74 protein-coding genes, 1 tRNA gene, 1 other RNA gene and 1 pseudogene (1 of these 77 only partly in view) are annotated in these 89,893 nt (G+C 62.8%); 51 read left to right on the forward strand and 26 right to left on the reverse strand.

Going from position 1 to position 89,893, the window contains the following annotated elements; all coding sequences use genetic code 11:
* Positions 1–434, reverse strand: the 5' portion of a protein-coding gene (locus tag AC5P7F_RS17720) for a PP2C family protein-serine/threonine phosphatase (RefSeq protein WP_014036153.1). Its footprint begins 271 nt before the window's first position; only the first 434 of its 705 coding nucleotides appear in the window; the start codon lies at positions 432–434; the stop codon falls past the left edge of the window.
* A gap of 165 nt (positions 435–599) precedes the next feature.
* Between AC5P7F_RS17720 and AC5P7F_RS17725 the strand changes: the two genes are divergently transcribed.
* From AC5P7F_RS17725 to AC5P7F_RS17820, 20 genes are all read left to right on the forward strand, one after another.
* A tRNA-Ser gene (locus tag AC5P7F_RS17725) sits at positions 600–690 on the forward strand.
* 527 nt (positions 691–1,217) lie between these two features.
* Positions 1,218–2,132, forward strand: coding sequence for a helix-turn-helix transcriptional regulator (locus AC5P7F_RS17730; RefSeq protein ID WP_329765479.1), 915 nt, complete (start codon positions 1,218–1,220; stop codon positions 2,130–2,132).
* A 62-nt stretch (positions 2,133–2,194) separates the two neighbouring features.
* The gene (locus AC5P7F_RS17735; RefSeq protein ID WP_032968954.1) at positions 2,195–2,695 is read left to right on the forward strand and encodes a BrxE family protein; all 501 of its coding nucleotides are present in this window, start codon (positions 2,195–2,197) and stop codon (positions 2,693–2,695) included.
* Positions 2,696–2,697: 2 nt separating this feature from the next.
* Positions 2,698–3,486, forward strand: coding sequence for a DUF1819 family protein (locus AC5P7F_RS17740; RefSeq protein WP_004146418.1), 789 nt, complete (start codon positions 2,698–2,700; stop codon positions 3,484–3,486).
* Complete coding sequence (locus AC5P7F_RS17745; protein WP_004146420.1) at positions 3,467–4,042, forward strand: BREX protein BrxB domain-containing protein; 576 nt, start codon at positions 3,467–3,469, stop codon at positions 4,040–4,042. Before AC5P7F_RS17740 ends, AC5P7F_RS17745 begins: the two co-directional genes overlap by 20 nt.
* Before the next feature lie 29 nt (positions 4,043–4,071).
* A complete protein-coding gene (brxC, locus tag AC5P7F_RS17750; RefSeq protein ID WP_004146422.1) occupies positions 4,072–7,695 on the forward strand; it encodes a BREX system P-loop protein BrxC in 3,624 nt (1,207 codons plus the stop codon).
* 2 nt (positions 7,696–7,697) lie between these two features.
* Positions 7,698–9,029, forward strand: a complete 1,332-nt coding sequence (locus AC5P7F_RS17755) for an AAA family ATPase (protein WP_004146423.1) — start codon at positions 7,698–7,700, stop codon at positions 9,027–9,029.
* Entirely contained in the window at positions 9,022–9,507 is a 486-nt protein-coding gene (locus tag AC5P7F_RS17760; RefSeq protein WP_032968944.1) for a hypothetical protein, read from the forward strand. Before AC5P7F_RS17755 ends, AC5P7F_RS17760 begins: the two co-directional genes overlap by 8 nt.
* A 3-nt stretch (positions 9,508–9,510) precedes the next feature.
* Positions 9,511–11,403, forward strand: coding sequence for an Eco57I restriction-modification methylase domain-containing protein (locus AC5P7F_RS17765; RefSeq protein ID WP_062607677.1), 1,893 nt, complete (start codon positions 9,511–9,513; stop codon positions 11,401–11,403).
* Positions 11,400–13,289 carry a BREX-1 system adenine-specific DNA-methyltransferase PglX gene (locus tag AC5P7F_RS17770; protein ID WP_032968946.1) on the forward strand — a complete coding sequence of 630 codons (1,890 nt, stop codon included), beginning with the start codon at positions 11,400–11,402 and terminating at the stop codon, positions 13,287–13,289. The genes AC5P7F_RS17765 and AC5P7F_RS17770 overlap by 4 nt, the downstream gene beginning before the upstream one ends.
* Complete coding sequence (locus AC5P7F_RS17775) at positions 13,286–15,094, forward strand: DUF262 domain-containing protein (RefSeq protein ID WP_004146426.1); 1,809 nt, start codon at positions 13,286–13,288, stop codon at positions 15,092–15,094. The genes AC5P7F_RS17770 and AC5P7F_RS17775 overlap by 4 nt, the downstream gene beginning before the upstream one ends.
* Positions 15,091–17,616, forward strand: coding sequence for a PglZ domain-containing protein (locus AC5P7F_RS17780; protein ID WP_004146427.1), 2,526 nt, complete (start codon positions 15,091–15,093; stop codon positions 17,614–17,616). The genes AC5P7F_RS17775 and AC5P7F_RS17780 overlap by 4 nt, the downstream gene beginning before the upstream one ends.
* 5 nt (positions 17,617–17,621) lie before the next feature.
* Entirely contained in the window at positions 17,622–19,730 is a 2,109-nt protein-coding gene (brxL, locus tag AC5P7F_RS17785) for a BREX system Lon protease-like protein BrxL (RefSeq protein ID WP_032968948.1), read from the forward strand.
* Between the two features lie 341 nt (positions 19,731–20,071).
* Positions 20,072–21,028 (forward strand): DUF932 domain-containing protein, encoded by a 957-nt coding sequence (locus AC5P7F_RS17790; protein WP_049450099.1) that lies wholly within the window; start codon positions 20,072–20,074, stop codon positions 21,026–21,028.
* Positions 21,028–21,537, forward strand: coding sequence for a JAB domain-containing protein (locus AC5P7F_RS17795; RefSeq protein ID WP_004146430.1), 510 nt, complete (start codon positions 21,028–21,030; stop codon positions 21,535–21,537). Before AC5P7F_RS17790 ends, AC5P7F_RS17795 begins: the two co-directional genes overlap by 1 nt.
* 122 nt (positions 21,538–21,659) lie before the next feature.
* Positions 21,660–22,649 (forward strand): YqaJ viral recombinase family nuclease, encoded by a 990-nt coding sequence (locus tag AC5P7F_RS17800; RefSeq protein ID WP_329765478.1) that lies wholly within the window; start codon positions 21,660–21,662, stop codon positions 22,647–22,649.
* Positions 22,643–23,530 (forward strand): recombination directionality factor, encoded by an 888-nt coding sequence (locus AC5P7F_RS17805; protein WP_004146434.1) that lies wholly within the window; start codon positions 22,643–22,645, stop codon positions 23,528–23,530. The genes AC5P7F_RS17800 and AC5P7F_RS17805 overlap by 7 nt, the downstream gene beginning before the upstream one ends.
* Before the next feature lie 319 nt (positions 23,531–23,849).
* Positions 23,850–24,155, forward strand: a complete 306-nt coding sequence (locus tag AC5P7F_RS17810; protein ID WP_004146436.1) for a helix-turn-helix transcriptional regulator — start codon at positions 23,850–23,852, stop codon at positions 24,153–24,155.
* On the forward strand, positions 24,155–24,499 hold the full coding sequence (locus tag AC5P7F_RS17815) for a hypothetical protein (RefSeq protein WP_070426734.1): 345 nt from the start codon (positions 24,155–24,157) through the stop codon (positions 24,497–24,499). Before AC5P7F_RS17810 ends, AC5P7F_RS17815 begins: the two co-directional genes overlap by 1 nt.
* On the forward strand, positions 24,496–25,953 hold the full coding sequence (locus tag AC5P7F_RS17820; protein WP_004146440.1) for a YfjI family protein: 1,458 nt from the start codon (positions 24,496–24,498) through the stop codon (positions 25,951–25,953). The genes AC5P7F_RS17815 and AC5P7F_RS17820 overlap by 4 nt, the downstream gene beginning before the upstream one ends.
* Positions 25,954–26,055: 102 nt before the next feature.
* On the opposite strand, the gene AC5P7F_RS17825 is transcribed toward AC5P7F_RS17820, so the two are convergent.
* The 4 genes from AC5P7F_RS17825 to AC5P7F_RS17840 form a co-directional block, all read right to left on the reverse strand.
* On the reverse strand, positions 26,056–26,805 hold the full coding sequence (locus AC5P7F_RS17825) for a MobA/MobL family protein (RefSeq protein WP_329765477.1): 750 nt from the start codon (positions 26,803–26,805) through the stop codon (positions 26,056–26,058).
* Between the two features lie 256 nt (positions 26,806–27,061).
* A complete protein-coding gene (locus AC5P7F_RS17830; protein WP_135965903.1) occupies positions 27,062–28,510 on the reverse strand; it encodes a hypothetical protein in 1,449 nt (482 codons plus the stop codon).
* 62 nt (positions 28,511–28,572) lie between these two features.
* Positions 28,573–29,874 carry a Y-family DNA polymerase gene (locus AC5P7F_RS17835; RefSeq protein WP_135965904.1) on the reverse strand — a complete coding sequence of 434 codons (1,302 nt, stop codon included), beginning with the start codon at positions 29,872–29,874 and terminating at the stop codon, positions 28,573–28,575.
* 38 nt (positions 29,875–29,912) lie between these two features.
* On the reverse strand, positions 29,913–30,356 hold the full coding sequence (locus tag AC5P7F_RS17840) for a LexA family protein (protein WP_210434399.1): 444 nt from the start codon (positions 30,354–30,356) through the stop codon (positions 29,913–29,915).
* A gap of 348 nt (positions 30,357–30,704) precedes the next feature.
* Here AC5P7F_RS17840 and AC5P7F_RS17845 point away from each other — a divergent pair, with 348 nt between their 5' ends.
* Positions 30,705–31,070 carry a flavin reductase family protein gene (locus AC5P7F_RS17845; RefSeq protein WP_279920061.1) on the forward strand — a complete coding sequence of 122 codons (366 nt, stop codon included), beginning with the start codon at positions 30,705–30,707 and terminating at the stop codon, positions 31,068–31,070.
* A 136-nt stretch (positions 31,071–31,206) separates the two neighbouring features.
* Complete coding sequence (locus AC5P7F_RS17850) at positions 31,207–31,536, forward strand: hypothetical protein (RefSeq protein ID WP_004146483.1); 330 nt, start codon at positions 31,207–31,209, stop codon at positions 31,534–31,536.
* On the opposite strand, the gene AC5P7F_RS17855 is transcribed toward AC5P7F_RS17850, so the two are convergent.
* Positions 31,530–31,934, reverse strand: a complete 405-nt coding sequence (locus tag AC5P7F_RS17855) for a hypothetical protein (protein ID WP_004146485.1) — start codon at positions 31,932–31,934, stop codon at positions 31,530–31,532. The two genes, AC5P7F_RS17850 and AC5P7F_RS17855, sit on opposite strands and share 7 nt — an antisense overlap.
* Positions 31,935–32,129: 195 nt before the next feature.
* Here AC5P7F_RS17855 and moaA point away from each other — a divergent pair, with 195 nt between their 5' ends.
* The 19 genes from moaA to AC5P7F_RS17950 all read left to right on the forward strand — a co-directional run bounded on the left by moaA (position 32,130) and on the right by AC5P7F_RS17950 (position 51,758).
* Positions 32,130–33,110 carry a GTP 3',8-cyclase MoaA gene (moaA, locus tag AC5P7F_RS17860; protein ID WP_032968965.1) on the forward strand — a complete coding sequence of 327 codons (981 nt, stop codon included), beginning with the start codon at positions 32,130–32,132 and terminating at the stop codon, positions 33,108–33,110.
* An 8-nt stretch (positions 33,111–33,118) separates the two neighbouring features.
* Positions 33,119–34,117 (forward strand): bifunctional molybdenum cofactor biosynthesis protein MoaC/MoaB, encoded by a 999-nt coding sequence (moaCB, locus tag AC5P7F_RS17865; protein ID WP_099589911.1) that lies wholly within the window; start codon positions 33,119–33,121, stop codon positions 34,115–34,117.
* On the forward strand, positions 34,114–35,373 hold the full coding sequence (locus tag AC5P7F_RS17870) for a molybdopterin molybdotransferase MoeA (protein WP_135965906.1): 1,260 nt from the start codon (positions 34,114–34,116) through the stop codon (positions 35,371–35,373). The genes moaCB and AC5P7F_RS17870 overlap by 4 nt, the downstream gene beginning before the upstream one ends.
* A complete protein-coding gene (locus tag AC5P7F_RS17875) occupies positions 35,370–35,630 on the forward strand; it encodes a molybdopterin converting factor subunit 1 (protein WP_004146493.1) in 261 nt (86 codons plus the stop codon). Before AC5P7F_RS17870 ends, AC5P7F_RS17875 begins: the two co-directional genes overlap by 4 nt.
* A gap of 1 nt (position 35,631) precedes the next feature.
* Entirely contained in the window at positions 35,632–36,129 is a 498-nt protein-coding gene (locus tag AC5P7F_RS17880; protein ID WP_004146494.1) for a molybdenum cofactor biosynthesis protein MoaE, read from the forward strand.
* Positions 36,107–36,724 carry a molybdenum cofactor guanylyltransferase gene (locus AC5P7F_RS17885; RefSeq protein ID WP_495204189.1) on the forward strand — a complete coding sequence of 206 codons (618 nt, stop codon included), beginning with the start codon at positions 36,107–36,109 and terminating at the stop codon, positions 36,722–36,724. The genes AC5P7F_RS17880 and AC5P7F_RS17885 overlap by 23 nt, the downstream gene beginning before the upstream one ends.
* A complete protein-coding gene (locus tag AC5P7F_RS17890; protein WP_099475678.1) occupies positions 36,681–37,052 on the forward strand; it encodes a DUF7009 family protein in 372 nt (123 codons plus the stop codon). The genes AC5P7F_RS17885 and AC5P7F_RS17890 overlap by 44 nt, the downstream gene beginning before the upstream one ends.
* A gap of 148 nt (positions 37,053–37,200) precedes the next feature.
* On the forward strand, positions 37,201–38,619 hold the full coding sequence (locus AC5P7F_RS17895) for a NarK family nitrate/nitrite MFS transporter (RefSeq protein WP_135965907.1): 1,419 nt from the start codon (positions 37,201–37,203) through the stop codon (positions 38,617–38,619).
* Positions 38,620–38,688: 69 nt separating this feature from the next.
* A complete protein-coding gene (locus tag AC5P7F_RS17900) occupies positions 38,689–42,444 on the forward strand; it encodes a nitrate reductase subunit alpha (protein ID WP_495204190.1) in 3,756 nt (1,251 codons plus the stop codon).
* Positions 42,444–43,988 carry a nitrate reductase subunit beta gene (gene narH / locus AC5P7F_RS17905; RefSeq protein ID WP_049450918.1) on the forward strand — a complete coding sequence of 515 codons (1,545 nt, stop codon included), beginning with the start codon at positions 42,444–42,446 and terminating at the stop codon, positions 43,986–43,988. The genes AC5P7F_RS17900 and narH overlap by 1 nt, the downstream gene beginning before the upstream one ends.
* Complete coding sequence (narJ, locus tag AC5P7F_RS17910; protein ID WP_135965909.1) at positions 43,985–44,665, forward strand: nitrate reductase molybdenum cofactor assembly chaperone; 681 nt, start codon at positions 43,985–43,987, stop codon at positions 44,663–44,665. The genes narH and narJ overlap by 4 nt, the downstream gene beginning before the upstream one ends.
* On the forward strand, positions 44,662–45,366 hold the full coding sequence (gene narI / locus AC5P7F_RS17915) for a respiratory nitrate reductase subunit gamma (protein WP_135965910.1): 705 nt from the start codon (positions 44,662–44,664) through the stop codon (positions 45,364–45,366). The genes narJ and narI overlap by 4 nt, the downstream gene beginning before the upstream one ends.
* Positions 45,367–45,369: 3 nt before the next feature.
* Positions 45,370–46,260, forward strand: a complete 891-nt coding sequence (locus tag AC5P7F_RS17920; RefSeq protein ID WP_279920052.1) for a peptidylprolyl isomerase — start codon at positions 45,370–45,372, stop codon at positions 46,258–46,260.
* A 23-nt stretch (positions 46,261–46,283) separates the two neighbouring features.
* Complete coding sequence (locus AC5P7F_RS17925) at positions 46,284–47,615, forward strand: MFS transporter (protein WP_135965912.1); 1,332 nt, start codon at positions 46,284–46,286, stop codon at positions 47,613–47,615.
* A gap of 44 nt (positions 47,616–47,659) precedes the next feature.
* Positions 47,660–48,871: an oxygen-independent coproporphyrinogen III oxidase gene (locus tag AC5P7F_RS17930; RefSeq protein WP_135965913.1), complete on the forward strand. Its 1,212-nt coding sequence runs from the start codon at positions 47,660–47,662 to the stop codon at positions 48,869–48,871.
* A 7-nt stretch (positions 48,872–48,878) separates the two neighbouring features.
* The gene (locus tag AC5P7F_RS17935) at positions 48,879–49,655 is read left to right on the forward strand and encodes a helix-turn-helix domain-containing protein (protein ID WP_135965914.1); all 777 of its coding nucleotides are present in this window, start codon (positions 48,879–48,881) and stop codon (positions 49,653–49,655) included.
* Positions 49,656–49,676: 21 nt separating this feature from the next.
* Complete coding sequence (modA, locus tag AC5P7F_RS17940; protein ID WP_099475669.1) at positions 49,677–50,417, forward strand: molybdate ABC transporter substrate-binding protein; 741 nt, start codon at positions 49,677–49,679, stop codon at positions 50,415–50,417.
* 2 nt (positions 50,418–50,419) lie between these two features.
* Entirely contained in the window at positions 50,420–51,103 is a 684-nt protein-coding gene (gene modB / locus AC5P7F_RS17945) for a molybdate ABC transporter permease subunit (RefSeq protein ID WP_099475691.1), read from the forward strand.
* On the forward strand, positions 51,093–51,758 hold the full coding sequence (locus tag AC5P7F_RS17950; RefSeq protein WP_099589922.1) for a sulfate/molybdate ABC transporter ATP-binding protein: 666 nt from the start codon (positions 51,093–51,095) through the stop codon (positions 51,756–51,758). Before modB ends, AC5P7F_RS17950 begins: the two co-directional genes overlap by 11 nt.
* A 15-nt stretch (positions 51,759–51,773) precedes the next feature.
* On the opposite strand, the gene AC5P7F_RS17955 is transcribed toward AC5P7F_RS17950, so the two are convergent.
* Positions 51,774–52,982 carry an NnrS family protein gene (locus AC5P7F_RS17955; protein WP_236509020.1) on the reverse strand — a complete coding sequence of 403 codons (1,209 nt, stop codon included), beginning with the start codon at positions 52,980–52,982 and terminating at the stop codon, positions 51,774–51,776.
* A 691-nt stretch (positions 52,983–53,673) separates the two neighbouring features.
* Between AC5P7F_RS17955 and AC5P7F_RS17960 the strand changes: the two genes are divergently transcribed.
* The 4 genes and pseudogenes from AC5P7F_RS17960 to AC5P7F_RS17975 form a co-directional block, all read left to right on the forward strand.
* Positions 53,674–55,128 (forward strand): mechanosensitive ion channel family protein, encoded by a 1,455-nt coding sequence (locus AC5P7F_RS17960; protein WP_329765476.1) that lies wholly within the window; start codon positions 53,674–53,676, stop codon positions 55,126–55,128.
* A gap of 9 nt (positions 55,129–55,137) precedes the next feature.
* A protein-coding gene (locus AC5P7F_RS17965) for an IS3 family transposase (protein ID WP_135965916.1) occupies positions 55,138–56,294 on the forward strand; the annotation gives its coding sequence in 2 pieces (ribosomal slippage) (positions 55,138–55,378 and positions 55,378–56,294; 1,158 coding nt in all).
* Positions 56,295–56,362: 68 nt separating this feature from the next.
* Positions 56,363–57,307 (forward strand): IS481 family transposase, encoded by a 945-nt coding sequence (locus AC5P7F_RS17970; RefSeq protein ID WP_329765475.1) that lies wholly within the window; start codon positions 56,363–56,365, stop codon positions 57,305–57,307.
* Positions 57,308–57,886: 579 nt separating this feature from the next.
* A pseudogene (locus AC5P7F_RS17975) lies at positions 57,887–58,158 on the forward strand (integrase core domain-containing protein); the annotation flags it as partial.
* A 36-nt stretch (positions 58,159–58,194) separates the two neighbouring features.
* Here the strand turns inward: AC5P7F_RS17975 and AC5P7F_RS17980 are convergent.
* Complete coding sequence (locus AC5P7F_RS17980) at positions 58,195–59,460, reverse strand: tyrosine-type recombinase/integrase (RefSeq protein WP_337778018.1); 1,266 nt, start codon at positions 59,458–59,460, stop codon at positions 58,195–58,197.
* A gap of 653 nt (positions 59,461–60,113) precedes the next feature.
* On the opposite strand from AC5P7F_RS17980, the gene AC5P7F_RS17985 reads away from it, so the two are divergent.
* Positions 60,114–60,518: a DUF6165 family protein gene (locus AC5P7F_RS17985; RefSeq protein ID WP_014646159.1), complete on the forward strand. Its 405-nt coding sequence runs from the start codon at positions 60,114–60,116 to the stop codon at positions 60,516–60,518.
* A gap of 18 nt (positions 60,519–60,536) precedes the next feature.
* Here the strand turns inward: AC5P7F_RS17985 and AC5P7F_RS17990 are convergent, their stop codons facing one another.
* Positions 60,537–61,583, reverse strand: a complete 1,047-nt coding sequence (locus AC5P7F_RS17990; RefSeq protein ID WP_164077824.1) for a glycosyltransferase family 9 protein — start codon at positions 61,581–61,583, stop codon at positions 60,537–60,539.
* Between the two features lie 20 nt (positions 61,584–61,603).
* Between AC5P7F_RS17990 and AC5P7F_RS17995 the strand changes: the two genes are divergently transcribed.
* The 3 genes from AC5P7F_RS17995 to AC5P7F_RS18005 are packed head-to-tail and all read left to right on the forward strand — an operon-like array spanning position 61,604 to position 63,506.
* Positions 61,604–62,353, forward strand: coding sequence for a 3-deoxy-D-manno-octulosonic acid kinase (locus AC5P7F_RS17995; RefSeq protein WP_032958195.1), 750 nt, complete (start codon positions 61,604–61,606; stop codon positions 62,351–62,353).
* A complete protein-coding gene (locus AC5P7F_RS18000; RefSeq protein ID WP_069117572.1) occupies positions 62,353–63,120 on the forward strand; it encodes an MBL fold metallo-hydrolase in 768 nt (255 codons plus the stop codon). The genes AC5P7F_RS17995 and AC5P7F_RS18000 overlap by 1 nt, the downstream gene beginning before the upstream one ends.
* A complete protein-coding gene (locus AC5P7F_RS18005; protein ID WP_053495267.1) occupies positions 63,117–63,506 on the forward strand; it encodes a nuclear transport factor 2 family protein in 390 nt (129 codons plus the stop codon). The genes AC5P7F_RS18000 and AC5P7F_RS18005 overlap by 4 nt, the downstream gene beginning before the upstream one ends.
* Before the next feature lie 90 nt (positions 63,507–63,596).
* On the opposite strand, the gene ffs is transcribed toward AC5P7F_RS18005, so the two are convergent.
* An RNA gene (gene ffs, locus AC5P7F_RS18010) (signal recognition particle sRNA small type) lies at positions 63,597–63,693 on the reverse strand.
* 301 nt (positions 63,694–63,994) lie between these two features.
* Between ffs and AC5P7F_RS18015 the strand changes: the two genes are divergently transcribed.
* Both AC5P7F_RS18015 and AC5P7F_RS18020 read left to right on the forward strand, forming a co-directional pair.
* The gene (locus AC5P7F_RS18015; protein WP_005415486.1) at positions 63,995–64,312 is read left to right on the forward strand and encodes a DMT family transporter; all 318 of its coding nucleotides are present in this window, start codon (positions 63,995–63,997) and stop codon (positions 64,310–64,312) included.
* Positions 64,313–64,671: 359 nt separating this feature from the next.
* Positions 64,672–75,564, forward strand: coding sequence for an autotransporter-associated beta strand repeat-containing protein (locus AC5P7F_RS18020; protein ID WP_197602837.1), 10,893 nt, complete (start codon positions 64,672–64,674; stop codon positions 75,562–75,564).
* A gap of 100 nt (positions 75,565–75,664) precedes the next feature.
* Here AC5P7F_RS18020 and AC5P7F_RS18025 read toward each other — a convergent pair whose 3' ends face one another.
* The 16 genes from AC5P7F_RS18025 to AC5P7F_RS18100 form a co-directional block, all read right to left on the reverse strand.
* Positions 75,665–76,291 (reverse strand): hypothetical protein, encoded by a 627-nt coding sequence (locus AC5P7F_RS18025; RefSeq protein ID WP_164077820.1) that lies wholly within the window; start codon positions 76,289–76,291, stop codon positions 75,665–75,667.
* Position 76,292: 1 nt separating this feature from the next.
* Entirely contained in the window at positions 76,293–76,979 is a 687-nt protein-coding gene (locus AC5P7F_RS18030) for a TadE/TadG family type IV pilus assembly protein (protein ID WP_032958205.1), read from the reverse strand.
* Positions 76,976–77,359: a DUF192 domain-containing protein gene (locus AC5P7F_RS18035; RefSeq protein ID WP_041863110.1), complete on the reverse strand. Its 384-nt coding sequence runs from the start codon at positions 77,357–77,359 to the stop codon at positions 76,976–76,978. Before AC5P7F_RS18035 ends, AC5P7F_RS18030 begins: the two co-directional genes overlap by 4 nt.
* Positions 77,360–77,369: 10 nt before the next feature.
* Positions 77,370–78,260, reverse strand: coding sequence for a type II secretion system F family protein (locus AC5P7F_RS18040; RefSeq protein ID WP_014646167.1), 891 nt, complete (start codon positions 78,258–78,260; stop codon positions 77,370–77,372).
* Complete coding sequence (locus AC5P7F_RS18045) at positions 78,257–79,111, reverse strand: type II secretion system F family protein (protein ID WP_014646168.1); 855 nt, start codon at positions 79,109–79,111, stop codon at positions 78,257–78,259. The genes AC5P7F_RS18040 and AC5P7F_RS18045 overlap by 4 nt, the downstream gene beginning before the upstream one ends.
* The gene (locus tag AC5P7F_RS18050) at positions 79,104–80,828 is read right to left on the reverse strand and encodes a TadA family conjugal transfer-associated ATPase (protein WP_080342718.1); all 1,725 of its coding nucleotides are present in this window, start codon (positions 80,826–80,828) and stop codon (positions 79,104–79,106) included. Before AC5P7F_RS18050 ends, AC5P7F_RS18045 begins: the two co-directional genes overlap by 8 nt.
* A gap of 13 nt (positions 80,829–80,841) precedes the next feature.
* Positions 80,842–82,338, reverse strand: a complete 1,497-nt coding sequence (locus tag AC5P7F_RS18055) for a type II and III secretion system protein family protein (protein WP_164077819.1) — start codon at positions 82,336–82,338, stop codon at positions 80,842–80,844.
* Complete coding sequence (gene cpaB, locus AC5P7F_RS18060) at positions 82,325–83,119, reverse strand: Flp pilus assembly protein CpaB (protein WP_053495263.1); 795 nt, start codon at positions 83,117–83,119, stop codon at positions 82,325–82,327. The genes AC5P7F_RS18055 and cpaB overlap by 14 nt, the downstream gene beginning before the upstream one ends.
* A complete protein-coding gene (locus AC5P7F_RS18065; protein ID WP_014646171.1) occupies positions 83,116–83,301 on the reverse strand; it encodes a hypothetical protein in 186 nt (61 codons plus the stop codon). Before AC5P7F_RS18065 ends, cpaB begins: the two co-directional genes overlap by 4 nt.
* Before the next feature lie 10 nt (positions 83,302–83,311).
* On the reverse strand, positions 83,312–83,980 hold the full coding sequence (locus tag AC5P7F_RS18070; RefSeq protein ID WP_164077818.1) for a hypothetical protein: 669 nt from the start codon (positions 83,978–83,980) through the stop codon (positions 83,312–83,314).
* Positions 83,964–84,779 (reverse strand): TadE/TadG family type IV pilus assembly protein, encoded by an 816-nt coding sequence (locus AC5P7F_RS18075; RefSeq protein ID WP_014036173.1) that lies wholly within the window; start codon positions 84,777–84,779, stop codon positions 83,964–83,966. Before AC5P7F_RS18075 ends, AC5P7F_RS18070 begins: the two co-directional genes overlap by 17 nt.
* Positions 84,780–84,794: 15 nt before the next feature.
* Positions 84,795–85,580: a hypothetical protein gene (locus tag AC5P7F_RS18080; protein WP_014646173.1), complete on the reverse strand. Its 786-nt coding sequence runs from the start codon at positions 85,578–85,580 to the stop codon at positions 84,795–84,797.
* Positions 85,577–87,106: a pilus assembly protein TadG-related protein gene (locus AC5P7F_RS18085; RefSeq protein ID WP_227864258.1), complete on the reverse strand. Its 1,530-nt coding sequence runs from the start codon at positions 87,104–87,106 to the stop codon at positions 85,577–85,579. Before AC5P7F_RS18085 ends, AC5P7F_RS18080 begins: the two co-directional genes overlap by 4 nt.
* 112 nt (positions 87,107–87,218) lie before the next feature.
* Positions 87,219–87,491 (reverse strand): hypothetical protein, encoded by a 273-nt coding sequence (locus AC5P7F_RS18090; protein WP_014036176.1) that lies wholly within the window; start codon positions 87,489–87,491, stop codon positions 87,219–87,221.
* Positions 87,492–88,028: 537 nt separating this feature from the next.
* Positions 88,029–89,036: an OmpA family protein gene (locus AC5P7F_RS18095; RefSeq protein WP_168708242.1), complete on the reverse strand. Its 1,008-nt coding sequence runs from the start codon at positions 89,034–89,036 to the stop codon at positions 88,029–88,031.
* A gap of 44 nt (positions 89,037–89,080) precedes the next feature.
* The gene (locus tag AC5P7F_RS18100; protein WP_126411778.1) at positions 89,081–89,410 is read right to left on the reverse strand and encodes a hypothetical protein; all 330 of its coding nucleotides are present in this window, start codon (positions 89,408–89,410) and stop codon (positions 89,081–89,083) included.
* Positions 89,411–89,893: the final 483 nt, after the last annotated feature.

The following is an 89,893-nucleotide window of genomic DNA, read 5'->3' on the forward strand; positions in this document are numbered from 1 at the left end:
GCGCGTGCCTGTTCGGCCGTCAGGTTGCCCTGCGCGACCAGTTCCTGCACCACGCTGTGATCCTGGCTGAGCTGTGCCAGCTGGCCGTCACGCCAGAGGTAGGCACGGCTGTCGCCGACCCATGCCACTTCATAGCGATTGCCCTGCACGCGTGCGGCGACCACGGTGGTACCCATCGGCAGGGTGTCGTTGCGCCGCCGCGAGGCGCGGATGATCTCTTCGTCGGCGGTGCGGATGGCCTGGGCCAGCGGCGCGCCACGGCGGATCTCGCGCACGATGGTTTCGCGCGCCAGCGCGCTGGCCACCTCGCCGCAGGCGTGGCCGCCCATGCCATCGGCCACCAGCCACAGGGCCAGCTCGCTGTCACCGTAGTAGGTGTCTTCGTTGAGCTCGCGGCGCAGGCCGGGGTGGGTGAGGTGTCCGAATTCGATCATGGTGTGCAGGGGCGGGGTATTGCTGGGGAGACAGGCATCATCGGGGGGCTGCGGGCATCCGGCAAGGCATGCGTCCAGGAAATTTTCACTTCATTGACCGGAATGACTTGTCGTCGGCCTGACTTCCTCGTATGATGCGCGTCCCCGGTCCGCCGGGGACCACCCGGAGAGGTGGCAGAGTGGTTGAATGTACCTGACTCGAAATCAGGCAGGCGTTTATAGCGCCTCGGGGGTTCGAATCCCCCCCTCTCCGCCAGATACTTGAACTAAGCCCTTGAATTTCAAGGGCTTTTTTCATTTGTGGCCTGGCTGGTATGCCATCTGGTATGCCATCGGGGGCTGGCTGCTGCTGGATCCATCTGGACGGGGGCGCGTCTGCCTTGCTGGTCAGAGCGTTTGGATGCCATAGGAGCCAAGCGGGCAGGACGCGGTCCCTCGAAGCACTTATATCGATGTGGCACACAGATGCGTTGGATCTGTGCTGCAAAGCGTGCTGTACGATCGCTTCAACTTTTCTACAAGCTCAAGACTCCCTGTTGCGATGAGGGCCATCGGCAGCAGCTGGTTATGGTGGTGATCTTGGTGCCGTAGCGTCCTGATGGCCGCTCTGCAGAGATCTGCAGGTGGATGGGCTGCCTCGAACGGAGATGGTTATTAAAATGCAGCCCTTGTGTGATCATGATGGTAGTGTTCGGGGGTTGCCGGTAGACCGCAGGCTTTCCCCTAGAGTTCGTACAAGGAATTACTGACCCGGATGAGTGATCTTTCCCCGGTATCGCACGGATGACGAACGAACAGCTTGCAGATCTAACCCAGCCACAACGCGACCGGCTCGCGTTTGTGGAGTTGCGCGTGCGCTTCATCGGGGAGATACGCCGTCAGGACTTGGTCACGCGGTTTGGCATCCAGTCCGCCGCCGCATCCAGGGATCTGGCGCTGTACAAGAAGTTGGCCCCGGGCAACATCGACTACGACCCCAAGGGCAAGTCCTACGTCTTGGGGCCGGACTTCCGGCCCGTATTCGACTTTCCCCCAGAGCGGGTGCTGTCGTGGCTGACCCAGGGCTTTGGCGATGGTGAGCCGATGCGGCTCAAGGCGTGGGTGATGAGCGAGAGCCCGTCACGGCTCACGCATCCGGATCTGGATGTGCTGGCGAGCGTGACCCGTGCGATTCACCAGGAGTGTCCGCTCGGCATCGAGTACCACTCCATCTCCAGTGGCCGCACTGAACGGGAGATCGTCCCGTTCGCGCTGATCGACAACGGCCTCCGTTGGCACGTCCGTGCATTCGACCGAAAGTCGCAGGAGTTCCGGGATTTCGTCATCACTCGGATCAAGCGCCCGGTGGCGCTTAAGGCGCAGCTAGTGGCGCCCCACGAGATGAGTGATCAGGACATCCAGTGGACCAGGATCGTGGAACTGGAGTTGGTGCCGCACCCCAATCAACCCCGTCCCGAGATCGCGGAGATGGATTACGGCATGACTGGCGGCATGGTGAAGATGAAGCTTCGGGCAGCGACTGCCGGCTACATCCTGCGCAAGTGGAGCGTCGACTGCACCGCAGACCACAGCCTTCGTGGGCCGGAGTACAGACTATGGCTGAAGGACCACTTGGCCTTGTACGGCGTCAAGAACGCCGTGCTGGCACCAGGGTATGCACCCTTGGATGCGGCCCGAGCAGGAGCGGAATGTGACTGAACAATAGCTACCACTGCCGGCGCCGGTCGCGTCGGTAGAACAAACGAATGACGAGAATTGAGATGAAAGAATCCTACCTACCGACATTGCTGCAGATGAGGATGCTTGTCGGCTTCCTTGGCGAGCGTGCTCAGTACGCCTGGTGGCCAACGGCGTTCTATGAGGCATCAAACAAGCTCTTCCTGGAGCCGGTCTTCTCGAAAACGTCTCGCCTCGCTCAGTACCACGGTGTGCTGGAAGCAGCCAGACGATTGCACGACGAGCATTTGAGCGTGGGTAGCTACCACCTGTTCCGGTTGCCCGAAGAGGTCGAGCAAGACCTGCACGCGACCGTGCAAAGTAGCGTGGGAGAAGAACTCGCCAGCCAGGCGCCACAAAGCAAAGAGGCTGCGCTTGATGCGTTGAAGCGATTGGCTGCCACGGGCGGCACTTCCAGCGTGGGTCCAACGGCGGTCGGGGGCATCAAGGATCTCGATTCCACCGACACACTGAAGGCTATCGCTGCGGCCTATCTATCGGCGTTCACACAGAACGCCAAAACTTATCCGTATCTGGTGGGGTGATCGTGGCCGACAACACGCCCTACACGACTCAGTTGCAAGCAGGCCTTGGGCTCGTCAACGAAACCAAGACGCTGCTCGACCTGTGGTCGCCTGGCATGTCGGCGAACCAGTTGCATCAGGTCGCACTGGAATCGGGTCGATTCCCCACCGTTACCGCGCGCCGACTTCGCAACATCGTCGTCGAATGCTTCGCTCCACGCTATCTCGTGGCAGGTGGTGCACCAGCAGCACATCTCAAGCGGCTGTCCGCAACGATATCCACGGCTGACCTGACGCAGCTCATGCTCGTTTTTACGAGTCGGGCCAACCCGATCCTTGGCGACTTCGTGCGCCATGTTTACTGGGCTCGATACGCCGGTGGATACACACAGATCACCAATGAAGACGCGCGGACCTTTGTCGAGCGCGGCATTGATGACGGCAAGACCATCAAGCGCTGGTCGGAAACCACTGTACGGCGTGTCTCCGCCTATCTGACCGGATGCTGCGCCGACTACGGAATGCTCGAACGTGGACTGCGCTCAAGCCGTCGCATCCTGCCGTTCCGTATTTCGCCAGCCGTGGCCGCGTACTTGGCCTACGAACTGCATTTTTCCTGTGTCGGTGATAACGCCCTGCTGACTCACGAAGACTGGCAGTTATTTGGCTTGGCGCGCGAAGACGTGCTGGAGGAAATCAAACGGCTCTCGCTGAAGGGGTTGCTCATCGTCCAGGCTGCTGGCGACGTGATTCGCATCAGCTGGAAACAACAAGACATGGAGGCGCTCTGCGATGTCCTCACTCAAAGCTGATTTCGACGAGTTGCGCGAGCGCATCCGCCACGGGCGTGAGCTCGGTCATGCGAGCTTCGAACCGATCTATTACCTCGTCTTCCCGCCAGAACAAATCCTCGAGGTGAAGCGGCAAACGCCCGCTTGGGTGGCCAAGCTGCACCAGGAAGGCTGGGATGTGCACACGTTCTCCATCGCTGAACAGATCTGGGCCCTACTGAAAGACGACCCGTTCTGGTCGCTGTGCGTGATGGAGGACAAGTCAGCGCCCTTGGATTGGCCACGTACCAACAAGGCGCTGGCGGACATCCTGACGGCGGATAACGGCCTGCTGAAGCGGCTGGAGGATGCCCTGCAGCCGCTCGAAGGCCAGCAGAACGCGCTGCTGTTGGTAACGGATCTTGAGGCACTGCATCCGTTTATGCGCATCGGCGCCATCGAAAGCCAGCTCCAGGGCAAGTTTCACGTGCCGACGATTTTTCTGTACCCCGGCGTGCGAACCGGCAAGACACGCCTGAAGTTTCTCGGCTTCTACCCGGAAGACGGCAATTACCGCTCCGTTCACGTCGGCGGCTGAACAGACAAAAGAACCCTGGGACAAACCATATGACCATTCGCTCACTCTTCGACCCAAGCAAGGACATCTACCGGACCATCGAGAAGGTCATCACCTATGGCGCCTCGCAAGAAGGCCGCCTCAAGGCTGAGATCTCCGAGTACGTGGTCACCGAGAGCATTGAGGAGCAGTTTCGCAAGCTCCTCGATCGCATGCAGCTCGCGATGGAGTCCGGTGGCGAGAATGAGGTGGGCGTTTGGGTCTCGGGCTTTTACGGCTCCGGTAAGAGCTCGTTTACCAAGTACCTCGGCTTGGCGTTTGATGATCAGCGCACCATCGACGGCACTCCGTTCATCAAATACCTGCAGGACCGCCTGCACAAGCCGCAGACCAAGGCTCTCCTCAGCACCGTGGCGCAGCGCTTCCCGGCCGCCGTGGTCATGCTGGACCTGGCCAGTGAAATGCTCGCCGGCGCCACCATGGAAGACGTCTCCACCGTCCTCTACTTCAAGGTGCTGCAGTGGGCCGGCTACTCGCGCAACCTGAAGGTTGCCGCTTTTGAGCGTATGGTCGAGAAGGACGGCCGCACGCCCGAACTCCATGAGCGCATCGCCCAGGCGCTACCAGGTGCCACCTGGGCTCGCGTGCAGAACAACCCACTGGCCATCGATGGCTTGATCCCGAAGATCGCCCATGAGATGTACCCGGCACTCTTCCCGGAGGCCAAGTCATTCTCGTCCAGCACCGAAGGCTTCTTCCAGTTCGAAGACCAGCGCGTGCAAGAGATGATCGACATCGTCCGCGAGAAGAGCGGCAAGCAGAACATCATCTTCATCGTCGACGAAGTTGGGCAGTACGTAGCCTCGCGCGACAACCTGATCCTAAACCTCGATGGTCTGGCCAAGAACCTCAAGAGGCTGGGCGATGGCAAGGCCTGGATCATCTCCACTGCGCAGCAGACCCTTACTGAGGACGATCCTCGCGCAGCGCTGAACTCGGACAAGCTCTATAAGCTGAAAGACCGCTTTCCGATTCAGATCGACCTGGAATCGAGCGACATCAAAGAGATCTGCTACCGACGTCTGCTCGGCAAATCACCGGCTGGCGAGACTGAGCTGGGCAAGCTGTTCGAAGCCCACGGCCAGGCGCTGCGGCACAACACCAAGCTGCAAGACGCCAAGTATTACGACGCGGACTTCAGCAAAGAGAGCTTCACCAATCTCTACCCATTCCTGCCGGCTCACTTCGACATCCTGCTGCACCTGCTGGGTGCACTGGCCAAGTCCACTGGCGGTATCGGCCTGCGCTCTGCGATCAAGGTGATCCAGGATGTCCTCAAGGGTGAAGGCGGCTCCAAGGCCATGGCCGATCAGCCCGTGGGCTGGCTCGCCACCACGGTCACCCTGTACGACGAGCTGGAAAAGGATATCCGCCGCGCCTTCACGTCTATTCATCAAGCGGTTGGCAAGGTCCAGATTCGCTTCCCGGATTCGCAGCTCCATCAGGACATCGCCAAGTCCGTCGCCGTGCTGCAGATTCTGGGCAACCTGCCGGTGTCAGTGCAGAACGTCGCCAGCCTGATGCATCCCTCCGTCACAGCAGCTTCGCAGCTCGACACGGTCAAGAAGGCCGTTGAAGAAATGCTGGGCGACGTGCATGTGCCGCTGGGCGAAAAGGATGGCAGCCTGGTATTCCTCAGCGAGAAGCTGCGAGATATCGAACAGGAGCGCGGCGCCATTGCACTGCGCACTGTCGACGTGAAACGCATCTTCAACGATGCACTGCGTGAGACCTTCGATCCGCTGCCCCGTGTCACCCTCCACGGCACGATGGCCGTCGCAACGGGCCTGAAGGTCCAGGCCGGCAGCGCCATCACCAGTCTGGCCGGTGATCAGAGCACCATCCAGACCGTTGTCGAGTTGGTGCCTGCCAGCGACTACGAGACCGCCAAGAACCGGATGCTGGATGACTCCCGCAGCCGCGCGGGCCGGAATGTCATCGGGCTCTTGGCTCGCGCCAATTCCGAACTCGACGATCTGGCAAACGAAATCTATCGCTGCCAGCGCATCGCCGAACTGCACCGCAACGAGCCCGACCAAGAGGTCAAGGACTACTGCACCGGCCAGCTCGACCGCGCCGCCAAGCTAGCGACCCAACTGCAGAGCAAGATCAAGCAAACCCTGCAAGCGGGCTCGTTTGTCTTCCGGGGCCAGGCTACGGCGGTATCGGCGCTGGATGCTGATCTGTTGGAGGCCGCCAAGAAGCTGCTCTCCGATGTGGCCGACCAAGTCTTCGACCGCTATGTCGAAGCCCCAGTACGCGCCGGAACCGACACCGCCGAGAAGTTCCTGAAAGTCGCCAACCCCGCAGCCATCAGCAGTGCACTGGACCCGCTCGGTTTGGTGCAAACCGTGGCCGGTCGTGCCTCGTTCAAAACCGACCATAAAGCGATGATCAGCATCCGCGACTACATCGACAAGCGCGGCACGGTCGATGGCAAGCGCCTGCTCGACGACTTCAGCAGCGCCCCGTTCGGGTGGTCGCCGGACACCACGCGGTACATAGTCGCGGCCATGCTTATGGCTGGAGAGATCAAGCTCAAGGTCTCGGGACGCGAAGTCACGGCCGCTGGGCAACAGGCCATCGATGCCCTGAAGACCAACAACTCCTTCAAGCAGATCGGCGTGGCCCTGCGCGACGAGCGCCCGTCCATCGAAATGCTCGGTCGGGCGGCAGAGCGGCTCACTGAACTGGTCGGTGACATGGTGATCCCGCTTGAGCAAGAGATCAGCAAGGCGGCGGCCAAGCACTTCCCGCGCTTCCAGCACGATTACGGCTCCTTGGCTGAAAAGCTCAGCGGCCTTGGGCTGGCGGGTAGCGAACGCATCCGTACTTTGAACCAGGACATTGCCGATGTCCTGTTCACCGATGCCTCCGACGCCCCGCAGCGCCTGGGTGCCGAAACCTCCGCCATTTACGACAATCTCAAGTGGGCCCTCGAAGTGAAGCGGGTGCTCGACAACGGGCTCGACGCCACCCTACGTGATTTGCAAGCTCATCGCCGCGACATCGAGGCATTGCCGGATACCGGTGTGCCAGGGGAGCTGCGCCGCGAACTTGCCGAAGATCTGGGAACCCTGTCAGAGCGCCTGGGCAAAGAAGACTTCTACAAACACACCGCCGACTTCAATTCGCAGCTCACCCATCTGAAGGGCCGCGTGCGCGATGCGGTCATCACGCTCTCCGACCAGCAAAAACTGCGTTTGAAGGAAGGTGTCGAGGATCTGCAGCGCATCCCCGAGTGGGAAGAGCTCACCCAGGAGGAGCGCGGCAACGCCGTGAACCGGCTGGACGGACTCGCCCTGGCTGCTACACAGGATCTGGCCGGACTCAAGAAGCTACTGGCCCGCGACTACGACATCAACAGCACTCTCGAAGACCTTAAGCGCTTCATTCAACGCCAGGGTCAGGAACGGCTTCGCCAGCGCATGGAAGAAGAGCGCGCCAAGACCGGCGGAAAAGGACCGGTCAAGCTCACCAAGTCAATTGCCGTGCCGGTGAAGATGACCTCTGCGGCAGACATCGACGCGCTGATTCAACAGCTCCACGAGATCAAGGCTCAGCTCGCGCTGTATGCCGAGATCGAAGTGTCATTTGCGCTCAAAGGAGAGTGACCATGCTCACGGCCATCACTTTGGAAGACTTCAAAAGCTACCGACAGGCAACATTACCGCTGTCTGCACTGACGGTACTGATCGGTGCTAATGCCTCAGGTAAGAGCAATGTCATCGAATGCTTGCGACTCTTGTCCTGGCTGGCTCAAGGGCAAAAACTTTCGGCTATCCGGTTTGCTGTGCAAAGCGGTGATCAAGTCGTGCGCGGTAAGCTTGAGGATTTGGCTTATCACCGTGGCGAGTCCTTTGGTTTGGGCGCGTATACGAATGCCACCGAGTGGAATCAGCTCAGTATGCGAATTGGCCGCCGCACGGATGGTCTGCATATCACAGAGGAAACCCTGACTCACACAGGTGCTTCTGTGCCGCTGTACACAATGGATCAACCCTCAAATGGCCAGGGCACTGACGCCAGAGTGGCGTACAACAACTTCGCAAAAGGCGGCAGAAAGCCACGTGTGACGTGCACTGACCAAGCGGCAATATTCACGCAGCTAACGAGCCCAGCTACTTTCGACGCGGCGCACAAAACATCGCGAGAGCGAATTCCTCCGATTACTAAAGACTTGGAGCAATTGCTTGCTGCCATTCTTTTTCTCGATCCCGTGCCAGCACAAATGCGTGAGTATGCGTTTCCCTCTGACAAAGACTTGCAAGGCAACGGCCGCAACGTCTCGGCGGTGTTATTCAATCTGTGGGGGCGTGAGGAACAAGCTCAGAATGAGCCTCATGCCAGCAACCGTGTCGCCATTCTAAGTTTCATTCAGAGCTTGCCCGAGCAAGATATCGCCGGCCTGTCCTTCCTAGAGGAGCCGCGCGGTGGCGTGATGGTTCAGCTCACCGAGACCTTTGGTGGCAGGACAGATCAGCGAGATGCTTCTTTGCTCTCCGATGGCACCTTGCGCGTTCTGGCTATTGCCGCTGCGATGTTGTCAGCCCCGGAAGGCAGTCTGGTGGTGATCGAAGAAATCGACAATGGCGTACACCCCAGCCGGGCTCACCACCTGCTGCAACAAATTCAAAACATCGCTAGCCAGCGCAACCTGCGCGTACTGCTCTCTACCCACAATCCAGCCATGCTGGATGCGTTGCCGGACAGTGCTGTACCTGATGTGGTTTTTTGCTATCGCCACCCTGAAGACGGCGCCAGCCGCCTGGTGCGCCTGGCCGATGTTCCTGACTATCCAGAACTGATAGCTCAAGGCACCCTGGGCCACCTGATGACCTCTGGTGCGTTGGAGCGCTTCGTCAAGTATCACCCAACGGGTGATGCACGCAAACAGCGTGCGCTGGATTGGCTGGCCAAGATGCGTTCGGGAGCCAGCAATGAGTGACATCGTCTTGCTGGATACGTCGGTGTATCTGAATGTTTTGGACGTGCCAGGCTTCAATCAAGATCGAGGCAACATCTTGGACGAATTTGTAGTCCGGGTTGAGCAAGGCGATTATTTCCTTTTGCCAATGGCTACCATTTGGGAGACTGGTGATCATATTGCCGACCTGGTCGATGGCCGTCTGCGTCGCCAGTTTGCTCAGTCACTCGTCGAGCAAGTTACACAGGCGTTCAATAACAAGGCGCCCTTTAGAACAACTTATTTTCCCGATAGCGAAGTCTTTCTACGCTGGCTTGGCGATTTCCCTGGCTATGCGCAACGCAATAAGTCAGACCGTCAAACTCGTGAAGGCGTCAGCCTCAGTGACCTCTCCATCATCAAAGAATGGGAGCAAACTCGCGACCGCCATGCCATGTCGCGTGTGTTGATTTGGTCGCTGGATCGAGATCTCGCCGCCTACGATACTGGAGCGCGCTAATCCATGGCCTTCGACCAAACAACAAGAAACCGCCTCCAGCGCTTCGTCAACGACGCGCGCCGCGTGCTGGAAGAGGAATTCACCCGCCAGCTGCAGAACGACTACGGCATGGACCCCAACGCGGGCACCGTGGCGGAGCTAGCCAGCCTGCGCCATATCAACGACGCGCAGCGCGAAACTGCCCGCATCCTGCGCGACACCCTGGCGCACTACACAGCCAGCGGCGACATGAACGCCATGCAGGGGCTGGATCGCATCGTGCGCGAGCAGGCCTTTACCGTGCTCAACCGCCTGGCAGCGCTGCGCATGGCGGAAGCGCGGGGGCTGCTGATCGAGTCGGTGGGCAACGGCTTCCAGGCCAAGGGCTTTCAGCTCTATGCGCGACTGGCCGGCACCGGCCTGGGTGAAACCGGCGATGCCTACCGTGTGTACCTGTTCAGTGTGTTTGATGAACTCGCGCAAGACCTGCCGGGCCTGTTCGACCGCTACTCACCGCAGGGCCGCCTGTTCCCGCGCGAGGCGGCACTGCTGCAAGTGCTGAACCTGATCAACGATGCCGACATCGCCCCACTGTGGAGCGAGGACGAAACCATCGGCTGGATCTACCAGTACTTCAACTCCAAAGAAGAGCGCAAAGCCATGCGCGATGCCAGCCAGGCGCCGCGCAACAGCCGCGAATTGGCCGTGCGCAACCAGTTCTTTACTCCGCGCTACGTGGTGGAGTTTCTGGTGGACAACACCCTCGGGCGTCTCTGGTTCAACGCGACCGGTGGGGTCACCGGCCTTCGGGAGCGCTGCCAGTACCTGCTGGTCAAGCCCGACGAAACGCTTCAAGCAGCCACCAAGCTGCGCGACCCGCGCACCCTCAAACTGCTGGACCCGGCCTGCGGCTCCATGCACTTCGGCCTGTATGCCTTCGATCTCTTTGCCGAGATCTATCGCGAGGCCTGGGCCTGGGAACAACAGCACGGGCCGGGCTCGCTGGAAGTCTCGACCCAGCCCCAGGCTGCGCTCAAACCACTGAGCCAGACCTATGAGGACGAAGCGGCATTCCTGTGCGACGTGCCGCGCCTGATCATCGAGCACAATATCTATGGCGTGGACATCGACCCGCGCGCCGCGCAGATCGCCTCGCTGGCGCTGTGGCTGCGGGCGCAACGTGCTTGGCACGACGCAGGAGTGAAGGCCAAAGACCGCCCGCTGATCGGGCGGGGCCATGTGGTGGCCGCCATTGCGCCGCCGGCAGAGCGTGAGTTGCGCCAGCAGTTTGCGGCCAACCTCGATCAGCGCGACGCCGAGCTATTCGAGAAGACGCTGCAACTGCTCAAGGGCCTGCCGGAGCTGGGTGTGCTGCTCCAGGTCGAGCGCGAACTGCCGAACTTGATTCGCCAGGTCTATGTCGGCAAAGGCACCGGCCTGTTTGCTGCGCAGGAGCAAGAGAACTGGCAGCAAGCGGAGGCGCGCCTGCGTGAGGCGCTGACCGAGTTTGCCCAGGCGGCGAAATCCACCTACCAAGGGCGGCTTTTTGCACAGGACGCATTGCAAGGTCTCCGGCTCATCGATCTATGCCGTGAAGTGTTCGATGTCGTGGTGATGAATCCGCCTTTTGGCGCACTGGCTGCCAACACAAAGAACCAGCTCGCCAAAGCCTACCCGCGCAGCAAGAACGACCTGCTGGCCATCATGGTCGAGCGTGGCCTGGAACTGCTGCGCTCTGGAGGGCGCATTGGCGCCATTACATCGCGCACTTGCTTCTTCCTCTCTAGTTTTCAGAAGTGGCGGGAGGATGTGGTGCTGGGCGTTGCCCGCCCCGAAGTGATGGCCGACCTTGGGCTTGGAGTAATGGACGATGCAATGGTCGAGGCTGCTGCCTATGTATTGGAGAAACAGGCATGACAATCTTTCTACGCCTGCTAGCGGATAAAGATAAAGCCACTAATTTGCTGGCCAGTTGCAGCGCCTTGCGTACAGGACAGAGTGATGCGCGGTCATTTCAGGTGGCGCCGGAATCGTTCCGGGCAGTACCGGGCTCGCCATTCGCTTATTGGGTGAGCGGAGAGGTACGTGAAAAGTTCAGCCAATTTGACAGATTTGAGTGTGATGGCCGGTTTGTAAAACACGGGCTTACGACTGGAAACGACGATCGTTTCCTGCGGGCATGGTGGGAATCTATGAACCCTGATGGGTGGTTGCCGTTTGCAAAAGGCGGCAGTCATTCACCTTACTATGCGGACCAACAGCTCCTCCTGAAATGGGTGGATGAAGGGGGCGAGTTGCGGGCTGGCTATCAAACAAAGGCGATCGCTGGCACACGGCTTGACGGTAATGAGTATTTCGGTCGCAAGGGGTTGACGTGGCCGCTGCGATCGCGAAGCTTTTCACCTCAAGCACTGGCGAGCGCAAGTAGCTTTTCAGCCCGTGGATACTGCGCATTCTTCCCAGAGGGAGATGAATTGATAGCGCTGGCGTTATTTAATAGTCAAGCCTTTGATTATCTCTTTAAGGTTGCTCTAGGTCGCTTTGGGTTCCCCGAGTTTATCGTCGGTATTTTGCAGTTGCTTCCCTGGCCCTCGATTGGAGATGCACAATCATCTCAGCTGGCAAGATTGTCGTGCCGCGCCTGGTCCCTCAAGCGCACATTGGACACCATCGAAGAGACCTCTCATGCGTTTGCGCTGCCTGCCGCGCTGCGCTCTCGCCTGGGCGATTACGACCCTCCCGCTATTGAAGCAGAGCTTGCCCGCATTCAGGCTGAGATCGACGCCATCGCCTTCGACCTCTATGGCTTTTCCGATACCGACCGCACCGCCGTACAGGCCAGCCAGGGGGCGGCGAGCGCAGCGGACGAACTCCTCGACGAGGAGGCCGACGACGAAGACCGCGTAGCGCCGGGCGACCACACGGCGGGCCTGTTAAGTTGGACTGTCGGCGTGGCATTTGGCCGTTTCGACTGGCGCTTGGCCATCGGCGAGCGCGCCGCACCTGCCGAGCCGGAACCCTTCGAGCCACTGCCTGCCAAGAGCCCAGGCATGCTGCCGGGCGGGGCCGCGCCCTTCCATGTGCACGAAGGCATCCTGGTGGACGACCAAGGGCACCCGCATGACCTCGCGCGTCTGGTGGAGGAGGTATTGGCTCGCGTGGATATCGCGGTGCCGGAAGACGTGCGTCGCTGGCTGCAACGGGATTTCTTTGCTTTCCACCTGCAGCGCTACACCAAGAGCCGCCGCAAAGCGCCTATCTACTGGCCGCTGTCCACCGCATCTGGCAGCTACACGCTGTGGGTTTATTACCCCAGCCTCAGCAGCCAGACACTGTATACGGCGATCAACGACTTCGTCGAACCCAAGCTCAAACAAGTCGGCGCTGACGTGACGGCTCTGCGCAACAAGGGTTCTGCTCGGACCCGTGACGACGAAAAGCAGTTCGAGACGTTGCAAGCTTTCGAGCTGGAGTTGATCGAGCTACGTGACACCCTGCTCAAGCTCGCGCCAACCTACAAGCCCAATCACGATGATGGCGTGCAGATCAGCGCCGCGCCGCTGTGGCCGCTGTTCCGCCACAAGCCCTGGCAGAAGGTGCTCAAAGACACCTGGGCCAAGCTGGAAAAAGGCGACTACGACTGGGCGATGCTCGCCATGAACTACTGGCCCGAGCGCGTTCGCGAGAAGTGCAAGACCGACAAGTCGCTCGCCATCGCGCATGGCCTGGAGGATTTGTACATCGAGCCCGAGGTAGCGCCGAAGAAGACGCGCGGCAGAAAGAAGACCGGAGGCGATGAATGATTCAGGACGTCAAAGCGCTGCCGGTCAGCTTCTACTTCAGCCCCGATGGGACCACGTCGTTCTTCATTCCCAAGTACCAACGCGAGTATGTATGGGGCGGCAAGAACTGGGACGCGCTGTTCAACGACCTGGAGGAGTCGCCAAGTGGGCACTTTCTGGGCTCCATCATCTGCGTGAACACCCAGCAAGATGGCATGGCCGGTGGCCGACTTGAGCTGATCGACGGCCAGCAGCGGTTTACCACCATCAGCCTGTTGTTCTGTGCGTTCTACGACAAGCTGAATGCCATTCCGAATCCGGATCGCCGTCTGCTGGTGGAGCTGGACAACCTGGAAAGCCGCATCTTCGTCCGCACTTCTGGCCAGTGGCGTCTGGAGCCCAGCGAGCAAGCGCAGAACAAGACAGATTTCCAGAAGGTGCTGAGCGATCTGTTTCCCAAGCAGGTGAAAGCGCCGAAGGGCTTGAGCAATTTCGGAAACCGCCGCATTGCGCGCGCCTACCGCTACTTCTGTGAGCGACTGGAAGGGCTGAGCCAGGACAGCGCACTGGCCCTGCTGGAAAAGCTCAAAGCGGCCATGCTGGTCAAGATCGAGGTGCGCAGCCATTCCGACGCATTCATGTTGTTCGAGTCGATTAACAACCGGGGTATCCCGCTCTCGGCCATCGACATCATCAAGAACAACCTGCTGGCCGAGTTGGACAAGCGTCCGGACTATGGCATCGACCGGGCATTTGACGAGTGGAAAGACCTGATCGACCTGTTGCCCGACCCGGCGGTGCAGGAGCGCTTCCTGCGCCAGCTTTACAACATGTTCAAGTACCTCAAGCGGGTCGAGGTCAAAGGTTGTACCCGCGCCACGCGCTCGAACCTGATCACCATCTACGACACCCTGCTGCGCAAGCGACCGGTCTGGCTGTTCGGTGCGCTTCAGGCCAAGGGCAAAACCTACTCGGCGCTGCTCAATCCCATGGTTGCACGCGCGGAATGGGGCGACGCTGCCGCAGCGGCCTTGCAAGACCTGCAGCGCCTAGGAGCCGCGCCGGCTTACGCATTCTTGTTGTGGGCCAGCCAGGTCGCGCAGAGCCAGAAGTGGAATGAGGGCGACGCATTGAGCCGCTTGGCCGCTTTGCTCACCAAGTGGTTCTTTTGGCGGAACCTCACCGATATGCCGCCGACCCGTGAACTCGACCCGATGTTCATGGAACTGGTCAGCCACCTGCTGACGCAGATTCGCAGTTGCGAGATCACGGCGCTGGACGGCTTCATCCAGCAGAGCAGTAATTGGTTGCTGGGACGGGCAGCCCCGCAGGATGTTTGCGAGTCGCGCCTCAAGGGCGATGTGTACCTGGAGAATTACGACGCCACGCGGTTCATGCTCTGCAAGCTGGAAGAGACACACCAAACCCGTGAAAACAAACGCGACCTGGGGGTGCATGACGCCAATGATCGCCCCGTTTTTACCGTCGAACACATCCTGCCGAAGACCGAAAACTTGGGGCCGGGCTGGGTGACGATGCTCGAAGGGAACCAGAAAGGCACTGCGGCTGCCATTCGCGAGCGCTGTGCGCACCAGCTCGGCAACCTGACCCTGAGTGGCTACAACTCCAAGCTCGGCACGATGGAATTCTTGAAGAAGCGCGATCGCAAGAACGATCAGGGTGATTTCATTGGCTACCGCAACGGCTTGTACCTGAATGCCGACTTGGCCAGCCGAGATGATTGGAACGAGGCCGCCATTACGGCGCGAACAGACAAGATGCTCAAGGAGGTGATGTCCATCCTGAGCCTGCGGGGTGACAAATGACGATTGCAGAATTCATTCGAGAAAGCGTACTGCGGCCGCGTCTGAAGCAAGCTGGCGCCTTGGTGGTGTATGACGCCGACAAGCGCTACCGCGAGCTGTGTTTCGACTTGGCGGCTGACAAGGTGCGGGTGGTAGATGCGTCTGAAAGCAGCATCGAAAGCCGCGAGGCAGCGCTGCTGGCGCTGCGCGATGTAGGACAGCCCAAGGCGCCCTTGGAAGGTGTGTTGATCTATGTTCCCTCCAAGCGGCCAGAGACAGACGAGCAAAAGCAAGCTGATCCATTCGCGCTGTACGCAGAATGCGGCGCGGTGTTCCCGCAAGACGATGGCGACGAGTACCTGAGCCTGTGCCTGCGTGCTAAGCCAGATTACGCGACAGAAATTCGAAGCCTATTTGTGCGCGAACCACGACCGCAGTATGCGGTGATTGACGCCATTGGCGGCGGTGTGAGTTGGCCCCAGTTGCGAGCCACTCTGCGGGTGGAGTCCGGCCGCGAGATTCTGGCCGCATTGCTGGCCCCGAGTGCCAGTCAATCCGAGGCGCTCAAGGGGCAGGAAGGCTGGGTGCAAGAGGCGCGTGATTTCCTCCGAGCCACTCTGGGCCTGAGCGTGAAAACGCGCGGCAAGACCTGGTCCGCCCTGGCGGATGAGCTGTGGCGCTACGTGCTGTTCAGCGAGTTCGTGTTTGATTTGCCGGTGGCATTGCCGGACACCTTGAAGGGGGTGCCGCACGCACCGATGGAAGCCAAACCCATCGTCGAGGATGTGTGCGACCGTCTGCGCAGCGACCCGAAGTCACGCGCGATATACATCGAGCGCGCCGAGACCACCGAGGCGGAGCTCAACCTGACCGATCTGTGCGGTGCGATTGAAGACCTGGGCGAGCGCGACACCTTCCCCTTCGAAGAGCGGACCTTCCTGCGCACTGCGATCAAGGGCATTATCAGCGGTGACACCGATGCCACGCGCCGTGTGCTGACCCGCCACAAGAGTTCGGTATGGCTCGGCAAGGGCGAAAGCCAGGCCCAGTGGGAGCTGGTGCGGTCTGGCTTGAGCCTGGTTGAGGCCTGCGACGATTTTGAGCGCCAGCTACCGGATCACGCCCGCTCGCAAGCGGAGCTGATCGACTTCTACCTGGGCAGCCTGCGTGAAGCAGATCGTCTGCAGCGCGAGTTCGAACAAGCGGCGGGCGACTTCCTCGACCCGCATGGCTTGATGCATGAAGTGATCAGCCAAGCTCGGGCGCGTTATCGCCGTTTGGCAGAGAAGGTTCAGGGCGTGTTTGTGAAGCACGTTGAGTCCGCCGGTTGGCCACCCACTGGGCGCCTGGCCAATGCCGATGCCTTTGATCGGCTGGTGGCTGATCGACTCAAGGAAAGCGGACGCAAAGTGGCCTACCTGATGGTGGACGCCCTGCGTTACGAGTTGGGCGTGGCCCTCGAAAAGCTGCTGGCGGAAGACGGTCCCGTCGAACTGCAAGCGGCCTATGCGCAGCTTCCGACCATCACCCTGGTGGGCATGGCGAGCTTGCTGCCTGGCGCACGCACGGGGCTGACCCTATCACTGGAGAACGATTCCCTGGTGCCCAAGCTGGCGGGCGCGCCGGTGAGCAATGTCCCGCAACGCATGGGTGTGCTGGCCAAGCTGTATGGCGACCGCTTCGCGGAAATGCCGCTGAACGACTTTGTTCGCGGTAAGCCAAAGATTGCCGAAACCGTCGACCTGCTGGTGCTGCGCTCCACGGAAATCGACAGCCAACTGGAAAGCAACCCCGAGACAACGCTCGGGCTGATCCCTGGCACGCTGAAGCTGATCCGCGTGGCACTGCATAAGCTGCGTGGCATGGGCTTCAAAGAGGCGGTCATCGTCACCGACCACGGCTTCTTCCTGAACGCGCAAGCAGAAGCTGGCGATGTATGCGTGAAACCGCAAGGCAAGTGGCCGGTGAATGCCCATGACCGCATGATGCTGGGCGACGGCACAGCGGATGGTCACAGCTTGGTTGTCAGTGCAGAGAAGGTCGGCATTCGCGGTGATTTCACCCAAGTGGCACTACCGCGCAGCATGGCGCCTTATCGCTCAGGGCACCTGTATTTCCACGGCGGAGCATCCCTGGCCGAGGCCGTTGTGCCGGTGTTGGTGGCCAGGTTGGATACCGCTGCTCATGCGGAACTGCGCAAGGTGGTGGTGGAGTTGAGCTACAAGAACGGCGCCAAACGAATAACTACGCGATTGCCGGTCATCGAAGTGATACTGGTGGCCGACGACATGTTCTCGCAAGACATGAGCGTGGAGATCTTGCTGGAAGCGCAAGACAGCAAGGGCAATGTGGTGGGAGAGCCGCGCCCAGGTGGCGATGTGAACCCCGCGACCAGAACTTTGACCCTGATGCCAGGCCAGCGCAAGCAGATTGCGCTGCGAATGGATGATGAGTTCAGAGGCAAGTTCTCGGTCAAAGCGCTGAACCCAACGACTCTGGCTGCCTACAGCAATCTGGCGCTTGAAACCGACTATACGGAATGAGCCCTATGGACGAACTCGACCAAAAACTAAACGCCACATTCGACGGCAAGGTGCTTCGCAAAGACCTGCTGCATCGAATCAAAAAAGGCACCAACGTCCCGACGTTCGTCCTGGAGTTCCTCCTTGCCAAGTATTGCGCCAGCAATGACCAGGCAGAGATGGATGCTGGCATGGAGGCCGTGCTGTCGTCACTGCAGGAGAACTACGTTAGGCCGGACGAGGCCAACGCCGCGCAGTCCAAGGTCGCCACCAAGGGCAAGCATCGCTTCATCGACAAGGTCCATGTCCGTTACGTCGAAAAAGAAAAGCGCCACTGGGCATCGCTGGAGAACTTCAACTCGCAACGCATCGCGATTGGTGAAAAATTCTACCGCGACAACGACAGGTTGCTGGAAGGTGGCATTTGGGCGGAGGTGACCCTGGCGCACAACGACATAGATGAAGACGACTATGCGTTTTCCATTGAGGATCTGCGGCCGATCCAGCTGACTCGTTTTGACTTCGACCGTTATGCAGAGGGGCGCGGGGCATTCACGCGTGATGAGTGGCTCGCGGCGGTGTTACGCTCTGTGGGACTGGAACCCAGCAAGCTCTCGAAGCGCGTGCAGATGCACTTCATCGCCAGGTTGGCTGCGCTGGTTGAGCCCAACTACAACTACATCGAGCTGGGACCACGCGGCACCGGCAAGTCCTATTTCTTCAGTGAATTCTCGCCCTACGCCACCTTGATCTCGGGCGGCCAAGCGACCAAGGCAACGCTGTTCTACAACAACGCGCGCCGCAAGGTGGGCTTGGTTGGCTTCTGGGACACGGTTGCCTTTGACGAGGTTGGCGGGATCAAAGTGCGCGATCCGGACACCATCCAGATCATGAAGGACTTCATGGCCAACGGGCGCTTTTCGCGCGGGGCTGAGGTTATTGCTGATGCCAGTTTGAGCTTCGTTGGCAACATCGACGTGTCCGTGCAGCAGGTGGTCAACTCTAACGAGCACGATCTTTTCCAGCCGTTGCCGCCAGAGCTCGACTTGGCCGTGATGGACCGTTTCGCCGCGTACATTCCAGGCTGGGAGATGCCGAAGAACAGCAGCGAGTTCCTGACCAGCAACTACGGCTTCATCACTGATTATTTGGCCGAGGCCTTCCACTACCAGTTCAAGCACACGAATCGGTATGAGGAAGTGAGCAAGCGCATTCGGCTCGGTAAATCAATCGAGGGGCGCGACGAGAAAGGTATCAAGAAGACCGTCTGTGCATTCTTGAAGGTGCTGCACCCCAACGGGCCGCCGACGGATGAGGAGTTCGAGGAATACGTGGCCTATGCCACGGAGTGCCGCCGCCGCGTCAAGGAGCAGATGAACAAGCGCAAACCGGATGACGAGTTTGCCCGGATCAATCTGTCTTACTTCAAGGCCAGCGGTGAGGAGGTGGTGGTCTTCTGCCCTGAGTCCAAAGATGCATCGGCAACACAGGAGCCAGCTCGCCGTCGCTTGAATCAGGCGGATGGGCAGCCGACTGAGGCAGTCGAAGTGCAACCCACTGCACAAGCGGCACCTGCTGCACTGGAGACTCCAGCGGGCCCGACCCCGGTATCACCGGCCCCGGCTTCGATTGCGGTTGGGCCGTCACCGATCGAGCTCAAGGAACAGCACTTCACCATCCTCTATGGCGACACCGGGTACAGCTATGAGTCGATCCTCGGCCCCTACCTCCAAGGCGCGAAGTCTGTCGTGATCGAAGATCCGTACATTCGTCTGCAACACCAGATTCAGAATTTCGTGCGCTTCTGCGAAACGGTGCTGAAGGCTGGAACCGTGAAGAAGATCAGCCTGATCACCGGCTACGACGATAAGACCCAGTTGGCCGACATCGCTGAGAAGCTCGATGAGTTGAAGCAGAGCCTGCTGGAATTGGATGTCGAGCTGGAAGTGAAGTTGAACCCGAACATGCACGACCGAGAGATTCGTATCGACAACGGCTGGGTGATCAAGATTGGCCGGGGGTTGGACTTCTTCCAAAAGCCCGGAGGGTGGTTCGAGGTAGGCGTAAATGATCTCAGTTTGCGTAAATGTCTTGAGACCAAGGTTGATATATTCAGGGTTGGAATAAATATTTGACCTGATTTTCCATAAAAGAAATTCAGTTTAATTTTATTAATATGATTGTAAAAAATCTCAAGCACATATCATTTTGATGAGGCTGGCGGCTGCTGGCTTCGCGTGTAGATGCTCCGCGATGATGCATCTGCTTTGGATATGGCTGTATGAAAGAAAGATCCGATTGTCTGTACTGTGTTTTGGTCGTCGCAGCATCCATCATCGCTGCGGTTGCTCGATGTGCTCTGTCTTCGGGCAGTGAAGACATCGACCCTTTTAATTGATACTGCATTGGCATACGCACAAGGCCCGGCATCGTCCGGGCCTTGTGCGTTTGTGCCGTAAGAAGCGAGGAAAATACGATGCATCTGGTTGAAACAATGGCCTATGCCGGTGCTAAGCCGTGGCACGGTCTGGGCAATAAGCTTGAACAGCAACAGCCCATTGAGGTCTGGAAGCGTCAGGCAGGCATGGATTGGCAGATCGAGGACTCCGAGGTCCGCTTCATCACGGGTAGCAATGCCATCGGTGCCATCCACTCCTTCCCGGAGCAGAAAGTGCTCTATCGCTCCGATACCAGGGAGCCGTTGGCAGTCGTCTCCAAGCGGTTCAAGGTGGTCCAGCCGGGAGAGATCCTGGAGTTCTACCGTAATCTGACGCAGCACAGTGGCTTTGAACTGGAGACGGCGGGTGTGCTCAAGGGTGGCAAGAAGTTCTGGGCCATGGCTCGTACGGGCCAGAGCACGTCGCTGAAGGGGCGTGACCGGGTGGATGGCTATCTTTTGCTTGCTACTGCCTGTGACGGCACGTTGGCCACCACGGCGCAGTTCACCTCGGTGCGGGTGGTGTGCAACAACACCTTACAGATCGCTCTGGGAGACAGCAGCGGAGCCATCAAGGTCCCGCACCGCAGTCAGTTCGACCCGGATGCTGTGAAGCGCCAGTTGGGGATCACCGTCTCGACCTGGGACAACTTCGTGTCTCGCATGAAAGCCATCTGTGACCGTCCAGTTGACCCCGATACGGTCGATGGTCTGTTGCGACGGGTGCTTACCTACCAAGGCCAGGGCACCACCGCTGAGGTCGTCAACGAGCAGGCGCTGGCCAGTGTCCGTGCCCTGTATGAGGGCGGCGGTCGAGGCGCGTTGTTGCCTTCCAGCCGTGCAACGGCCTGGGGCGTACTCAACAGCGTCACGGAGTACGTTGACCACCACCGACGAGCTCGTAGCGATGATCACCGCCGTGATGCGGCATGGTTCGGTGCTGGAGCTCAGCTCAAGCAGCGCGCGTGGGATGAAGTGATGAAGTTGGTGGCCTGATGGAAGCGCAGGCCTATCACATGACCACATTAGGGGCCGGATCCAATGAGGAGGAGAGCAGGATCCGGGTACGTGAGGACAGGACGATTGCGAGGGCGCTGCAGATCCTGCAGAAACGGGCATCGTTGCCAGGGGAGGTGCTGGGAGGAGCAACCCAGGGTGCATTGTTCTTCCGGCTACGTCTGGGAGGCGAAAACCGCGAGCATTTCGAGGTTGCCTTTCTCAACACGCAGTTCCAGCTCATCGCAGTTGAGCGGCTTTTCTCAGGGACGATTGATGCAGCCGAGGTCCATCCTCGGATCGTGGTTCAGAGGGCACTTGCCCACAATGCATCGGCGGTACTCATGGCTCACAACCATCCAAGCGGTAGCTTGCAGCCCTCTGCGTCAGATCGGGCAGTCACGGCGCGGCTGAAGGCTGCCTTGGACACCGTGGACGTGAGGCTGTTGGACCATTTCGTTGTCACCAGCCATGAGGTGGTCTCGATGGCCTCTCAAGGCATGGTCTGACAGAGCTGCAGCGATCAGTGCTGTCGCTTCGCCCATTCATCTTGCCCACATCGATAGCTTGAAATGAAAGACCTGACCAAGGCCGCCCATCAAGGCGGCCTTTTCTATTCCGGAGATTGCCAATGAGCAAGCACACCGCGTTGCGTTTGGTTGATACGCGTTCACTGGATCGCCAGCAGTGGCTGGAGGTCCGCAATGGCGGCATCGGTAGTTCGGATGCTGCCACCGCCGTCGGGTTGAACCCCTACAAGAGCCAGCTGGAGCTGTGGCAGGAGAAGACGGGCCGCAAGCCAATGGAAGAGATCCCCCCTGGACAAGAGGATCCCCGCTACTGGGGAACCCTGCTCGAACCCATGGTGGCCACGGCCTACCAGGAGCGCACGGGGAACCGGGTACGTCGGGTCAACGCCGTTCTGCAGCACCCGACCTTTCCGCACATGCTGGCCAACCTCGATCGAGAGGTAATTGGTTCCCCGGGGGTCCAAATCCTTGAGTGCAAGACAGCAGGGGAGTTCGGCTCTCGGTTGTGGAAAGACGGGGTTCCCGAGTACGTGCAGCTGCAGGTACAGCATCAGTTGGCAGTGACGGGGAAGCAGGCAGCAGATGTGGCAGTGCTGCTGTGTGGCCAGGCGCTGAGGATCCACCGTATTGAGCGAGACGAAGAGATCATCAGCCGCTTGGTGGTATTGGAGGTCCGGTTCTGGGAGCACGTCATCAATGACATCGAGCCAGCAGCCGATGGCTCGGAGTCAGCGGCCAGGGCGTTGCGGAGCTTGTACCCAGGCAAGGACACCGTTGTCGATTTCAGTCAGGACCCGGAATTGGTCGAGACCTTCACCAACCTTGTCTCGTTCACTGAGGCAGTTGCAGAGCAGGAACAGCAGGTAGAACTGCTCAAGCAGACACTGCAGCAAGCCATGGGGGACGCTTCCATTGCCCGGTTCGGCTCACTGGGAGAAGTCATCTACCGCCGTAGTAAGGATGGCACGTCACTGGATACCAAGCGGCTCGCAGCCGAGCACCCGGAGATCGCTGCGGCCTACACGGCAGTCCGTCCGGGGTCGCGCCGATTCCGGATCAACACCACGATCAAAGAGGTCACATCATGCTGAAGGGACTGGCCATAACGCCGCCCGTGATTGGGCGTATTTCCATCGGCCGGGTAGTAGAGCGCAATGGCAAGCGGCTGCCCGAAAAGGACGACCAGTTCACCCTCACCAGCCAGGTACAGAACCGTGATGGCTGGGTGCTGCACCCGCTGGATGAAGAGCTGCGGAAGGCATCGGAGGGTAACAAGCTGCGATCCATCCCGGTGCGCCTGCTCTTCGACGATCCAACCCTGAACCTCCGGGCTGACTATTCGCTGTTCAATCGCGAGAACGGAAGACCGCTGTGTGTAGGCAATGGAGACACCTGCCGGCGTGCTGGGCCTGAAGGCATGGAGACGTTGCCTTGTCCTGGTCCGGATGGGTGTCAGTTTGCCAGTGGGGGCTGCAAAGCCTATGCCCGCTTGAATGTGGTCATTGGGGACGGGGCGGGGGATGTGATGGGTAGCTTTGTTCTGCGCACCACCTCCTACAACACCATCCGCACACTGGCAGCACGGCTGCACTACCTCAGTGCAGTGTCGGGCGGAAGGCTGTCTTGTCTGCCGCTCGAGCTGAAGCTGCGGGGCAAGTCCACGACGATGAGCTACCGATCAGCGATCTACTACGTCGATCTGGTGGTTCGGAGCGGGCTGACGCTCGAACAGGCTGTCGCAGAGGCGATTGAGCGACACGCAACAAGAGCTGCAGCGGGGATCGACCAAGCTGCACTGGATGAGGCGGCGAGACAGGGCTTCGCTAACGGGGCCTTCGAGGACCTGGACGAAGACGTGCCGGCCGTGGTCGAGGAGTTCTATCCATCAGGCCAGGGTGAAGTTGTGCAGGTATCAGCGAACGGAAGTCTCAAGGACAGACTGAAAGCGCAAGCGTCTCGGTTGGTGTCGTAGGAGAGCCGTACCGGTACGGATCTGTATCAGGTACGGACAAGAGGCAGTTCAGGTCCTGAGCGGACATCGGATGGAACGGACCGGTTTGTGGGCGCAAAGGACGAGACATGCCAGGGAGCGAAAGCTCCCTGGTATGTAAGTGTTTGATTTTTCTTTGATCTGGTCGGTTGTGCGCGTCCCTGGAAAAAACCTGGATTTTTTTTCCCTGTACCCCCAACAGCAGCATATCGACACTGATCACGTCGGAGGCCAATCACCTTCGATAGGAAACCGGCCGGATTCCTTCCTGAAACGTTCAACACAACGAAGGAATCAACAAATGAAGCACATGACGTCCAGTCTGCGCCAGGGCGTAGACAAAAGCATGACTTTGGCCGAAGAGAACAACAGTGCTGGGAAAGCAGGTTGGCCGGATAGTCCGACGCTGCGTCTGAAGGAGCTGATCAAGCTGCTCCGCGTCAGCAGGAGCAAGGCATACGAGCTGATGAAGACCGATCCGGACTTCCCGAAGGGCATTCCGCTCTATGACAGCGAACTGTCCCCGAAGTTCTACTGGACGCATGAGGCAATGGCATGGGTAGAAGGCCGTGCAGTGAAGTTCCGTCGTGCGAAGGAGGAGAAGTGATGATGGCTAATTTTGCAGTCCACTCTTCGCCGCTTGACGCGCTCACGCACGCTTTGAGTGAACAGTCGACCAAGGGGAAGGGCAAGCTGGAGCAGGACTTCAGGCAGGCCTATCCGATCCTGGAACAGCACATCGCAAAGAAGATGAGCAAGAAGATCTTGGTAGAGCAGTTCAATGCTGCGTACAAGCATGATCTGAACCTGATTCAGTTCCGCAAGCTGCTCAAGGAGGAGCGTTTTCGTCGCCATGCGGAGGGCGATGCTGCTCGGTGCCAGAGCTGTGGCCATCTGTTGGTTGAGGTTGAAGAACAGACCGCGGTTGGCTCGACAGAGGAGGATGCATGATGACAACCAATTGGCAGCGTTATGCCCCCAAATATCCCCTGGAAACCTTTCACCATGTTGCTCGTGAGGCAGGCCTTGAGCTCCTTCGCAACGTTCAAGTTCCCGACGCCATGGTTGGCATGGGTCTTATCAATGCCATTTCGATGGCGTGCCAAGGTCTGATTGATGTCAAGTTGCCGACCGGACAGATCAAGCCTGTAACCCAGAACTTGATGCTTGTGGCTGAGTCTGGTGAGCGCAAGTCCACGGTGTTCGAGCTACTGCAGGCGCCTTTCCGCGATGCAGACACGAAGGAGATGGCTGCGTTCAAGCAGCAGACTGAGGCTTATGAGATCGACTATGGACTCTGGACGGCCAAGATGAAGGGGCTGAGGAGCGCGATCAGTAAAGCAGTTGCTGCTGGCAAGTCTGTCGAAGCACTCGAGGCACAGCTGAAGGAGTTTTCAGAAAAGAAACCTCTGCAGCCCCGCCTGCGTTGCTTCCTGAGGCAGGACATCACGGCCAAGGCCATCATGGAGGCCGTTCAGGGTGATGGTGAGTCCATCGCCATCACGACTGACGAAGGTCATATGCTGTTCAAGAGCGAGGCAATGGCGAATGTGGGCCTGCTCAATCGTCTCTGGGATTCGCCAGGAATGATGCCGTTGGATCGTGCGGAGAACGAGCATCTGATTGCGATGAATCCGCGCGTTTCTGTGAGCATCATGACCCAGTACGAACCGTTCAAGCAGTTCCTCAATAGGCGAGGCTCTGTTGCAAAGGGGAGTGGACACTGGGCACGCTATTTGGTTGCGTGGCCTCGCTCCATGATGGGCTACCGGCGAATCGAGGACGTAGAACCGGTGTGGGAGCATTTGCCGGCATTCCATGAGCGAATCGCGGAGCTGTTGTTCAAGTACAAGGAGCGGTCAGCCTCGGGCGCCATTGCTCGTGAAGTGGTGTCCTTCTCCATCGATGCCAGGGCACGCTGGGTAGAGTTGGCATCAGAAACTGAGTCTTTGCTGCGCGACGGGGAGTACTTGAGTGATATCAATGACTTCGCGGCAAAGATCATGGAGATCGTGGCACGACTCGCTGCATCGATGCAGTACTTCAGTGGAGAGGGAGGTGACATCACCCTCGATACGATCAATCGTGCCTTCGACATCGTTCGGTGGCATGTTGATGAGTACAAGCATCTGTTCTCACCAGCGTTCGTGGTATCGCAGGATCAGGTCGATGCTCAAGCTTTGGATCGGTATCTGTATGCCAAGTGGTGGAAAGGGATTTATTCGGATACGTACGTTCCCAAGAACCAGGTTTTGCGCTATGGACCTGTACGTGACCGAGCAAGGCTGAATGCAGCTATCTCGATTCTTGAAGGTCAGGGAGCAATTCAGGTCTGCAGTGGGTACCGGGACAAGAGGATGTATCTGCGCTTGATGAATCACTACTTTGACCGGAGGGCACTGTAAGCGGTCTTGATGCCAAGGGGGCCCCGGCGATATGCCGGGGCTTTTCTGCTGTGGTCAGTAGGTGCCATTGCGATTCTGCGACTTTGTCGCAGAATCGCTGGGTTAGGCACTTACCTCTCCCAGATTTTCAACTGATGAAGCTGCCTTCACGGCTTTACGACATTGTGCATACTGCGACTTCTCTGCATCTGCCATCTCCTTGACGAAGCGTTGGCCGAGGTGGCGCTCCGGTGACCTGGTAATGCCCTGGTCGCGCAAGCTGCGGTGGTCTACACGGGCGGAGTATCCGTTCTCAGCAAGGAACTGATTCTGGGTGTCCGCTACAAGCTTTCGCTGTGCAGTCACCTGCTGCTTCAACTCCATTGGGCTCTTTCCGCCACTATCCTTGCGGCATCCGCCTGCGGAAGGGTTCTTGGCGTTGTAGCGGGCGAAGGTCTGTTCAGGTGTACGGGGGATGCCATCAGGCAGTCTGTCCGAGCACATCAGATGGATGTGCGGGTTCGGATCGCCACCGAGTTTTCCTTCAGGTGCATGAAGCGCGTATTGGTAGGGTTTTTTCCCTGCGAGATTCTTTGCAAGGCGGTCGGCAAGTTCGACCTGCTGTTCAGTACTGAGCTCACTCGGAAGAGTGATTTCGTGTTCTCGGTACACTGCTCCGTTGGCACGCTCATGCTTGTCAGCAACGCTCCAGAACCGTTTCGGATCATCTCCTGCCCATTCGGGCATGTTCCCATGTCCTGTTTGGACAAGGTCCTCCTTGTCACTATGAGATCCTTTACGATCGATATAGTTGGCGTGCCTGCGTGCGCTGCCTTTCTTTCCACTTTTGATGCTGTAATGGAAGCTTGCCATTGCTGTATCACCCTTTCTCTAAGGAGAATAAAAAAAGCCGACAAGAGTGATTCTTGTCGGCTACCGGTAGATACTCATGATCGAAGATTGTTGTGATTAGATAGAAAGGGTAAGTGCGCGTACCACACCCTGCCTGTAATCTATCGTCAGTTCTATTTGATTTCTATTTCCTTCGATGCCTTTCGTTCTTCGTGTTGTTATTTCGAAGGACGTGAGTGAGTTTCTACATATGTATAAGGGTGATGCAAGTTAAAAATTACATTGCATGCGAAGTGGCTTGATCTTCGATGTATTGAATAAGGTCTTCGCAAAAAATGTTGATATCTGTCTCGTATTCGTTGCCTGCTACGAGATCGAAGTGAGAATGAGCTATGGTCATGTGTTTCAGGTAGGCGAGCTGAAATTTCATGAATGCTTCCATTCGGTTGTTGCGTCCGAATAGTAATGAGAAGACGATGCAGTATCGATGATAGAGAGTAATCATTGCGCCTTGCGGAATGTAATCCTCTTCATACAGCTCTCGGATGTCTCTTGATGGATCCAGGTGGCTCAGTAGACGAGATACCGTTTTTTCACTAGAGATCTGCCCTTTCCAGTAGGGCGTGTACTTCGTTTTTATCTTCTTTTGTATCTTTATGGCTGATATGGCTGCGATGCAGTCTGCCATTGAGATATTGACGGCCTCGGGATCTGTTCTGTGCCACTCGTGGAAGACATAGGCATGCAGAACCTTCTGCGTTTCGTCGGCTATGTTTGTGATCTCGCTGGATCTAAATTCTTCACCAGTGGCTTGGTGAACCAAGCGTGCCAGCTCATTCGCATGGGTTTGCAGGAAGAAGTGAATGGCTGCGAGTGATGTGACAGGTCGCAATAGGGCATTGCACTCCGTCGGTGAGGAGATGGAGTGAGCGAAGAGTGGCTCTATATTGTATTTTCTCAACTCGTCGTTTTCTGATTCGACAACCTGCTGATACTCGCCAACGAAGTGCAGGAATGGGAGTGTTAGCAAATAGATGTACAGCCTTTCGTGAGCGGGAGCGGATTCTTTGATGGACGAGATAGGTGATGGTTGATAGCTTTCTATTTGATGTGCGCCAAACATAAAGGCGCTTGCAATGGCTTCATCATTGCCGGCGAAAGCCATGTAGATAGGTTCTATAAGCTCCTTTATGTGTCTTGCGTAGCATTCAAGGAGTTTCGATGGTGTGAGTCTGTTGATGTGGATGTGCTTAAGTCTCTCCTCGTCGATCTCAAGCTCAAGCGTGGACATGAGATAGGAGGCTGCTTTTATGGTCTTTTCATTTCTTGGGGTGTTGCGTTCTGTCCAGTGCTCGAAGGTGGCCTTGATGGTTCCTGGTTTCGAGATTCTTTGGAGTAACTGAGTGTCGCTGGAGTCGTTCTTGAGGTAAAGGAGCTTGATTGTTTTTAGAGTAGAGATTGGGAGGGTGCAATTCCCGTTTGGAATCTCTTGTTCCAATGTAGAGTTGATGAAGCCAATGACTCCATTTAGCTCCTTGCGGGTTATTGTTTTTCCGGAGGCATCGGAGTGTTTTGATTTGCCGCCACTTGGCGTTTCTGTAAGCTCGTAATTGAGCTCATTCAAAAGATCGTTGATGCTTCCAGTTGTTGATTGGTCTGTTGCTTGATCTTTTTCGAAGTCGAAGCGCGGCTTGTACTTCCCTGATTCGATGTTGCTTTCTTCCATTTTTAACCATCATCCTTTTGGTTGTGTCTAGTGTTTGATGATCGCTATGTCGCCGATCCTTGTCAGCGCACCTGCAGAAGGTCGCCCCACTTCGTTGTATAGCTGGGCGACAACGAATGCAATATGGGTCGCCATTGAGCGTTGATAGTCACGTTGGACTGCTCTCCAAGTCTGGCTCCACCAACCCGCCAGCCCACGTTGCCTACTCCCACAGTGCCTCTGCCGAACTTCGCATTGATCTGGTCCAGCACGGCCATGGTGCGTTCGGCTTTCTCGTTAGGGCCAACGAAGAGGTCTGCCTGACGGGCTTCAGCCTGTACCAAGTTGGTCAGACCCACACCTCCACGTTTATAGGCCTGGATGCCTTGGCCACGGTCTGCCTGATCCATGATCGACTTGGCCAGGCGTCGCACTGTCCGTAGGACTTCCCCTGTGTCCTGCGTAGGAAAGGGGAAGGGTGCGGCTCTGCGGGCATGGAACGAATCGCCCTTGAAGGGGTTGCCGTCCAGCCAGACCCACAGTGCACCTGCCGCTTGGCCTCGCTTGCGTAACTTCTCGCAGGCTACGCTGCAGAACGTGGCCAGGGCCTCCATCGGGTCGGTCACTTCACGACCAAATGTACGGCTGACCACCAGTTGCTGGCGTTCGGGTTCTTCCAGTTCCAGATCGCTGCAGGGAATTCCCCGCAGCTCCATTTGGGTGCGGGCCAGAACTACCCCATAGTGCGCACGAACATGGTCGGTGGGGAGTGCGGCCAAATCTGCAGCAGTTCTTACCCCTTCGCCTGCCAGGCGTTCGGCGTAGCGCCTGCCCACTCCCCACACATCCTCGACGGCCAGAGCGTTGACGTTCTGTGCGGTGGCATGGAAGACGGCCAAGGAGCCCGAATGGACGGCACGCTTGGACTGGTCCTTGGCGAGCTTGTTGCCTGCCTTGGCCAGGGTGCGTGTGGCACCCAGGCCAGCGCAGCAGGGAATGCCCACCCATTGCAGGATGCGTTGGCGTGCTTCCAGGCAGGCCGCAAGAGGGTCTTTGAGGCCTGCCAGGTCGACGAAATTTTCATCGATCGAATAGATCTCCACCCTGGGGAAGAGATCCTGAAGAATCGTCACAATCCTGGCTGACAGATCCCCGTACAGCGCGAAGTTGGCTGACCTGACGAAGACCTGCTTTCTGATGTCCTTGGGGACCTGGAAGATGGGCATACCCATTTTCAATCCCAAGGCCTTCGCCTCTGGCGACAGGGCGATACAGCATCCATCGCCATTGCCAAGCACAACAGTGGGTTTGCCTCGCAGCTTGGGGTCGAAGACCCGCTCGCATGAGACATAGAAGGTGTTGCCGTCGATAAGTCCGTAGCGCATGCGGGCACGGTACGGGGCTCATGTATCAGGAGTTGAGATCAGAGGTGCTGGGTGATGGAACTGCGCACCACCCCCCAGATTTCCAGCTCGACATCCTCTGGCACGATGATGGAGGGATATCCGCTACCGCTGGCCAGGACCATGCAGTTGTTACGCATGTAGAGCTTCTTGCAGACGAAGCCACCTTCCCACAGAGCCACGACTGTGTGCCCAGGTCGTGGACTGATCGAGCGATCGACAACCAAGAGATCGCCGTCGTGGATACCGAAATCGGCCATCGACCCGCCGCAGTCGGCCTGCACAAGGAACGTAGCTGGTGGGTTAGGCACCAGCTTGGCATTGAGATCCAAGCGGTCCTCTTCCCGGAAGAAGTCTTCGGCAGGGCTAGGAAAGCCGCAGGCTGCAGTCGAGGCTAGAACAGGTAGGTGTAGGGATGGCAAGCCGTCCCGGACAGGTAGAGCTATCGCAGGCAGAGTCATCATTGGTATGGCGCTCCATAGTCGTGAGTTGGAGCTAGATGTAGGCTTGTTAGTTATATTACTAACAAGTCATTTGAGGCAAGCAATTGAGGAGCAAAGTGGCCTCGACCTGGCTGGTAGGGCGGCTCCCAACTCCGCACTGATGCTCCTTTTTCAGCCGGGCGGCGAGAGGAACCCATGGGCTCTAATCATTACGTATCATCGACTTACCCTGAGTTGTGTATGAAACTGTCCGTGTATGTACATGGGCATCCATTGCTTTTGGGGGTACAAAAAGGGGTGTTTCTGCCTCGTTTATGTGAAGAGTTCATTGACATTCAATGACTTACCCCGGTAATCTGATTCGATCTGATCCGCCGTAGTGGGGAGTGTGTGATCAACCTGCCGACGGTCGCGTTGGCGGATACGGTGGTGCGCATCGGCAACTGCAGTGGCGTGTCGGTGGACAAGTACGCGCTGTTCGATCTTGCGCCGGTGCGGGCATCCCGGGTGCGTGCGCCGCTGCTGGGGCGGTGTCATGCCAACCTCGAATGCCGTCTGCACGAAGATGCGCTGGTGGAGCGCTACAACTTCTTCGTCTTCGAGGTGGTGAAGGCGCATGTGGCAGTGTCGCCCAGGCATCCGCGTACGCTGCATTACACCGGCGATGGAGTGTTCATGACGGCAGGCAGGATGATCAGCCGCCGTTCGTTGTTCCGGCCGGACATGCTGGGGTGAGTATGGTGCGGGCCGTTCGGGCGGCTCGCCTGGGCGTTGGGCTCTGTCCGCGCGCGCCGACACCGGGCAGGGATTTGACCCGCCCGCCTCGGCGGCGCAAAGTGTACCCATGCCTCGCTGACTAGGAGTTGCAGCCATGACCGCTGTCAGTTCCCTCCACGCCCAAGGTGACAAGCTGCCGCCCTCCCGACTTTGGCGCGTGTTCTGGCTGCAGGGGGTGATCCCCAGCAACCTGTTATGGGCCGCCGCCCTCTGGGCGTTGGCGCAGGGGCGCACCCCGTTGTTGCTGGCGTTGTTCGCGGCGCTGCTGCTGTATACGGGCTGGATCATCCCGGCGGTATGGCGGGCGGCGCCGAGCGCGCAAAATCCCAATTACGGTGTTGCCGCGCGCGGCCTGACCGTGGCCTGGGGCTTGAATACGGTGCTGGTGGTGTTCTTCCTGATGCTGCAGCTGCTGGCTCAGTAGAACTGCACCGGTGTGCCATCGCGATCGAAGGCGGCAAAACGGCTGATCTGGCCGTCGTTGACCGCGTTGACCATCAGGCGCAGTGGTTGCGTTGCTTCATCGCTGGACGGGGCAATGCCGCCACGGCCATCCAGTGAGGCAACAAACACCAGGTCCCAGACCAGCCCGGTCTGGGCGGATTCGGCGGCCAGGGTCTGGAAGGACGCGATTTCCTGCGGGGCCTTGTCCACACACAGCACCGGGCTCAACGTGCCACCTTCGCCGTTGCTGTGGCGGGCATGCTGATCGGCGGTGGGTGATTCGGGCAGGTCGGCTTTGACGAACACAAACAACAGGCGTTGGGGCTCGGTTTGCTGTCCTGCTGCCTGCAGCAGGCCATTGAAATCGTTCAGCATCATGATCGGGGTCACAGGACAGGGCGTTGGTAAAGGGTATGCTGCCATAGCTTCGCAAGGCATGGCGGTGCCCTTGATTGATTTAAGTCATGCCATCGCTTCAAAGCCCCACGTAGGCTGACGGTCAGTCACTACAGGCGAGGGAACCCCGGCATGCCGGGCGAGCGTGGATACGTGCAGTCAGGAGGTGAAACAGCCATGAGCCAACTCACCGATGGCTTCGGGCGCAGCTTTCCATACCTGCGTCTGTCGCTGACCGAAGCCTGCAACTTCCGTTGCAGCTATTGCCTGCCCGACGGCTACCAGGCCGACGGCCGGCCGCGCTTTCTTGCGGTGGATGAAATCGCAAGGCTGGTACGGGCGTTTGCCACGCTGGGCATGCACAAGATCCGCCTGACCGGTGGCGAGCCGAGCCTGCGCAAGGACCTGGACCAGATCATCGCCACCGTGGCGCAGGTGCCGGGCGTGCGCAAGGTTGCCATCACCACCAACGGCTGCCTGCTGCCCAGGCGCCTGCCAGGCTGGCATCGTGCGGGCCTGACTGCGCTCAACGTGAGTATGGACAGCCTGCGTCGCGAGCGTTTCCATGCCATCACCGGACATGACCGCCTGCCCGAGGTGATGGAAGGCATCGCCCTGGCCCAGGCGTTGGGCCTGCAATCGGTCAAGCTCAATGCCGTGCTGCTGCGCGGCCTCAATGACGACGAACTGCCGCAATGGATGGCCTTCCTGCGCGACCGGCCAGTGAGCGTGCGTTTCATCGAACTGATGCGCACCGGTGACAACCGCGATTACTTTGAACGTCACCATCTGTGCGCCGATGTGATCGTCGGGCAGTTGCTGGCTGCTGGCTGGAGCGAGCGCAGACGCGCTGCCGATGCGGGCCCCGCACGTGAGTTCAGTCATCCCGACCATCGCGGCAGCATCGGCATCATCGCTCCTTACTCAAAGGATTTCTGCAAAGGTTGCAACCGCCTGCGGGTTACCGCGCGCGGCGATCTGCGGTTGTGCCTGTTCGGTGACTTCGGCATCGCACTGCGGCCGCTGCTGCAGTCAGATGAGGACCAGGGCGCGCTGCTGGCGCGCATCACCACCCAGCTTGGGCTGAAGGCAGCCGGGCATGGACTGCATTTCGGCCAGACCGGGTTGACCCCGCATCTGGCCTCGATTGGAGGATGAGACAAGCAATGAGTGGGCAGATGAGTGCGGCATTCCATATGGCCGATGTACGTGACAAGCGCATTACCCGTCGCCGCGCGGTGGCGGTGGGTGAGCTTGTCGCCGGGCCTGTTGCCTATCCCCTGATCGTCGAGCGACGTCTGCCCAAGGGGGACGCACTGGTGATGGCCGAGATTGCTGGCCTGCAGGGGGCCAAAATGGCCTCGGCGTTGATGCCGCTGTGCCATCCGCTGCCACTGGAACTGGTGAGGGTTTACTGCGCGCCGGCGCCGGAGCGGCTTGCCATCCGGGTGTGGTGCGAATGCGCCAGTGAAGCGCGTACCGGGGTGGAGATGGAAGCGCTGGCAGGGGTCAACGCGGCCCTGCTGACCTTGTATGACCTCAGCAAGCCGGTCGAGCCCGCATTGGAGATCGGCGGTGTCCGGCTGCTGTTCAAGGAAGGCGGCAAGAGCGGCGTGTGGTTGCACCCACAGGGTATGGATGCGGAGGAGCGTGAGCGCTTCCGCCCGCGTCCGCCAAGACAGCTGCAAGGTGCGAGCTGTGTGGTGATCACGCTCAGCGATCGTGCCAGCCGGGGCGACTATGTGGATGAATCCGGGCCAGTGCTGGCCGAGGGGCTGCGTGCACTGGGCGGCGAAGTGGTCAGCACGGAAGTACTGGCCGATGGCATCGAGCCGCTGGCCGGGCGTCTGCACGCGTTCGCCGCCAGCGGCATCCGCATCTGCCTGTGCACTGGCGGCACGGGCCTGGGACCGCGCGATCTCACTCCAGAGGCGTTGCAGTCGCTGGGTGGGCGCAGCGTGCCCGGGCTGGCGCAGATGCTCCGTGGCCTTAGCGCGCAGCACACGCCGTTGGCATGGCTGAGCCGTGCCGAGGTGGTGCAACTGGGGGGCATGCTGGTCATCGCCCTGCCGGGTAGCCCGCGTGCCGCGGCACAGTGCATGAGCATTCTCACGCCGGTGCTGGGCCATGCATTGGCGATGATCGACGGGGCCAGCCACGCATGATCACTTACGCGCAGGCCCTGCAGATCCTGTTGGCCGAGGCGCCGACGCCAAAGACCGAGCAGGTGGTGATTGCCGAGGCAGCAGACCGGGTGCTGGCTGCGCCAGTGGTAAGTGCCCAGCACCTGCCACCGTTCGACAATGCTGCGATGGACGGCTTCGCCCTGTGCGCGGACGGCCAGCCCTTGCCTGCCGGTGCCATATTGCAGGTTGCCGGCTGGCAGGCCGCAGGCGATGCCGCAGCACAGGGGGAGGCAGCACAGGCCTGGGAAATCATGACGGGTGCGCGCATGCCGGCCGGCCTGGACAGCGTGGTGCCGGTCGAGCAGGTGGAGGTGCTGGATGCCGTGGAGGGGCGTCCTGCGCGCGTGCGTCTGCAGGCGATGGTCACGCCCGGGCAACACGTGCGGCTGCGCGGCCAGGACGTGGAGTTGGGCGAAACCGTGCTTGCCGCTGGCACGTCGCTGGATGTGAACGCCATGACCTTGCTGCATGCCCTCGGGACAGCCCGGGTGCAGGTGCAGCAGCGGCCGCAGGTGGCGGTCATCAGCACCGGCAAGGAGCTGATCAGTGATGCGGCCCAGCCGTTGCAGTCCGGGCAGATACGCGACAGCAACCGCCCCTTCCTGGTCAGCCGCCTGCACGCCGCGGGTGCTGATGTGGTCTGGAACGGTGTCGTTGGCGATGACGTGGCTGCTTTTGATGCTGCGCTGGACGCGGCCTTGGCCGCCGGCGCGCGCGTGGTGCTGAGTACGGGGGCGGTGTCGCAGGGCCGCTATGACTTCATCCCTGATGCCCTGCGTGCCCGTGGTGCCACCGTGCTGTTCCACAAGGTCGCCATCCGCCCGGGCAAGCCGCTGCTGTTCGCCCGCCTGGCCGATGGTTGCCTGTACTTCGGCCTGCCGGGCAATCCGATATCCGCGGCAGTGGGGTTGCGCTTCTTCGTGGAGCCGGTGTTGCGCCGCATGCTGGGTTTGGAAGAAGAGGCGCAGTTGCAGTTGCCGTTGCAGGGCGATGTGCGCAAGCCACCGGGGCTGCGCATGCACGCACGGGCACGGGTGGAACTGGATGCGGGGGGGCGGCTGAGCGTGCGGGTGTTGTCCGGGCAGGAATCGTTCCGGCTCAAGACCATGCTGCAGGCCAACGCCTGGGCGATTCTGGAAGGTGAGGATGCGTTGGCCCCGGCCGGCACATTGGCTCGCGTGCAGGGTTGGGGGCATCGCGAGCCGCTGCAACTGGCCCGGCAGGAGGAAGCATGAGAGAGGTCGTTGTGCAGTTGTTTGGTGTGTTTTCCGAGCTGGATCATCGTCGCGAGCTAAGCGTGCGGGTGAACGGTGAACACATCGTGGACCTGCGCCGGGCATTGCGCGAGTTGCTGCTGGAACGGTTCCCCCGGTTCCGTGCCGGGCTGGTGGACTATTCGGTGTTTGCCGATGAAAAGCGCGTGCTGCGCGACAGCGAGCCGCTGCCTGCGGACGGTCGTGTGGCCATCCTGCCACCGGTGAGCGGAGGTTGAAATGAGCGCGGAAAATCTATGGAAAGTGGTCGAGCGCAGCGCCGCCGCGATTGATCCGGGCGAGGGCATCGCTTTTGTGTCCGACCCCGGCTTTGGCGGCATCGATGTATTCATCGGCAAGGTGCGCGACCTGAACCAAGGGCGCGCGGTGCAGGGCATCACCTATGACATGTTCGAGCCGCTGGTACTCAACGAGTTCCAGCGCCTGGTGGCCGAGGTGGAGGCCGAGTTCGGCCCGCGCATCAAGCTGTACGTGGCCCACGCCAGGGGCCGCCTGGCGGTGGGTGAGGTGGCGGTGGTTGTTGCCGCCGGCAGTCCCCACCGTGACGAGGCTTTCCGTGCCTGCCGGCAGCTGATCGAGGCGGTCAAACACCGCTCGCCGATCTGGAAGCAGGAGCATTACCAGGATGGCGACAGCGAGTGGAGCGAAGGCTGCAGCCTGTGCCAACCCAGCGCCGAGCACGCCGACGACGGACATGTCCACGATCACGCCCACTGACCTGCCGGCCATGGCCGGCATCGTGCTGGCCGGTGGCCTGTCCAGCCGCATGGGCCAGGACAAGGCCTTGCTGCGTTGGCAGGGCAGGTCCCTGCTGGCGCACATGTGCGCGCTGCTGCAGGCCGCGGGTGCGCAGACGCTACGGGTCAGCGGCAGCTACCCGGTGCTGCCGGGGGTCGAGTCGGTCCCCGACCTGGTGCCGCGCTGCGGTCCGTTGGGGGGGCTCTACAGCGTGGTGAAGACGCTGCCGGATGGCCCTGTCTGGGTGGTGGCGGTGGACATGCCGCTGCTCGACCGGCAACTTCTTTGGCGGTTGCGTGACGCAGGTGACGCTCGCTGCGTGCATTTCCGCGGGCAACCGCTGCCAATGCGGTTGAACACTGACCGCAGCTGTCGCACCCTGTTGCAGTCGATGGTGATGGACGTGAACGGGCCGCGCTCGTTGTACCGCCTGCAGCGACAGCTGGGCAGCATCGAGCTGCGCCTGCCCGACGATGGCGATGCCCGCCTGCTGAACTGCAATACCCCCATCCAATGGGAGGCTCTGCCGCATGAAAGTGCAGATCCAGTCGCAGTCCGTACGACTGCGCATTGACGAAAACGAGCTGGCCGAGTTGTTGGCGGGGCAGTGGGTGACCAGCCGGACCGACCTGGGGGCACTGGGCGGCTTTTCCTGCGCGCTGCAGCTGCATGCAGGCGAACAGGCGCGGCTGGATGGCAGCGTCACGGCGCTGCGGTTCGCGCTGCCTCAGGAGGATGTGCTAGCGTTGCAGCAGCGCCTGCCGTGCCGTGATGGACTCTCTTACGAACTCCCCCTGCAACCGCAACCGCTGCATCTTCAGTTTGATGTCGATGTACGTGACAGCGTGCGCCAGCGTGGCGTGCAGCGCCGTGCAAGCGACGTCAGCGTCGCCGCAGATTGATATTTGTCAGGTAGGCGCCGTTATGGCGCCTTTGGTTGATCAAGATCAATACCGGCCCCAGGGCCGCCGGGCTTAATGACGCCGTGGCGACTGGGCAGGCAACAGCACAGCAGAACCAGCGCCGTATCAAACAGCCTTGGAGCGTTGCATGAGTGTCAGTCGCGATGCCGTAAAAAACAGCAGGCCCGGTCCCGGCGGTGTCATCACCGATTGGCGGCCGGAAGATCCGGTTTACTGGGAGCAGACCGGTAAACGCGTTGCCACCCGCAACCTGGTCATATCCATCCCCGCGCTGCTGCTGGCGTTCTCGGTGTGGGTGCTGTTTTCGGCGGTGACCATCAGCCTGCCGAAAATCGGGTTTGCCTTCAGTACCGATCAGTTGTTCTGGCTGGTAGCCTTGCCCAGTCTTTCCGGCGCGACGCTGCGCATCTTCTACTCCTTCGTGATCCCGATCTTCGGTGGCCGCCGTTGGACGGCCTTGTCCACCGCCTCGCTGTTGCTGCCCACCTTGTGGCTGGGCTTCGCGGTGCAGAACCCCGCCACGCCGTATTGGGTATTCGTGCTGATCGCCATCCTGTGTGGCTTCGGTGGCGCGAACTTCTCGTCCTCCATGTCCAATATCTCCTTCTTCTATCCCAAGCAGCGCCAGGGCATGGCACTGGGCCTGAATGCCGGCCTGGGCAACGTAGGGGTGTCGGTATCGCAGGCGGTGGTACCGCTGGTGATCACGGTAGGCGTGTTTGGTGCCCTGGGCGGCGCTCCGCAGGCGGTGGTGGACGGCGGCGCGCCCTTGTTCCTGCAGAACGCCGGCTTCATCTGGGTGCCGTTCATCGCCTTCTTCGCGCTGGCTGCCTGGTTCGGCATGAACGACCTGACCAGTGCCCGCTCATCGTTCTCCGAGCAGGCGGTGATCTTCCGCCGCAAGCACAACTGGCTGATGTGCTGGTTGTACATCGGCACCTTCGGCTCCTATATCGGCTTTTCTGCTGGTTTCCCGATGCTGGTCAAGAGCCAGTTCCCGGACGTGAATCCACTGGCCTATGCCTTCATTGGCCCGCTGCTGGGTGCGCTGATGCGCTCGGTGGGTGGCAGCATGGCCGACCGCTGGGGCGGCGCACGCCTGACCTTCTGGGTATTCGCGCTGATGATCGCAGCCGTGTTCGGCGTATTGCACTTCCTGCCCAATAACGGCCAGGGCGGCAACTTCTACGGTTTCCTGCTCTCGTTCATGGCCTTGTTCGTGCTCAGCGGCATCGGCAACGGCACCACCTTCCGGATGATCCCGGTGATCTTCCGCACCCTGCACGAGCGCCTGTCGGCCAATGAAGGCGCTGAAGGCAAGAAGGCCGCTGCGCATCAAGCCAGCATCGAATCGGCAGCCGTGGTCGGCTTCTCCGGCGCCATCGGTGCCTATGGCGGCTTCTTCATCCCGAAGAGCTACGGCACTTCGATCAGCTTGACCGGCGGCCCGGACATGGCGCTGTACGGCTTCATCGCGTTCTACGCCACCTGCCTGGCCGTGACCTGGTGGTGGTACTACCGGCGGGGCGCCGAAACACCCTGCTGAGTTACACCCGCACCGCAGCCAGATGTCACCCCTAGCCACGATGCAGCAGTTTGCGAACGGAGATTCACCATGAGCTATTTCCTTGATCGCTTGCAGTTCTTCAAGCGTGATCCACAACCCTTCGCCGATGGCCATGGGTTCAGCAAGAGCGAAGGGCGGGACTGGGAAAACAGTTATCGCGCCCGCTGGCAGTACGACAAGATCGTACGTTCCACCCACGGCGTGAACTGCACGGGCTCCTGCAGCTGGAAGATCTACGTCAAGAACGGACTGGTCACCTGGGAAACCCAGCAGACCGACTACCCGCGCACCCGCCCGGACCTGCCCAATCACGAACCACGCGGTTGCCCGCGTGGCGCCAGCTATTCCTGGTACCTGTACAGCGCCAACCGGCTCAAGTACCCGCTGATCCGTGGCACCTTGCTGCGCATGTGGCGGCAGGCCCGCAAGACCCTGTCGCCGGTCGAAGCCTGGGCCAGCATCGTGCAGGACCCGGCCAAGTCGCGTGAGTACAAGCGTCGCCGCGGCATGGGTGGCTTTGTGCGCCTGAACTGGGACGAGGCCAACGAGATCATCGCCGCCTCCAACCTCTACACCACCAAGGAATACGGCCCCGACCGCATCGTCGGCTTCTCGCCGATTCCGGCGATGTCGATGGTGTCCTACGCGGCCGGTGCGCGCTATCTGTCGCTGCTCGGCGGTGCCTGTCTGTCCTTCTACGATTGGTATTGCGATCTGCCGCCGGCCTCGCCGCAGGTGTGGGGCGAGCAGACCGACGTGCCGGAATCGGCCGACTGGTACAACAGCCGCTACATCATCGCCTGGGGCTCGAACGTGCCGCAGACGCGCACCCCGGATGCGCACTTCTTCACCGAGGCGCGTTACAACGGCACCAAGACGGTGGCGATCTGCCCCGACTACTCGGAGCTGGCCAAGCTCACCGACCATTGGCTGCATCCCAAGCAGGGCACCGATGCCGCGCTGGCATTCGCCTTCGGCCACGTGATCCTGCGCGAGTTCCACGTCGACACGCCCTCGCAATACTTCCAGGACTACTGCCGCCAGTACTCGGACATGCCGATGCTGGTGCGCATCGAGCGCCGTGCCGATGGTCGCCTGGTGCCAGGCCACTTCCTGCGCGCCAGTGAGCTGGGCGGGCTGGGCGAAAGCAACAATCCGGAATGGAAGACGCTGGCGTTCGACGAGAACAGCGGCGACATCACCGTGCCGAATGGCTCGGTCGGCTTCCGCTGGGGCGAGAAGGGCAAGTGGAACATCGAGGAAAAGGCCAGCGATGGCCATGACACGCGCCTGCGCCTGAGCCTGGCCGACATCCACGACGGTATCGAGGCGGTGAGCTTCCCGTACTTCGGCGGCATCGAGAGCGACGGCTGGACCGCCGCACCGGCCGAAGAAGTGCTGGAGCGCAATATCCCGCTGCGCCGCCTGCAGTTGGCCGATGGCGGCGAAGCATTGGTCGCCACGGTCTATGACCTGCTGCTTGCACAGTACGGTGTTGATCGCGGCTTCGGCGGCGGCAATGTCGCCAAGAGCTTCGATGACAACGTGCCGGGTACGCCGGCATGGCAGGAACGCATCACCGGCGTGTCACGCGCCGAGGTGATCGAGATTGCCCGTGAGTTCGCCCGCACCGCCGACAAGACCCATGGTCGCAGCATGATCATCGTCGGCGCCGGCATGAACCACTGGTTCCACAACGACATGAACTACCGCGGCCTGATCAACATGCTGGTCATGTGTGGCTGCGTGGGCCAGACCGGTGGTGGTTGGGCGCACTACGTGGGCCAGGAAAAGCTGCGCCCGCAGACCGGCTGGCAGCCGCTGGCCTTCGGTCTGGACTGGAGCCGTCCGCCGCGGCAGATGAACGGCACCTCGTTCTTCTACTTCAATACCGGGCAGTGGCGTTACGAGAAGCTGCAGGTGGACGAACTGCTGTCGCCGCTGGCCGATGCCTCCAAGTACAGCGGCAGCCTGGCCGACCTCAACCTGCGCGCGGTGCGCATGGGCTGGCTGCCGAGTGCGCCGCAGCTGGACCGCAATCCGCTGCAGCTGGTGCGCGAGGCCGAACAGGCCGGCATCGTACCGGCCGACTACGCGCTGTCCAAGTTCAAGGACGGTTCGCTGGACTTCGCCTTCGCCGATCCGGATGCCGCGCAGAACCACCCGCGGATGATGTTCATCTGGCGCTCCAACCTGCTCGGTTCCTCCGGCAAGGGCCACGAGTACATGCTGCGGCATCTGCTCGGCACGCGTCACGGCCTGCAGGGCAAGGACCTGGGCGAGATGGGCGCGCTCAAGCCCGAGGACGTGAAGTGGCGTGACGAAGCACCGGAAGGCAAGCTCGACCTGCTGGTGACGCTGGATTTCCGCATGTGCACCACCGCGCTGTACTCGGACATCGTGCTGCCGACCGCCACCTGGTACGAGAAGGACGACCTCAACACCTCGGACATGCATCCCTTCATCCACCCCCTGTCCAAGGCGGTGGATCCGGCCTGGGAATCGCGCAGCGACTGGGAAATCTTCAAGGGCGTCGCACGCACGCTCAGCGACATGGCACCGGGCGTGCTCGGTGTCGAGAAGGACCTGGTGCTGGTGCCGACCCTGCACGACACACCCAACGAGCTGGGCATGCCGTTCGGCGTGGCTGACTGGAAGAAGGGCCAGTGCGAGGCCATCCCGGGCAAGACCATGCCGAGCATGGCGGTGGTCGAGCGCGACTATCCCAACCTCTACCGCAAGTTCACCTCGCTGGGCCCGCTGCTGGACAAGCTCGGCAATGGTGGCAAGGGCATGAGCTGGGATACCAAGCACGAGGTGGAATTCCTTGGCAAGCTCAACCACACCGTGCTGGGCGAAGGCATCAGCCAGGGTCGGCCGGCGATTGATACCGCCATCGATGCCTGCGAAGTGATCCTGCACCTGGCCCCGGAAACCAATGGCCATGTCGCAGTCAAGGCCTGGGAGTCGCTGGGCACCTTCACCGGCCGCGAGCACACCCATCTGGCGGTGGGCAAGGAGCACGAGGCGATCCGCTTCCGTGACATCCAGGCACAGCCGCGCAAGATCATCTCCTCGCCGATCTGGTCCGGACTGGAAGACGACAACGTCAGCTACAACGCCGGCTACACCAATGTGCACGAGCTGATTCCGTGGCGCACGGTGACCGGCCGCCAGCAGTTCTACCAGGACCACGAGTGGATGATCGACTTCGGTGAGGCCTTCATGAGCTACCGGCCGCCGGTCAATACACGCACGGTGGAGCCGCTGCTCAACAAGCGCCAGAACGGCAACAAGGAGATCGTGCTGAACTGGATCACCCCGCACCAGAAGTGGGGCATCCACAGCACCTACAGCGATAACCTGATCATGCAGACCTTGTCGCGTGGCGGCCCCATCGTCTGGCTGAGCGAGGACGACGCACGCAATGCCGGCATCGAGGACAACGACTGGATCGAGCTGTTCAACGTCAATGGCGCGATCGCCGCGCGTGCGGTGGTCAGCCAGCGGGTGATGCCGGGCATGGCGATGATGTACCACGCCCAGGAACGCATCATCAACGTGCCGGGTTCGGAGATCTCTGGTACCCGCGGCGGCATCCACAACTCGGTGACCCGCATAGTGCTCAAGCCCACCCACATGATCGGCGGCTACGCGCAGCTGGCCTGGGGCTTCAACTACTACGGTACCTGTGGTACCAACCGTGATGAGTTCGTGATCGTGCGCAAGATGGACAAGATCGATTGGCTGGATGGTGAGGACGCGAATTCGAGTGCAACCGGCGCCGCACGGGAGGTGGTGTGATGAAAGTACGTGCCCAGATTGCGATGGTCTTGAACCTGGACAAGTGCATCGGCTGCCACACCTGCTCGATCACCTGCAAGAACGTGTGGACCTCGCGCGAAGGCGTGGAGTACGCCTGGTTCAACAACGTCGAGACCAAGCCCGGCATCGGTTATCCCAAGGAATGGGAAAACCAGGAAAAGTGGAACGGCGGTTGGGTGCGCAACGGCAGCGGCAAGCTGGTGCCGCGCGCCGGTGGTCGCTGGCGCATGCTGGCCAAGATCTTCTCCAACCCCGACCTGCCGCAGATCGACGACTACTACGAGCCGTTCGACTTCGATTACCAGCACCTGCACGACGCGCCCGAGCTGAAGCACCAGCCGACCGCACGGCCGCGCTCGCTGCTGACCGGCCAGCGCATGGAGAAGATCGAGTGGGGTCCGAACTGGGAGGAAATCCTCGGCAGCGAGTTCTCCAAGCGGTCGCGTGACTACAACTTCGACAAGGTGCAGAAGGAGATCTACGGCGCCTTCGAAAAGACCTTCATGATGTATCTGCCGCGGCTGTGCGAGCACTGCCTCAACCCGGCCTGCGTCTCGGCGTGCCCGTCCGGCGCGATCTACAAGCGCGAGGAAGACGGCATCGTGCTGATCGACCAGGACAAGTGCCGTGGTTGGCGCATGTGTGTGTCGGCCTGCCCGTACAAGAAGATCTATTACAACTGGAAGAGCGGCAAGTCCGAGAAGTGCATCTTCTGCTACCCGCGCATCGAGATGGGCGAGCCCACCGTGTGCTCGGAAACCTGCGTGGGCCGCATCCGCTACCTGGGGGTGATGCTGTACGACGCGGATCGTATCGCCGAGGCTGCATCGGTGGCAGCGGAGAAGGACCTGTACCAGTCGCACCTGGACATCTTCCTGGACCCCTTCGACCCAGCGGTGATCGCCGCTGCGCGTGCCGAAGGCATTCCCGACAGCTGGCTGGAATCGGCCAAGCAGTCGCCGGTCTACAAGCTGGCCATCGACTGGAAGCTGGCGCTGCCGCTGCACCCGGAATACCGCACCTTGCCGATGGTCTGGTACGTGCCGCCGTTGTCGCCGATCCAGTCGGCGGCCGAGCGTGGCCATGTCGGCATGAGCGGCGAGCTGCCGGATATCGCTTCGTTGCGCATCCCGGTGCGCTACCTCGCCAACCTGCTGACCGCCGGTGACGAAGCGCCGGTGATCCGTGCCCTGGAGCGGCTGATGGCGATGCGCGCCTGGCGCCGCGCCAAGAACGTGGATGGCGTGGAAGACATGCGCGTGCTCGAACAGGTGGGGCTGACCCCGGCGCAAGTAGAAGAGATGTACCGCTACCTGGCCATCGCCAACTATGAGGACCGTTTCGTCATTCCGAGCGCCCACCGTGAGTACGCCAACGATGCGTTCGGCGAACGTGGTGGCTGCGGCTTCACCTTCGGCAATGGTTGCAACGGCGACAGCCCGGCTGACCTGTTCACCCAGCGCAAGACCACCACCTTCGCGGTGCATCCCAACCGCCAGCATCGGCATGAGGTGGTGAAATGAGTGTGCTCAAGCTGATTGGCGTATTGCTGGACTACCCGCGTGAAGAGCTCTGGCAGCATGGCGAGGAGCTGCTCGAGGCCTGCGATAATCCGGCACTGTCGCCGGCCCGTCGCAGGCAGTTGCAGACCTTCGTCCGTGACCTGCTTGCTACCGACCCGCTGGACGCGCAGGACCGCTGGCTGGCCACGTTCGACCGTGGCCGCTCGATGAGCCTGCTGGTGTTCGAACACATCCATGGCGAGTCGCGTGATCGCGGCCAGGCCATGGTCGACCTGATCGATGCCTATCGCAAGAATGGCTTCGAGCTGGATGCGCGCGAGCTGCCGGACTATCTGCCGCTGCTGCTGGAATACCTGGCGCATCGGCCGCAGGCCGAGGCCAAGGATTGGCTGCACCACATCGGCCACATCGCCGGCATGCTCGCCGCGCGCGCGGCCGAGCGGCAGTTGCCGCATGCGGTGCTGCTGGAAATCCTGGTCGAGGCGGGCGAGGGCAAGGTCAACCTGGCCGTGCTGCGCCAGCGGGCCAGCGAAGAAGTGCGCGACGACACCGTCGAAGCCATGGACCGCCTGTGGGAAGAGGAAGCGGTGCGCTTTGGCACCGATGCACCTTCGCAGGATTGCGATCCACCCCATCGTTCACCGGCACGCGCGCAGCCGCGGGAGATCCAGCCATGAATTACCTCAATCAGTTCGCCTTCCAGTTCTATCCCTACATCGCGGTGGCGGTGCTGTTGATCGGCAGCTGGGCGCGCTATGACAAGGCCATGTACAGCTGGCGTACCGGCTCCACCCAGTTGCTGTCCGACCGCGGCATGCGCTTTGGCAGCAACTGCTTCCACATCGGCATCATCGCCATCCTCGGTGGTCACTTCGTCGGCCTGCTGACCCCGCATGCACTGTACGAGCCTTTCATCACTTCCTCGCAGAAGCAGTTGCTGGCGATGGTGGTGGGTGGCTTCTTCGGCGCACTGTGCTTCGTCGGCATCACCATCCTGCTGGTGCGGCGGCTGACCAATGCGCGGGTGCGTGCAATCGGCAGCTTCGGTGACACGCTGGTGCTGGTGCTGCTGTTCGCCCAGCTCTGTCTTGGCCTGTACAGCATCAAGGTCTCCGCCGGCCATCTTGATGGCGGGGTGATGGTGATGTTGGCCGAGTGGGCGCAGCACATCGTCACCTTCCGTGCCGGTGCCGCCGATTATGTCGAGGGCGTGCACTGGGTCTACAAGGTGCACATCTTCCTCGGGCTGACGCTGGTGCTGATCGCACCGTTCACTCGTCTGGTGCATGTGTGGAGCGTGCCGATCAGCTACCTGTGGCGGCCATATCAAGTGGTACGTCGTCGCCAGGCCACGCTGCGCTACGGTCCGCGGGAGTAAGTCATGGGCAGCCTGCCACGCATTCTTCCCATCACCGTCATCGATTCGCAGACGCCGGTGCCGGCCGAGGCCGGCCACCATCACGATGCCGACGATGGCCCGCGCAGCCTCGGCCAACCGGCACCGTGCAGCCTGTACGTGCAGGACACGCCGATCAGCGAGGCCGATATCGCCCGCGAGATGCAGTACCACCGGGCGATGCGCCCGGAGCAGTCGCGTGCCGATGCGGCGCGTGCGCTGGTGGTGCGCGAACTGCTGCGGCTGGAAGCCGAACGGCTTGGCCTGGCCGATGTCCCCGGCGTCGGCCAGGAGACCAGCGAGGAAGCACGCATCCAGCAGCTGATCGAACAGGCGCTGGTAGACCGCGTGCCCAGCGAAGACGACTGCCAGCGTTACTTTGCGCAAAACCCCGAGCGTTTCCGCTCACCGGACCGCATCCGCGTACGCCACATCCTGCTGGCGGCACCGGCCGACGATATCGCCGGCCGGCTGAAAGCCCGCACCCTGGCCGAGAAGCTGATCGCCGAACTGCTGGAACAGCCGCATCTGTTTGCTGATCTGGCCGCGCGTCACTCGCAATGCCCGTCCAGCAGCGAAGGCGGCGAGCTGGGCTGGCTGCAACGCGGCCAGACCACGCCGGAATTCGATCGCCAGGTATTCCGCCTGCGGCAAGGCCTGGCGGGTTTCCCGGTGGAGTCGCGCTGGGGCTACCACGTGGTCAGCATCGATGCGCTGGAAGCCGGCACGGCGCTTACCTTCGAGCAGGTGCAGCCGCAGATCAGCGACTACCTGGAGCTGCAGGTGCGCCAGCGCGACGTGCAGCAGTTCCTGCTGGAACTGCGCGAACGTTACCCGGTGCGTGGGCTGGAAGACATCGAAGCACAGGCTGAGTAAGACGCAATCCCCCAGGAGCGGCAATGAGCCAGAATCTACAGAACATCAGCAACGGCGAACAACAACGTGCGCTATGGCTGAGCACCTTCGCCTTCACCGTGTGTTTCGCGGTGTGGATGATCTTCGCCATCATCGGCATCCAGATCAGCGAGCAGCTGGGTTTGAACGACACCCAGTTCGGTCTGTTGATCGCCACCCCGGTGTTGACCGGCTCGGTGATCCGCGTCTTTCTCGGCATCTGGTCCGATCAGTTTGGCGGGCGCAAGGTGATGACCCTGGTGATGCTGTGCGGCGCGGTGGCGACCTGGCTGCTGACCTATGCACAGACCTACCCGCAGTTCCTGTTGGCCGCACTGTTCGTCGGCATCGCCGGCGGCAACTTCTCAGTCGGCGTCACCTATGTGTCCAAGTGGTTCCCGGCGGAGAAGCAGGGCACCGCGCTGGGCATCTTCGGTGCCGGCAACATCGGCTCGGCGGTAACCAAGCTGCTGGCGCCGCTGGTGATGGTGGCCTCGGGCTGGATGATGGTGGCCAAGCTGTGGGCGGTCGCGCTGGCGGTCACCGCCATCCTGTTCTACCTGTTCAGCAAGGAAGATCCCTCGCTGGAAGATCGTCGTCGCAGTGGCGTCAAGCCGATGTCCTTCGCCGAACAGATGGCACCGCTGAAGAATCTGCAGGTGTGGCGCTTCTCGCTGTACTACTTCTTCGTGTTCGGTGGCTTCGTCGCGCTGGCACTGTGGCTGCCGCATTATCTGGTCGGCGCCTACGGCATGGACGTCGGCACGGCCGGCGTGCTGGCCGCGTGTTACTCGATACCGGCCAGCCTGTTCCGGGTGGTGGGCGGCTGGCTGTCGGACCGCATCGGTGCACGGCGGGTGATGTACTGGACGCTGGGGGTGTCGTCGATCTGTACCTTCATCCTGGCCTATCCGGATACGCGTTATATCGTGCAGGGCATACACGGCGAGATCAGCTTCCACCTGGCGATCAGCGTGACCCTGTTCACCGTGCTGGTATTCGTTCTCGGCTTCTTCATGTCGCTGGGCAAGGCCGCGGTCTACAAGCACATCCCGGTCTACTACCCGCAGCACGTGGGCTCGGTGGGTGGTGTGGTCGGCATGATCGGCGGCCTCGGCGGCTTCATCCTGCCCATCGTGTTTGGCGCCCTGAATGATGCGCTCGGCATCTGGAGCAGCTGCTTCATGCTGTTGTTCGTGCTGGTCAGCATTTCCTTGACCTGGATGCACTTCGCCATCCGCCGGATGGAGCGTCGCAACTTCCCGCAGCTCGATCGCGAGACCGACCTGCCCGAAGCCATCGATGCCGGCGCGGTGGAGAAACAGCGTCGGGCTTGATCCAGATCAGGGAAACCCGGCGGTCACTGCGCGAGGATGCAGGCATGTCAGTAGAGACCGCCGGGATGGATGACGCCACATTGCATGTCGCACTGCTGCAGCAACCCGCGCACGTGTTGTTCCCGACGCCGGCTGAGCTGAGCCCCGGCTTTGCCGAAGCCGGCTGGCGTGCGGCCATGCAGGCCAGCAACGAGCATCTGATTCCGCGTGCGTTGACCCTGGGTTTCTGCGCACCGGCCCATGACCCGGAGCCGGCCGAAAACGTGCTGGATGCGCTGCTGGTATGCCTGCGCCTGCATGCCAACATGCTGGCCAGCGACCGCGAAGTGGCAGCCATGGTGCTGCAGCCGGGTATCGTCGAGCACCTGTCGCCCGCCCTGCTGGGCCGCCTGTTGGATGCGGTGCCCGAGCAGCTGTGCACCATTGCGCGGCCGCAGGTCGAAGTGCGTCTGGATGCAGCCAGCGATGTGGTACCGGCGTCATTGCGGGAGGTCGGTTGTACCCGGATGACGGTGATCGATCACGCCGGCGTCGATGGCCCGGCGATGCTGGCTCAGGCCCAGCAGGCCGCGTTCACTGCGTGTTACTACCAGCTGCGCGTGCCGTGCTACGCCGATGTGTCGTTCCTGCAGCGGCTGCAGCGGGTGCTGGAGCTGGCACCCGAACGCATCATCCTGCCATCGCCTGCCTTGCTGCCCGAATACCCGTTGCCGGCGGACTGGCTGCAGGCGTGGCGGCTGCTGCGGGCGGCCGGCTACCGCCCGTTGGGTGGCGACCACTACCAGCGGCCGGACTTGCCCATGCCGCTGCGCAACGGTGACGGCCAGCGCCATTGCGACCTGCTCGGGGTCCCCCGCCGCGAGCGCCATGACCTGCTCGGTATTGGTGTGGGCGCCTGCAGCCAGATCGGCAATGTGATCTGTCGCATCGCACCGGAGCCGCGCAACTGGCGCGCCTGCCTGGTGGTTGGCCAGCCTGGCATATCGTCCGGGCTTATTCTTTCCGAGCATGAACGTATGACCGATGAGGTGGTGCAGAGCCTGGCCTGCGACCACGCGCTGGACATGCGCGCCTTCGAATGGCGCAACGCGCAGCCGTTCGATGCCTGTTTCGAGCACGCCTGGAGCCGCGTCGCCATGTTCATCGAACGCGGCTGGCTGCGTCGTGACGGCGACATGTTGTTGATCCAGAACGAAGGTGAGCTGCTGTGGCGTATGATCGCAGCGTGCTTCCGCCCCTTGGCCGCTGTTGCTTGAAAACGGAATGACGTCACCCACCCCCCCACCGCGCGGTCCTCTGGGAACCGCGACGCCCAATCCAGCCGCTGCCGGCGACGGTGACGCGCTGCATTTCTGCACGACCTGTGCGTTCTCCGATGCCTGCAGCTCGCAGGGCTATGACAAGACCGCGCTGAACGAGCTGCACGTGATGGTCGACCACGTTGGGCCGTACCATGCGGGCGACTACATCTTCCGCGCGGGTGAACCCTTCGATGCAATCGCTGCGGTGCGCGCCGGCATGGTCAAGACCTTCGTCGACGACAGCCTTGGCAACGAGCAGGTGCTGGGCTTTGCCTTGCCTGGCGAAGTTATCGGCCTGAACGCCATCCACGGATCGCGTTATCCCTGCAATGCGGTGGCGTTGGATACCGTGCATCTGTGCCGTATCTCGTTTCCGCGCATCAGCATGCTGGCCAGCCGCATGCCCGGCCTGCAGGCCAAGCTGTTCAGCCTGCTCAGTGCCGAGATCGGCAAGGCGGCGCTGTTGGCGGCCAATTACCGTACCGAGGAGCGCATGGCGGCTTTCCTGCTGGATATCTCCAGCCGCTACGCGCGGCGTGGCTTCTCGGCACACCGCTTCAACCTGACCATGACCCGCACCGAGATCGCCAACTACCTGCGCATGGCGCCGGAAACGGCCAGCCGGGTGTTGCGGCGTTTGAGCGACGAAGAAGTCATCGCGGTGAAGCAGCGCGAGATCATCCTGCTGCAACCGGAACGTCTGGCGTTGATGGCGGCCACCGATGACGCAAGCGAATGATGCCCAACCAAGGATGCATGCATGAACAAGCTGTGGGCGTTGTTGTTGCTGGCCGTCACGCTGCCGGCAAGCGCAGCTGATCTGACGGTCTCCGCGGCTTCCAGCCTGACCGAGAGTTTCCGCGAGATATCCAGCGCATACGAGACGGCCAACCCGGGCACGAAGGTGGACCTGAACTTCGCCGCCTCCGGCACCTTGCTGCAGCAGATCGCACGCGGCGCGCCGGTCGACGTGCTGGCCTCGGCCGACCAGACCACGATGGCACAGGCCAATACCGAAGGCCTGATCGATCCGGCAACCCAGCACGTATTCGCGCAGAACAGCCTGTGGGTGGTGGTGCCGCCGCAGGCCAGCAACAAGCCGACCACGTTGGCGGCGCTGACCAAGGCCGATGTGAAGCGCGTTGCCATCGGCAATCCCGACAGCGTACCGGTTGGGCGCTATGCACGCGGTGCGCTGCAGCAGGCCGGTGTGTGGCCGGTGGTGCAGGCCAAGATGATCAGCACCCAGAACGTGCGCCAGTCACTGGACTATGTGGCACGGGGTGAAGTGGATGCAGGCTTCGTTTACGCCACCGACGCGCAGGCGATGAGCGAGCGCGTGCAGCGCGCCTTTCAGGTGCCGGTTGCCGGTGGTATCGCGTATCCGTTGGCGATGGTGAAGACCAGCCGCAATGCCGCCGAAGCAAAGCGCTTCATCGCCTTCGTGCGCTCGGCGCAGGGCCAGGCCATTCTGCACAGGCACGGCTTCGGTAGTCCTTGATGGTGGATCTGGACTGGAGCGCGCTGTGGTTGTCGTTGAAGGTGGCCGGCTGGGCGACCGCGATCAACCTCGTGCTCGGTGTCGGATTTGGTGCCTTGTTGGCGCGGCGGCGCTTCCCCGGCCGTGAGTTGCTGGACACGATATTCACCCTGCCGATGGTGTTGCCGCCGACGGTGCTGGGCTATTACCTGCTGGTGCTGATCGGCAGCAAGGGCCCGCTTGGTGCATGGCTGGAAGACAGTTTCGGCATCAATCTTGTGTTTACCTGGCAGGCAGCGGTGATCGCGGCTGCGGTGGCCTCGTTTCCGCTGGTGTTCAAGCCGGCGCGTGCGGCCTTCGAGGATGTGGATGGGCAGCTGGAACAGGCCGCGCGCACCTTGGGTGTATCCGAGCTGGCGCTGTTCTTCCGGGTGACCTTGCCGCTGGCATGGCGCGGCATTCTTGCCGGCTTGCTGCTGGCGTTCGCCCGCGCGATGGGCGAGTTCGGCGCCACCATCATGGTCGCCGGCAGCATTCCCGGCCGCACCCAGACCTTGTCCATCGCCATCTACGAGGCGGTGCAGGCCGGCAATGACGGTCGCGCCAACGCCTTGGTGCTGCTGTCCTCGCTGGTCTGCATCAGCGTGCTGCTGCTTGCCGCGCGATTGGTCGGGCGGCGGCAGGAGGGGGCGCGCAATGTGGCTTGAGCTGGATATCCAACGCAAGCTGCAGGCTGCAGGCCAGCACTTCCAGCTGCAGGCGGCCTTGCGTTGCACACAGCGCAATGTGGTGTTGTTCGGCCCGTCTGGTGCGGGAAAAAGTTTGACCTTGAAGGCGGTGGCTGGATTGCTGCGGCCGGACGCCGGTGTGATCCGTATGCACGGGCAGGCGCTGTTCGATGCGGCTGCCGGCATCAATCTGTCACCACAACGGCGCCGCATCGGCTATGTGTTCCAGGACTACGCCTTGTTCCCGCACCTGACGGTGCGGCAGAACGTGGGTTTTGGCCTGCAGCGAGGCCTGTTGAATCCGCCGCGGAGCCGTCGTATCGATGCGGTCGAGCAATGGTTGCAGACGTTCCGCATCGATCACCTCGGTGACCTGCTGCCGTCGCAGATCTCCGGCGGCCAACGTCAGCGCACCGCCTTGGCGCGGGCGCTGGTGACCAAGCCGCAGGCACTGCTGCTGGATGAGCCGTTCGCCGCACTCGACCACGCCCTGCGTGCGCATCTGCGCCAGGAGCTTGAAACGGTGCTGGACCAGACCGGCATCCCGCTGCTGCTGATCAGCCATGATCCGGAGGACGTGGACATGTTCGGCCAGCAGGTGGTGCATCTGGCTGATGGCCGCGTGCAGGCCTGATTCTCCGCGTAACGATTAGTCCGGCTTGCCGTCCGCACGTGGGCGCCAGTAGATCCACCCCAACCGCAGCAACCACGGTGCAAGCACCAGCAGCCAGCCGGCGGCGGCGACGGCATGCCAATGCCAGGGATCATCCAGTAGCGGCGCCAGGATGCGCAGCACTGCAACCAGTTGCAGGCCGAGCAGGGCGACCCATGCGACCACCGGCATCACCAGTGCACGCCCGGAATGGCCTTGGGTCACACGCGTGACCATGGCCACCAACAGGCTGCCGAACAGGCCGATCGCCAAGGCATGTAGTGGCGCGCGTTCCAGCCAGCCGGTATGGCCGGCAAGCGCAGCGATGTCCTGCAGCAGATACAGCAGCATCGCCAGCGGCCACCACGCCAGTCCGTAAAAAAGCACGCTCAACAGCGGCGGCTTGGGTCCGCGCGGCCACCAACGCCACAGCGAGTACAGCGACAACAGCAGCAGGCCCGCATCGGCCAGCAGCGTCGCCAGTGGCTGCTGCAGCTGTTCCCCGGCCAGATGCAGCAGGCACAGTCCCCACAGGATCGCCAACCATTGTGGTGGCCGCCATGCCTGGTAGCCCGGCACCACGTTGCCGGCGAAGAACGGAAACATGCGGTGGGCGACGCTTGCGTAGATCGGCAGCAACAGCCCGAAGGTGCCAAGCGACACGCTCAGTGCCTGCCAGCGGATATCAGCACCTGTGGCAGCGGCGGCGAAACCGAGCAGGCCGATCCAGCCCATCAGCAAGCCGGACCAGCATGACCACGCATGCCAGGTGCGGCCTTTCTCCTGCAACAGCAGGCGGCCGAGTACGACCAGCCCGAATGCCCATCCCAGCGCCGCCAGCAACAGGGCCAACCACATCCCGGGTTGCCAACCGCTGCTGGCGGTCAGCAGCGCGATCTGCGCGCCGAACAGTCCGCTACCAACGCCTGCGTATTGCCACCGCGGCAGTGCCGGCAATCCCATCCAGCGTGGGAATACGGTCAACAGGAAGCCGAAGATGAAACTGGGCAGCACCAGGTACTGCATCCACAGCCCATGCAGCCAGGCCGGCGGCACGGCGGGCACGGGCAGGGGGCTGCCCAGCTGCAAGCCGGCCAGCCAGAGCGCCCACCAAGCCATCGCCAAGCCGAGATTGCAGACACCGATGAAGAACAGCAGCCGGTGTGGCGCATTGAATAGCTGCACGCGGGTCGTGAAAGTTTCCACGCAGCGAGTATCCGCCCCTTCGTCGCCGCCGGGACTGACCAATATCAAGGCCGGCGCCATCAGCAGAAAGCCGCGGCAAGCATCGCCAGATCAATGGCTGGCCGTAGCCCGGGTAAGCGCAGCGCACCCGGGGCGGTTGGTGCGGAGTGGGAGGGACGCCCAGATCCGTCGGCGTGGCGTTCGCACAGGAGTGAGCCACAGCACACATCGCGAGATTGAACGAAAGCCCTTAGCCCGGGTAAGCGCAGCGCACCCGGGGCAGTTGGTGCGGAGTGGGAGGGACGCCCAGATCCGTCGGCGTGGCGCTCACGCAGGAGCGAGCCACAGCACACATCGCGAGATTTAACCAAAGCCGTAGCCCGGGTAAGCGCAGCGCACCCGGGGCGGTTGGCGCGGATACGGATGCCCGGACCGCTCTTCCCGGGTGCGCTGCGCTTACCCGGGCTACGTTGCTGCGGGCGAGTGTGGTGCACCCTGGACGATAGTGGCCAGATCGTGATGGCAGGCAATCCGCCTGCCGCGGTGCGATGATGGAGCACGGGCGTAGCTGGCGTACCCCGCGGCCTGTGGGGGCTGATTGGCGGCGGGTCGACGCAACACGCCAGCGGCAAGTCATCTCTTCTTGCGGGGAAGCAGAAAGATGTTCCGGAGCAGCCTCGAAACAGCACCACTGGCACGCGGGTTCACCTTGATGGCATCGCTGCTGCTTGTGCTGTGCGCCTTGCTGCTGCTTGCACCTGCGCCGCTGCTGGCTGCGACCGAAGAAAGCACCGCCCAGGCGCATGCCCCAGCGACGGTGCGCTATTACAACCGTGACATCCTGACCTTCCGCAGTGCGTTCATGGGGCGCTCGCCCTTGCAGCGGGCGCAGGTTGCCGAATTCAACATCAAGCGCATCGTCGACGAGCCGGGAACGCCCGGCGTCACCTTCAACGATACCGCGGCCGGTGTGATCCTGCTGCTCGGCGGGGAAGTCGTCACCCTCATCACGCCTGCCGATGTGGATACCGCGCAGGGCCAGAGTCTGGCCCAGGTACGCGAGGAGGTGCGCAGCCGGCTTGGCGAGGCGGTCGCCGCCGCTGAGCGCGAGCGTGCGCCGGGACGGGTGCTTCGCGGTGTGCTGCACAGCCTTGTCGCCACCGCACTGGCCGCCGCCTTGGCCTGGGTGATGGCCTGGCTGGCACGTCAGCTGCGGGCGGCGATGCTGGCCTGGGTGGGTAAAAAAGCCGGGACGTTGCGTAGCGTGCCGGTACGGCAGATGCTGCATGGGGCCAATGCGCTGGCCGACTGGTTGTCGCGCGCCTTGCTGCTGGTGGCGGTGCTGGTGCTGGCCGAGGAATGGCTGCGCTATGTATTCCATCAGTTCGACTACACCCAGCCGTGGGCAACGACGATGACGTTGTGGCTCGCTGCCCAGGCCAAAGCCTGGTTGTGGGCGGGGGTGGCGGCCATCCCGGGGCTGGTGACGGCGCTGATCATTTTCCTGCTGGCACGCCTGGCCAGCCAGATCATCGGCATCCTGTTCCGCGGCGTGCAGCATGGGCGTTTCCAGTTGTTCGGCATCGACCGCCAGTTGGCCGAACCCAGCCGCAAACTGATCGTCGCGGGCATCTGGCTGTTTGCGCTGGTGATGGCCTATCCCTATCTGCCCGGCTCGGGCAGTGATGCGTTCAAGGGCCTGACGGTGCTGCTGGGCGTGATGATCTCGCTGGGCGGATCGAGCATCGTCGGCCAGGCGGCGGCGGGTTTCACCCTGCTGTATTCAAGGACGATGTCGGTCGGCGATCTGGTCAAAGTGGCGGAGGTGGAAGGGCAGGTGATACAGATCGGTTTGTTCACCACCCGCATCCGCACCCTTACCGGGGTGGAGGTCAGCCTGCCCAACATGCATGTGCTCAGCGGCAAGCTGCTGAACTATTCGCGTGATCCGCAGGCGGCTGGCATGTGGCTGGAAACCGGCGTGACCATCGGCTATGACACGCCGTGGCGGCAGGTGCATCGGCTGCTGCTGGACGCGGCTGGCAGGACCGGGCATGTGCAGCACGCACCGCCTGCCTACGTGTTGCAGACCGCGCTCAACGACTTCTACGTAGGGGTTCACCCCCGTTTTCACGGACACTTACAAGAAGGCCGATCGAGGCCATGAGGAGTGTTCATGTCAAAGCGTCGCAAGTTCAGTGCCGAGTTCAAGCGTGGCGCGGTGGAGCAAGCCAGTCGGCCCGGTGTCAGCTGCGCCCAGGTGGCCCGTGAGCTGGGCATCCGCGACAGTCTGCTGACCCGCTGGAAGCGGGAGGCGGAGACGGTGGGGAAAGCCGCCTTTGCGGGTACCGGGAGCCCGCGTGACGAGGAGGTTGCCTGGCTCAAGCGCGAGTTGGCCAGGATCACCAAGGAGCGGGATTTTTTGCGCGAAGCGGCGACGTTCTTTGCCAAGGGATCATCCTGAGGTATCAGGTGATCGAACGTTGCCGCGATGAGTTTCCGATTCGCCTGATGTGCCGCTGCCTGCGGGTGTCAACCAGCGGCTACTACGACTGGAGCAAACGACTGCCCAGCCCTCGTCAATGCGATAACGAGCGCTTGCTGGGCCGTATCCATGCGCTGCATCAGGACAGCCGGGGCACGCTGGGTGCCGGCCGCATGCAGGAGGATCTGGTCGAGGAAGGGTTGATGGCCAGTCGGAACCGGGTTGCCCGGCTGATGGCGGTAGCCGGCCTTCAGGGCTGGCCACGCCCGAAACGGCGTGGTCAGCGCGCCCAACCGGCACTGACGCCGCCGGGCGTGCGCAAGCTGCTGGAGCGTGATTTCAGCGCCTTGGAGCCGGAAACCAAGTGGGTGACCGACATCACCGAGATCAAGACCCAGCAGGCCAAGCTGTATCTATGCGTCGTGCTGGACCTGTTTGATCAGCGCATTGTGGGCTGGTCCATGCATCATCGGCAGGACCGGCAGATGGTGATCAGAGCGGTGCAGATGGCGGTTTGGCAACGGCAGGAGCGGCATCCGCTGATCCTGCACTCCGACCGCGGCAGTCAATTTCGTAGCGGCGATTACCAGGGCTACCTGGCCGCCAATGGCCTGCTTTGCTCGATGAGTGCGGTGGGGCATTGTGGCGACAATGCCGCCTGCGAGGGGTTCTTTGGTCTGCTCAAACGCGAGCGGATCTATCGCACAACGTATCCAACACTCGATGCCGCCCGGTCCGATGTGTTCGAATACATCGAGCGCCGCCACAACCCCAGGATGCGACGGCGTCGGGTCAAGCAGGACCAGAAGTTTTCAGCCCTTTCCAAACAGTCCGTAATTTCGGGGTAGAACCCTTCATCCGGGGCATCTCTGGAAGATGGTGGTTACCAAGCCAAACCAGCCCCCAGGAGCCCCGGATGAACCTGCATAAACATGCCCGTTTGAGCCCTCGCGGTCGAGCCCTGCTTGTGGACCGCATCCTTGTTCAAGGCCTACGCGCCGAAGAGGCGGCCCATGCCGCCGGCGTCAGCGTGCGCACCGCCTACAAATGGCTCAAGCGTTTCAGCCAGGAAGGGCCGGATGGCCTGCTCGATCGCTCCTCCCGTCCTCATCACTGTCCGCATGCAACTCCGCAGGCGGTAGTGGATCGGGTGTTTGAACAGCGACGTGCGCGCCAGACCTATCGCCAGATCGCCGAACAGTTGCCGGTGGCGCCGAGCACGATTGCCCGCCTGCTGCGGCGCGCTGGTTTGCACCGGCTGGCCGAGTTGGAGCCGGCACCGCCGACCAACCGCTACGAATACGCCCGGCCCGGCCAGTTGCTGCATTTGGATATCAAGAAACTGGGGCGCTTCCGCCAGCCCGGCCATCGCGTTACCGGCAATCGTCAGATCAACTCTCGCGGCGGCGGTTGGGAGTATGTCCATCTGGCCATCGACGACCACTCGCGCGTGGCCTTTGCCTCCATCGAGCCGGATGAGCGCGCCCGCAGTGCCGGCCGGGCCCTGTTGCTGGCCGTGCGTTACTACCGTGGGCTGGGCCTGCGCTTCGAGCGCGTGCTGACCGACAACGGCGCCTGTTACAGATCACGCAGCTTCCGCCGTCTCGTGCGCCGGCTCGGTATGCACCACCTGCGCACCCGGCCCTACACGCCGCGCACCAACGGCAATGCCGAGCGCCTGGTGCAGACCAGTCTGCGCGAGTGGGCCTACGCACGCGCCTATGACAGCTCCGAACAGCGCGCCCATGCGCTCGGGCCGTGGCTGCATCACTACAACTGGCACCGGCGCCATGCCAGCCTCGGCTACAAACCACCTATTTCCCGAATTCCACTGAACAACGTGTTGGGTTTACACACCTAGCCAATCGATTGAGGTGGCAGGCGGCGACGGACGGTACATCGCGATGGTTCGATGCCAATGGTCAATTGGTGGCGACTGCGTATTGTTGGAGAGACGGTGGTCCGGATGGGCAAACGCACGGGGACTGCCTGTATGGCGAGGGTGCGGTGATTGCGCTGACCGAGATCGGCCGCACGCAGCTCGAAGGGCTCGTCGGCCCCCGCCGGGTCGAAACCGTGGCTCGGCGTGCTCGATCACATAACGCCCAGAACCAAGAGCGATTCGCTGCTTCGAGACCGCCCGACGATCCAGGATTACCTGACTAGTGCCGTTCGTCTTGTGCCGATATCTGAATCGCTTCCCCGCTAGCACTGAATAGTTGCATCGCCACCGGTCACATGCCTGTGATTCAACGCGGCTGGGAAGGCCGTGCTCATCTCCCCCGGCTGTTCTCGAAGGTCCGCTTCTGGCCGAAAGCGGACATCGGTGCCATGCCAAGAGTCCAACTGGCTGGCTGCTGTGACCACTTCGTTTGGCGGCGCTGTCCAACTGCTTGGTTGTTAGTAGCATGACCTGAGCAGGAACCGATGGGTCGCTACACAACTAGCCGAGGCCGGGGTCGAACTGTCGGCGGGCAGCGTGCACGATAGCTATGGCAGCACGCTGGCCGAGACGACCAATGGGCTGTACAAGGCCGAGGTGATCCATCGGCATTCGTGGCGCAATCGCGATCAGGTGGAGCTGGCTCCACGCTGGACTGGGTGTACTGGTACAACCACCAATGACTGCTGGGGGCGATCGGGAACATCCCGCCAGCGGAAGCCGAAGCGGCTTACTATCGGCAGCAAGTCGGTCAGGCCAAAGCGGCCTGACTCAAACCAAATGGCCTCCAAGAAAGTCGGGGCGGTTCAGTCCGGAGCAGGTCTGGGGAGGATGAAATCAGCCCATGCCTGCATCATGGGGCGTCGTTGCTCCAGCAGATCGGTGCGGTGATAGGCAGCTTCGACCTTGTTTTGGACAGTGTGGGCCAGCGCGCGTTCAGCAAGATCCCGAGCATAGCCTTCCTCGCTGCACCAGTCGCGAAAGCTTGACCGGAAGCCGTGCGCGGTGGCTATCCGCTTGTCGCTATCGCTGTGGGCCTTCAGGCGGCGCAATAGCGCAGTTAGGGTCATGTCCGAGAGGACTGTTCGGGAATGGATCGATGGGAAGACCAGATGATCGTGCTTGCCTACCTGTACCTGCAGCAAAGTGATGGCTTGCTCAGAGAGTGGGACTCGATGGGTCTGGCTGGCTTTCATGCGATCGGCAGGAATGATCCAGACTTTGTTGCGCAAATTGACCTCATCCCAAGTCATTCCCCTGACTTCGCCAGAGCGCGCAGCGGTCAAGATCAAAAACAGCAGCGCACGTTTGGTGACATCTAGCTCGTATGTATCCACCAGTCTAGTTTTGACAAACGCCGGGATGTCAGTCCAGGGCATGGCAGGTTGGTGCTCTTGTCGGACCGTCTTGCTGGGTTGTACCGGTAGCAGATGGGTGACTACATCCACAGGGTTGGCTTGGTTGAACCCGTGCGCCCAGCCCCAGGCCATCACGGCATGCAAACGCTGCTTTACCCGGGAAGCGGTCTCCGCTTTTTCCAGCCAGATCGGGCGCAAGACATCGGCCATATGACGGGGCTGAAGTTGGTCCATCGGCAAGGAGCCGATCTTGGGGAAGGCGTACTCGGTAAGCGTGTTGATCCACTGCTGGGCGTGCTTGGCATTCTTCCACCCTGGCTTGAGTTCGGCATGTACCTGTTCTGCCGCCTCTTGGAAGGTTGGCATCACGGGTGCAGCAACTGCGGGCGCCTTGGTCGCCAGGGGATCTTGCCCAAGTGCAATCTCTTCGCGCATTTCGCGAGCCAGCTTGCCGGCAAGGGCGATGCTCACATGCGGGTAGCTGCCGAGGCCTGCATTGCGGCGTTTGCCAGTGGTAGGGCTCACGTAGCGTAGGACCCACTTACCTTGCCCCTTCTTTGTGCGTGAAGGATGCAGGCTTAGGCCGGGGACTCCGCCGTGTGGCAGTGCTGTGCTCCCGGGAGTGGTGCTTCTGGCTTTGATGTCGGTAAGCAGTGCCATGGGTGTCTGGTATGCCATCTGGTATGCCATCCAGTATGCCATCTGGTATGCCATTTCGCGTTGGGTGGTGATGGGTGTTGCTGGACGGTGCTGGATGATGTCACTTGTAAGCCATTGAAAATAAATGGCAAATATATGTTATTTGCGATGCCACTGGATTTCCTTGGACGGATCTATGGCAGTCCCCCTCTCCGCCAGATAAAGAAAAAGGGCTGCCGAAAGGCAGCCCTTTTTCTTTATCTGGCGCGGGACGCGACGCGCTCTGCGCGTCGCCCCACACGTTGCTGCGCAACGCGTGGGCCCCTCCCTTTGCCGGCCTCTCCCCGCCCCTGTCGGGGCAGCCCCTCAACAGAGGGGCTTGGTCCTCCAGATGCATCACGGGAGATCCGCGCGGTGCGATGCGCGGCGGGAATCACGCCGTAGTGACCCTGTACTGATCTGGCGCGGGACGCGACGCGCTCTGCGCGTCGCCCCACACGTTGCTGTGCAACGTGTGGGCCCCTCCCTTTGCCGGCCTCTCCCCGCCCCTGTCGGGGCAGCCCCTCAACAGAGGGGCTTGGTCCTCCAGATGCATCACTGAGATCCGCGCGGTGCGTGGATGCTGTTCCTGCTGGCAGGCTCATCCACGCATGGCGTGGATCTACCGGGGATATCCGTGCGGACGCTGCGGGTTACCATGTACGCATCACCTGCTGGAGCTTTTCCCCATGACCGCTGAAATCCTCGTTCCCGTTTCTTTCGGCGAGCTGCTGGACAAGATTTCGATCCTGCAGATCAAGTCCGAGCGCATCAGCGACGAGGGCAAGCTGGCCAACGTGCGCAGGGAGCTGTCGGCGCTGGAGCAGACCTGGATGGCACACCCGGCGGCCGTGAAGGACATCGCCAGGCTGCGTGCCGAGCTGAAGGTGGTCAACGAGCAGCTGTGGGAGATCGAGGACGACATCCGGCTGAAGGAGAAGGCGCAGGCGTTCGACCAGGGCTTCATCGACCTGGCGCGCAGCGTGTACCTGCGCAATGACGAACGCGCGCGCATCAAGAAGGCGATCAACCTGGCGCTGGGCTCGGCGTACGTGGAGGAGAAGTCCTATCAGGATTACGCGCAGCGCGTGTAATCCCGGGCGGCCTGCCGCTCACTCCAGGTGGTCGGCGACGTAGCGTTCGAAGGCAGCGATACCGTCTTCCACGGTGATCAGTTCCATCACATCGTCGAACTCGATCTTGGTGCCCCACTTCAGATCGGTGGCCTGCTTGGCGAGGTACTTGCGTGCCGCATCGTCGTAGCGGTCCACGCAATAGCGACGATCCGAGTACGGGCCGCTGCGGTTCGGATTGCTGGCCGCATGCAGGCCCAGCACCTTGGCGCCCATCGCGTTGGCGATGTGCATCGGGCCGGAATCGGGCGTCATCACCAGGTTGGCGCGGGCCAGCAGGGCGGGCAGCTGCTTCAGCGTGTCCTTGCCTACCAGGTCCAGCGCCGGCGTGTGCAGCTGTGCCTGGATGGCGTCGGCCATGCTGCGCTCAAGTTCGCTGCGGCCGCCGCACAGCACCACCTGCCAGCCGCGCGTGACCGCGTGGTTGGCCACGGCGGCGTAGCGGTCGGCGTACCAGTTGCGGCGCACGTGGCTGGAGCACGGCGAGATCATCAGCACCGGGCGACCATCGTCGTGCCACTGCGCGGCGGCCCACTCATATGCCGACTGCGGCACGGCCAGGTCCCAGCTGACCTCGGTCTGGCGCAGGCCCAGCGGTTCGCAGAAGCTGCCGATGGCATCGAGCACATGGATGCCCGGACGGTCGGGAATGCGTTCGTTGATGAAAAGCCCATGCAGGTCCTTCGAGCGGCTGCGGTCGTAGCCGATGCGGCGCTCGGCCGGAATGAAGGCCGACAGCAGGTTGGCGCGGAACGCGACCTGCATCTGCAGCAGCGCTTCGAAGCGCCCCGGCGGCAGCTGCCTGCGCAGTTCCTTGACCCCGGCCATGCCGCTCTTCTTGTCGTAGGCATGGAAGGTGACGCCGGGCAGGCCGTCGAGCAGCTTGTGGCCGACCTTGTCGATGATCCAGTGGATCGGCGTGTCCGGGCGCGCGGCCTGCAGGGTACGCACCAGGGGCAACACGTGGGTGACATCGCCAAGTGCGGACAGGCGCAGGAGGCACAAGGAGGAGGACGCTGATGCCATGTGTTGTTAGACTCAATGAAATGGTCGCATTCGACGCCAATGAAGCGCTGACGCCATGCCGCGAGGGTCGCGGCATCGGGGCCATTCTGTTCGACCGCGAGCGGCTGCGGCAAGCCGAGATCGGCCTGTTCTCGCCCCAGCACTGGGGCAGCAGGGCCCGGCCGGTGGGCGAGGGCGGCCGCGGCAGCGCCTGGTTCGTCGATGCGCCGTTCGGTGCCAGCGTGCTGCGCCACTACCTGCGCGGCGGCATGGCGGCCCGTATCAGCCATGACCAGTACCTCTGGCGCGGCTCGGACCGGACCCGCAGCTTCGCCGAATTCCGCCTGATGCGCGCCCTGCGCGAGAAAAAGCTGCCGGTGCCACGGCCGATCGCCGCGTTCTACATGCGCGAGGGCCTGCGCTACCGGGCGGCGATCCTGATGGAGCGGATCGAGGGCGTGCGCTCGCTGGCCGACCGCGCACTGGTGGCCGGCCGGGGGGCTCCCTGGGAGGAGACCGGGCGCCTGATTGCCCGTTTCCATCGTGCCGGCCTGGACCATGCCGATCTCAACGCGCACAACATCCTGTTCGATGGTAGCGGCCATGGCTGGCTGATCGATTTCGACCGCGGCGTGATCCGCATCCCGGCGACCGCCTGGCGCGAGCGCAACCTCAAGCGCCTGCTGCGCTCGCTGATCAAGCTGCGCGGCGAGCGCAGCGTGGAAGACGTGCAGAAGGACTACGCGCGGCTGCGCCGTGCCTATGACATGGCCTGGAACCGGGGCACCTGATGGACTGGGCGTTGCGTTTCCTCGGCGTCGGCAATGCGTCGGCGGTCGAGCTGGGGTCGCCGATGTCGGTGATCGAGCGCGATGGGCGCCCATGGCTGACCATCGATTGTGGTGGCGAAGGCCTGACCGCGTTCAAGGCGCACTACGGGCAGATGCCGCAGGCGCTGTTCGTCACCCATGTGCACCTGGACCACGTGGCCGGCTTCGAGCGCCTGTTCGTGGATACCTTCTTCAATGCGCACCGGCGCGGCAAGGTGCGCCTGTACGTGCCCGCCACGGTGGTGCCGCTGCTGCACAAGCGCATCGGGGATTACCCGAACGTGCTGGCCGAGGGCGGTGCGAACTTCTGGGATGCCTTCCAGCTGATCGTGGTGGGCGAGGCGTTCTGGCACGAGGGCGTGCGCCTGGAAGTGTTTCCGGTGCGCCACCACTGGCCGGAGACGGCCTATGGGCTGCGCCTGCAGGGCGCGCTGACCTGGAGCGGCGATACCCGGCCGATTCCGGAGATGCTGGCCCGCTTCGCCGGTGACAACGAACTGATCGCTCACGATTGCGGCCTGCACGGCAATCCCTCGCATACCGGCGTGGACGATCTGGAGCGTGAGTACAGCGCCGAACTGCAGGCGCGGATGATGCTGTACCACTACGCCAGCGCGGCCGATGGTCTGGCGCTGGCTGCGCGTGGGCACCGCGTGGCGCAGCCGGGGCAGTGCGTGCCGCTGGCGAGCCCGACCGCCCCGCACGTGCTGGCCCAGGACCCGCCGTGAGGGGTACCGGCCAGCCCGCAGATGCGGCGTTGGCTGCCGGGCTGGAGGCGCTGGAGCGCGCACTGCATGCGCCGCAGGTGCGTGCCGACCGCGAGCAACTGGCCGCATTGCTGGATGAGGATTTCAGCGAGATCGGCAGCTCCGGCCAGTGCTACGACCGTGCGGCCGCGCTGGTGGAGATTCCGCTGGAGCGTGCCCAGGTGCAGATCGAATCGGAGCAGTACGCCGTCTGGCTGCTGTCGCAGGACCTGGCCCAGGTGCGCTACCGCAGCCGCCATCACCTTGATGGGCAGCTGCAGCACTGGGTGCTGCGCAGTTCGCTGTGGCGCCGGCACGGGGACAGATGGCGCATGGTGTTCCACCAGGGCACGCCCGAGGCAGGGTAGCGCGGCGCCATGCCGGGCCAAGAATGCGAAGCCGGGGTCAGATCCCTCTGCCATGCAAAGGGATCTGAGCCCAGTGCGGAAAAGGCGGTGGCCCCGCCGGCTGACCTCGGCGCCCGCGTCGATCGATACCGTTGCTGCCTTCCGGCCCTGGCGGGGTTTTCGACCTAGCGTCGCGAGGGGCCGACGGGGCCACCATAGAGACGTTGGCCGCCCGGTGGGCGGCCAGTTCACGGATCAGGGGAAACAGCGCGCGGCGCGCCGGAGACCACAGCCGGACTGCACATCGGGCTGGCCGATGGCAGACGCGCATTCTAGCGCAGACGGGCCCATCGACGCCAGCTTCATGCACTGAATCGGCCGTAACCCGCTTCCGGCGGCAGCGGCCGGTACCCACCCCCGTTGCTAGAATGCCGGCCAGGAGGAACGACCTCCCCCACATCGGGAACCAATGACCAGGACGGCCTGGCCCTACCAAGAGGAGGGCCGTCATGGCCTGGATCTATCTGTTGTTTGCCGGCCTGCTGGAAATCGTCTGGGCCGTGTCCATGAAGCAGTCCGAAGGCTTCACCCGGCTCACCCCCACCGTGGTCACCATCATCGGCATGATCGCCAGCTTCTGGTTGCTGGCGGTGGCCATGCGCAGCCTGCCGCTGGGAACCGCCTATACGATCTGGACCGGCATCGGCGCGGTCGGGGCGTTCGTGGTTGGCATTGTGTTCCTGGGCGAGCAAGTCAGCCCGATGCGGATCGGTGCGGCGGTGTTGATCGTTTCCGGCCTGGTGCTGATGAAACTCTCCAGCAGCTGAATTTATTTACTCATGGCGGGGAATGGATTCTCCGCCACATGCAGCAATATGCATTTTCGGCAAAACCATTTTGTCCGCCCCTGTTATTTGACGCACGTCATAAAAATAGGGCGCGTGATTCACATGCCGCTGGCACCGTCGGTCGCACAGTGCCGCCATTCGTCGGGCGAAATCGGGGAGTTTTCGCCTTGACGGACGCGCTGGCGCACCTGTCCCCGGGTGCGATCGCGTGAAGATTTGAAGATTTTCAGGAGTTAATGCCTTCAGGCCTTGTTCCCGTTCGGGGAGCCGGGGTGGGCCGCATTGTCTCCAAAAAACCTGCCAGCTGTGCCATCCGGTCTTTTCATGGAGATTTACCGATGAACCGCATTTACCGTCTGGTTTTCAATCGTGCCCTTGGGGTAATGCAGGTTGCTTCGGAGGTCGCCCAGAACCCCGGCGGAAGCGCGGTCAGCGCAGGGCGGGTGCCGCGATTGCGGGCGCACCAGCTGGCGGCGGCTTTGGCCGCCACACTGGCCAGCGGATCGGCATTCGCAGCGTGCACGGGCACCACAACCGTAAACTGCGACAGCACCACCAGCATCAACAACTACTCCAACGCGACCAACGGCCTCACGCTGAACATCGACGCGGGTGCATTGCTGCGTACGCCGCCGATCGTAGGTGGCGGCAACGCAGCAACGCTGACCGGCGACAACGTGACGGTCAACAACAATGGCACGATCGATCCGAGCTCGATCATCCTCGCCTCGCCCGGCCTGGTCATCGGCAATGGTTCTGCCAACAACAGCGCGATCGTCGTCAACAACAACGCCAGCGGACAGATCAAGGGTGTCGTCAACATTGCGACGCTGCTGGGCTTCGGTGGACAGGCGCTGGTGGCACAGAATGTCAACGGCACCACCACCATCAACAACGCCGGCCTGATCAGCACGTCGCTGATCGGTGCAGGCAGCGTTTCCGACGCGACCACGGTGGTTACCTATGGTGGTGCAGCCGCCAATGTGACCAACACAGGCACCATCGACGGACGCGTCGGCCTGGGTGCTTCTGGCGGTAACACGTTCCTCAATTCGGGGGCGGTCAGCGGCAGCGTTCACCTGGGTGATTCAACCGGCGGCAACACCTTCACCGCAGTGTCGGGTTCCAGCGTTGTGAGCGGCGGCGGCAGCGCTCTTGCCGGCGTGATTACCGGTGTCACCGGGGTAAAGGTTGCGGCTGCGGGATCGGTCGACGCCGGTACCGGCAGTGGTGCGGCCAACAACACGCTGGTGTTGCAGAACGTCGTCAGCGGTCCGGGGTCCGGCACCGGCGGAGCGGTGACCACGCTGGGCTGGAACCAGTACCTCAACTTCCAGAAGCTCACCGTCAACAGCGGCACCTGGAACCTGCAGGGTGCGTGGGCGGGTGCAGGTACGACCACGCTCAATGATGGCCTGGTCAATTTCAACAATGCCGGTTCCTTCGGCACAGGGCTGTTCACCGCCAACGGCGGTGCCATCGCCTCTGCCACGGCCGGTCTGAACCTGGCCAACGCTTTCAGCCTTGGTGGCAATCTGTCCCTGGCAGGGACCAATGCGTTCAGCCTGGGGGGCTTGCTGTCCGGTACTGGCGGGCTGACGGTCAACAATACCGGCATCGTTACTCTCGGCGGCGCAAACCTGTTCTCCGGCGGCGTCAACCTCAATGCCGGCGGCCTGGTGCTGGGCAATGCCGGTGCACTGGGCAGCGGCAACCTGACCGTGGGTGGCAGCGCTTCACTGGATACGACGGCGGGCTTCACCCTGGGCAACAATCTGGTGATCAATGGCGGGGGCTCGCTGAACCTGCTGGGCAGCAATGCGTTGTCATTGAACGGTTCGATCTCCGGTGCCGGCAACCTGACCAAGAGCGGCGCCGGCACCCTCACCTTGAACGGCGCCAATGCGCTGACCGGCAGTTTCAACCTGGCCGGAGGCGCGTTGGCGCTGGGCGCGGGCGGCAGCCTGTCACCCACCGGTGCGATCACGGTCGGCGTCGGTACCACCCTGGACCTGTCGGCGGCCGCCAACCAGACCATCGGTTCGCTGGCGGGCCTCGGCGGTTCGGTCAACCTGGGCAGCCACACGCTCACCCTCGCGGGGCTGGGCGATACCAGCTACAGCGGCACGTTCGCCGCAGGCACGGGTGGCCTGGTCAAGCTGGGCACCGGCGTGCAGACCTTGTCGGGCGTGAACAACCTCAGTGGCGGCGTGGCACTCAACGGCGGCGGCCTGCTGCTGGGCAATGCTGCTGCGCTGGGCAGCGGTGCGCTCAGTGTCGGCGGCAACGTGACGCTCGATGGAACCACGGGGGCGCTTGCACTGGCCAACGCGGTCAACCTCGGTTCGGGTGCCAGCCTCAATCTGCTCGGCAACCAGGCGTTGACGTTCAACGGCGTGATCGGTGGCGCCGGTGGCCTGGTCAAGAGCGGTGCGTCGTCGCTGACGCTCAATGGCGCCAACACCTTCGGCGGCGGCGTGGCGTTCAATGCCGGCAGCCTGGTGCTGGGCAACGCTGGAGCACTGGGAACCGGTGCGCTGAATGTTGGTGGCGTGGTGTCGCTCGACACCAGCGCGGCGCTTGCGGTCGGCAATGGCATCACGCTGGGCGCGGGTGGCTCGCTCAATGTGCTGGGCTCGAACGCATTGACGCTGGGCGGCGCCATCGGTGGCACCGGCAGCCTGGTCAAGAACGGTGCCGCCACGCTTACGCTGGGTGGCGCAAATACCTTCACCGGCGGCCTGGCGATCAATGCCGGCAAGGTTGCGGTGGGCAGCGGCGGAAGCCTGGCCGCCGGCGGTGCGGTCAGCCTGGCCGGCGTTGGCGCGGACCTGGACATCTCGCTCGGCGGCAACCAGACCATCGGCGCGCTGTCCGGTATTGCCGGCAGCACGGTGACGCTGGGCAGCAGCACGCTCACCTTCGGTGATGCCACCAACCAGACGTTCGCCGGCGTGATCGGCGGCACCGGTGGCCTGATCAAGCAGGGCACCGGCGTGCAGACGCTGAGCGGCGCCAACACCTTCAGTGGCGGCGTGAATCTGACGGCGGGTGGCCTGCTGCTGGGCGACAGCAGTGCGATCGGCAGCGGGGCGTTGACGGTCAGTGGCAACGGTTCGCTGGATGCCACGACAGCGCTGAACCTGGGCAATGCGATCAACCTCGGCGCGGCCCTGACCCTGCCGGGCAGCCAGAACCTGGCCCTGGCCGGCAACATCACGGGCACAGGCAGCCTGGTCAAGAACGGCGCGGCGACACTGACCTTGAACGGTACCAACACCTTCAGTGGTGGACTGAGCGCGAACGCTGGCGCCCTGCTGCTGGGCAACAGCGGCGCACTCGGCACCGGGACGCTGGGCATCGGTGGCAACGTCTCGCTCGACGGCAGTGCGCCGCTGAACCTGGGCAACAACGTGGCACTGGGTGCAGGCGCCGCGTTGTCGCTGCCGGGTTCGCAGTCGATCACGCTGGGTGGGGTGGTGTCCGGTGCGGGCAGGCTGGTGAAGAACGGTGCCACCACCTTGACTCTCAATGGCGCCAACAGCTTCGGTGGCGGGCTGACCGTCAACGGCGGCGGCCTGCTGCTGGGCAATGCCGGCGCGCTGGGCACCGGTGCATTGTCTGTGGGGGCCAACACCACGCTGGACAGTTCGGTGGCGCTAGACCTGGCCAACAGCGTCAACCTCGGCGCCGGTGCGGTGCTGGATCTGCTGGGCAGCCAGAACGTGTCGCTGGGGGGCGTCATCAGCGGCACCGGCGGGCTGGTCAAGAACGGTGCGGCGACACTGGCGTTGAACGGCGCCAATACGTTCAGCGGGGGCGTCGGGCTCAACGCGGGCGTACTGCAGCTTGGCAACGCACAGGCGCTGGGTACCGGCCAGCTGGACGTGGGCGGCAACGCTTCGCTGGATGCCACTGCGGCGCTTTCGGTGGGCAACACCCTCGGCCTCGCCGCCGGCGCCAACCTCACCGTGCTGGGCAGCAATGACCTGACGCTGACCGGTCCGGTGTTCGGCGCCGGCGGGCTGATCAAGGATGGCGCGGCGCGCCTCACGCTGTCTGGCGCCAACACGTTCGGGGGTGGCACCACCGTCAACGCCGGCACGCTGGCGCTGGGGGCCGGTGGCAGCCTTGCCGCGGCCGGTGCGGTGGATCTTGCCGGTGCCGGTGCGACGCTGGACATCTCCGCAGCCGGTGCCGCGCAGACCATTGGCGCACTCAACGGCGTCGCAGGCAGCCAGCTGGCGCTGGGCGCGCAGTCGCTGACCTTTGGCGGCGCCGGCAACGGCAGCTTTGCCGGCGTGATCGGTGGCACTGGCGGCCTGGTCAAGACGGGTACCGGCGTGCAGACGCTGTCCGGTGCCAACACCTTCAGTGGCGGTGTTGCACTCAACGCGGGTGGCCTGATCCTCGGCAATGCCAGCGCGCTCGGCACCGGTGCGCTGGGCATCGGTGGCACTACCACGCTGGACAGCACGGTGGCGTTGAACCTGGCCAATGCAGTGAACTTCGGTGCGGGCACGCAGCTGACGCTGGGCGGCAGCAACGATGTCACGCTCGGTGGCGTGGTGGCCGGCAATGGCAGCCTGGTCAAGAACGGTACGGGCCTGCTGACCCTCAACAACACCAACACCTTCGGTGGCGGCTTGACCCTGAACGGTGGTGGCCTGGTCGTCGGTGCGGATGGTGCGCTTGGTACCGGCGCGCTGGCGGTGAATACCAGCACCACGCTGGATGCGGGCGCGGCAGTGACGCTCGGCAATGCGGTCACGCTGGGCTCGGGCGTTGCACTGACGGTGCCGGGCAGCAATGCGCTGACGCTGTCGGGCGTAGTCGGCGGCAATGGCAGCCTGATCAAGAACGGCGCTACCACGCTGACGCTGTCCGGTGCCAACACCTACACCGGCGGTACCACCATCAATGCCGGCACGCTGGCGCTGGGCACGGGCGGCAGCCTGGCCGCGGCGGGTGACGTCACGTTGGGCGCGGGCGCCGGCTTCGATATCTCCGGTGCCGGCAGCAGCCAGACCATCGGCGCACTCAATGGTCTGGGCGGCAGCACGCTGGCGCTGGGCGGAAACTCATTGACGTTCGGTACGGCCGGCAACGCCGCGTTCGACGGCGTGATCAGTGGCGGCGGGGGGCTGATCAAGGTGGGCGCGGGCGTACAGACGCTGTCCGGTGCCAACACCTTTGGCGGCGGCGTGACCCTCAATGCAGGCGGGCTGGTACTCGGCAATGACGCGGCGCTGGGCACCGGTGCATTGACGGTCGGCGGTGCTGCCACGCTGGATACCACCGGCCTGGCAACGCTGGCCAACAACATCGCGCTCAACGCCGGGCTGACCGTGCTCGGGACCAACGCACTGACGCTCAACGGCGTCCTTTCCGGTGCCGGCAGCCTGACCAAGAACGGCAGCGCGACGCTGACCTTGAATGGCATCAACAGCTATACCGGTGGCACCAACATCAATGCCGGCACGCTGGCGCTGGGGGCCGGTGCCAGCCTGGCGGCGAGCGGTACCGTGAACCTCGCCACAGGTGCCACGCTGGATCTGTCTGCCGGCAGCGGCACGCAGGTGTTCGGAACCCTGGTCGGCAACGGTACGGTGAACCTCGGCGCCAACTCGATCGAAGTCGGCGGCGCCACCAATGGCACCTTCAGTGGCTCGATCGCAGGCACGGGTGGCCTGACCAAGGTCGGTACGGGCATCGAGACGCTGACCGGTGCCAACACCTACACCGGCGGCACCTTCATCACTGCCGGTACGCTGGCGATTGGTCCGGGCGGCAGCCTTGCAGCCACCGGCGCGGTGACGCTGAGCGCTGCAGGCACCGGCTTCGATATCTCCACCGCAGGTGCCAACCAGACCATCGGCTCGTTGAACGGCGTGGCGGGCTCGACGGTGAGCCTGGGTGCACAGACGCTGACACTCGGTGGTGTGGGCAACAGCCTCTTCGATGGCGCGATTTCCGGCACCGGTGGCCTGGTCAAGAATGGCGCCGGCGTCCTCACACTGGGAGGCGCCAATCTGTTCAGTGGTGGCGTCGCACTCAACGGTGGTGGCCTGGTGGTCGGCAACAACGCTGCGCTCGGCAGCGGTGCGCTGGCAGTGGGCGGCAACGCGACGCTGGATGCATCGACAGGCGTCAACCTGGCCAACAACATCGGGCTCGCAGCGGGCGCGAACCTCGACCTGCTTGGCAGCCAGGCGCTGACACTGGGCGGTGTGATTTCCGGTACCGGCGGCCTGGTCAAGGACGGTGCGACCACCGTGACCCTGAGCGGTGCCAACACCTACACCGGTGGTACCACCATCAACAACGGCACGCTGGCGATCGGCGCGGGTGGCAGCCTCGCCGCGACCGGCGCGGTGAACCTGGCCGGTGCCGGCACGTTCGACATTTCGGCGGGCAACCAGGCCATCGGCTCGCTGGCCGGCGTCGCCGGCAGTACGGTGGCGCTGGGTGGCAGCACGCTGACCCTGGGCGGCACCGTGGACAGCACCTTCAGCGGTGCGATCAGTGGCAACGGCGGGCTGGTCAAGAACGGCGCAGGCGTGCAGACGCTCAACGGCGGCAGCACCTTCAGCGGCGGCGTAACGCTCAACGCCGGCGGCCTGGTGGTCGGCAACAATGCTGCGCTGGGCACCGGTGCGGTGACGGTCGCAGGCGCTGCAACGCTCGATTCGAACACAGCGGTCACCCTCGCCAACAACTTCACCCTCAACAACGCGTTGACCGTCCTCGGCAGCAACAACCTCACCCTCAACGGCAACCTGAGCGGCACCGGCAGCCTGACCAAGGAGGGAGCCGCAACGCTGACCCTGAACGGCACCAACACCTACACCGGTGGCACCAACATCAACGCCGGTACATTGGCACTGGGTGCTGGCGCGAGCCTGCACGCCAGTGGCATCGTCAACCTGGCCTCGGGTGCGACCTTCGATCTGTCGGCGGGCAGCGGCACGCAGCAGTTCGGCACACTGGTCGGCAACGGTACGGTGAACCTGGGGGCCAACACGCTGACGATCGGTGATGCCAGCAATGGCACGTTCAGTGGTTCGTTGGCCGGCTCGGGTGGCCTGATCAAGGAAGGCTCGGGGACCCAGACGCTGACCGGCACCAACACCTTCACCGGGGGTACCACCATCAACGCCGGCACGCTGGCGATCGGCGCCGGTGGCAGCCTGGCGGCGACCGGTGCGGTGAACTTGGCCAATGCCGGTACCACCTTCGACATCAGCGCGGGTGGTGCGCAGGCGATCGGTTCGCTGGCAGGCGTGGCGGGTTCGACCGTTGCGCTGGGCGGCAGCACGCTGACCCTCAATGGCGTGGGCAATACCACGTTCGCCGGCACCATCGGAGGGGCCGGTGGCCTGGTAAAGAACGGCGCAGGCATCCAGGGCTTGACTGGCGTCAACGTCTTCACGGGCGGCGTGACCCTCAATGCCGGTGGCCTGCTGCTGGGCAACGACGGTTCGCTGGGCACCGGCGCGCTGACCGTGGGCGGCAACGCCAGCCTGGACGGCACCAGCGCGCTGACCCTGGCCAACACCGTGCAGCTGGCCAATGGCACGCTGACCCTGGCGGGCAGCAACGCGCTGACCTTGAATGGCCCGATCAGCGGCGCTGGCGGCCTGCTGAAAGATGGCGCGGCAACCGTCACCCTGGGCGGCGCCAGCACCTACACCGGTACCACCACCATCAACAGCGGCACGCTGGCGGTGGCGGCCGGTGGCAGCCTGTCCGGTGCCAGCACGGTGAACCTGTCCGGCGCCGGCACGTTGGACATCAGTGCCGGTGGCAGCCAGAGCATCGGTGGCCTGGCCGGCGTGACCGGATCCAGCGTAGTGCTGGGCGGTGCGACCCTGACCACCGGCGGCAACAACGGCAGCACCACCTTCGGCGGTGTGCTCAGTGGCACTGGTGGCCTGGTGCAGAGCGGCACCGGCACGCTGACCTTGAGCGGCGACAACGTCTATACCGGCGGCACCACCATCAATGGTGGCAGCACGCTGCAGATCGGCAACGGCGGCAGCACCGGCTCGGTGCTGGGCGACATCACCAACAATGGCAGCCTGGTCTACAACCTGGGCACGACGGCAACCGTGGGCGCGGTGGTCAGTGGCAGCGGCGGCCTGACCCAGGCCGGTAGTGGCACGCTGGTGCTGACCGGCAACAACACCTACACCGGCGGTACCATCATCAATGCCGGCGGCACGCTGCAGGTGGGCAATGGCGGTGCGACCGGCGCGATCGTCGGTGACATCACCAACAACGGTGCGCTGGTGTCCAACGTGGCCGGCAACACCTTGCTGGGCGGCACCATCAGCGGCACCGGTGGCCTGACCCAGGCCGGTGCCGGTACGCTGACCCTGACCGGCAACAACACCTATACCGGCGGTACCACCATCAATGCCGGTGGCACGCTGCAGGTGGGCAATGGCGGTGCCACCGGTGCGATCACCGGAAATGTCGCCAACAACGGCAGCCTGGTCTTCGACGTCGCGGGCAACACCACCGTCGGCGGCGCGATCAGTGGCAGTGGTGGCCTGACCCAGGCCGGCAGCGGGGTGCTGACCCTGGTCGGCAACAACACCTACAGCGGCGGTACCACCATCAATGCCGGCGGCACGCTGCAGGTGGGCAATGGCGGTACAACCGGCGCCATCGCCGGCGACATCACCAACAACGGTGCGTTGATCTCCAACGTTGCCGGCAACACCGCGCTGGGCGGCACCATCAGCGGCAGTGGTGGCCTGACCCAGGCCGGCAGCGGTACGCTGCTGCTGACCGGCACCAACAGCTACACCGGCGGTACCACCATCAATGCGGGTGGCACGCTGCAGCTGGGCAATGGCGGTGCGACCGGTTCGATCGTCGGTGATGTCACCAACAATGGCACGCTGCTGTCCAACGTGGCCGGCAACACCACGCTGGGCGGCACCATCAGCGGCAGTGGCGGCCTGACCCAGGCCGGCAGCGGCACGCTGACCCTGACCGGCAACAACACCTATACCGGCCCGACCACCATCAACGCCGGTGGCACGCTGCAGGTTGGCAATGGTGGCGCGACCGGTGCGATCGGCGGCAGTGTCGTCAACAACGGCAGCCTGGTGTTCAACGTGGGTGGCAACAGCACCGTCGGCGGCACCATCAGCGGCAGCGGCGGCCTGAGCCAGGCCGGTACCGGCACCGTGATCCTGACCGGCAACAACACCTATACCGGTGGCACCACCATCAACACCGGCGGCACGCTGCAGGTCGGCAACGGCGGCGCGAGCGGTGCGATCACCGGTAACGTCAGCAACAACGGCAGCCTGGTGTTCAACGTGGGCGGCAACAGCACCGTCGGCGGCACCATCAGCGGCAGCGGCGGCCTGACCCAGGCCGGTACCGGCACCGTGATCCTGACCGGCAACAACACCTATACCGGTGGCACCACCATCAACGCCGGTGGCACGGTACAGGTCGGCAACGGTGGGGCCAGCGGCGCGATCACCGGCAACATCACCAACAACGGTGGCCTGGTGATCAACACCGGTGGCACCACCACGCTGGGCGGCAGCATCAGCGGCGGCGGCAGCATCGTGCAGGCCGGCCCCGGTGGCCTGAACCTCGGCGGCAACAGTGGTGGCTTCAACGGTACCGGCCAGGTCACCGGCGGCGGCCTGAATGTCACCGGCACCATCGGCGGCCAGTGGACCATCGGCAGCGGTACCACGCTGTCCGGCACCGGCACCATTGGTGGCACCGGCGGTGGCGTGACGGTGTCCAGTGGTGGCGTGCTGTCGCCGGGTAATGGCCCGGGCAACGGCAGCGGCACAGGCAATGGCACCGGCACGATCACCGTGGGTGGCAACCTGACCCTGTCGCCGGGCAGCACGCTGGGCATCGATCTGGGTGCCAGCGGCAGCGATACGGTACAGGTGGGCGGCAGCGCCAACGTGGGTGGCAGCACCGTAAAGGTGAACACCATCTCGCCGAGCACCAGCTACCAGCAGGGCCAGCAGTACACGGTGATCAACGCGGGCGGTGGGGTGAGCGGGCAGTTCGCCTCGGCGAACTCGCCGTCGGCCTTCCTGACCATCACCCCGGTCTACACCGCCAACACCGCCAACCTGCAGATCGACGTGGCGCAGACGGCGGCGTTTACCACCGTGGCCAACACGCGCAACCAGTACAACACCGCTGCGGCGCTGGACAGCCTGCCGCAGAGTGGCGCGGCGCTGGGCCTGTACAACACGGTGCTGCTGTATGACGCCAGCACTGCGCGCAGCGCATTCGACCAGCTCTCCGGCGAAGTGCACGCGGCCAGCCGCGCGGTGCTGCTGTACGACAACTATCTGGAAGAGGGCATCCGCCAACGCCTGGGCAGTGAGCTGCCGACCGTGCGTGGTGAGCGTGCCTCGGCCTGGCTGGCTGGTAGCGGCAAGGTGTTCAAGCAGGATGGCGATGGCAATGGCAATGAGATCCGTTCCAACCGCAATGCGGTGATGGCGGGTGTGGACTGGCAGCTGGGTGAACACGTGGTGCTGGGTGCGGCGGCCGGCAACGAACGGCTGGATACGCGCCTGTACGATCGCAGTTCGCGCGCCCGCCTGCGCGGCAACACGTTCGGCCTGTATGCACAGGGACAGTGGAACAACGGCTTTGCGGTCGGTGGCAGCGTGTCGCGCGGTGACTACCGCACGCGCACCACGCGTGAAGTGCCTCTGCTGGGCCAGACCCTGTACAGCCGCCAGGATTCGGACGTGACCATCGCCCAGGTCGAAGGCAGCTGGACCTGGACCCATGGCAGGACCCAACTGCAGCCGTACGTGCAGTTCACCCGGCACTGGGTCGACAGTGATCGTGCGCTGGAGCAGGGTGGCAGTGCCGCACTGGTGCTGGAAGGCGGCAAGGACACGCTCAACGTCAGCACGGTGGGCGTGCGGGGCCGCTGGGACGTGGGTAGCGGCGCGCGCTTCCCGGCGCAGCTGACCGTCGGCCTGGGCTGGCAGCATGCATCGGGTGACACCGATGTGGCCAGGCGCAACCGCTTCGCGGTCGGTGGCGATGCCTTCGATGTCTACAGCGCGGTGATGGCACGCAATGCGCTGGTCAGCCAGCTCGGCGTGGCGGTCGGCCTGGGTCGCAACAGCCAGCTGTCGATGTTCGTGCAGGGCCAGCACGGTGATGGCCGCCGCGATGTCGGCGGGCAGATCAACCTGCGGGTAGGCTTCTAAGGGGGGCGGGCCAGCGGTAGATCCACGCGCTGCGTGGATCTACCGGCGCGGAGGGAGTGAGACCTCCCGCGCCACGGTGTCGGCACTGCAACCACCTCGCTCAGTTCGCCGCATCCTGCGTGCGTCGCCGCAATCCGGCGGGCGGGTCGAACAGGCTCGACGGCACCTCATCGAATGTGACCTCGGTAACCCGCAGGCCGCGTTCGGTACGCTGGTTGCCGGTGCGTCCGCGGTAACCCAGCAGCAGGCCCGTGCGGGTATCGATCCACAACGTGCCGGAGGTGGTGCCATCAGGGCCCTGCGCATTGTCATAGCGCCAGCCGGCAGCGAGGCGACCCAGGATGAACTCGCCGGGTGCGGGAGAGCAGCGCCCTCCGATCGTGTGGCATGGGGCGGCAGGATCGTACCAGTAGGGACCACTGGCGTCGGCGACCGGCAGCGTGTAGTTGCCGCGCTCGCTCACCAGCCATGCCCGGCCGCGCTGGCCCTGGGTGGTCAGCCATGCATCGGGCGCATTGTCGCCGCGGAAATCAATACGGATGGCAGGCCCGCGCAAACGGATCTCGACCTCGACCTCACCACCAGGCGAGCTTGGACCGAGTGGGCCCAGGCCATAAGCGCGTGCCAGCAATCGCGCCTGTGGAGGTTCGTTGTCAGCAGCGTCCGTGGATTGCGCGGCGACGGCCCAGGTTGCTGCCATCAACAGGCTGGCCAGCAGCACGTGCATGTCAGCGCGCCAGGTTGTTGCTGTCATGCACGGGGCTCTGCATGCGGACGATCGCGTAGGACTCGATCGGCATGCGGCGATGGCCGGTGATCGGGTCCTCGATCAGCATCGAGGCCGGGCGGAAGCTGTCGCCTTCGCTGACCAGGTCTGAAAGACCGGCAATCACCCGGTCGGCAAAGGGAACGATCAGGGGCATCGGATAGGTGACCTTGATCTTGAGGATGTTGGCGTCCTGCACGCTGACGCGGCTGCTGCCGACACGTGCATCGCGGAAGGCAAGATTGTCGTTCGGCAGCGCATAGCGCCCATCGAACTGGCGCTCGCGGAACTCGTTGTACGCCGCGCGGCTGGGTGAAATGACCTCGATCTTCGGTGACAGCAACGGGTTCTTCCACAGCAGGGCGACCTTGGCGCGGGCGGCGACGGCACCGGCGGCATCCGGCGAGGTCGCGTACAGGGGAGCCATTGCCATTTCCAGTGCGCTGCGCATCTCGGAATGATTGACGCCACTGACCGCGCCGGCACGCGCGGCCTGCAGCGTGGCGAAATCCAGCAGCGACTTGGCGCGATAGATCAGGACGAACTGGAAGATGACCAGGATGAGGAAGACGAAGGCCGGAACCACGATGCAGAATTCAATCAGCGATTGCCCCCGCTGCTGGCGGATGGATGTGCGGATGTGCTTCATTGCAACGCCCTCGTGGATGGCGGTGCCGCAGGCGGAGAAGGGCACCATTGGAACGTCTCGCCCAGCACCGGAGCAATATGCCTGAGGCTGTCCACCGGCATTTCCAGCGTCGAGTAGGCGCCGCGGCACCAGGCGCCGCGCCATGGGCGCACGGCCTCGCGCCAGCCAACGGCGCGCTGATCGCGGTCCAGGAACAACAGGTCGAGTGGATACCCCATGGCCAGGGTGTGCACGCTCGAGCAGGGGGTTATCAGCAGGCCCTGCCCAGGCTGGAGTGGCGCGCGCAACAGCAGGCCGCGCAGCCGCTGGTGCCAGCGATCGGCATGCCAGACGCAGCTGAGCAACTGCTGGTGGTTGCGGATCAGGGCGCCGGTTCTCATGTGCGCGGACTCACAGGATGCCCTGCTGCTTCATCTGCAGGAAGATGAAGTAGGCCAGGACGACGAAGATCAGCGGGAAGAAGAACAGCACCAGCGGCAGCATCATCTTCACCGGCGCTTCCAGGGCCAGCTTCTCGGCGCGAAGGAAGCGCTCTTCGCGGCGCTGCATGGCCTGCGAGCGCAGTGTGTCACTCAGGCTGGCACCCACCCGGTCCGCCTGGATCAAAGCGCTGGTGAAGCTGGTCACCTGGGAAATGTCGGCGCGATCGGACATGCGCCGCAGCGCTTCGGCACGCGGAAGGCCGGCGCGCAGATCACGCAACATGCGCGAGAACTCCTGTGACAGCGGACCGGGTGGACCCTTGTCGACGGACTGTTCGATCGCACCGGTGATGTTCAGGCCCGCTTCGACGGCCATGGTGATGAAGTCGAGGAAGATAGGCAGGTCGCGGATCACATGCTTGGAGCGCGCTTTCCGCCGTTCGCCCAGCCACAGCGTGGGATACATCCACCCGAAGGGTGCGCCGAATGCCAGGGCCATCAGCACGGAGCCGACTCCGAACCGGCCCAGCAGGATGATGGTGAGCAACAGGAAGGTACTGGCCACGGCGGCGGAGACAATGCGTGCGCCATACAGTTCTTCCGGTGACAGCACGAAGTCCTGGCCGGCCGACTGCAGGCTGCGATGCGCGCGCTCCAGCTGTGCCGAGGACAGGCGCGGCCCGGCCAGGCGCGTAGCGACCGTAATCAGCGGCCACAGGATGCGCAGCAGCAGCGGCAGCGGATCCTGGTAGTTGCGCTGGTCCACCTCGACCGACTGCACCAGTCCGCGCAGCGCGAATGCAAGCAGCCCAACAGCGGCAGCGGCAAGCAGTGCGACCAGGATGAGCAGGGCGTTCATATATCGATCGTCATGATTTTGCGGCACATGCGGTAGCCGAGGTATTCCAGTACCCCGATCAGGGCCATGACGCACCAGCCGATGAAGGTGTGGAACATGGGGTTCATCGTTTCTGGATAGAACAGCACGAGGAAGCCGACAAGGCCGGCTGGCAGCATCGCCATGACGATGCCCTGCAGGCGCCCCTGCGCGGTAAGTGCCTTGACCTTGCCTTCCATGATGAGCTTGCGCCGCAGCGTTTCGGCGAGCGTGGAGAGGCTCTCGGCGAGATTGCCACCAACCTCGCGCGAAATGCTGACGGCGGCCACGAACAGCTTCACGTCGGCAATGGGCACGCGGGCGGCGAAGTTGTCCAGTGCCTCCTCCGTGCGCACGCCCATGTGCTGCTCGCGCAGTACCAGTGCCAGCTCCTGGGCCAGCGGAGGCAGGCCGTCATGGGCCAGTGCTTCCAGCGCAGGATTGAAGCCGACGCCGGCCTTGAGGCTGCCGGCCAGCATCAGCAGCCCGTCGGGCAACTGCTGCTGGATCTGGTCGAGGCGGCGCTGCTTCAGCCACAGGTAGATCTTGCGTGGCGCTATGGCCAGCAGGATCAGGGCCAGGATCGGCAGCAGCAGGTTGCCGCCGGTGACGATCCACAGCAGCACGGGAATCGCCAGCAGCATCAGGACGTTGGTCCTGAACAGCACGCGCGGGTCGACGAACAGGAACATGTCGGCCAGATTGACCCGCGCCTGGTCCATGAAGTTGGCGCGGTAACGGTCCATGAAGCCGGAGCTGGCACGCGCCAGCAACAGCACCGAGCCCGTCACGCAGGCAAAACACAGCAGGGCGATCAGCAGGATGTCACTCATTCCGCCGTCCCCCGGTACGGAAAATGTCCAGGTCAACGGCGACGCCGCGCTCGGCAAGCTCTTCATAGAACTCCGGCACTGCACCGGTCGCGACGAACTCGCCCACCACCTTGCCATCGCGTCCGGCAGTGGAGCGTGCCTTGAACAGGAACACATCCTGCAGCTGGATGGTTCCGCTTTCCATGCCCGTCAACTCAGTGATGTGGCTGACCTTGCGCGAACCGCAGGGGAAGCGCTTCTGGTGCACGATCAGGTCCACTGCCGACGAGATCTGTTCGCGCACCACCGTCATCGGCAGCTCCATGCCGGACATCATGACCATCACTTCCAGGCGCGACAGCGCCTCGCGCGGATTGTTGGCATGGGCGGTGGTCAGCGATCCTTCGTGGCCGGTGTTCATGGCCTGCAGCATGTCCAGTGCTTCGCCGCCGCGGCACTCGCCGACCACGATGCGGTCCGGGCGCATGCGCAGCGCGTTGCGCACCAGGTCGCGGATGGAAATATGGCCCTTGCCTTCCATGTTGGGAGGACGCGCTTCCAGGGCAACCAGGTTGGGCTGGACGAGCTTCAGTTCGGCCGCGTCCTCGATGGTGACGATGCGATCGGTATCGGGAATGAAGTTGGAAAGGATGTTGAGCAGGGTGGTCTTGCCGGAGCCGGTGCCGCCGGTGACGACGATGTTGCGCCGTTCGCGCACCGCAACGATCAGGAATTCCAGCATCGGCTGGCTGAGCGAACCGAAGGTGAGCAGGTCCTTTCCTTCCAGCTTGCGCTTGGCGAACTTTCGGATGCTGATGCTCGGGCCGCGCAGCGCCACCGGCGGAATGATGGCGTTGACGCGGGAGCCATCCTTCAGTCGCGCGTCGACCATCGGCGAGCTTTCGTCGATGCGGCGACCGAGGGGCGTCACGATGCGCTCGATGGCTGACAGCACCGCGCGGTCACTGGTGAAGACAATGGGGGACCGTTCGATCCGGCCCGCACGTTCAATGAAGATCTGGTCGTGCGCGTTGACCATGATTTCCGTCACCGTCGCATCGTCGATCAGGTCTTCCAGCGGGCCCAGGCCGATGGCCTCATCGAGCACCTCCTTGGCCAGCCTGCGTGGGTTGATCGTCTTGGGAAGCTCGGAGAACTCCCGTTGCATCACTTCATCGATCAGCTTGATCGTGGCGTTGCGCAGCGACTCATCGTCCATGCTGCGCACGTCAAGCCGGCGCAGGTCCATCTGCTTGACCAGCGAGGCATGCAGCTTTGCACGATAGACCGCCATGTCCGGCGGCAGCTGCTCCGGCCGCGCCAGCTGGCGTTCGCTGGATGGCTGCGCCGGTGCGGGTGCCGGTGCGGGCGTGGCGTCCACCGGTACATCGTTGGCCGCGCCCGCATTGAAACTTCCAGCATCGGCGGTGGGTTCGGCCGGCGGGTCGTCGTCCACCACCTGCAGCAGGTAGTCGCCGATCTGCACCCGGTCACGGCTGGTGAGCGGGCCACGGCTGCCTTTGACCTGTTCGCCATTCACCAGTACCGGCGAGCGGCCTCCCAGGCTCTCGATGAAGATGCCCTCGTCCTCGCGCTTCAGCGCCGCATGGCGTTGGGCGATGCTCCAGCCCTGCAGCACCACCAGGTTGCCGTCGCCACGGCCGATCCCGCATTCACGGTGCAGGCAGCGGACACGTCGCTGGTCGCGGTTGGGTGTGTCGATGAGGATGTTGAACATGCGACGGCTCCGGTCACTGCACGAAATCTTTGTTCCTGCGCGGCATGGCCTGCTGGCCGCGCTCCTGGATCTGTCGCGCACGCTCCAGGCCATCGAGGTTTTCCTGCGAGCCCGGCGTCACCACGCGCGGAGTAACGAACATCACCAGCTCGGTACGATTGCCACGGAAGCCATCGGAGCGGAACAGCTTTCCGAGGATCGGGATATCGCCCAGCAGCGGCAGGCGCTTGGCATCCTGCTGCGCGCTGGAGTCGATCAGCCCGGAGATGACGATGGTTTCCCCTGCGTGGACGTTGATTTCCGACTCGGTGCGGCGGGTGGTGAAGCCAGGCACGCCCTGCACGGTCACCGTCGGATCGACGCGGCTGACCTCAGCCAGGATGCGGGTGGAGATGTCCTGGTTGAAGTTGACCAGGGGCTCGATGTCGAGCTTGATGCCGTATTCCTTGTAGTCGACGGTGACCTGGCCGAAACCCTGCGGAACCGGGATCGGCACTTCGCCGCCGGCCAGGAACTTGGCCTGCCCGCCGCTGCGGGCGCTGAGTTGGGGCGAGGCCAGCAGGAACGCCTTGCCCTTGTTCATCATCAGGTTGATCGCCGAGCCGATCTGCGTGGCGATGCCAAAGAAGGCCTGGGTTCCCTGCAGCTTGTTCGGCAGCAGCACGCCGTTGGCCGGGCTCTGCTCGGGGTTGATGCGGTAGTAGTTGTTGTTGGTGAAATCCTTGACGATGCCCGCCACCGGGCCACGGATGACGTTGTCCCACTGGATGCCGAGTTCTTCCAGCGCATTGGTGTCGAATTCCATGATCTTCACGTCCATCTGCACCATCGGGCGCATGCCCACCGGGTCGGCGGTAGTGAAATTCAACACCGTCGGGTAGATCTTCTGTATCGCATCGATGCGGCTGCCGATGCCCGGGTTGATGTCCTGGCCGGTAATGACCACACGGTCAGCGACCGCATGCACATTGATCTTTTCCACGTCGGCCAGCAGGGTACGGATAGTCTCGGCCAGGCTGACGGCATCGTTCTCGGAGATGTCCACCTGCACCTGCAGCTGCTTGCCGTTCTGCAGCCACAGGTGAACCGTGGTGGAGCCGGGCTTCATGCCCATCATGATCAGGTCGCGCGGGCCGACGTTGGTGACCTCGAGCATCTCGCCACTACCGACGGCCACGCGCTTGAGCCCGCTGGGCAGCGTGTAGACGGCGGCCTGGCCGGCATAGATCCGGGCGCGGGTGGGCAGTGGCACCGCGGGCATGGCCGACGCGCTGGTGCGATAGGCGGGATCGGGAACCGGCGCCGGGAAGGCGCTCTGCCCACCGGGTACCGGTGCGTGGTTGGTGTTGGGCTGCGGTTGCGCCTGGACAGCAGGGCGCGGTGCGGCCATGACCTGTACCGGGGTCAGCTGGGTGCCGGTGGTCTGTGCCACGGCCAGCAGTGGCAAGGTGACAACAGCGATGGCCGCAGTGGCGGCGATGAGGCTGCGGATTCCATTATTGCTGCGCATTCGTCGACCCTTTGCCCCCAATGATGAATTGCACGCCAGCACGACCCTGCGTGCCGTTGCCGAGCAGTTCCCTCTGCGTCATGCCACTGAGGCCGAACGCACCACGATCCTCCACCTGGCGAAGCATCACCCGCATCGAACCGGCCTTGGCGGCGACCGTGAGTCGCTGCGCCTGTGCCGGTGTCAGTTCCAGAGTGATGTTCGAATAGCCCTGCTGGTCTTCCGAGGCCGGCGTTTCGCCGACGCGGTTGCCGGTTGCCAGCACGTTGATGTCCTCAAGCAGCGGCAGCACCCGGGCACCGGTCTGTTCCTGCTCGACGGTCAGCAGGATGTCGACGTGATCCCCGGGAGCAATCATGCCGGAGATCGAGTTCGTCTCGTCCACCTGGAGGGTGTAGCCCACGTTGCCCTTGGCGATCACGCGCGAGAACTGGTCGTACAGCGGTACCAGTGCACTGGCACCCAGCGGTGCACCTTCGCGGATCGGCGCGCGCAGCATGCGGCCGCTGTACTCGGACACATTGTCCGGCGTGATCGCATCGGCAGGCGGCAGGTCGGCGGGGACTTCGCGTACTGCAAGGTCGGCAACGGTGACAATGCTGCCCGGCTCCATGTCGGTCTTGGGCACGGCTACCGGCACCGTTTCCACCGGCGGAGCGGCACGCTCGTTCACCGCCTTCTGCACGTAGCGCACGGCGACCAGGGCCGCGAACAGGCCGAGGGCGAGGGCAATGATGATGAAGACGACGTTGCGGTTGGCTTTCAGCGGGAGCGCCTTCATACGACTCCCATCGACAGCATGTAGGTGAACCCCTGGTACGCCTTGCGCAGTGAATCGATCAGCTCGAGCACGATGTTCGGCTCGGCGACCAGGACCAGGACACCGACGGAAGCGACCACGGCGTACTCGATCAGTGCGGCCCCGCGCTGGCGGCGTAGGGACGGGGGAATGCGTTTTCTCATGGCGGTGGTCTCAGTGCTGCGACTGGTTGACGACAATCGAGGTTCCCTGCTCGTGCCGGTTGAAGGTCATGGTCATTTCCTGGCTGCCCTTGCTGTAGCGGACAACGCACTGCAGGGCGATCATCGAACAGCCCGCAGGGCCGGAACTTCGGCTCCAGCCGTCCGCAGGGAGGCGGCTGGCATAGAAGGCATCGGTCTGGAACGGAGACAGCGTGCTTTCCATGGACAGGCTGCGCCCGGGCGTGTCCAGGTAGGTGATGTCATTGATCACCTGCGTCCCGGACGGTTTCGGGAAATCGGCGCCGGCCGCGGCATCGGGCTTGCGCTTGAGCAGGCGTGTAACGCCGATCTGTGACTGGCTGCCACTGCCCTTGGCCGATACCTCGATGGTCACGTAGTACTCGCCGTGTGCGTGGCCGATCACGGTCTTGCCGCCGACCTCGTTGATCACGGTCTGCCCGGGCCATTCGCGGTTGTAGTAGCTGACGATGGACAACACCGGCAATGCGGACGTGAAGCGCGAGATGCGCATGGGCAGGCCGTTGTAGAGCATGTCCTTGGCCACCCACTCGCTCTGCGCGCCCTCGGGCTCGGGAATGTCCGGCCAGGACGCGGCCAGCGCAGGCCAGGCGAACAGCAACGCGGCCAGTGCCGCCAGCAGGTCAACGCGACGGCGCATAGGCAGGCAACTTGTCGACAGGCACCACGTCGGGCGCGATGTAACCGGGATCAAGCCTGCTCAGCGTCCCGATCATCGGGATGCCGGAGAGGCCGTCAAACGCCTTGGCGATGCCCGCCATGTGCTGGGATGGCACCAGTGGCTTGACCTGCGCGATCACCGAGCGTGACGAGTTGACCTTGAGCCCGGAACCGGCTGCATTCCAGGGGTCGGCCAGCACCACATGGGTGGCCTGCAGCTTCAGGCCCAGCGAATCGAAGGGTTCCAGATAGGCGGCAGCACTGCCGTTGGCACTTTTCAGATCCTGCACATCCAACCGCAGCTGGGCCTGGGTCAGGCCGTTGCGGTTGGGCGGGAACGAACCGAACATCGAGGTCACGTCGCCGATCTTCTTCATCATGCCGCCTGCCGACGTGCTGGTGTAGGAGACCAGGGCGAGGTCACCGCGCCGCACCAGCGGCTGGTTGGAGAAGGTATTCATCAGGACGTCGCCGACGGCGGCATCGCGTGCGCCGGTCTGCGCCTGGCTGACGATGGGATCGTTGGCACGCCCGAAATAGCGGTCGACGGCAAGATCGCGCTGGCGGCCGCTGGCCGGCAGCTTGTAGTCCGGCGATACGGTGGCTTCCCAGGCGATCGCGCGCGCGGCCTGCTGGGTGGCTTGGCGGGCGTGGATGTACTTGGCCAGGATCGGGATCAGCAGGAAGATCGGCACCAGCACGGCGCAGAGCACGGCGACTTCGGTGAGACTCTGGCCGCGCTGGCGACGCGCGCCGCGGAATGGGCGTTCCCTGTCCATGGCTACCTCAGCAGGTCATCGTTGGGAGGACGGTTCGCGCGGTACCTCGAGGTCGCCGCGTTCAAAGGGTTGGCCCACCGTCATGCGCTGCGTGGTCAGGCGGGTGCCATTGCCGTCGAGGGGTTCCTGCTCCAGGACAATGGCGTAGCGGCTCGGCCGGTAGTCGTTCAGTGCACCGGGGGTGAAGCCCCAGCTGGCACCAGCCGACCACACGCACTGGCTGAACCGTCCGTTCTCGTCCTTCCACACGTTGCACGGCTGGCCAGCGACCCTGCGGTTGCCCGCGCGCTGGAAGCCCGGCGAGGCGCTGCCTTCGTCGGCTTCGGCGGCAAAGCGGGTGAGCCCGTCGCTGTCGGCGGGGGACTGGCTACGCTCTCCCGTTGCCAGATCGACCTGCTCCACGCCGGAGGCGCTCTGGGTCTCCTGCAGGCCGGTGGCCTCCAGCCGGAACTGGCAGCTGGTCGCAGGGCCATCGTTGAGCAGGCGCCACTCGCGGGTACGGAACACTTCCTCTTTGCTGGAAAGCCAGGCTTCGTAACGAACGGTTCCCAGGCGGGCGACATCGGCGTCATCCAGTGCGCGGGTCGGCAATCCTGCCGCCTGGCAGTCGCTCAGTGCCTGCTGGTAGCTGGTGCGCGCCGCGTTGCGTCCATCCACCAGGGTTTCGGCAATCTGGTCAAGATGGATGCCCGGCATGTTCCTGGCAGCGGCGGGCTCGCCGTTGTCCGCCGCGCTGCCACAGCCGCTGATCAGCAGTGTGGCGATCGACAGGTGCAGGCGATTGAAAACAGCAAACGTCATGGCATCAAGGCTCCGGCTGCCGCCAGGGCAGCCTTGGTGGTGGCATCGGTCTTGACCAGTCGTGCCTGCCAGTAAGGGCTGAACAGGTTTCCGGTTTCACGCTTGCGGTCATCGCGGCTGAACATGCGCAGCTGCACCGGGCGGTCGAAGAACACCTGCGCGGAGGAAAGTGCGGCGATCTTGTTGTTGGCCATCCTGTCCGGCAGTTCCATCTGCGAGCCGGCCGGGGCGCCGATGCCGGCGCCGGACGTGGTGCGCGCGCTGGTGCCGGCGGTCTCGGCATAGATGGTGAAGACCGGGCCGACCTTGTCGCGGTCACGATCATTCTCGGCGTAGGGCTGCAGTGCCTGCCCGGCCTTGACGTCGTGATAGTCGCGCAGGCCGTTGTAGCCGGTGAAGAAGGCCTTGCGATGCTGGCCATTGGCGAAGCGCACGTTGGCATCCTGGCTGCGGTCGACAATCCACGCCGCGCCACGATTGCGGCGCACCGCTTCGCCATACGGGCGGTAGCGGCGGCGGTCCCAGTCCGAGTACCAGCCGTTGCCGTTGCCGAAGCCGTTGAGGAAGCGCTGGTTGCGATAGCTTTCCACGGCCTGCGCACCGCCCCAGCCGACTGGAATATCGATATCGGAAAGCGGCCATGGCAGCGGAAGCTCGACGGCCATGGTGTCCAGCGCTGCCCATCGGTTGTAGTCGACCATGTCGGTGCCGCCGGACTGCACCAGGAAGCCGAGGAAATCATCGCTGCGGCTCTTGCTGAAGCCATCACGCGACTGCATCACCACATTGCGGAAGCGGTCGGCGCCCTGGCGCTGCGTGGCCGAGCCACCGTTGGCGGTACGGGGAATGCTGTAGCGCTGCAGCAGCCGGTTCTCGGCCGTGGCCAGTTGCGTGCCGAGCACCGCGGTTCCGATGGTGCCCAGTTGTGCCTGCGGTGAGTTCCGCTGCAGCACATCCTTGGCGATGGTGTAGCTGTCCAGCCGCGATACGCCCTCGATGACGAGCTGCACCGAGGCGGCGAACATCATGTTGAGCTTGTCGATGGCGATGATGGCCGCCTGCGCGACAGGCTGGAACGCCTGGCGGGTGACCTTGAGAATGCGTTCGGCGACCTTGAAGGCGGTTGCCAATGCCTTGAACACCACGCCGATGTAGGGAATGGCGGAGAGCACATCCAGCGTGGTGCGGATGACGATGGAGGTGGTGTGCATCTGGTTCAGCCACGAATAGAGGCTGATCGTCTGTGCCACGGCCACTTCGTTGGCAACGCGGGCACGGTTCATGTAGGCCGCGTAGTTCAGTGCGCGTGCCTGCTGGATCGCAACGCTGTAGGCGGCGGCGTCAGCCGCATTGACCAACTCCACCTTCTTGTTCACCACCTGCCCTGTGTTGAACAGCAGGACAATCCCGATGCATAGAACCAGAATGAGTGCCAGCCCGAGAACCATTGCTTGGCCGGCGACCGTTCGGTGGCTGGAAACGCCCCGGGCCGCACGGCTTCGTGCCAAAGCCAATGCGCTGCGCATAACGAATTCCTGGGCCGGAGGCCATGGCTGCCCGTCGCGCGCCGCGTGCGGTGCGCGCAGGGAGATTATGCTGGGAGGGCCCTGGCGGCTTCATGCCGCCAGGGCTGGGGTATTACTTGTTCTTGTACGCGTCCATGCCCTTGGTCTTGTCAGCTTCCTGCTGGGCGCTGTTGGCCTGGTTCTTGGCGCGGTTGATCGACTGCGTCGCGCTCTGGCCGGAAAGTTCTTTCGACATGCCTGCCACCTGGCTGCGAACCGTGCCTCCGAAGAAGGTGACGGCTCCGATCGCGGCGATGGCGATCAGCGCGGTGATGATGATGTACTCGGTCATGCCCTGACCGGCCTGCTTACGGGAAAAACGGATGTGACGACGGCTGCGTTCCATGTATTTCCTCCTTGATGGCAGGAATCCTCCCGGGTGTGCGGGATATTCGGCGTGTCCGCTGGGGGATCCTGATTAATGGCAGGGCGAGGTAAAGACAGGAAGCTCACACCCTGGTTCGTCGAAAATTTGTCGCTTGTTCGAGAACGGGGCCAAGCCTATCGACAGAAAATTGACGATACAAGTCAGGTTTTTCCGATATGCAATGAAATATTTGAAAATGTGATGCACACTGCAGATTAACAATTGTCTGCACATAATCACGTCAAATTTGAGCTAGATGCACCGCTTTTCGTTAAGGAAATTAACACTTAACTGACATATTTGTGTCACGCAGGCGGCTTGTGGTGCCGGAATATTGGCGCGCTACAGAGGGCGCGTGCACGGCCTGCTTCTTGTTCGAACGGGATGAGAGATCCGCGTGTTTTTATCTCGTTGCATCCGCGGCAAAACAAATGACCGTGCGGCGCGGAAAAAAAAAGCACATGCAGGGCATGTGCTTTTTCCGGAGCGCTTCAACGCAGTAACGTCGTGGTGATATCAGCGCTTGACCAGTTCCACGCGACGATTGGCGCGACGCCCTTCTTCGGTTGCGTTGTCGGCGACCGGCTGGCTCTGCCCATAGCCTTTCGCGCTCAGGCGTTCGGCTGCGATTCCACCGCCGACAAGACGCGTGCGCACCGACTCCGCACGCGCCTGCGAGAGCGTCTGGTTGTGCGATTGGCTGCCGCTGTTGTCGGTGTGTCCTTCAACGGAAAGGCGAAGCTGTGGGTCGGCCTTCAACAGCTGGGTGACCTGTGCGATCTGCGGTTCCGAATCGGGCAGGATCTCGGCGGCGTCGGTTGCGAAGTTCACCTGGATGGATACCTTGCCACTGCTGTCCAGTGCCTGTTTCAGCGTGTCCGCTTCAATGACCTTGGCCGTGATCTGCACCGGTTTTGTCTCTGCGACGAGCAGGCCGCCGGAGTTTCCACCCGAGCCCAGGTGAATCCAGATATCGCGATCTTCGCGATGGATGACATAGGTTTCTGCGGGTTCGTTGTAGATGTCGCCGATGCCGCCGACATAGGTGGTCGCCGCCTTGCTGTTACCGATGTCACGCGATGCATCGGCCGGTATGGTGCCGGAGAAAATGCGCTTGCCCCCCAGGGCCTCGACCAGGCTCTGTACATTGCGGCTGAGCTCCAGCTGCGAATAAGGGTGATCGCTGCTGCTCTGCAGGACCGAAGAATGAACCTTGCCTTCAATCCATTCCACGCGATCGCCGGTCCAGAACGGTACGCGATCGAATTCGCTGTCTACGACGTCCTGGCTGGTGTAGCCCTGCGGCAGTCCGAGATAAGGGAAGCTGCCGATCGTTGCCTGCGATACGGGCAGCTCGGCAACATTGAACGCTGCGGCCTTCTGGCTTCCATCCGTGGCCGCAGCCGCCTGCGGTGATGGTTCGGCTGCGGTGCTGGAAGGTGCGGCCGAGGAAGCGCCACCCTCTGCAGGCGCTTCGCCAGCGCGCTTGCAGGCACCCAGTGCCAGTACCAGGCTGGCGGCCAACAGGCTCGCGCGCACTGCGGACATCGTCGATCCGTGCTTCTGCGTCATGAACGCACCTGCTTCATCAGTTCGTTGCAGACTTCGCTGGTGGGCTTGTACTGGCCCTTCTTCCAGGCATCGGTGATCTTCTTCTGTGTCTGCGCTTCGGCCGTGTCATAGGCCTGGTCGAAGCCTGCTTCGGCGCCGAACACGGTTTTTGCCTGTGCCTTGTGGCTTGCGCGCAGCTTGGCGGCCTGTTCCGGGGTTGCGCCGCACGCCAGGGCATTGCCTGCATGCGTGCCTCCCAGTGCGCCGAACTGCGCCGCACCGCCGCCCTGTGCGACTGCGGTGCCGCTGCCGATCAGCAAGGCGGAGGTGATCACTAGCTTCGTCATGAAATACCGCATGTTGATGTTCCTCATCCGGCCCGATAGCGGGCATCAATCCCCTGTGGCCCGAGCATAGCAACAGGCAGTGAGTGCCAGCGTGTCGTTGCATCGCCACGGCACGGCCAGTGGTCAGGGCGTGGACAGGAAGCGCGGGGTGCCACGACGTGGGGCAGATCCTGTCGTTGGACGGCCATCGAACGTGCAAGCGGGACGGTCGACCAGGCATCCCCGCACGACGGAAACCCATTGATGGATCTGGAGCAACAAGCCCCTCTGTTGAGGGGCTGCCCCGACAGGGGCGGGGAGAGGCCGGCAAGGGGAGGGGCCCGAACGTTGCGCAGCAACGTCTGGGGCGAAGCGCGCGCAGCGCACTTCGCATCCCCCGCCAGTGGCTTCTGCGAGGTACAGCCGATCAGGCATCCCCGCACGGCGGAAACCCATTGATGGATCTGGAGCAACAAGCCCCTCTGTTGAGGGGCTGCCCCGACA

This window comes from Stenotrophomonas sp. YJH_SMC_105-26 (genome assembly GCF_059368915.1).

Excerpts from the sequence above, each read along its gene's own strand:
- AC5P7F_RS18055 (WP_164077819.1), bottom strand. The coding sequence starts at position 82,338 with ATGCGCAGCAATAATGGAATCCGCAGCCTCATCGCCGCCACTGCGGCC.
- AC5P7F_RS17995 (WP_032958195.1), top strand. The coding sequence starts at position 61,604 with ATGGTCGCATTCGACGCCAATGAAGCGCTGACGCCATGCCGCGAGGGT.
- AC5P7F_RS17825 (WP_329765477.1), bottom strand. The coding sequence starts at position 26,805 with ATGGCAAGCTTCCATTACAGCATCAAAAGTGGAAAGAAAGGCAGCGCA.
- AC5P7F_RS17745 (WP_004146420.1), top strand. The coding sequence starts at position 3,467 with ATGTCCTCACTCAAAGCTGATTTCGACGAGTTGCGCGAGCGCATCCGC.
- AC5P7F_RS18015 (WP_005415486.1), top strand. The coding sequence starts at position 63,995 with ATGGCCTGGATCTATCTGTTGTTTGCCGGCCTGCTGGAAATCGTCTGG.
- AC5P7F_RS17800 (WP_329765478.1), top strand. The coding sequence starts at position 21,660 with ATGAGCAAGCACACCGCGTTGCGTTTGGTTGATACGCGTTCACTGGAT.
- AC5P7F_RS18080 (WP_014646173.1), bottom strand. The coding sequence starts at position 85,580 with ATGACGTTTGCTGTTTTCAATCGCCTGCACCTGTCGATCGCCACACTG.
- AC5P7F_RS17935 (WP_135965914.1), top strand. The coding sequence starts at position 48,879 with ATGACGTCACCCACCCCCCCACCGCGCGGTCCTCTGGGAACCGCGACG.
- AC5P7F_RS17815 (WP_070426734.1), top strand. The coding sequence starts at position 24,155 with ATGATGGCTAATTTTGCAGTCCACTCTTCGCCGCTTGACGCGCTCACG.
- AC5P7F_RS18045 (WP_014646168.1), bottom strand. The coding sequence starts at position 79,111 with ATGAGTGACATCCTGCTGATCGCCCTGCTGTGTTTTGCCTGCGTGACG.
- AC5P7F_RS18000 (WP_069117572.1), top strand. The coding sequence starts at position 62,353 with ATGGACTGGGCGTTGCGTTTCCTCGGCGTCGGCAATGCGTCGGCGGTC.
- AC5P7F_RS17885 (WP_495204189.1), top strand. The coding sequence starts at position 36,107 with ATGTCCACGATCACGCCCACTGACCTGCCGGCCATGGCCGGCATCGTG.
- AC5P7F_RS18030 (WP_032958205.1), bottom strand. The coding sequence starts at position 76,979 with ATGAAGCACATCCGCACATCCATCCGCCAGCAGCGGGGGCAATCGCTG.
- AC5P7F_RS17925 (WP_135965912.1), top strand. The coding sequence starts at position 46,284 with ATGAGCCAGAATCTACAGAACATCAGCAACGGCGAACAACAACGTGCG.
- AC5P7F_RS17840 (WP_210434399.1), bottom strand. The coding sequence starts at position 30,356 with ATGATGACTCTGCCTGCGATAGCTCTACCTGTCCGGGACGGCTTGCCA.
- AC5P7F_RS17735 (WP_032968954.1), top strand. The coding sequence starts at position 2,195 with ATGAAAGAATCCTACCTACCGACATTGCTGCAGATGAGGATGCTTGTC.
- narI (WP_135965910.1), top strand. The coding sequence starts at position 44,662 with ATGAATTACCTCAATCAGTTCGCCTTCCAGTTCTATCCCTACATCGCG.
- AC5P7F_RS17875 (WP_004146493.1), top strand. The coding sequence starts at position 35,370 with ATGAGAGAGGTCGTTGTGCAGTTGTTTGGTGTGTTTTCCGAGCTGGAT.
- brxL (WP_032968948.1), top strand. The coding sequence starts at position 17,622 with ATGGACGAACTCGACCAAAAACTAAACGCCACATTCGACGGCAAGGTG.
- AC5P7F_RS17990 (WP_164077824.1), bottom strand. The coding sequence starts at position 61,583 with ATGGCATCAGCGTCCTCCTCCTTGTGCCTCCTGCGCCTGTCCGCACTT.
- narJ (WP_135965909.1), top strand. The coding sequence starts at position 43,985 with ATGAGTGTGCTCAAGCTGATTGGCGTATTGCTGGACTACCCGCGTGAA.
- AC5P7F_RS17820 (WP_004146440.1), top strand. The coding sequence starts at position 24,496 with ATGATGACAACCAATTGGCAGCGTTATGCCCCCAAATATCCCCTGGAA.
- narH (WP_049450918.1), top strand. The coding sequence starts at position 42,444 with ATGAAAGTACGTGCCCAGATTGCGATGGTCTTGAACCTGGACAAGTGC.
- AC5P7F_RS17980 (WP_337778018.1), bottom strand. The coding sequence starts at position 59,460 with ATGGCATACCAGATGGCATACTGGATGGCATACCAGATGGCATACCAG.
- AC5P7F_RS18025 (WP_164077820.1), bottom strand. The coding sequence starts at position 76,291 with ATGCACGTGCTGCTGGCCAGCCTGTTGATGGCAGCAACCTGGGCCGTC.
- AC5P7F_RS17890 (WP_099475678.1), top strand. The coding sequence starts at position 36,681 with ATGAAAGTGCAGATCCAGTCGCAGTCCGTACGACTGCGCATTGACGAA.
- AC5P7F_RS17960 (WP_329765476.1), top strand. The coding sequence starts at position 53,674 with ATGGCATCGCTGCTGCTTGTGCTGTGCGCCTTGCTGCTGCTTGCACCT.
- moaA (WP_032968965.1), top strand. The coding sequence starts at position 32,130 with ATGAGCCAACTCACCGATGGCTTCGGGCGCAGCTTTCCATACCTGCGT.
- AC5P7F_RS17895 (WP_135965907.1), top strand. The coding sequence starts at position 37,201 with ATGAGTGTCAGTCGCGATGCCGTAAAAAACAGCAGGCCCGGTCCCGGC.
- AC5P7F_RS18040 (WP_014646167.1), bottom strand. The coding sequence starts at position 78,260 with ATGAACGCCCTGCTCATCCTGGTCGCACTGCTTGCCGCTGCCGCTGTT.
- AC5P7F_RS18075 (WP_014036173.1), bottom strand. The coding sequence starts at position 84,779 with ATGGACAGGGAACGCCCATTCCGCGGCGCGCGTCGCCAGCGCGGCCAG.
- AC5P7F_RS17780 (WP_004146427.1), top strand. The coding sequence starts at position 15,091 with ATGACGATTGCAGAATTCATTCGAGAAAGCGTACTGCGGCCGCGTCTG.
- AC5P7F_RS18035 (WP_041863110.1), bottom strand. The coding sequence starts at position 77,359 with ATGAGAACCGGCGCCCTGATCCGCAACCACCAGCAGTTGCTCAGCTGC.
- AC5P7F_RS17790 (WP_049450099.1), top strand. The coding sequence starts at position 20,072 with ATGCATCTGGTTGAAACAATGGCCTATGCCGGTGCTAAGCCGTGGCAC.
- AC5P7F_RS17765 (WP_062607677.1), top strand. The coding sequence starts at position 9,511 with ATGGCCTTCGACCAAACAACAAGAAACCGCCTCCAGCGCTTCGTCAAC.
- AC5P7F_RS17900 (WP_495204190.1), top strand. The coding sequence starts at position 38,689 with ATGAGCTATTTCCTTGATCGCTTGCAGTTCTTCAAGCGTGATCCACAA.
- AC5P7F_RS17985 (WP_014646159.1), top strand. The coding sequence starts at position 60,114 with ATGACCGCTGAAATCCTCGTTCCCGTTTCTTTCGGCGAGCTGCTGGAC.
- cpaB (WP_053495263.1), bottom strand. The coding sequence starts at position 83,119 with ATGAAGGCGCTCCCGCTGAAAGCCAACCGCAACGTCGTCTTCATCATC.
- AC5P7F_RS17755 (WP_004146423.1), top strand. The coding sequence starts at position 7,698 with ATGCTCACGGCCATCACTTTGGAAGACTTCAAAAGCTACCGACAGGCA.
- AC5P7F_RS18100 (WP_126411778.1), bottom strand. The coding sequence starts at position 89,410 with ATGACGAAGCTAGTGATCACCTCCGCCTTGCTGATCGGCAGCGGCACC.
- AC5P7F_RS17850 (WP_004146483.1), top strand. The coding sequence starts at position 31,207 with ATGACCGCTGTCAGTTCCCTCCACGCCCAAGGTGACAAGCTGCCGCCC.
- AC5P7F_RS17775 (WP_004146426.1), top strand. The coding sequence starts at position 13,286 with ATGATTCAGGACGTCAAAGCGCTGCCGGTCAGCTTCTACTTCAGCCCC.
- AC5P7F_RS18065 (WP_014646171.1), bottom strand. The coding sequence starts at position 83,301 with ATGAGAAAACGCATTCCCCCGTCCCTACGCCGCCAGCGCGGGGCCGCA.
- brxC (WP_004146422.1), top strand. The coding sequence starts at position 4,072 with ATGACCATTCGCTCACTCTTCGACCCAAGCAAGGACATCTACCGGACC.
- AC5P7F_RS17770 (WP_032968946.1), top strand. The coding sequence starts at position 11,400 with ATGACAATCTTTCTACGCCTGCTAGCGGATAAAGATAAAGCCACTAAT.
- AC5P7F_RS17950 (WP_099589922.1), top strand. The coding sequence starts at position 51,093 with ATGTGGCTTGAGCTGGATATCCAACGCAAGCTGCAGGCTGCAGGCCAG.
- AC5P7F_RS17760 (WP_032968944.1), top strand. The coding sequence starts at position 9,022 with ATGAGTGACATCGTCTTGCTGGATACGTCGGTGTATCTGAATGTTTTG.
- AC5P7F_RS17920 (WP_279920052.1), top strand. The coding sequence starts at position 45,370 with ATGGGCAGCCTGCCACGCATTCTTCCCATCACCGTCATCGATTCGCAG.
- AC5P7F_RS18085 (WP_227864258.1), bottom strand. The coding sequence starts at position 87,106 with ATGCGCAGCGCATTGGCTTTGGCACGAAGCCGTGCGGCCCGGGGCGTT.
- moaCB (WP_099589911.1), top strand. The coding sequence starts at position 33,119 with ATGAGTGGGCAGATGAGTGCGGCATTCCATATGGCCGATGTACGTGAC.
- AC5P7F_RS17810 (WP_004146436.1), top strand. The coding sequence starts at position 23,850 with ATGAAGCACATGACGTCCAGTCTGCGCCAGGGCGTAGACAAAAGCATG.
- AC5P7F_RS17830 (WP_135965903.1), bottom strand. The coding sequence starts at position 28,510 with ATGGAAGAAAGCAACATCGAATCAGGGAAGTACAAGCCGCGCTTCGAC.
- AC5P7F_RS17870 (WP_135965906.1), top strand. The coding sequence starts at position 34,114 with ATGATCACTTACGCGCAGGCCCTGCAGATCCTGTTGGCCGAGGCGCCG.
- AC5P7F_RS18020 (WP_197602837.1), top strand. The coding sequence starts at position 64,672 with ATGAACCGCATTTACCGTCTGGTTTTCAATCGTGCCCTTGGGGTAATG.
- AC5P7F_RS17855 (WP_004146485.1), bottom strand. The coding sequence starts at position 31,934 with ATGATGCTGAACGATTTCAATGGCCTGCTGCAGGCAGCAGGACAGCAA.
- AC5P7F_RS17805 (WP_004146434.1), top strand. The coding sequence starts at position 22,643 with ATGCTGAAGGGACTGGCCATAACGCCGCCCGTGATTGGGCGTATTTCC.
- AC5P7F_RS17795 (WP_004146430.1), top strand. The coding sequence starts at position 21,028 with ATGGAAGCGCAGGCCTATCACATGACCACATTAGGGGCCGGATCCAAT.
- AC5P7F_RS17730 (WP_329765479.1), top strand. The coding sequence starts at position 1,218 with ATGACGAACGAACAGCTTGCAGATCTAACCCAGCCACAACGCGACCGG.
- AC5P7F_RS17930 (WP_135965913.1), top strand. The coding sequence starts at position 47,660 with ATGTCAGTAGAGACCGCCGGGATGGATGACGCCACATTGCATGTCGCA.
- AC5P7F_RS17880 (WP_004146494.1), top strand. The coding sequence starts at position 35,632 with ATGAGCGCGGAAAATCTATGGAAAGTGGTCGAGCGCAGCGCCGCCGCG.
- AC5P7F_RS17970 (WP_329765475.1), top strand. The coding sequence starts at position 56,363 with ATGAACCTGCATAAACATGCCCGTTTGAGCCCTCGCGGTCGAGCCCTG.
- AC5P7F_RS18070 (WP_164077818.1), bottom strand. The coding sequence starts at position 83,980 with ATGCGCCGTCGCGTTGACCTGCTGGCGGCACTGGCCGCGTTGCTGTTC.
- AC5P7F_RS18090 (WP_014036176.1), bottom strand. The coding sequence starts at position 87,491 with ATGGAACGCAGCCGTCGTCACATCCGTTTTTCCCGTAAGCAGGCCGGT.
- AC5P7F_RS18050 (WP_080342718.1), bottom strand. The coding sequence starts at position 80,828 with ATGTTCAACATCCTCATCGACACACCCAACCGCGACCAGCGACGTGTC.
- AC5P7F_RS17835 (WP_135965904.1), bottom strand. The coding sequence starts at position 29,874 with ATGCGCTACGGACTTATCGACGGCAACACCTTCTATGTCTCATGCGAG.
- modA (WP_099475669.1), top strand. The coding sequence starts at position 49,677 with ATGAACAAGCTGTGGGCGTTGTTGTTGCTGGCCGTCACGCTGCCGGCA.